This window comes from Janthinobacterium sp. GW821-FHT03C10 (assembly GCF_059420865.1).
Genome location: NZ_JBWKUN010000008.1, coordinates 113,473 through 225,162 on the forward strand (window position 1 = coordinate 113,473; position 111,690 = coordinate 225,162).

General features: G+C 63.3%; 109 protein-coding genes and 1 riboswitch (1 of these 110 only partly in view). Of the genes, 69 read left to right on the plus strand and 40 right to left on the minus strand.

Annotated elements, in window-relative coordinates; translation table 11 throughout:
- Both AC07VH_RS24150 and AC07VH_RS24155 read right to left on the minus strand, forming a co-directional pair.
- Positions 1-787, minus strand: the 5' portion of a protein-coding gene (locus AC07VH_RS24150) for an anhydro-N-acetylmuramic acid kinase (RefSeq protein WP_494788535.1). Its footprint begins 308 nt before the window's first position; the window shows 787 of its 1,095 coding nt (coding positions 1-787); its start codon is at positions 785-787; the stop codon falls past the left edge of the window.
- A gap of 140 nt (positions 788-927) precedes the next feature.
- Positions 928-2,295, minus strand: coding sequence for a M23 family metallopeptidase (locus tag AC07VH_RS24155; RefSeq protein WP_070289999.1), 1,368 nt, complete (start codon positions 2,293-2,295; stop codon positions 928-930).
- 154 nt (positions 2,296-2,449) lie between these two features.
- Here AC07VH_RS24155 and tyrS point away from each other — a divergent pair, with 154 nt between their 5' ends.
- The 11 genes from tyrS (at position 2,450) to AC07VH_RS24210 (ending at position 11,576) form a co-directional block, all read left to right on the plus strand.
- Entirely contained in the window at positions 2,450-3,715 is a 1,266-nt protein-coding gene (tyrS, locus tag AC07VH_RS24160; RefSeq protein ID WP_152253547.1) for a tyrosine--tRNA ligase, read from the plus strand.
- Entirely contained in the window at positions 3,712-4,158 is a 447-nt protein-coding gene (dtd, locus tag AC07VH_RS24165) for a D-aminoacyl-tRNA deacylase (protein WP_070290004.1), read from the plus strand. Before tyrS ends, dtd begins: the two co-directional genes overlap by 4 nt.
- Before the next feature lie 32 nt (positions 4,159-4,190).
- Positions 4,191-4,823: a YbhB/YbcL family Raf kinase inhibitor-like protein gene (locus tag AC07VH_RS24170; protein WP_475414623.1), complete on the plus strand. Its 633-nt coding sequence runs from the start codon at positions 4,191-4,193 to the stop codon at positions 4,821-4,823.
- Between the two features lie 3 nt (positions 4,824-4,826).
- Complete coding sequence (locus tag AC07VH_RS24175) at positions 4,827-5,471, plus strand: histidine phosphatase family protein (RefSeq protein ID WP_489628907.1); 645 nt, start codon at positions 4,827-4,829, stop codon at positions 5,469-5,471.
- A gap of 105 nt (positions 5,472-5,576) precedes the next feature.
- Positions 5,577-6,617 (plus strand): tRNA dihydrouridine synthase DusB, encoded by a 1,041-nt coding sequence (dusB, locus tag AC07VH_RS24180; protein ID WP_494788536.1) that lies wholly within the window; start codon positions 5,577-5,579, stop codon positions 6,615-6,617.
- 168 nt (positions 6,618-6,785) lie between these two features.
- Positions 6,786-7,019, plus strand: coding sequence for a helix-turn-helix domain-containing protein (locus AC07VH_RS24185; protein ID WP_008445162.1), 234 nt, complete (start codon positions 6,786-6,788; stop codon positions 7,017-7,019).
- Between the two features lie 107 nt (positions 7,020-7,126).
- A complete protein-coding gene (purH, locus tag AC07VH_RS24190; RefSeq protein WP_475414626.1) occupies positions 7,127-8,713 on the plus strand; it encodes a bifunctional phosphoribosylaminoimidazolecarboxamide formyltransferase/IMP cyclohydrolase in 1,587 nt (528 codons plus the stop codon).
- Positions 8,714-8,834: 121 nt separating this feature from the next.
- Positions 8,835-9,374: a crossover junction endodeoxyribonuclease RuvC gene (ruvC, locus tag AC07VH_RS24195; RefSeq protein WP_058050917.1), complete on the plus strand. Its 540-nt coding sequence runs from the start codon at positions 8,835-8,837 to the stop codon at positions 9,372-9,374.
- Positions 9,375-9,432: 58 nt separating this feature from the next.
- Positions 9,433-10,011, plus strand: coding sequence for a Holliday junction branch migration protein RuvA (ruvA, locus tag AC07VH_RS24200; protein WP_034784779.1), 579 nt, complete (start codon positions 9,433-9,435; stop codon positions 10,009-10,011).
- A 6-nt stretch (positions 10,012-10,017) separates the two neighbouring features.
- Positions 10,018-11,073 carry a Holliday junction branch migration DNA helicase RuvB gene (ruvB, locus tag AC07VH_RS24205; RefSeq protein WP_070312419.1) on the plus strand — a complete coding sequence of 352 codons (1,056 nt, stop codon included), beginning with the start codon at positions 10,018-10,020 and terminating at the stop codon, positions 11,071-11,073.
- Between the two features lie 32 nt (positions 11,074-11,105).
- The gene (locus tag AC07VH_RS24210; RefSeq protein WP_077399560.1) at positions 11,106-11,576 is read left to right on the plus strand and encodes a YaiI/YqxD family protein; all 471 of its coding nucleotides are present in this window, start codon (positions 11,106-11,108) and stop codon (positions 11,574-11,576) included.
- Between the two features lie 39 nt (positions 11,577-11,615).
- On the opposite strand, the gene AC07VH_RS24215 is transcribed toward AC07VH_RS24210, so the two are convergent.
- From AC07VH_RS24215 to AC07VH_RS24230, 4 genes are all read right to left on the minus strand, one after another.
- The gene (locus AC07VH_RS24215; RefSeq protein ID WP_494788537.1) at positions 11,616-12,761 is read right to left on the minus strand and encodes an OmpA family protein; all 1,146 of its coding nucleotides are present in this window, start codon (positions 12,759-12,761) and stop codon (positions 11,616-11,618) included.
- 13 nt (positions 12,762-12,774) lie between these two features.
- Positions 12,775-14,553 (minus strand): ice-binding family protein, encoded by a 1,779-nt coding sequence (locus tag AC07VH_RS24220; RefSeq protein WP_494788538.1) that lies wholly within the window; start codon positions 14,551-14,553, stop codon positions 12,775-12,777.
- A 272-nt stretch (positions 14,554-14,825) separates the two neighbouring features.
- A complete protein-coding gene (locus AC07VH_RS24225; RefSeq protein ID WP_475414629.1) occupies positions 14,826-15,293 on the minus strand; it encodes a DUF2147 domain-containing protein in 468 nt (155 codons plus the stop codon).
- 114 nt (positions 15,294-15,407) lie between these two features.
- Positions 15,408-18,215, minus strand: coding sequence for a valine--tRNA ligase (locus AC07VH_RS24230; RefSeq protein ID WP_494788539.1), 2,808 nt, complete (start codon positions 18,213-18,215; stop codon positions 15,408-15,410).
- 504 nt (positions 18,216-18,719) lie between these two features.
- Here AC07VH_RS24230 and AC07VH_RS24235 point away from each other — a divergent pair.
- Positions 18,720-19,760 (plus strand): porin, encoded by a 1,041-nt coding sequence (locus tag AC07VH_RS24235; RefSeq protein ID WP_494788540.1) that lies wholly within the window; start codon positions 18,720-18,722, stop codon positions 19,758-19,760.
- 7 nt (positions 19,761-19,767) lie between these two features.
- On the opposite strand, the gene AC07VH_RS24240 is transcribed toward AC07VH_RS24235, so the two are convergent.
- Positions 19,768-21,864 (minus strand): putative bifunctional diguanylate cyclase/phosphodiesterase, encoded by a 2,097-nt coding sequence (locus AC07VH_RS24240; RefSeq protein ID WP_494788541.1) that lies wholly within the window; start codon positions 21,862-21,864, stop codon positions 19,768-19,770.
- 236 nt (positions 21,865-22,100) lie between these two features.
- Between AC07VH_RS24240 and AC07VH_RS24245 the strand changes: the two genes are divergently transcribed.
- From AC07VH_RS24245 to AC07VH_RS24300, 12 genes are all read left to right on the plus strand, one after another.
- Positions 22,101-22,841 (plus strand): Crp/Fnr family transcriptional regulator, encoded by a 741-nt coding sequence (locus AC07VH_RS24245; protein WP_475414633.1) that lies wholly within the window; start codon positions 22,101-22,103, stop codon positions 22,839-22,841.
- 47 nt (positions 22,842-22,888) lie between these two features.
- Positions 22,889-24,796, plus strand: coding sequence for a hybrid sensor histidine kinase/response regulator (locus tag AC07VH_RS24250; protein WP_475414634.1), 1,908 nt, complete (start codon positions 22,889-22,891; stop codon positions 24,794-24,796).
- A gap of 28 nt (positions 24,797-24,824) precedes the next feature.
- Positions 24,825-25,631: a response regulator gene (locus tag AC07VH_RS24255; RefSeq protein WP_475414635.1), complete on the plus strand. Its 807-nt coding sequence runs from the start codon at positions 24,825-24,827 to the stop codon at positions 25,629-25,631.
- 38 nt (positions 25,632-25,669) lie between these two features.
- Positions 25,670-25,924, plus strand: coding sequence for a hypothetical protein (locus AC07VH_RS24260; protein WP_475414636.1), 255 nt, complete (start codon positions 25,670-25,672; stop codon positions 25,922-25,924).
- A gap of 108 nt (positions 25,925-26,032) precedes the next feature.
- Positions 26,033-26,148, plus strand: a riboswitch (TPP riboswitch).
- Positions 26,149-26,227: 79 nt separating this feature from the next.
- Positions 26,228-28,141 carry a phosphomethylpyrimidine synthase ThiC gene (gene thiC, locus AC07VH_RS24265; protein ID WP_489628899.1) on the plus strand — a complete coding sequence of 638 codons (1,914 nt, stop codon included), beginning with the start codon at positions 26,228-26,230 and terminating at the stop codon, positions 28,139-28,141.
- 20 nt (positions 28,142-28,161) lie between these two features.
- Entirely contained in the window at positions 28,162-28,365 is a 204-nt protein-coding gene (thiS, locus tag AC07VH_RS24270) for a sulfur carrier protein ThiS (protein WP_070222852.1), read from the plus strand.
- 15 nt (positions 28,366-28,380) lie between these two features.
- Positions 28,381-29,175, plus strand: a complete 795-nt coding sequence (locus tag AC07VH_RS24275; protein ID WP_494788542.1) for a thiazole synthase — start codon at positions 28,381-28,383, stop codon at positions 29,173-29,175.
- A gap of 8 nt (positions 29,176-29,183) precedes the next feature.
- Positions 29,184-29,939 (plus strand): bifunctional hydroxymethylpyrimidine kinase/phosphomethylpyrimidine kinase, encoded by a 756-nt coding sequence (gene thiD, locus AC07VH_RS24280; protein WP_494804005.1) that lies wholly within the window; start codon positions 29,184-29,186, stop codon positions 29,937-29,939.
- Positions 29,940-29,948: 9 nt separating this feature from the next.
- Positions 29,949-30,572, plus strand: coding sequence for a thiamine phosphate synthase (gene thiE, locus AC07VH_RS24285; RefSeq protein ID WP_494788543.1), 624 nt, complete (start codon positions 29,949-29,951; stop codon positions 30,570-30,572).
- A 78-nt stretch (positions 30,573-30,650) separates the two neighbouring features.
- Complete coding sequence (locus AC07VH_RS24290; protein WP_034749164.1) at positions 30,651-31,283, plus strand: ANTAR domain-containing response regulator; 633 nt, start codon at positions 30,651-30,653, stop codon at positions 31,281-31,283.
- A 90-nt stretch (positions 31,284-31,373) separates the two neighbouring features.
- Positions 31,374-32,480: an S-(hydroxymethyl)glutathione dehydrogenase/class III alcohol dehydrogenase gene (locus AC07VH_RS24295; RefSeq protein ID WP_494788544.1), complete on the plus strand. Its 1,107-nt coding sequence runs from the start codon at positions 31,374-31,376 to the stop codon at positions 32,478-32,480.
- A gap of 184 nt (positions 32,481-32,664) precedes the next feature.
- Positions 32,665-33,519: a hypothetical protein gene (locus tag AC07VH_RS24300; RefSeq protein WP_494788545.1), complete on the plus strand. Its 855-nt coding sequence runs from the start codon at positions 32,665-32,667 to the stop codon at positions 33,517-33,519.
- Here AC07VH_RS24300 and AC07VH_RS24305 read toward each other — a convergent pair.
- Positions 33,516-33,791 carry a hypothetical protein gene (locus tag AC07VH_RS24305; protein WP_494788546.1) on the minus strand — a complete coding sequence of 92 codons (276 nt, stop codon included), beginning with the start codon at positions 33,789-33,791 and terminating at the stop codon, positions 33,516-33,518. The genes AC07VH_RS24300 and AC07VH_RS24305 overlap by 4 nt on opposite strands.
- 109 nt (positions 33,792-33,900) lie before the next feature.
- On the opposite strand from AC07VH_RS24305, the gene AC07VH_RS24310 reads away from it, so the two are divergent.
- A complete protein-coding gene (locus AC07VH_RS24310; protein WP_070222661.1) occupies positions 33,901-36,210 on the plus strand; it encodes a UvrD-helicase domain-containing protein in 2,310 nt (769 codons plus the stop codon).
- A gap of 209 nt (positions 36,211-36,419) precedes the next feature.
- Here AC07VH_RS24310 and AC07VH_RS24315 read toward each other — a convergent pair whose 3' ends face one another.
- From AC07VH_RS24315 to AC07VH_RS24325, 3 genes are all read right to left on the minus strand, one after another.
- Positions 36,420-37,211, minus strand: a complete 792-nt coding sequence (locus tag AC07VH_RS24315) for a BPSS1780 family membrane protein (protein WP_494788547.1) — start codon at positions 37,209-37,211, stop codon at positions 36,420-36,422.
- A gap of 2 nt (positions 37,212-37,213) precedes the next feature.
- Entirely contained in the window at positions 37,214-38,170 is a 957-nt protein-coding gene (locus AC07VH_RS24320) for a homoserine kinase (protein WP_475414644.1), read from the minus strand.
- Positions 38,171-38,254: 84 nt separating this feature from the next.
- On the minus strand, positions 38,255-38,650 hold the full coding sequence (locus AC07VH_RS24325) for a hypothetical protein (protein ID WP_494788548.1): 396 nt from the start codon (positions 38,648-38,650) through the stop codon (positions 38,255-38,257).
- 291 nt (positions 38,651-38,941) lie between these two features.
- Here AC07VH_RS24325 and polA point away from each other — a divergent pair, with 291 nt between their 5' ends.
- The 4 genes from polA (at position 38,942) to AC07VH_RS24345 (ending at position 45,729) form a co-directional block, all read left to right on the plus strand.
- Complete coding sequence (gene polA, locus AC07VH_RS24330) at positions 38,942-41,704, plus strand: DNA polymerase I (protein ID WP_494788549.1); 2,763 nt, start codon at positions 38,942-38,944, stop codon at positions 41,702-41,704.
- A 129-nt stretch (positions 41,705-41,833) separates the two neighbouring features.
- Entirely contained in the window at positions 41,834-42,718 is an 885-nt protein-coding gene (locus AC07VH_RS24335) for a dienelactone hydrolase family protein (RefSeq protein ID WP_494788550.1), read from the plus strand.
- A 239-nt stretch (positions 42,719-42,957) separates the two neighbouring features.
- Positions 42,958-43,716: a ZIP family metal transporter gene (locus tag AC07VH_RS24340; protein ID WP_131688328.1), complete on the plus strand. Its 759-nt coding sequence runs from the start codon at positions 42,958-42,960 to the stop codon at positions 43,714-43,716.
- A 276-nt stretch (positions 43,717-43,992) separates the two neighbouring features.
- Positions 43,993-45,729 carry an ABC-F family ATP-binding cassette domain-containing protein gene (locus AC07VH_RS24345; RefSeq protein ID WP_494788551.1) on the plus strand — a complete coding sequence of 579 codons (1,737 nt, stop codon included), beginning with the start codon at positions 43,993-43,995 and terminating at the stop codon, positions 45,727-45,729.
- 44 nt (positions 45,730-45,773) lie between these two features.
- Here AC07VH_RS24345 and AC07VH_RS24350 read toward each other — a convergent pair whose 3' ends face one another.
- Genes AC07VH_RS24350 through AC07VH_RS24360 form a run of 3 tightly spaced genes read right to left on the minus strand, consistent with a single transcriptional unit; the run spans position 45,774 to position 48,719 of the window.
- Complete coding sequence (locus AC07VH_RS24350; protein WP_494788552.1) at positions 45,774-46,625, minus strand: sulfurtransferase; 852 nt, start codon at positions 46,623-46,625, stop codon at positions 45,774-45,776.
- A 13-nt stretch (positions 46,626-46,638) separates the two neighbouring features.
- Positions 46,639-47,562: a DMT family transporter gene (locus AC07VH_RS24355; protein ID WP_489628890.1), complete on the minus strand. Its 924-nt coding sequence runs from the start codon at positions 47,560-47,562 to the stop codon at positions 46,639-46,641.
- A 56-nt stretch (positions 47,563-47,618) separates the two neighbouring features.
- Positions 47,619-48,719, minus strand: a complete 1,101-nt coding sequence (locus AC07VH_RS24360) for an aromatic ring-hydroxylating oxygenase subunit alpha (RefSeq protein WP_099409794.1) — start codon at positions 48,717-48,719, stop codon at positions 47,619-47,621.
- Positions 48,720-49,126: 407 nt separating this feature from the next.
- Between AC07VH_RS24360 and AC07VH_RS24365 the strand changes: the two genes are divergently transcribed.
- The 6 genes from AC07VH_RS24365 to AC07VH_RS24390 all read left to right on the plus strand — a co-directional run bounded on the left by AC07VH_RS24365 (position 49,127) and on the right by AC07VH_RS24390 (position 55,429).
- On the plus strand, positions 49,127-49,378 hold the full coding sequence (locus tag AC07VH_RS24365; RefSeq protein WP_046683420.1) for an exodeoxyribonuclease VII small subunit: 252 nt from the start codon (positions 49,127-49,129) through the stop codon (positions 49,376-49,378).
- Positions 49,375-50,286: a polyprenyl synthetase family protein gene (locus tag AC07VH_RS24370; protein ID WP_494788553.1), complete on the plus strand. Its 912-nt coding sequence runs from the start codon at positions 49,375-49,377 to the stop codon at positions 50,284-50,286. Before AC07VH_RS24365 ends, AC07VH_RS24370 begins: the two co-directional genes overlap by 4 nt.
- Positions 50,287-52,155: a 1-deoxy-D-xylulose-5-phosphate synthase gene (dxs, locus tag AC07VH_RS24375; RefSeq protein WP_494788554.1), complete on the plus strand. Its 1,869-nt coding sequence runs from the start codon at positions 50,287-50,289 to the stop codon at positions 52,153-52,155.
- 164 nt (positions 52,156-52,319) lie between these two features.
- Positions 52,320-54,413 (plus strand): FUSC family protein, encoded by a 2,094-nt coding sequence (locus AC07VH_RS24380; protein WP_494788555.1) that lies wholly within the window; start codon positions 52,320-52,322, stop codon positions 54,411-54,413.
- A gap of 374 nt (positions 54,414-54,787) precedes the next feature.
- A complete protein-coding gene (locus AC07VH_RS24385) occupies positions 54,788-55,168 on the plus strand; it encodes a glutaredoxin family protein (protein WP_475414654.1) in 381 nt (126 codons plus the stop codon).
- A gap of 72 nt (positions 55,169-55,240) precedes the next feature.
- A complete protein-coding gene (locus tag AC07VH_RS24390) occupies positions 55,241-55,429 on the plus strand; it encodes a hypothetical protein (RefSeq protein WP_494788556.1) in 189 nt (62 codons plus the stop codon).
- Positions 55,430-55,490: 61 nt separating this feature from the next.
- On the opposite strand, the gene AC07VH_RS24395 is transcribed toward AC07VH_RS24390, so the two are convergent.
- A complete protein-coding gene (locus AC07VH_RS24395; RefSeq protein ID WP_494788557.1) occupies positions 55,491-56,045 on the minus strand; it encodes a cob(I)yrinic acid a,c-diamide adenosyltransferase in 555 nt (184 codons plus the stop codon).
- A gap of 151 nt (positions 56,046-56,196) precedes the next feature.
- On the opposite strand from AC07VH_RS24395, the gene AC07VH_RS24400 reads away from it, so the two are divergent.
- The 3 genes from AC07VH_RS24400 to glcF are packed head-to-tail and all read left to right on the plus strand — an operon-like array spanning position 56,197 to position 60,004.
- Positions 56,197-57,687 carry an FAD-linked oxidase C-terminal domain-containing protein gene (locus AC07VH_RS24400; protein ID WP_494788558.1) on the plus strand — a complete coding sequence of 497 codons (1,491 nt, stop codon included), beginning with the start codon at positions 56,197-56,199 and terminating at the stop codon, positions 57,685-57,687.
- Between the two features lie 15 nt (positions 57,688-57,702).
- On the plus strand, positions 57,703-58,773 hold the full coding sequence (glcE, locus tag AC07VH_RS24405; protein ID WP_494788559.1) for a glycolate oxidase subunit GlcE: 1,071 nt from the start codon (positions 57,703-57,705) through the stop codon (positions 58,771-58,773).
- Positions 58,774-58,777: 4 nt separating this feature from the next.
- A complete protein-coding gene (glcF, locus tag AC07VH_RS24410) occupies positions 58,778-60,004 on the plus strand; it encodes a glycolate oxidase subunit GlcF (protein ID WP_494788560.1) in 1,227 nt (408 codons plus the stop codon).
- Here the strand turns inward: glcF and AC07VH_RS24415 are convergent.
- From AC07VH_RS24415 to AC07VH_RS24430, 4 genes are all read right to left on the minus strand, one after another.
- Positions 59,997-62,105, minus strand: a complete 2,109-nt coding sequence (locus tag AC07VH_RS24415; RefSeq protein WP_494788561.1) for a putative bifunctional diguanylate cyclase/phosphodiesterase — start codon at positions 62,103-62,105, stop codon at positions 59,997-59,999. The two genes, glcF and AC07VH_RS24415, sit on opposite strands and share 8 nt — an antisense overlap.
- Before the next feature lie 184 nt (positions 62,106-62,289).
- Entirely contained in the window at positions 62,290-62,775 is a 486-nt protein-coding gene (locus AC07VH_RS24420) for a glutathione peroxidase (protein WP_475414660.1), read from the minus strand.
- Between the two features lies 1 nt (position 62,776).
- A complete protein-coding gene (locus AC07VH_RS24425) occupies positions 62,777-63,916 on the minus strand; it encodes a PilT/PilU family type 4a pilus ATPase (RefSeq protein ID WP_494788562.1) in 1,140 nt (379 codons plus the stop codon).
- A gap of 3 nt (positions 63,917-63,919) precedes the next feature.
- The gene (locus tag AC07VH_RS24430; RefSeq protein ID WP_494788563.1) at positions 63,920-64,963 is read right to left on the minus strand and encodes a type IV pilus twitching motility protein PilT; all 1,044 of its coding nucleotides are present in this window, start codon (positions 64,961-64,963) and stop codon (positions 63,920-63,922) included.
- 70 nt (positions 64,964-65,033) lie between these two features.
- Between AC07VH_RS24430 and AC07VH_RS24435 the strand changes: the two genes are divergently transcribed.
- Together AC07VH_RS24435 and proC are read left to right on the plus strand one after the other, a co-directional pair.
- Complete coding sequence (locus AC07VH_RS24435) at positions 65,034-65,735, plus strand: YggS family pyridoxal phosphate-dependent enzyme (RefSeq protein WP_494788564.1); 702 nt, start codon at positions 65,034-65,036, stop codon at positions 65,733-65,735.
- Positions 65,736-65,757: 22 nt separating this feature from the next.
- Entirely contained in the window at positions 65,758-66,588 is an 831-nt protein-coding gene (gene proC / locus AC07VH_RS24440) for a pyrroline-5-carboxylate reductase (RefSeq protein ID WP_494788565.1), read from the plus strand.
- A gap of 12 nt (positions 66,589-66,600) precedes the next feature.
- Here the strand turns inward: proC and AC07VH_RS24445 are convergent, their stop codons facing one another.
- The 8 genes from AC07VH_RS24445 to AC07VH_RS24480 all read right to left on the minus strand — a co-directional run bounded on the left by AC07VH_RS24445 (position 66,601) and on the right by AC07VH_RS24480 (position 71,711).
- A complete protein-coding gene (locus tag AC07VH_RS24445; protein WP_494788566.1) occupies positions 66,601-67,317 on the minus strand; it encodes an anti-sigma factor in 717 nt (238 codons plus the stop codon).
- Positions 67,314-67,880, minus strand: coding sequence for a sigma-70 family RNA polymerase sigma factor (locus AC07VH_RS24450; RefSeq protein ID WP_475414665.1), 567 nt, complete (start codon positions 67,878-67,880; stop codon positions 67,314-67,316). The genes AC07VH_RS24445 and AC07VH_RS24450 overlap by 4 nt, the downstream gene beginning before the upstream one ends.
- Before the next feature lie 90 nt (positions 67,881-67,970).
- Positions 67,971-68,528, minus strand: a complete 558-nt coding sequence (locus AC07VH_RS24455) for a DUF3455 domain-containing protein (protein WP_475414666.1) — start codon at positions 68,526-68,528, stop codon at positions 67,971-67,973.
- 89 nt (positions 68,529-68,617) lie between these two features.
- On the minus strand, positions 68,618-68,965 hold the full coding sequence (locus tag AC07VH_RS24460; RefSeq protein WP_475414667.1) for a hypothetical protein: 348 nt from the start codon (positions 68,963-68,965) through the stop codon (positions 68,618-68,620).
- The gene (locus tag AC07VH_RS24465; RefSeq protein ID WP_494788567.1) at positions 68,962-69,339 is read right to left on the minus strand and encodes a phage holin family protein; all 378 of its coding nucleotides are present in this window, start codon (positions 69,337-69,339) and stop codon (positions 68,962-68,964) included. The genes AC07VH_RS24460 and AC07VH_RS24465 overlap by 4 nt, the downstream gene beginning before the upstream one ends.
- Before the next feature lie 55 nt (positions 69,340-69,394).
- Complete coding sequence (locus tag AC07VH_RS24470; protein WP_436543883.1) at positions 69,395-69,751, minus strand: ElaB/YgaM/YqjD family protein; 357 nt, start codon at positions 69,749-69,751, stop codon at positions 69,395-69,397.
- 108 nt (positions 69,752-69,859) lie between these two features.
- On the minus strand, positions 69,860-70,714 hold the full coding sequence (ubiA, locus tag AC07VH_RS24475) for a 4-hydroxybenzoate octaprenyltransferase (RefSeq protein WP_475414669.1): 855 nt from the start codon (positions 70,712-70,714) through the stop codon (positions 69,860-69,862).
- A 58-nt stretch (positions 70,715-70,772) separates the two neighbouring features.
- Positions 70,773-71,711: a hydrogen peroxide-inducible genes activator gene (locus AC07VH_RS24480; protein WP_230541530.1), complete on the minus strand. Its 939-nt coding sequence runs from the start codon at positions 71,709-71,711 to the stop codon at positions 70,773-70,775.
- A 134-nt stretch (positions 71,712-71,845) separates the two neighbouring features.
- Between AC07VH_RS24480 and AC07VH_RS24485 the strand changes: the two genes are divergently transcribed.
- From AC07VH_RS24485 to AC07VH_RS24520, 8 genes are all read left to right on the plus strand, one after another.
- The gene (locus tag AC07VH_RS24485; protein ID WP_494788568.1) at positions 71,846-72,085 is read left to right on the plus strand and encodes a DUF3717 domain-containing protein; all 240 of its coding nucleotides are present in this window, start codon (positions 71,846-71,848) and stop codon (positions 72,083-72,085) included.
- A gap of 33 nt (positions 72,086-72,118) precedes the next feature.
- Entirely contained in the window at positions 72,119-72,601 is a 483-nt protein-coding gene (gene rfaE2 / locus AC07VH_RS24490; RefSeq protein ID WP_494788569.1) for a D-glycero-beta-D-manno-heptose 1-phosphate adenylyltransferase, read from the plus strand.
- 127 nt (positions 72,602-72,728) lie between these two features.
- Positions 72,729-74,225: a hypothetical protein gene (locus AC07VH_RS24495; protein ID WP_494788570.1), complete on the plus strand. Its 1,497-nt coding sequence runs from the start codon at positions 72,729-72,731 to the stop codon at positions 74,223-74,225.
- Positions 74,222-75,691, plus strand: a complete 1,470-nt coding sequence (locus AC07VH_RS24500) for a hypothetical protein (RefSeq protein WP_494788571.1) — start codon at positions 74,222-74,224, stop codon at positions 75,689-75,691. The genes AC07VH_RS24495 and AC07VH_RS24500 overlap by 4 nt, the downstream gene beginning before the upstream one ends.
- 44 nt (positions 75,692-75,735) lie before the next feature.
- Positions 75,736-76,173 (plus strand): hypothetical protein, encoded by a 438-nt coding sequence (locus AC07VH_RS24505; RefSeq protein WP_475414673.1) that lies wholly within the window; start codon positions 75,736-75,738, stop codon positions 76,171-76,173.
- Between the two features lie 36 nt (positions 76,174-76,209).
- A complete protein-coding gene (locus AC07VH_RS24510; RefSeq protein ID WP_494788572.1) occupies positions 76,210-79,911 on the plus strand; it encodes a tubulin-like doman-containing protein in 3,702 nt (1,233 codons plus the stop codon).
- Positions 79,912-80,243: 332 nt separating this feature from the next.
- Complete coding sequence (locus AC07VH_RS24515; RefSeq protein ID WP_494788573.1) at positions 80,244-81,188, plus strand: hypothetical protein; 945 nt, start codon at positions 80,244-80,246, stop codon at positions 81,186-81,188.
- Between the two features lie 17 nt (positions 81,189-81,205).
- Positions 81,206-81,952, plus strand: a complete 747-nt coding sequence (locus AC07VH_RS24520; protein WP_494788574.1) for a hypothetical protein — start codon at positions 81,206-81,208, stop codon at positions 81,950-81,952.
- Positions 81,953-82,065: 113 nt separating this feature from the next.
- Here the strand turns inward: AC07VH_RS24520 and trmL are convergent, their stop codons facing one another.
- Both trmL and AC07VH_RS24530 read right to left on the minus strand, forming a co-directional pair.
- Entirely contained in the window at positions 82,066-82,536 is a 471-nt protein-coding gene (gene trmL / locus AC07VH_RS24525) for a tRNA (uridine(34)/cytosine(34)/5-carboxymethylaminomethyluridine(34)-2'-O)-methyltransferase TrmL (RefSeq protein ID WP_475414677.1), read from the minus strand.
- Between the two features lie 49 nt (positions 82,537-82,585).
- On the minus strand, positions 82,586-83,353 hold the full coding sequence (locus tag AC07VH_RS24530; RefSeq protein WP_494788575.1) for a phosphoribosyltransferase family protein: 768 nt from the start codon (positions 83,351-83,353) through the stop codon (positions 82,586-82,588).
- 84 nt (positions 83,354-83,437) lie between these two features.
- On the opposite strand from AC07VH_RS24530, the gene AC07VH_RS24535 reads away from it, so the two are divergent.
- Positions 83,438-84,334: a methyltransferase domain-containing protein gene (locus tag AC07VH_RS24535; RefSeq protein ID WP_494788576.1), complete on the plus strand. Its 897-nt coding sequence runs from the start codon at positions 83,438-83,440 to the stop codon at positions 84,332-84,334.
- A gap of 159 nt (positions 84,335-84,493) precedes the next feature.
- Here the strand turns inward: AC07VH_RS24535 and AC07VH_RS24540 are convergent, their stop codons facing one another.
- Positions 84,494-84,721, minus strand: coding sequence for a hypothetical protein (locus tag AC07VH_RS24540; protein ID WP_494788577.1), 228 nt, complete (start codon positions 84,719-84,721; stop codon positions 84,494-84,496).
- Between the two features lie 78 nt (positions 84,722-84,799).
- On the opposite strand from AC07VH_RS24540, the gene coxB reads away from it, so the two are divergent.
- Genes coxB through AC07VH_RS24570 form a run of 6 tightly spaced genes read left to right on the plus strand, consistent with a single transcriptional unit; the run spans position 84,800 to position 89,480 of the window.
- Positions 84,800-86,008: a cytochrome c oxidase subunit II gene (gene coxB / locus AC07VH_RS24545; RefSeq protein ID WP_046683388.1), complete on the plus strand. Its 1,209-nt coding sequence runs from the start codon at positions 84,800-84,802 to the stop codon at positions 86,006-86,008.
- Positions 86,009-86,021: 13 nt separating this feature from the next.
- Positions 86,022-87,620 carry a cytochrome c oxidase subunit I gene (gene ctaD, locus AC07VH_RS24550; protein WP_489628857.1) on the plus strand — a complete coding sequence of 533 codons (1,599 nt, stop codon included), beginning with the start codon at positions 86,022-86,024 and terminating at the stop codon, positions 87,618-87,620.
- Positions 87,621-87,671: 51 nt separating this feature from the next.
- Positions 87,672-87,788 carry a cytochrome oxidase small assembly protein gene (locus AC07VH_RS24555; protein WP_217494223.1) on the plus strand — a complete coding sequence of 39 codons (117 nt, stop codon included), beginning with the start codon at positions 87,672-87,674 and terminating at the stop codon, positions 87,786-87,788.
- Position 87,789: 1 nt separating this feature from the next.
- Positions 87,790-88,362, plus strand: coding sequence for a cytochrome c oxidase assembly protein (locus tag AC07VH_RS24560; RefSeq protein ID WP_494788578.1), 573 nt, complete (start codon positions 87,790-87,792; stop codon positions 88,360-88,362).
- Positions 88,363-88,371: 9 nt separating this feature from the next.
- Positions 88,372-88,578: a DUF2970 domain-containing protein gene (locus AC07VH_RS24565; protein ID WP_077399736.1), complete on the plus strand. Its 207-nt coding sequence runs from the start codon at positions 88,372-88,374 to the stop codon at positions 88,576-88,578.
- Positions 88,579-88,619: 41 nt separating this feature from the next.
- A complete protein-coding gene (locus AC07VH_RS24570; RefSeq protein ID WP_475414682.1) occupies positions 88,620-89,480 on the plus strand; it encodes a cytochrome c oxidase subunit 3 in 861 nt (286 codons plus the stop codon).
- Positions 89,481-89,604: 124 nt separating this feature from the next.
- Here AC07VH_RS24570 and AC07VH_RS24575 read toward each other — a convergent pair whose 3' ends face one another.
- Positions 89,605-89,805, minus strand: a complete 201-nt coding sequence (locus tag AC07VH_RS24575; RefSeq protein WP_046683386.1) for a twin transmembrane helix small protein — start codon at positions 89,803-89,805, stop codon at positions 89,605-89,607.
- 36 nt (positions 89,806-89,841) lie between these two features.
- On the opposite strand from AC07VH_RS24575, the gene AC07VH_RS24580 reads away from it, so the two are divergent.
- From AC07VH_RS24580 to AC07VH_RS24605, 6 genes are read left to right on the plus strand one after another with little or no spacing between them, the layout of a single operon-like run.
- Positions 89,842-90,588 (plus strand): SURF1 family protein, encoded by a 747-nt coding sequence (locus AC07VH_RS24580; protein WP_494788579.1) that lies wholly within the window; start codon positions 89,842-89,844, stop codon positions 90,586-90,588.
- Positions 90,569-91,198, plus strand: a complete 630-nt coding sequence (locus AC07VH_RS24585) for an SCO family protein (RefSeq protein WP_489628854.1) — start codon at positions 90,569-90,571, stop codon at positions 91,196-91,198. The genes AC07VH_RS24580 and AC07VH_RS24585 overlap by 20 nt, the downstream gene beginning before the upstream one ends.
- 18 nt (positions 91,199-91,216) lie before the next feature.
- A complete protein-coding gene (locus tag AC07VH_RS24590; protein WP_494788630.1) occupies positions 91,217-92,392 on the plus strand; it encodes a COX15/CtaA family protein in 1,176 nt (391 codons plus the stop codon).
- Positions 92,393-93,292, plus strand: a complete 900-nt coding sequence (gene cyoE / locus AC07VH_RS24595) for a heme o synthase (protein WP_475414685.1) — start codon at positions 92,393-92,395, stop codon at positions 93,290-93,292.
- On the plus strand, positions 93,289-93,882 hold the full coding sequence (locus tag AC07VH_RS24600) for an SCO family protein (protein WP_494788580.1): 594 nt from the start codon (positions 93,289-93,291) through the stop codon (positions 93,880-93,882). The genes cyoE and AC07VH_RS24600 overlap by 4 nt, the downstream gene beginning before the upstream one ends.
- Positions 93,883-93,924: 42 nt before the next feature.
- Positions 93,925-95,004, plus strand: a complete 1,080-nt coding sequence (locus AC07VH_RS24605; RefSeq protein ID WP_494788581.1) for an AI-2E family transporter — start codon at positions 93,925-93,927, stop codon at positions 95,002-95,004.
- On the opposite strand, the gene AC07VH_RS24610 is transcribed toward AC07VH_RS24605, so the two are convergent.
- The 3 genes from AC07VH_RS24610 to nhaR form a co-directional block, all read right to left on the minus strand.
- A complete protein-coding gene (locus AC07VH_RS24610; RefSeq protein WP_475414688.1) occupies positions 95,001-96,341 on the minus strand; it encodes a hemolysin family protein in 1,341 nt (446 codons plus the stop codon). The two genes, AC07VH_RS24605 and AC07VH_RS24610, sit on opposite strands and share 4 nt — an antisense overlap.
- A 109-nt stretch (positions 96,342-96,450) precedes the next feature.
- Positions 96,451-97,785: an MFS transporter gene (locus tag AC07VH_RS24615; RefSeq protein ID WP_494788582.1), complete on the minus strand. Its 1,335-nt coding sequence runs from the start codon at positions 97,783-97,785 to the stop codon at positions 96,451-96,453.
- A 124-nt stretch (positions 97,786-97,909) separates the two neighbouring features.
- Positions 97,910-98,824 carry a transcriptional activator NhaR gene (gene nhaR, locus AC07VH_RS24620; protein WP_475414690.1) on the minus strand — a complete coding sequence of 305 codons (915 nt, stop codon included), beginning with the start codon at positions 98,822-98,824 and terminating at the stop codon, positions 97,910-97,912.
- A gap of 117 nt (positions 98,825-98,941) precedes the next feature.
- Here nhaR and AC07VH_RS24625 point away from each other — a divergent pair, with 117 nt between their 5' ends.
- From AC07VH_RS24625 to AC07VH_RS24645, 5 genes are all read left to right on the plus strand, one after another.
- On the plus strand, positions 98,942-100,015 hold the full coding sequence (locus AC07VH_RS24625) for a DUF475 domain-containing protein (RefSeq protein ID WP_475414691.1): 1,074 nt from the start codon (positions 98,942-98,944) through the stop codon (positions 100,013-100,015).
- A gap of 131 nt (positions 100,016-100,146) precedes the next feature.
- Positions 100,147-100,722 (plus strand): TerD family protein, encoded by a 576-nt coding sequence (locus AC07VH_RS24630; protein WP_070222543.1) that lies wholly within the window; start codon positions 100,147-100,149, stop codon positions 100,720-100,722.
- Positions 100,723-100,929: 207 nt separating this feature from the next.
- A complete protein-coding gene (locus AC07VH_RS24635; protein WP_475414692.1) occupies positions 100,930-101,625 on the plus strand; it encodes a TIGR00266 family protein in 696 nt (231 codons plus the stop codon).
- 38 nt (positions 101,626-101,663) lie between these two features.
- Entirely contained in the window at positions 101,664-102,245 is a 582-nt protein-coding gene (locus tag AC07VH_RS24640; RefSeq protein WP_070290121.1) for a TerD family protein, read from the plus strand.
- A gap of 80 nt (positions 102,246-102,325) precedes the next feature.
- Positions 102,326-102,544, plus strand: coding sequence for a hypothetical protein (locus AC07VH_RS24645; protein ID WP_034784905.1), 219 nt, complete (start codon positions 102,326-102,328; stop codon positions 102,542-102,544).
- Between the two features lie 85 nt (positions 102,545-102,629).
- Here AC07VH_RS24645 and AC07VH_RS24650 read toward each other — a convergent pair whose 3' ends face one another.
- The 4 genes from AC07VH_RS24650 to AC07VH_RS24665 form a co-directional block, all read right to left on the minus strand.
- Positions 102,630-104,282: a patatin-like phospholipase family protein gene (locus tag AC07VH_RS24650; RefSeq protein ID WP_494788583.1), complete on the minus strand. Its 1,653-nt coding sequence runs from the start codon at positions 104,280-104,282 to the stop codon at positions 102,630-102,632.
- A 72-nt stretch (positions 104,283-104,354) separates the two neighbouring features.
- The gene (locus AC07VH_RS24655) at positions 104,355-106,637 is read right to left on the minus strand and encodes a CPBP family intramembrane glutamic endopeptidase (RefSeq protein WP_494788584.1); all 2,283 of its coding nucleotides are present in this window, start codon (positions 106,635-106,637) and stop codon (positions 104,355-104,357) included.
- Complete coding sequence (locus tag AC07VH_RS24660; RefSeq protein ID WP_475414695.1) at positions 106,634-107,359, minus strand: ABC transporter ATP-binding protein; 726 nt, start codon at positions 107,357-107,359, stop codon at positions 106,634-106,636. The genes AC07VH_RS24655 and AC07VH_RS24660 overlap by 4 nt, the downstream gene beginning before the upstream one ends.
- Positions 107,356-108,054, minus strand: a complete 699-nt coding sequence (locus AC07VH_RS24665) for an ArsR/SmtB family transcription factor (RefSeq protein WP_494788585.1) — start codon at positions 108,052-108,054, stop codon at positions 107,356-107,358. The genes AC07VH_RS24660 and AC07VH_RS24665 overlap by 4 nt, the downstream gene beginning before the upstream one ends.
- A 76-nt stretch (positions 108,055-108,130) precedes the next feature.
- Here AC07VH_RS24665 and AC07VH_RS24670 point away from each other — a divergent pair, with 76 nt between their 5' ends.
- Positions 108,131-109,237 carry a cytochrome P450 gene (locus tag AC07VH_RS24670; RefSeq protein ID WP_494788586.1) on the plus strand — a complete coding sequence of 369 codons (1,107 nt, stop codon included), beginning with the start codon at positions 108,131-108,133 and terminating at the stop codon, positions 109,235-109,237.
- Complete coding sequence (locus tag AC07VH_RS24675) at positions 109,234-109,581, plus strand: antibiotic biosynthesis monooxygenase family protein (RefSeq protein ID WP_494788587.1); 348 nt, start codon at positions 109,234-109,236, stop codon at positions 109,579-109,581. Before AC07VH_RS24670 ends, AC07VH_RS24675 begins: the two co-directional genes overlap by 4 nt.
- 3 nt (positions 109,582-109,584) lie before the next feature.
- On the opposite strand, the gene AC07VH_RS24680 is transcribed toward AC07VH_RS24675, so the two are convergent.
- Positions 109,585-110,037: a hypothetical protein gene (locus AC07VH_RS24680; RefSeq protein WP_494788588.1), complete on the minus strand. Its 453-nt coding sequence runs from the start codon at positions 110,035-110,037 to the stop codon at positions 109,585-109,587.
- 175 nt (positions 110,038-110,212) lie between these two features.
- On the opposite strand from AC07VH_RS24680, the gene AC07VH_RS24685 reads away from it, so the two are divergent.
- Entirely contained in the window at positions 110,213-110,479 is a 267-nt protein-coding gene (locus AC07VH_RS24685; RefSeq protein ID WP_070290134.1) for a hypothetical protein, read from the plus strand.
- Positions 110,480-110,568: 89 nt separating this feature from the next.
- On the opposite strand, the gene rpoH is transcribed toward AC07VH_RS24685, so the two are convergent.
- Positions 110,569-111,462, minus strand: coding sequence for an RNA polymerase sigma factor RpoH (rpoH, locus tag AC07VH_RS24690; protein ID WP_070222520.1), 894 nt, complete (start codon positions 111,460-111,462; stop codon positions 110,569-110,571).
- Positions 111,463-111,690 lie beyond the last annotated feature (228 nt).

Genomic DNA, 111,690 nt, shown 5'->3' on the forward strand with positions numbered 1-111,690 from the left:
GCACGTCGGCCGGCCGGGCGCCACGGTGATTCACCAGCTTGCCTTGCAGCCAGTCGGCGTGAAAGAGGTCGCGGCCCGTGCTTTTCGGTGCCGGCAAGTCAAAATAGGGATCGTCGAGCAAATCCGCCAGCAGGGCAGGCAAGACTTTGCCCGTGGCGGCCCAGGCGCCGTTGGCGTCATACGGCTGGCCCAGGTGCCGCAATGCCCAGCCATCCATCAGCGCATTGCCGGGGCCCGTGTCGTAGCCCGTCACCGTGCCGTCCGCGTGCAGCACGCTGATATTGCTGATGCCGCCGATATTGGCCAGCACGCGCGTGTGGCCGGGCAAGTTGAAGATGGCCTGGTGAAAAGCGGGCACCAGCGGCGCGCCCTGGCCGCCGGCCGCCACGTCGCGGCTGCGCAAGTCGGCGATGACGTCGATGCCCGTCAGTTCCGCCAGCAAGGCCGGGTTGTTCAACTGGCGCGTAAAGCCCAGCTCGGGGCGGTGACGGATGGTCTGGCCATGCGCGCCGATGGCGGCGATGGCGTCCGGGCCGATGCCCGCGTCGTTCAATAGCAGGGCGACGCAGTCGGCGTAATGGCGCACGAGCTGATTGGCTGCCAGTGCTTCGCGTTCGATTTCATTCTGGCCAGCACTTTGCAAGGCCATCAGGTCGTCGCGCAGGCTGGCGGGAAAGGGAATGTAGGCGTCGCCCAGGCTGCGCACGCCGCCATCGTCGGAAAAGTCGACCAGCGCGCCGTCGACGCCGTCCAGGCTGGTGCCAGACATCAGACCGATATACAGCATGGGGTTGTCCTTGAGTGCGTAAGTGATGGGATGCATTGTGCCGCATTTGTGCCGTACGCACGCGGGAAAAAACAAAGGCACCGGCCATCTGCATGGGCGGTGCCTTTATATGTTGCCCGAAGGCAGTGTTGCGATGTCGTTTAACGCGACGCCAGTGCCGTGTCGTTCGGACGCAGCAGGGTGAAGCGGTGCATCATGTCGGCCGACACCATGCGGAAGCGGCTCAGCTCGGCAGCCGTCAGCGGCGCCTGGGCTTGCACGTTCAGCTTGCTTGGGTCTTGTGCCACGCCGCCGACGCGGAATTCATAGTGCAAATGGGCGCCCGTGGACCAGCCGGTGGTGCCGACGTAGCCGATCACGTCGCCCTGGCTGACTTTTTGACCTTTTTTCAAGCCCGAAGCGAAGCGGCTCATGTGGGCGTAGGCGGTGCTGTAGTTGGCCCAGTGTTTCAGGACGACAACATTGCCGTAGCCGTTCTGGCTGCCGACGGAATCGACCACGCCGTCACCGGAAGCGCGGATGGGCGTGCCCGTTGCTGCGGCGAAATCGATGCCCTTGTGCGCTTTCCAGTTGCCGGAAATCGGGTGCACGCGCATGGAGAAACCGGACGAGATGCGGGAAAATTCGAGGGGGGATTTCAGGAAGGCTTTTTTGAGGGACTTGCCGTCGAAACTGTAGTAACCGCCGCCTTGCTTGCTGGCTGGGTCTTCGAACCAAACGGACTGGTAAGTCGTGCCGCGGTTGGTGAATTCACCGGCCAGGATGCGGCCCGCTCGGACAAATTCGCCATCTTGCCAGAACGTTTCGTAGACCACATTGAACGAGTCGCCGCGTTTCAGATCGGAGCGGAAGTCGATATTGGTCGAGAACATTTCCACGATTTGCGCGGAAATCGAGTCTGGCAGGCGGGTGCCGTCCAGGCTGGAGTCGGTGGCGGCGAACAGGGTGGAAGTAATCTTGCGCGCGTGCATTTCAACGCGGCGTTCCAGCTGGGCTGCCACTTCCGTGGCCACGAACTTGTCGCCCTTGCGGGTGATCAGGATGTTCTTGACCGATTTGTCGGTACCGTCGACGAGGGTGGCGCGCATCCAGTTGAGGTCGCCGTTTTCGGTCGTTTGCGCTTGCACGCGCTTGCCCGATTTCAGCAACATCACGCCGCGCGCGATCTTGTCGGTTTTGATGAAATTGGCGGCCGCCGGATCATCCACGCCGAGACGGGTCAGCAGGGTGGCGAGGGTATCGCCAGCGCGGACTTTTTCTTCGTGGGTGAAATTCTGGTCTACCTGTTCCATCGCGGAAATTTGCGAGGCGAGATCAGGCATTTCCAGGTTTTGCGCGATGGACGTGACCGGCAAGTCCGATGCGTCTGGCGCCATGGGCGACACAGCGACCGCGCCGAAGGCGGCCACGGCGAGCAGCACTGCGGACGCGCCGATAATGCGTGCCTTGCGTGTCGTCGTCAGCTGTGTGTACAAGCGTGAGCCTGTGATTTTATGTATAGGGTTCATGCAATCAGTTAAAATTTGCCCTTGAACGATTCGTGAACTAGTGCTCTTTGTTATTGTTATTTTGGTTCGTTTTCATACGGCAAGATTGATGGGATCGAGCATTATAACAAACTCCGCAAACCTACTACCATTTTGAGATCTACAGTCAAATTTTATGGAAATCAACACCACCGCATCGCCTACAAAGGCTAACGCCGCTCAGACCGCGCTTCCGCTGTCGGACAGAGTACAAGAAGCCCTCGCGATTACCAAGCGTGGCGTCGACGAACTCTTGATCGAAAGCGAATTTGCGCAAAAATTAGCGCGTTCCGAGAAAACCGGTGTTCCACTGCGCATCAAACTGGGCCTGGACCCGACTGCACCCGACTTGCATCTGGGCCACACTGTCGTGCTGAACAAGATGCGCCAGCTGCAAAACCTGGGCCATCAAGTCATTTTCCTGATCGGCGATTTTACTTCCATGATCGGCGACCCTTCGGGCCGCAACGTCACGCGTCCGCCGCTGACCAAGGAACAGATCGAGATTAACGCGATGACGTATTTCGCGCAAGCATCTTTAGTGCTGGATGCCAGCAAGACGGAAATCCGCTATAACTCCGAGTGGTGCGATCCGCTGGGCGCGCGCGGCATCATCCAGCTCGCTTCCCACTACACGGTGGCGCGCATGATCGAGCGCGACGACTTCACCAAGCGCTTCCAGGGCGGCATTCCTATTTCCGTGCATGAATTCCTGTACCCGCTGATGCAGGGCTACGACTCGGTGGCCCTGAAATCGGACCTGGAACTGGGCGGCACGGACCAGAAATTCAACCTGCTGGTGGGCCGCGAACTGCAAAAGCAGTACGGACAGGAGCAGCAGTGTATTTTGACCATGCCGCTGCTGGAAGGTTTGGACGGCGTGGAAAAAATGTCCAAGTCGAAGAATAACTATATCGGCATCACGGAACCGGGCAACACCATGTTCGCCAAGCTGATGAGTATTTCCGACGTCATGATGTGGCGCTACTACGAGCTGCTGTCGTGGCGCTCGATCGCCGAACTGGCCCAGCTGAAGCGCGAAGTCGAGGAAGGCCGCAATCCGCGCGACGCCAAGGTTGCGTTGGCGCAAGAGATCGTCGCCCGCTTCCACTCGCAGCAGGCGGCCGAAGATGCGCTGGCCGATTTCGTCAACCGCTCGAAGGGCGGCATTCCCGACGATATCCCGGAAGTGACCCTGGCCGGCGCCCCGCTGGGCATCCCGCAATTGCTGAAACAGGCGGGCCTGTGCCCGTCCACGTCGGAAGCCATGCGCAAGATCGACCAGGGCGGCGTGCGCATCGACGGCACCGTCATCAGCGACAAGGGCTTGCAAGTGGAAGCCGGTCAGTTCGTGTTGCAAGTTGGCAAGCGCAGTTTCGCGCGCGTCACCTTGACGGCATGATCGCGCTGCTGCAACGTGTTACCCAGGCGAAAGTCGATGTCGGCGGCGCCACCGTCGGCGCCATCGACGCTGGCCTGATGGTGCTCGTGTGCGCCGAGCGGGGCGATACGGAGAAGGAAGCGGACGCCTTGCTGACCAAACTGCTCGGCTACCGCGTGTTTGCCGACGAGGCGGGCAAGATGAACCGCAGCGTGACGGACGTGGCCGGCGGCTTGCTGCTGGTGCCGCAGTTCACCCTGGCGGCCGACACCAAGTCCGGCACGCGCCCGTCGTTCACGCCGGCGGCCGCGCCGCAGGATGGTTTGCGCCTGTTCACGCATTTCGTGGACCAGGCGCGCGGCCGCCATGCGACCGTGCAAACGGGACAGTTCGGTGCCGACATGCAGGTGTCGCTGACGAATGACGGGCCCGTGACATTCTGGCTGCAAGTGAACGCTAAATAAGTACAAAACAATAACTACAAGGGGAGCAAGCGATGAAATTGTGGAGCGAGACGTTTCGTGATGGCGGCCTGATGCCGGCTGACCATGCCTTTGCCGAGATCGATCCGGCCAACCGCGTGCGCCTCGCCGGCAACCGCAATCCCCACCTGGCCTGGGACGAGGTGCCCAACGGCACCGAGTCGCTGGCCCTGTTCTGCATCGACCCCGATGCGCCGCAAGACGCCAGCCTGGTCAACCGCGACGACCAATCCCTGCCGCTGACGGCGCCGCGCGGCGACTTTTATCACTGGAGCTTGCTCGACTTGCCGCCCGCCATGCGTTCTATTGCTGCCGGAGAATTTTCCAGCGGCATCACGCCGCGCGGCAAGGCCGCAAGTGCTGGGCTACGCCAGGGCATCAACGACTACACGGCCTGGTTTGCCGGCGATGCCGCCATGGCCGGCGACTATTACGGCTATGATGGCCCATGCCCGCCGTGGAATGACGAGCGCATCCACCATTACATCTTCCGCCTGTATGCGCTCGACGTGCCGCAGCTGGCCTTGCCCGAGCGCTTTACGGGGCAGCAAGCGCATGCCGCGCTCTACGGCCACATCCTCGACGAAGCCCAGCTCGTCGTCGCCTACTCGCTCAACCCCGAGCTGGCACTTACTCTGAAGAAATAAAGCATGAGCACCACGATTTTATTGATACGCCATGGCGAAACGGCCTGGAATGCGGGCCGCCGCCTGCAGGGCCATATCGACATCGCCCTGAACGAGGCGGGCCTGGCGCAAGCGGCCGCACTGGGACAGGCGCTGGCGGACGAACCGCTGGCCGCCATCATCGCCAGCGACTTGCAGCGCGCGCAGCAGACGGCGCAAGCCGTGGCCGACGTGCAAGACTTGCCCGTGCAGACGGACCCCTTGCTGCGCGAGCGCTGCTATGGCGCTTTCGAAGGCTTGCTGTACGCGGACATCGCCGCGCGCTATCCGCACGAGTATGCGCAGTGGCAATCGCGCCAGATCGATGCCGTGATGCCGTCGGGCGAGCGCGACGCGGAGAGTTTCCGCCAGTTCTATGCGCGCGCGAATGGCGCCATCGCCCGCTGGGCCCGGCAATACGACGGCCAGACGATCGCCATCGTCGCCCACGGCGGCGTACTCGAGTGCGCTTACCGCGAGGCGGTCGGCATGACGCTCGACAGCCCGCGCGACTTCCAGGTCAAGAATGCCAGCGTCAACCGGTTTTCATATGCGGACGGCAAGCTGCATTTGGTGCACTGGGGAAACATCGAGCACCTGAGCGCGCCCGCGATGGACGAGCTGGGCTAAGGCCCCATCCTCACTCTGACGCACTGAGCCAAAAAAATAGTGCTTATTAATTAGGCAGGGAATCGGTTAAAATAGCAGGTTCCTCCGTCCATTCCAGGTTCTTCAGTGCAAATCGGCCCTCACATTCTGCGCAACAATGTTTTCGTCGCTCCCATGGCGGGCGTGACGGATCGGCCTTTCCGCCAGTTGTGCAAGCAGCTGGGTGCCGGCTATGCCGTGTCGGAAATGGCGGCGTCGAATCCGCGCCTGTGGGCAACGGAAAAAAGCGCGCGCCGCACGGACCACGACGGCGAAATGGAGCCGAAAGCCGTGCAGATCGCCGGCGCCGATCCGCAAGACCTGGCCGACTGCGCCAAGTTCAACGTGGACCGTGGCGCGCAGATCATCGACATCAACATGGGTTGCCCCGTGAAGAAGGTGTGCAACAGCTGGTGCGGTTCGGCCCTGCTGCAAGATGAAAGCCTGGTCGAAAAGATCCTGCACGCCGTCGTCAATGCCGTCGACGTGCCCGTCACCCTGAAATTTCGCACGGGCTGGAACCGTTCCAACAAGAATGCTCTCACCATCGCCCGCATCGCCGAGCAAGCGGGCATCCAGATGCTGACCTTGCACGGCCGCACGCGCGCCGATGGCTACAAGGGCGATGCCGAATATGAAACCATTGCCGCCGTAAAAGCCTCGGTGGGCATCCCCGTGGTGGCCAACGGCGACATTACCAGTCCGGAAAAGGCCCGCTTTGTGCTCGATCAAACGGGCGCCGATGCCGTCATGATCGGCCGCGCGGCGCAGGGTCGGCCGTGGATTTGCCGCGAAATCGACCATTTCCTGCGCACCGGCACCTTGTTGCCGGCGCCGTACGTGGATGAAGTGCGTACCTTGATGGATGAGCATTTGCGCGCCCATTACGCGTTTTATGGCGAGTTCCTCGGCGTGCGCACGGCGCGCAAGCATATCGGCTGGTACGTCAAGGATCTGGAAGGCGGCGAAGCGTTCCGTCAGGAAATGAACTTGCTGGAGTCGACGGACGCGCAATTGCTGGCCGTCGATCAATTTTTTGAGTCGCAATGGAAATTTGGCGAACGGTTACAATACCGCCTCTCCGAATCCAGTGAAAGTGGCCTGGTAGAAACGGCCACGGCAGCATGAGCAGATAGCAACAAGCAGGGTAAACCAGTTAGCAGCAGTACAAGGGCGAGCGCCTATACAGAGCGTCATGCAATATTAATTACAACACCGAGGCAAGAGGGCAGCACGCGGACCGCATGAGCGACGCGGCGCCGGATGGCCAGGTGTTCAGCCGGTTGAAGCATAAAAATGAGCAAAGAAAGCATTCAGGAAGTCGTACAGAAAAGTCTAGAAGATTACTTCAATGACCTGGGCGAACAGCAAGCATCGAATATCTACGACATGGTCGTGCTGACCGTGGAAAAGCCCATCCTGGAAGTCGTGATGACACGCGCCGATGGCAACCAGTCGCACGCCGCGCAGATGCTGGGCATCAACCGCAATACCCTGCGCAAGAAATTGCAGGAGCACGGTTTGCTGTAATGCCGGCATGCAAGTGACGCCAAGATTTGAATCCGCCGCCGCGGCCCCAGCCTGATAGCTGACTGCTGCGCCATTCGCCAAGAACACTTAACCACCTAGCCACAGCCATGATCAAACAAGCTCTCCTCTCCGTTTCCGACAAGACCGGCGTTCTCGACTTCGCCCGCGCCCTGTCCGCCCTCGGCGTCAACCTCCTGTCCACCGGCGGCACCGCCAAATTGCTGGCAGACAACGGTGTTCCCGTCACGGAAGTTGCCGATTACACGGGTTTCCCGGAGATGCTCGATGGCCGTGTGAAGACCCTGCACCCGAAAGTGCACGGCGGTATCCTGGCGCGCCGCGATTTCCCTGAGCACATGTCGAAACTGGTCGAGCACGACATGCCGACCATCGACATGGTGGTGGTCAACCTGTACCCGTTCCAGGGCACGGTCGCCAAGGCCGATTGCACCCTGGAAGACGCGATCGAAAACATCGATATCGGCGGCCCGACCATGCTGCGTTCGGCGGCCAAGAACCACAAGGACGTGGTCGTCATCTGCGATCCGACCGACTACGACGCGGTGCTGGCGGAAATCCGCTCGGCCGACGGCAAGGCAGGCGACGTCAGCTACGACACCAAATTCATGCTGGCGAAAAAAGTCTTTGCGCACACGGCGCAATACGATGGCGCCATCACCAACTACCTGACCAGCCTGGGCCCGACGAAGGTGCACGCCGAGCGCGGCGCCTATCCGCAAATCCTCAACGTTGCATTTGAGAAAGTGCAAGACATGCGCTACGGTGAAAACCCGCACCAGAGCGCCGCCTTCTACCGCGACCTCGTCACCACCGATGGCGCGCTGGCCAACTACCGCCAGCTGCAAGGCAAGGAATTGTCGTACAACAACATCGCCGACGCCGATGCGGCCTGGGAATGCGTGAAGAGCCTGGGCGGCTTCGAACAAAGCGCCGCCTGCGTCATCGTCAAGCACGCGAACCCATGCGGCGTGGCCCTGGGCAAGAACGCGGCTGAAGCGTATGCGCGCGCCCTGCAGACGGACCCGACCTCGGCATTCGGCGGCATCATCGCGTTTAATACCGAACTGGACGGCGCCACCGCCGGCGAAATCGCCAAGCTGTTCGTCGAAGTGCTGATCGCCCCGTCGTTCTCCGCCGAAGCGAAACAGATTTTGTCGAGCAAGCAAAACGTGCGCATGCTGGAAATTCCGCTGGGCAGCGGCGTCAACGCCATGGACTTCAAGCGCGTGGGCGGCGGTCTGCTGGTGCAATCGCCGGACGCGAAAAACGTCGGCATCGGCGACTTGCGCGTGGTCAGCAAGCTGCAGCCGACGCCGCAGCAATTGTCCGACCTGATGTTCGCCTGGAAAGTGGCAAAATTCGTCAAGTCGAACGCCATCGTCTTCTGCGGCAATAACATGACCCTGGGCGTGGGCGCCGGCCAGATGAGCCGTATCGATTCCGCCCGCATCGCTTCCATCAAGGCGCAAAACGCGGGCCTGTCGCTGACCGGTTCCGTGGTGGCGTCGGACGCCTTCTTCCCGTTCCGCGACGGCCTCGACGTCGTCGTCGACGCGGGTGCGACCTGCGTCATCCACCCGGGCGGCTCCATGCGCGACCAGGAAGTGATCGATGCGGCGGACGAGCGCGGCGTGGTCATGTTGTATACCGGAACGCGTCACTTCCGTCATTGATAGTGAAGAGTAGGTCGGATTAGCGGTAAGCGTAATCCGACATGCGGCTTCTCGATAAGGTACTCAGCGGCAGGCACCGGTTATTCACCGGTGCCTGCCGTATTCATTATAGAATCTGGCGATGATTATTCTTGGCATCGATCCTGGCCTGCGCACGACCGGCTTTGGGGTCATTGAAAAACACGGCAACAAGCTGCGCTATATCGCGTCGGGGACCGTCAAGACGGGTTCCGAAGGGGAATTGCCGCCGCGCCTGAAAGTCATCCTGCGGGGCGTGAGCGAAATCGTCGGCACCTACCAGCCCGATTGCGCGGCCATCGAAAAAGTGTTTGTCAACGTCAACCCCCAATCGACCTTGCTGCTGGGCCAGGCACGGGGCGCGGCCATTTGCGCGCTGGTCCACGCCGACCTGTCGGTGGCCGAATACACGGCGCTGCAAGTGAAACAGGCCGTCACGGGCCATGGCAAGGCGGCCAAGGAGCAGGTACAGGAGATGGTATCCCGGCTGCTGTCCTTGCCTGGTTTACCCGGCACGGATGCGGCCGATGCGCTGGGCGTGGCCATTTGCCACGCCAACAGCATCGATGCGCTGGCCATGCTCGGCGCGCTGGCGCCACAGCTGCAGGGCTTGCGCATGAAGCGCGGCCGTTTAGTAGGTTAACTGCGACATGGCCCTCATAATCAATAAAAACTACGATACACAACATTAGGAACACGCGATGATAGGCCGTCTCTCCGGTATTTTGCTTGAAAAAAATCCGCCACAATTGCTGGTCGATTGCCAGGGCGTTGGCTATGAAGTCGACGTGCCGATGAGCACCTTTTACAACCTGCCCCACGTGGGCGAAAAAGTCGTGCTGTTTACGCACCAGGCTATCCGCGAAGATGCGCATTTGCTGTTTGGCTTCGGCAATGCGGCCGAGCGCGCCGTGTTCCGCCAGTTGATCAAGATCACGGGCGTGGGCGCGCGCATGGCGCTGTCCATCCTGTCCGGCATGACGATTGCCGACCTGGCGCAGGCGATCACCCTGCAGGATTCCGGCCGCCTGGTGAAAGTGCCTGGCATCGGCAAGAAGACGGCCGAACGGCTGCTGCTGGAATTGAAGGGCAAGATCGGTGCGGATCTCGGTCCGCTGGGTGCGCACGCGGCGCCCGATGCCCAATCGGACATCCTCAATGCGCTGGTCGCTCTCGGTTATTCGGACAAGGAAGCGCTGGCCGCCGTGAAAAACGTGCCGGCTGGCAGCGGCGTGTCGGACGGCATCAAACTGGCGCTGAAAGCGCTGTCGAAAGGCTGATAACGCATGAGCATCCAGACCGACAGCTTCACGGAACAGCGCATCATCGACGCGGCGCCCATCTCGCACAACGAAGAGGCCATCGAACGGGCCCTGCGCCCCAAGCAGCTCGACGAATATGTGGGGCAGGAAAAGATCCGCGACCAGCTGGAAATCTTCATCACGGCCGCGCGCCAGCGCAAGGAAGCGCTCGACCACACCTTGCTGTTCGGTCCGCCGGGCCTGGGCAAGACGACCTTGGCGCACATCATCGCGCGCGAAATGGGCGTCAATCTGCGCCAGACGTCCGGCCCCGTGCTCGAGCGCCCGGGCGACCTGGCGGCGATCCTGACGAACCTGGAAGCGAACGACGTCCTGTTCATCGATGAAATCCATCGCCTGTCGCCCGTGGTGGAAGAGATTCTGTATCCGGCCCTTGAGGATTATCAAATCGATATCATGATCGGCGAAGGCCCGGCCGCCCGCTCCGTCAAACTCGATCTGCAACCGTTTACATTAGTGGGTGCCACCACGCGCGCGGGCATGCTGACCAATCCGCTGCGCGACCGCTTCGGCATCGTGGCGCGGCTGGAGTTCTACAACACGGGCGAACTGACGAAGATCGTCACGCGCAGCGCCGCCCTGCTGAAGGCGCCGATCGACCCGGAAGGCGCGCATGAGATCGCCCAGCGCGCGCGCGGCACGCCGCGCATCGCCAACCGCCTGCTGCGCCGCGTGCGCGATTTCGCCGAGGTCAAAAGCAATGGCGACATCACCAAGGTGGTGGCCGACCGCGCGCTGGCCATGCTCGACGTCGATTCCGCCGGTTTCGACGTGATGGACCGTAAATTGCTCGAAGCCGTGCTGTTCAAGTTCGGCGGCGGCCCCGTCGGCATAGGGAATCTGGCGGCGGCCATCGGCGAGGCGGCCGACACCATCGAAGACGTGCTGGAACCGTATCTGATCCAGCAAGGTTTCCTGCAGCGCACGCCCCGTGGCCGGGTCGCCACGCCGGCTGCCTACCTGCACTTCGGCGTCAGCGCGCCGCGCATGGGCCCGGGCGGCGAAGCGTGGGAACTGTGATGGCGGAAGCTGGTGAGCAAGCGAGCGTGGGTATGCAGATCTGGATCGACGCCGATGCCTGCCCCGTGGTCATCAAGGAAATCCTGTACCGCGTCGCCGACCGCCTGGAATTGCCGCTCACCCTGGTGGCAAACCAGGGCTTGCGCGTGCCGCCGTCGCGTTTCATCCGCACCGTGCAAGTGCCGTCCGGCGCCGACGTGGCCGACCAGGAAATCGTGCGCTTGCTCAATCCCGGCGACCTCGTCATCACGGGCGACATTCCGCTGGCTGCCGATGTGCTCACCAAGGGCGGTTTTGCGCTGAACCCGCGCGGCGAGTTCTATACGAAAGACAATATCGCCCAGCAACTGACGATGCGCGCCTTCATGGAAGAATTGCGCAGCGGCGGCGTCGATACGGGCGGCCCTGCCGCCTTCAGCCAGTCGGACCGGCAACAGTTCGCCAACAGCCTGGACCGGCATCTGAGCAAGCATCACCGCAAGCCGGCAGCGCCGCAGACGTAAAAAAACCGGCGCAAGCCGGTTTTTTCATGCGCATGCAGCTTAACGCATGACTTTGCGCGTGCCCACCACTTCCACCGTCACGCGGCGGTTCTTGGCGCGGCCGGCGGCACTCGTGTTGTCGGCCACGGGCTGGGTTTCTCCCTTGCCTTCCGTGTAGACGCGGCTCGTCTCGACACCCTGCGCCACCAGATAAGCCTTGACGGCTTCGGCGCGGCGCAAAGACAGCTTCTGGTTGTAGGCATCCGGACCGACGGCATCCGTATGGCCGACCGTGACGATCACTTCCAGATCCATGCCCGTCAATTGACCGAGCAGCTGCTCCAGCGCCGCCTTGCCTTGCGGCTTGAGCGTCGATTGATCGAAATCAAACAGCGCTTCGGAAGCAAACGATACTTTTTCCGACACGGGCGCCGGCGCCGGCTTCACTTCGGCCACAGGGGCCGGCATGGTTTCGCTGATGGGGGGCAATGCCGCCGGCACCGGCTGGTAGGCTGGCATGGCGCTGGCCGGACGGCCCAGTTTATACACGAGGCTGACGGAATACAGGTCCGCATCGCCGCGGTTGCCGACGGCATCGTTCAAGCGATAACGCTCGACTTCGCCGCGCAGTGCCAGCGCTTCGCTGAACTTGTATTCGAGGCCCAGGCCCAGCTTGGCATTGAGCTTGCGCTCGCTGGCATGCGTGTTCGTTGAACCCAGCAGGCGGTTGCCGCTGAATTCCGTGTTCGTCTTCGTGTAATGCATGCCGACACGGCCCAGCAACGACAAACGCTGCGACAGCGGCAGCTGGCCCAGCAAGTCCAGGTTCACGCCGCGAAAGGCCGCTTGTCCGTTGAGCACGCCGTTGCCGCTGGTGGTGGACTGGAAATCGAACTTGCCCAGGTCAAAGTAGCCCCCTTCCACGGCGACATACTGGTTCAGTTGGCGGCCGACAAACAATTTATAGCCGGTGTCGCGCTGGTCCTTGCTGAAACCGGTGACGCTTTCGCCGTTCGCCGCCAGGCTGGCGCGCAGGCGCGGCTCGTCGATGGTGGTGCGCGACTGGCCCACGCCCGCGCCGATGTACCAGGCGCTGTTGGCCCAGTCCGGGTTGATGAAGGTGTTGTCCTGCGCCTGCGCCGATTGCGCCGCCAGCAAGGCGCCGGTCATCACGCTCAGCGCGCCCAGTGTGTGTGCGATAGTCATGGTCATGTCCCGTTTATTTGGTGATCTGGTTGTTGCGCAGGGTAACGGCGGCAGCCGTCAGCACGCGGCCATTGAGCAGGGTCGTGTTGTCGCCCACCGTGATGGCGGCCGACTGGCCCAGGATATTGCCCTTGAAGACGCTGTTGGCGGCCAGGGTGGTCGGGCCGACAGGCAGCCAGGTGACGTTGTCGGCCGTGGCGCCATTGTTCAGGGCCACCACCGAATTGACGGTCGAATCGAGCGTCAATGCCGTACGGAAGATGTACACGCCGGGACCGTTCAGGGTCAGGGTGCCCGTGATGCTGATGGCGCCCGCATAGCAATACACGCCGGGACCGAAGGTCTGGCCGCCCAGGTCGATGCCGCCGGCAAAGCTGACGTCGCAAGCCCGGCTATTGCCGTCCGTGATCGCCGCTTGCAGGTCCGTCATGGCGCCGGCCAGGATGGCGCCCGACTTGTAATTGGTAAAGCCAGCCGCCTGGGTCGGATCGACCGTTTGCGATGGCGCACCGACGTCGCCCGTGATCAGGGTGGTGCCGCCCGAATTGTTGGTGATCGAAGTGCCGGCCAGCACGCCGAACGGTGCCGCGCGGCCCAGGATGATCGGGTTGAGGACGGGCGGGATGGCGACAGCCGTGACGGTCAGCAGCGCGCTGCCCGACTGGCCACCGGCCGTGGCCGTGATATTGCTGGTGCCGGCCGTGATGCCGGTGGCGATGCCCGTGTTCAGTACCGTGGCGGTGGCGATGGTGCCCGAAGTCCAGGCGGCGCTGTTGGTGATGACGGCATTCGAGCTGTCCGAATAAGTTGCCGTGGCAACGAATTGCTGTACGCCGCCGACGGCGATGCTGGCGTTGGCTGGCGTGACGGCGATGCTGACCAGGGTGGCGGCAGGCACCGTGACGGTGGTGCTGGCCGTCTTGCCGTTGAAGCTGGCGTTCATGACGCTGCTGCCAAAGGCAACGCCGGTGACGAGGCCGCCGCTGGCGACGCTGGCAAAAGCGGGTGTGACGGCAACGAAGCTGCTGCCGGCCGTGACGTCAGCGGTGCTGTTATCCGAATACGTGGCAATGACGGCCAGCTGGCGCGTCGCGGCGACGGGGATGATCGGGTTTTGCGGCGTGACGGCGATCGACAGCAGGGTCGCTGGCGTGACGGTCAGCACGGTGCTGGCCGTCAGCGTGCCCGTGGTGGCCGTGATCTGCGAGGTGCCGGCAATCTTGCCGAGCGCCAGGCCGCCAGCGGCGATGCTGGCGGTGGCCGGGTTGGCGGAGGCAAAGGCCGACACGGCCGTGACGTCGCGCGTGGCGCCGTCGCTGAAGCTGCCGGTCACCGCGAATTGCTGTGTTGCGGCGATGGCGATCGATGGCGCGAGCGGCGTGATGGCGATCGCCGTCAAGGTGGCCGGCGAGACGGTCAACTGGGCCGCTGCGCTCTTGCCGTCGAACGCGGCGCTGATGCTGCTGCCGCCGGCAGCGATGCCGGTGCTCAAGCCTGTGGCGGCATTGACTGTCGCGCTGGCCGGCGTGGCCGACGTCCAGGCCGCCTTGGCGCTGACGTCTTGCGACGAGCCGTCGCTATACGTGGCGATGGCCGTAAATTGCTGGCCGGCACCGATGGCGACCGTGGCTGTGGCTGGCGTGACGGCCAGGCTGGACAAGGTGGCGCCCGGCAAGCCGAGGATGGGATCGCGTCCCTGGTCGCCGCCACCGCCGCAACCGGCAAGGGCCGCCATGGCCAGCAAACCGGCCGAGACGAGCAGCGGGTTCAGATATCGCTTGAAGAGATTCATATAGTTCCTTTGTGCATGGCAATCATTGCCGGGCATCCGCTGATGAGGTCATCCGGCAGAGCCATGCCGCCTTTCGCTACGGGCGATGGCGTCACAGGCATGCACTATTTCATTTAGGAAACTTCAAGTATGTTCGGTGGCGCGCATAGGCTGATGGCGCTTGCAGATAGGTTCAAAAGGGAGCGATTCGGCCTGGAAAACAACAGCAGCGAGGGCTTGCGGACGCAAAAAAGCCGGCGCGAGGCCGGCTTCGGTCGGGCAGGGGGCGTTGCTTAGTCTTCGCGCACCCACGTCTGCGAGCGGCCAAACATCGGCACGCCGATATAGCCGCGCACTTGCAGCTTGGTGCCGCCTTCCGTCAGCTCGGCCTTGCTCTTGTAGGTCTTGCCATTGGCCGGGTCCGTGATTTCGCCGCCCGTCCATTCCTTGCCGTCATATTTCAGGCCGGACAGGATCACCAGGCCGACGATGGGCTGGTCTTTCTTCGCGCCCGTGCACTTGTCGCACTTGGGGTTCTGGTCTTCGTCCGGGCCGCGGAACAGCTTCTCGATCTTGCCTTGCAAGACGCCGTTGCTTTCCGTGATGACGACGAGGGATTTCGGCTTGCCGCTGGCGTCGTCGATGGTTTTCCACGTGCCCACGGGCGTGTGGTTATCGTCGCGCGCGGTGGCGCTGCCGGCGATGGCCAGGGCGGCCATCATGACGCTTGCTGTGACGCTTGCTTTGAATATCTTATGCATTGCCAGTCTCCAATGGTTTTTTTTGATCGGGTCACGAACAGTTATATACCAAGGCAAGACCAGCGGTACTGCGCGGCGTCACGGATGACGCCGCGCAATCCTTCCAAACCTGCCTTATGCGCTGGCTAGTTTAGCAAACTGTTCGCGCAGTTTTTCAATTGTCGCCGAAAAACTGAGCAAACGCTCGTTTTCTTGCGCAACGATGGCGGCCGGGGCACGCGCGACGAAGCTTTCATTGCCTAATTTGCTATTTACTTTGGCAATTTCCGCTTCGATACGGGCGATTTCCTTGCCCAGGCGCTCGCGTTCGGCGGCCACGTCGATTTCCACTTTCAGCATCAGCTTGGTGGTGCCGACGATGGCAACGGCCGCTGGCGAGTCCGGCAGCGCGTCGACGATCTGCACGTCGGCCAGCTTGCCCAGCGACTGGATGTACGGTGCGTACGAGGCCAGCGCAGCCTTTTCCGCCGCATTGCCCGCTTCGACGATCAGCGGCACGCGCACGGATGGCGAAATCTGCATTTCGCCGCGCAGGTTGCGCGTCGCGTCCGTCAAGGCTTTCAGCTGCTGCATCCACGCTTCGGCCGACTCGTCGATCTTGTCGGTGTTGGCGATCGGATACGGCTGCATCATGATTGAATCACCTTCCGCCTTGAGCGTCTTGCCGGCCAAAGGCGCCACCGTCTGCCACAGCGCTTCCGTGACGAAGGGGATGATCGGATGGGCCAGGCGCAGCACCACTTCCAGCACGCGCAGCAGGGTGTGGCGGGTGGCGCGCTGCTGGCCTTCCGTACCCTGCTGCACTTGCACCTTGGCTACTTCCAGGTACCAGTCGCAATACTCGTCCCAGACGAACTTGTAGATGGTGGCGGCGATGTTGTCGAAACGGAAGTCTTCGAAGCCCTTGGCCACGTCCAGTTCCGCTTTTTGCAGCAGGGAAATAATCCACTTGTCCGCTTGCGACAGATCAACATCGTTCGGGGTGCAATCCTTGCCTTCCGTATTCATCATGACGAAACGGGTGGCGTTCCACATCTTGTTGCAGAAGTTGCGGTAGCCTTCGCAGCGGCCCAGGTCGAAATTGATGTTGCGGCCCAGGGAGGCATAGCTGGCCATGGTGAAGCGCACGGCGTCCGTGCCGTAGGCAGAAATGCCTTCCGGGAATTCCTTGCGCGTCGCCTTGGTGATCTTTTCCGCGTCGCGCGGGTTCATCAGGCCCGTGGTGCGCTTGACGATCAAGCCTTCCAGGTCGATGCCGTCGATCAGGTCGATCGGGTCCAGGGTGTTGCCCTTCGACTTGGACATCTTCTGTCCCGTCGAATCGCGCACCAGGCCGTGTACGTAGACGGTTTCAAACGGCACCTTGCCCGTGAAGTGCGCCGTCATCATGACCATGCGCGCGACCCAGAAGAAGATGATGTCGAAACCCGTCACCAGCACGGACGACGGCAGGAAGGCCTTCATGTCCGGAGTTTCTTCAGGCCAACCCATGGTCGAGAACGGCACCAGGGCGGACGAGAACCACGTGTCGAGTACGTCGTCGTCGCGTTTCAAGGGGCCCGTGCTGCCGGCGGCCAGGGCCTTGGCTTCCGCTTCTGCTTGCGTTTTCGCAACAAAGATATTGCCCGCGTCGTCGTACCAGGCCGGGATTTGATGGCCCCACCACAGCTGGCGCGAGATGCACCAGTCCTGGATGTTGTTGAGCCACTGGTTGTAGGTGGTGCTCCAGTTTTCCGGCACGAACTTGATTTCGCCATTGGCGACCTTGTCCAGCGCCGTTTCCGCGATCGATTTGCCTGGGAAGAAGGTGCCTTCCGGGGCCGGTTTGCTCATGGCGACGAACCACTGGTCCGTCAGCATCGGCTCGATGACGACGCCCGTGCGGTCGCCGCGCGGCACCATCAATTTATGCGGCTTGACCTGTTCCAGCAAGCCTTGCGCGTCGAGGTCGGCGACGATCTGCTTGCGCGCGGCGAAGCGGTCCATGCCGCGATACGCTTCCGGCGCGTCGTCGGTGATCTTCGCGTCCAGGGTCAGGATGACGATCTGCGCCAGTTTGTGGCGCTGGCCCACGGCGTAATCGTTCATGTCGTGCGCGGGGGTGATCTTCACGCAGCCGGTGCCGAATTCCTTGTCGACGTATTCGTCGGCGATGATGGGGATTTCGCGGTCCGTCAGCGGCAGTTTGAGCATCTTGCCCACCAGCGCCGTGTAGCGCTCGTCCGTCGGATCGACGGCCACGGCCACGTCGCCCAGCATGGTTTCAGGACGCGTGGTGGCCACCGTCAGGAAACCGCTGCCGTCGGCCAGCGGGTATTTGATGTACCACATGGAGCCGTCTTCTTCTTCGGACACCACTTCCAGGTCGGACACAGCCGTGCCCAGCACGGGGTCCCAGTTGACGAGGCGCTTGCCGCGGTAGATCAGGCCCTGCTCGAACAGGCGCACGAAGACGTCGGTGACGACTTTCGAGCGCGGCTCGTCCATCGTGAAGTATTCGCGCTGCCAGTCGGCCGAGGCGCCCAGGCGGCGCATCTGCCCGGTGATGATGGAGCCGGATTTTTCTTTCCACTCCCACACTTTTTCCACGAATTTCTCGCGGCCCAGGTCATGGCGCGAAATCTTTTGCGCGTCCAGCTGGCGTTGCACGACGATTTGCGTGGCGATGCCCGCGTGGTCGGTGCCGGGAATCCAGGCTGTGTTGTGGCCCAGCATGCGGTGGTAGCGGGTCAGGCCATCCATGATGGTCTGGTTGAACGCATGGCCCATGTGCAGGGTGCCGGTGACGTTCGGCGGCGGCAACTGGATGCTGAAGGAAGGTTTTCCGGCATCGAGGGTGGCGGTAAAGTAACCGCGCTGTTCCCACTCGGTGCGCCAGAATTGTTCAATGTCGGCGGGCTCGAAAGACTTGGCTAATTCCATGATTTGGCGTGTGATTGGCAAAAGGAACCATTATAGATGACGCGGCAACGCCTGCAGCGTGGCAAGCGGCCTTTTTCAGTGTTTTGGCGGCTTTGCGGGCCGTTTGGCCGCAACAGAACGGAGATAAGCGTGCTGCCGATGTTATAATGCCGGCCTCGGCGCCTCCTGCCCCATCCTTGCGGACGGCGCCAGCAGACGCGGTTGCATTAAAGTTTCATATCCAGCACTCGTCCGCGTCTCACGGCCAGCGCATCAGCGATGCCAGCCACTTTCAGCGCGTCCCCTGCGGGCCGGGCGCCTGAGCCACGCGCACCGCCAGCGGTGCACCATTCACGGCGGACCACCGCGCGCCATCGTCTCTATGGGCCGCGCCGCCACAGCTTAGCCAGGATCTGTTGTCCGGCGCGTCGTCTTTTGATACGGCACACCCCGCTTGGCGCCTTGCCGCCTGCGGCCTTGCCGTGGCCGCCGCTTTCCTGGTTTCGCTTTTACAAGGAAATCATCATGAAAAAAATCGCCATCGTTGCCGGCCTTGCCACCACCCTGGGCGCCATGCCCGCCGCCCACGCCCAGTCGTCCGTTGAAGTATATGGCCTGATGGACGCGGGCCTGGTGCAGGAAGGCGGCGTCAGCAAGCTCACCAGCGGCGTCTCGGCCGGTTCGCGCCTGGGGCTGCGCGGCACGGAGTCGCTGGGCGACGGCTGGCAAGCCGTGTTCACCCTGGAAGCGGGCGTCCTGAGCGACACGGGCCGCTCGGACCAGGCGGGGCAATTGTTCGGCCGCCAGGCCTTTGTCGGCCTCAACAGCCCGCTGGGGATGCTGACCGTGGGCCGCCAGTACAATCTGCAAAGCCAGGCGCTGACCGACGTGGCCGACCCGTTCGAGGGCGGCCTGGCCGGCGCGGCGACCAACCTGGCAGGCTATTCGGCCACGCGCATCGACAATACCGTGCGCTACACTTCGCCCGAGCTGCGCGGCGTGACGGCCACCGTCATGTATGGCGCCGGCGAACACACGGGTGTGGCGGCGGATCAGCGCTCGCTGGGCCTGGCATTGGGTTATGTCAACGGTCCATTGACCTTGCGCCTGGCGCGCCAGAGCCGTGCCGGCGAGCCGGGCAAGGCCGACGTGAATAACACGATTTTGGCCGGTAACTACAACTTTGGCGTGGCCACGGCGTTTGCCGGCTATGGCCGCAACACGGGCGACGGCAGCAGCATGTTCTTCGCGGAAAACCCATATGGCGCGGCCCAGGCGCCGGCCCAGTCGAGCGACAGCCGCGACGCCATCGTCGGCGTGTCCGTGCCGCTCGGTGCGACGACCTTGCTGGCCTCGTATGTGCGCAAGGATGACCGCGATAGCGCCAACCGCGATGCGCAGCAGCTGGCCATCGGCGCCACGTACGCCTTGTCCAAGCGCAGCAAGGTGTATCTTGCCTACGCGCATATCCGCAACCGCAACGACGCCGCCTACATGGTGGGCAACGCCACGGAAGTGGGCACGAGCAACCGCGCGTTCAACATCGGCTTGCGCCACGCGTTTTAACGCCTGCTCAAACCATCGCCAGGGCAGGCAACATGCTGCCTTGGCGTAATAATTCTTCAAAGGCGGGCGCGGCCAGCGGGCGGCTGAACAGATAGCCCTGCATCTGGTCGCAGCCGTGCTGGCGCAGGAAAGCCAGCTGCTGCGCCGTTTCCACGCCTTCGGCGATGACGTCCAGGCGCAGGCTGTGCGCCAGCGCGATGATGGCTTGCACGATGGCCGCGTCGTCGTCGCTGTGCGTGAGGTCGCTGACGAAGGATTTGTCGATTTTTAATACGTCGATGGGGAAGCGGCGCAGGTGCGCCAGGCTCGAATAACCGGTGCCGAAGTCGTCGATCGACAGCTGCAAGCCCAGCGCCTTGAGCTTGCCCATGGTGACGATCGCCTGTTCCACATCCTGCATCATCATGCTTTCCGTCAGTTCCAGCTCCAGGAAACGCGCTTCCAGGCCCGTCACGGCCAATATTTCCCGCACCGATTGCAGCAAGCCGCTTTGCCGGAATTGCCGCGCAGACAAATTGACGGCCAGGCGCAAGCCGCCCAGTCCCGCCCGTTGCCACGCCCGCGCTTGCGCGCACGCCGTCTGTAGCACCCAGGCGCCGATGGGCACGATCAAACCCATTTCCTCGGCCAGGTGGATGAATTCGCCGGGCGCGATGGCGCCCAGGGTGGGGTGGCGCCAGCGCAGCAGCGCTTCCATGCCGACGATCTTGCCACTGTCGAGCTCCACCTGCGGCTGGTACACGAGGTGGAACTGGTCGCGTTCGAGCGCATGGCGCAACTCGCTTTCCAGGCCCAGCCGGGCCAGCATGTCGGCATTCATGGCCGGCGCGTAGCTTTGCCAGTGGTTGCGGCCTTGCTCCTTGGCGCGGTACATGGCGATGTCGGCATGCTTGATCAGGGTTTCCGCGCTGTCGCCATCGTCGGGATAGCTGGCCACGCCCATGCTGCACGTGAGAAAGAATTCATGGCCGCCCACCAGCAGCGGCTGCGCCACGGCGTCCAGCACGCGCTGCAGGATGAGCTGGCCCGGGTCGCTGTTGGCGTGTTGCGGCAGCAGCAGGACGAATTCGTCGCCGCCCAGGCGCGCCACCGTATCGACTTCGCGCGTGGCGGCGCGCAGGCGGTCGGCGATCAGTTTCAGCAGGGTGTCGCCCGCGTCGTGGCCCAGGGTGTCGTTGACGAATTTAAAGCGGTCGAGGTCGATGAACACCACCCACAGGGGCAGGGTGCTGCGGCGCGCCACGGCCATCGCCTGTTCCAGCCGCTCGCGCAGCAATAGACGGTTGGCCAGGCCCGTGAGGATATCGTGGCGCGACTGGAATTCCAGTTCCTGCTCGAAGCGCATGACGGTGCTGATGTCGTATTGCGCCACGACAAAGTGGCTGACGGGGCCATCGCCATCGTCGCGCACGGGCGCGACGAACAGCTCGCTCCAATAGGTGCTGCCGTCCTTGCGGAAATTGCGCACGATGGCCTTGCCTTCGCGCTGTTCGCTCAAGGCCGCGCTGATCGCATGCATGTCCTGGCGCGCATGCTCCGGCCCCTGCAAGTCTTCCAGGCGCTGGCCGATGACCTCGCCGGCGGCATAGCCGGTGATGCGTTCGAAGGCGGGATTGACGTATTCGATCAGGTAGCCGGGCGCGTCGGCGCTGCACAGGATGATGGCGTTGGCCGAGACTTCGATGATGCGTTCGCGCAAGCGCAGCGACTTTTCATTGCGCATGCGCGCGGCGATGTCCTCGGACAGGCGCAAATTGGCAAACTGCAAGGCCGCCGTGCGTTCGCCCGTGATGCGGGCAATCACGGAATTGCGCGACACCAGCTGGTATACATACGCCGTGGCCAGCAGGCTCGACAACATTCCACCCAGCAACACGTACAGCGAGCCGCGATGGTTGGCATCCAAGGTCATACCCTTGGCCGGCAAAAGGGCAGCGCCCAGCGTGTGGCCGCTGGCGTGGTACTGCAGCAGGAGCCGAGCGCTTTCCCCTTCGATCTGGCGCGCCGAGACGTAGCACAGCGCCGTCAGACCCAGGCCGACCGCCAGGGTGATCAGGGCCGAGGTGGAGACGGAGATGGAGATGCGCTTGAAGAATGATTGCATGATGAGTCCCGTGGCGGCGCCGGTGCCGATCCATGATCAGGCAGGCCGGGCAGTGACTGACTGTAGGGCGGCAGGCGCCGCAGGGTCCGTTCGCTACCGAACGGACGTTGATGCCAACAAGAAATATAGTCGGGCCACCGTGCAAGCAGTGTGTTACGCTGCACACCATGGCGACCCTCGTTCGGACGCCTTTCATCTCCCCCCTAGCTGACGACTGGAAACCAGGAAAACTGCCCATGTCGAGTCCGCATGCCCAGCTGCACAACCCGAATCAAAACCATTTGCTCGCCGCCATGCTCGACGCCGATTTCGCGCGCCTGGCTCCCCATCTGGAGCAAGTCTCCATGCTGCTGGGCGACGTGATCTACGACTCGGGCGACAAGCTGCAGCACGTGTACTTTCCCACCACGGCCATCGTTTCCATCCATTATTTGCTGGAAAACGGCGGCTCGTCGGAAATTGCCGGCGTCGGCAACGAGGGCATCGTGGGCGTGTCGCTATTTATGGGCGGCAACTCGACGCCGAGCCGCGCCGTCGTGCAGACGGGCGGCGTCGGCTACCGGCTCAAGGCCCATCTGCTGATGGAAGAATTCGACCGCGCGGGCCCCGTCATGCGCTTGCTGCTGCGCTATACGCAAGCCCTGATCACGCAAATGTCGCAAACGGCCGTATGCAACCGCCACCATACGGTGGAGCAGCAGCTGTGCCGCTGGCTGCTGCTGACCATGGACCGCCTGCCGAACCGCGAGCTGACCATGACGCAGGAACTGATCGCCAACATGCTGGGCGTGCGCCGCGAAGGCGTGACGGAAGCGGCGGGGCGATTGCAAGCGCGCGGCCTCATCAGTTACCGGCGCGGCCATATCACGGTGCAGGACCGCGCCGGCCTCGAAGGCCAGGTGTGCGAATGCTATGGCGTCGTCAAGAAGGAATTTACGCGCCTGCTGTCGGACGTGCGCCAGCGCCAAGGCCGCTAGGCGCCGCATTTCCCATTTTTTTATTGTTGTCCCAGCCCAGGCTACCCATGCACTCAGTTGAAAATAACCCTAACCGCGCCCCGTCGCGCTGGCCCATGGCATTGGCATTTGCGTTCAGCGCCATCGTATTGGTGGTCATCGGCGTGCTGGTCTGGCGCGCGCCGCCTTTTGATGCGGCGATCCTGATCGAGGCCCTGGTATGCCTGCTGTTGCTGATGCTGGTGGCGCTGTACCGGCGCACGGCGGCGGCCAGCCTGCCGCGCCAGCTGCTCAAGGCGGGTGCCTTGCAGGATGCGATTTTCAACAGCGCCAACTTCTCGTGCATCGCCACCGATGCGCAGGGCGTGATCCAGATATTCAACGTGGGCGCCGAACGCATGCTCGGCTATGAAGCCAGCGACGTGGTCGACAAGCTGACGCCGGCCGGTATTTCTGACGCGCAAGAAATCGTCACCCGCGCGGCGGCCCTCAGCGCCGAGCTCGACACCGTCATCACGCCGGGCGTGGAAGCGCTCGTGTTCAAGGCCACGCGCGGCATCGAAGACATCTATGAGCTGACCTACATCCGCAAGGATGGCAGCCGCTTCCCCGCCATCGTCTCCGTGACGGCCTTGCGCGATGCGCAGAGCAAGGTCATCGGTTATCTGCTGATCGGCACCGACAACACGGTGCGCAAGCAGGTCGAGGCGGAACAGGCACAACTGGACCAGCGCCTGCGCGAACAGCAGGCATATACGCGCTCGCTGGTCGAAACCAACAATGCCGAGCTGAAGAAGGCGCGCCAGGTGGCGGAAAAGGCCAACCGCGCCAAGTCCGAATTCCTGTCGAGCATGAGCCATGAATTGCGCACGCCCCTGAACGCCGTGCTGGGTTTCGCCCAGCTGATGGCGTCCGACGTGCCGCCGCCGAGCCCGCCGCAGCAGCGCTCGATCGAGCAAATCCTCAAGGGCGGCTGGTACCTGTTGCGCTTGATCAATGAAATCCTCGACCTGGCCATGATCGAATCGGGCAAGGTCACCCTGTCGCAGGAAGCGATGTCGCTGCTCGACGTGCTGCAGGATTGCCAGGCCATGATCGCGCCGCAGGCGGAAAAGCGCGGCATCCGCATGCATTTCCCCCGCTGCGGCAAGGCTTTTTATGTGCATGCGGACCGCACGCGCGTAAAACAGGTGATGATCAACCTGCTGTCGAACGCCATCAAATACAACCAGGGCGGCGGCGCCGTCACCGTCGAATGCAGCGGGCATGGCGAACGCGTGCGCGTGAGCGTGCGCGACAGCGGCGCCGGCCTCGACGCGGCCCAGGTGGCGCAGCTGTTCCAGCCGTTTAATCGCCTGGGACAGGAAAACAGCACGGAAGAGGGCACGGGCATCGGCCTCGTCGTCACCAAGCAACTGGTCGAATTGATGGGCGGCACCATCGGCGTCGACAGCGCCGTCGGCGTGGGCACCACGTTCTGGTTCGAGCTGGCCGCCAGCAGCGCGCCGGCACTGGTGCTGGGCGACGGCGATGCGCTGCCGCAGGTGCAGGAGCCGCAGGAAAGCCTGCGCACCTTGCTGTACGTGGAAGACAATCCCGCCAACCTGGCGCTGGTCGAGCAATTGATCGCCCGCCGCAGCGACTTGAAACTGCTGACGGCCATCGATGCGCACCTGGGCATCGACCTGGCGCGCACCTACCAGCCCGACGTGATCCTGATGGATATCAACCTGCCCGGCATCAGCGGCTACGGCGCGCTGCACATCCTGCATGATGATCCCCTCACCCGCCACATTCCCGTCATGGCCCTGTCGGCCAACGCCGTGCCGCGCGACATCGAAAAAGGCTTGCAAGCGGGCTTCTTCCGCTATCTGACCAAGCCGATCAAGGTCGTCGAATTCATGGACGCGCTCGACGTGGCCCTGCACCATGCAGCCGCGCACGGCCTGGCCGACGACACTCACGCAATACGCTGATTCAGCACTCAATTTTAGGAATACCGCCATGCTTCAAGCCACCGAGATCCTGAACGCCAGCATCCTCATCGTCGATGACCAGGAGGCGAACGTCATGCTGCTGGAACAGGTGCTGCGCAATGCCGGCTACACGCGCATCACCTCCACCATGGACCCGCAAGCCGTGCGCGCGCTGCACCAGCAGCACCGCTACGACCTGATCCTGCTCGACCTGCAGATGCCGGAAATGGATGGCTTCGAAGTCATGGAAGGCTTGCGCGACATCGAGGCGGGCAGCTACCTGCCCGTGCTGGTGATCACGGCCCAGCCCGGCCATAAGCTGCGCGCCCTGCAGGCGGGCGCCAAGGATTTCGTCAGCAAGCCCTTCGACCTGGTGGAAGTCAAGACGCGCATCCACAACATGCTGGAAGTGCGCTTGCTGTATCAGAAGCTGGCCGAATACAACAAGTCGCTGGAACAGATGGTGGAAGACCGCACGGCGGAGCTGCGCGAAAGCGAAGCGCGCTTCCAGCGCTTCACGGAACTGTCGTCCGACTGGTACTGGGAGCAGGATGCGCAGGGCAATTTGACGCGCTTTTCCGGCCCCGTGGCTGAAATGCTGGGCATCGGCAGCGAGGAAGAGCCGCAGCGCTGGAACGCCACCGAGCGCGCCTTGCTCGACGCCAAGATCGCCGCGCGCGAACCGTTCCTCGATTTCATCTACAGCCGCACCAACCTCGACGGCAGCACGCAGTATCTGCAGGTCAGCGGCGAACCGATGTTCGACAATGGCAGCCGCTTCATCGGCTACCGCGGCATCGGCCTCGATGTCACGGAGCGCTTGCGGGGAGCGTGATTTATACTTGGCGGTATTGATATTGACCAGGAAAAATCATGACTGACAAATCTCCCTCCTACTGGTTCCCCGCCAAGACCTATGGCTGGGGCTGGGGCTTGCCCATCACCTGGCAGGGCTGGCTGGTGTTTCTGGCCGCGCTGGCGCTGTTCGCCTGCGGCGCCTTCCTGTTCCCGCCGCAAACCATGCTCGTCGGCTATATCGTGTATGAAGTGGCCATCGTCGCCGTGCTCATTTTCATCTGCCAGCTGAAGGGCGAACCGACCGCCTGGCGCTGGGGCAAGAAGAAATAAGCGCGACGCCGTCTGCTGCATTGCAGCAGATGCGCAAACACGACACCGGCAAGAAATCATCTGGCCACGCGGCGCGAACCGCGTATAATTGGCTCGCTGCCGCAAGGCGGCAAACGCTAGGGGTCCTGCCTTTCGCTGTGAAAACACAGTGCAAGCGCGGGTGAGAAATACCCTCCGAACCTGATCTGGATAATGCCAGCGAAGGGAAGCTTTAGGATGAACGCACCCCGCCTTTCCGCGTGCGTAATTCCGAACCTCCTTAGCTGGCTCCAGGCTTAAAAATAGTCTAGCCAAGGAGCCAAAATGAACGCCAACCCGAAATTCCTCTCCGCCACCGCCACGGTCGACGAAGCCGCCATCGCGCCGCTGCCCAATTCGCGCAAGATCTACGTCGAAGGCAGCCGCCCCGACATCCGCGTGCCCATGCGCGAAATCAGCCAGTCCGACACGGAAGCGTCGTTCGGCGGCGAAAAGAATCCGCCCATCTACGTCTACGACACCTCCGGCCCCTACACGGACCCGGACGTGCAGATCGACATCCGCTCCGGCCTCGACACGCCGCGCCTGCCGTGGATCATGGAGCGGGCCGACACGGAAGAATTGCCCGGCCCCACCTCCGACTACGGCATCGCCCGCCTGGCGGACCCGAAGCTGGCCGAGTTGCGTTTCAATCTGCACCGCAAGCCGCGCCGCGCCATCGCCGGCAAGAACGTCACGCAAATGCATTACGCGCGCCAAGGCATCATCACGCCGGAAATGGAATTCGTGGCCATCCGCGAAAACATGCGCCGCCAGGAGTATTTGCGCGAACTGAAAGCTTCCGGCCCCATGGGTGAGCGCCTGGCCGACCTGATGGGCCGCCAGCATCCGGGCCAGTCCTTCGGCGCCAGCATCCCGGCGGAAATCACGCCGGAATTCGTGCGCGAGGAAATCGCCCGCGGCCGCGCCATCATTCCCGCCAACATCAACCACCCGGAAGTCGAGCCGATGATCATCGGTCGCAATTTCCTGGTGAAAATCAACGCAAACATCGGCAATTCCGCCGTCACCTCGTCGATCGGCGAGGAAGTGGAAAAAATGACCTGGGCCATCCGCTGGGGCGGCGACAACGTCATGGATCTGTCCACGGGTAAACACATCCACGAGACGCGCGAATGGATCGTGCGCAACAGCCCCGTGCCCATCGGCACCGTGCCCATCTACCAGGCGCTGGAAAAGGTCAACGGGAAGGCCGAAGATCTGACGTGGGAAATCTTCCGCGACACCCTCATCGAGCAGGCCGAGCAGGGCGTCGATTACTTCACCATCCACGCGGGCGTGCTGCTGCGCTACGTGCCGATGACGGCCAAGCGCCTGACGGGCATCGTCTCGCGCGGCGGTTCCATCATGGCGAAATGGTGTTTGGCGCACCACCAGGAATCGTTCCTGTACACGCATTTCGAAGAGATCTGCGAAATCATGAAGGCGTACGACGTGTCGTTCTCGCTGGGCGACGGCTTGCGCCCCGGCTCCATCTACGACGCCAACGACGAAGCGCAGCTGGGCGAACTGAAGACCCTGGGCGAACTGACGCAGGTTGCCTGGAAACACGATGTGCAGGTGATGATCGAAGGCCCGGGCCACGTGCCGATGCAACTCATTAAAGAAAACATGGACCTGCAGCTGGAGCAGTGCGGCGAAGCGCCGTTCTACACGCTGGGGCCATTGACGACCGACATCGCGCCCGGTTACGACCACATCACGTCCGGCATCGGCGCGGCCATGATCGGCTGGTACGGCACGGCCATGCTGTGCTACGTGACGCCGAAGGAGCACCTGGGCTTGCCCAACAAGGCGGACGTCAAGGATGGCATCATCACCTACAAGATTGCGGCGCATGCGGCCGACCTGGCGAAAGGCCATCCGGGCGCACAGATCCGCGACAATGCCCTGTCGAAAGCCCGCTTCGAATTCCGCTGGGACGACCAGTTCAACATCGGCCTGGACCCGGACAAGGCGCGCGAATTCCACGATGAAACCTTGCCCAAGGATTCGGCCAAGGTGGCGCATTTCTGCTCCATGTGCGGCCCCCACTTCTGTTCGATGAAGATCACGCAGGAAGTGCGCGAATACGCGGCCGGCATGGGCATCGCGGAAGACAAGGCGCTCCAGCAGGGCATGGAAATCAAGGCCATCGAGTTCATCAAGAACGGCGCCGAGCTGTACCGCAAGGTCTGAAGGAGAGCGTGATGCCTGCATTGATATCCATCACGCTCAACGGCGCGCCGCACCAGGTGCCGCCCGGGCAGACACTCGATCAATTGATTGCCGCGCTGTCGCTGGAAAACCAGGCGCTGGCGCTGGCCGTCAACCGCAACGTCGTGCCGCGCAAGGCGTGGCCGGGACAGGTCTTGCAAACGCAAGACCAAGTAGAGATCGTGCGCGCCATCGGCGGCGGCTGAACTAAGGAAAAAGCAATGAACAGTAATAATAACAACGACCTGCTGACCATCGCAGGCAAGCAATATCAATCGCGCTTGCTGGTGGGCAGCGGCAAGTACAAGGATTTGCCGCAGACGCGCGAAGCGACGGACGCTGCCGAGGCGCAGATCATCACGGTGGCGATTCGCCGGGTCAACATTGGCCAGGACCCGAACGCGCCCAGCCTGCTCGACTTCGTGCCGCCGGACCAGTACACGATACTGCCGAACACGGCCGGCTGCTACAACGCGAAAGATGCCGTGTACACCCTGCAGCTGGCGCGCGAGCTGCTGGGCGGGCGCAACCTGGTCAAGCTGGAAGTGCTGGGCGATGAAAAGACCCTGTTCCCGCACATGCCGGAAACCTTGATCGCGGCCGAGGCGCTGGTCAAGGATGGCTTTGACGTGATGGTCTACTGCAGCGATGACCCCATCCAGGCGAAGATTCTGGAAGACATCGGCTGCGTGGCCGTCATGCCGCTGGCGTCCCTGATCGGCTCGGGCATGGGCATCCTGAATCCGTGGAATTTGTCCTTGATCATCGACCAGGCCAAGGTGCCTGTGCTGGTGGACGCGGGCGTGGGCACGGCGTCGGATGCAGCGATTGCCATGGAACTCGGCTGCGATGGCGTGCTGATGAACACGGCCATTGCCGGCGCGCGCGACCCCGTGCGCATGGCGCGCGCCATGAAGCTGGCCGTGCGGGCCGGGCGCGAAGCGTTCCTGGCGGGACGCATGCCTCGCAAATTTGCCGCTTCCCCATCGTCGCCGATGGCGGGCCGCCTGGCGTGATGGTGCCGATGCACCGCACCGTGCTCGTGTTTGCCGGCGTCGACCCGTCGGGCGGGGCCGGCATCGCCGCCGATATTGTCGCGATTGCGGCGCAGGGCGCGCATGCCTTGCCCGTGATTACGGCGCTGACGGTGCAGGACAATGACCGCGTGTTTGCTGTCGAGCCTGTGGCGCCGGAGCTGCTGCGCCGGCAGGCGCTGGCGCTGATCGACAAGATCGCCATCGATGCCGTGAAGATCGGTATCCCGGGCAGTGCGGCGAACGCTGCCGTCATTGCGCAGCTGATCGCGCAATTGCGGCTGGCCCGCCCAAGCTTGCCCGTGGTGCTCGATCCCGTGCTGGCCAGCGGCCATGGCGACGTGCTCAGCCGGGACGATGCCGTGCTGGCGCTGGCGCCCTTGCTGCCGGTGACGACCGTGATCGTACCGAACGGGCCGGAGGCGGCGGCCCTCGGCGGCGAAGCAGCCTTGCGGGCGCAAGGCTGCCAGCACGTGCTGGTGACGGGCGGCCACGGCGAGGGCGAGACGGTCGTCAACCGCTGCTTCGATAGCGTCGGCGGGGAGCGCGAATGGCGCTGGCCGCGCTTGTCCGGCGAGTTTCACGGCAGCGGCTGCACCCTGGCCTCGGCCATCGCGGCGCATCTGGCGCTGGGACAGGCGCTGCCTGAAGCGCTGGATCTGGCGCAAAGCTATTGCCATGCGGCCCTGGCCGGCGCGTATGCGATTGCGCCAGGTCAACTCATGCCGCAACGATTCATTCAATAAGGAAATATCATGCGTGGACTGTATCTGGTCACCCCGAACTGGGATGAGACCGACCGCCTGCTCGACGTGAGCGAGCAAGCCTTGCAGGCAGGCGTGGCCCTGCTGCAATACCGCCACAAGAGCGCCGAGGCGCCGCAGCGGCGCGAGCAGGCGGGCGCCTTGCTGGCCCTGGCCCGCAAGTATGGCGTGCCCTTCATCATCAACGATTTTATCGAACTGTGCGAAGAGCTCGACGCCGATGGCGTGCACGTGGGCGGCACGGACGCGTCCGTGGCGCAGGCGCGCGCGCGCCTGGGCAAGGACAAGATCGTCGGCGCTTCCTGCTATGGCGACATGGCCCTGGCACGGACGGCTGAGGCGGGCGGCGCCAGCTATGTGGCCTTCGGCGGTTTTTATCCCTCGCTGGTGAAAAAGTATCCGGTGACGACGCCCCTGGATATCGTGCTGCAGGCCAAGCGCGAGATCGCCTTGCCGTGCGTGGTGATCGGCGGCATGACGCCGGAGAACGCGGCGCCGCTGGTGGCGCGTGGCGCCGACATGGTGGCCGCCATCAGCAGCGTCTTTAACAATGCATACGAGGCGGACGATGTGAATATTGCGGTGCAGCAATTCAACCACTTGTTCGCGGTATGAGCATGGACGTGCAGGGCTGGTTTGGGGCAATAATCGGCATATAATAAGAACATCATTCATTACCGAGGTCCCCCACCCATGAGTCAGCCAGCCGCCGCGAAACGCCTTATCCTGATCGTTGACGATGACCAGCTCCTGTTGGAATTCCTCGGCGAAGTCCTGCGCCATGCCGGTTATGAAACGGCCCTGGCCCATTCGGCCGAAGTGGCGCTGCAGCTGATCGCCCAGCGCGAGCCGGACCTGGCCTTGCTCGACATCCACATGCCGGGCATGTCCGGCCTGGAACTGGCCAAGCGCCTGCATGGCGAGACGGCCGTGCCGTTCATGTTCCTGTCCGGCAGCGGCGACAGCGAATCGGGCAAGCAGGCGGCCGCCTACGGCGCCGTCGGCTATGTCGTCAAACCCGTCGATGAAGGCCGTTTGATGCCCGCGTTCGAAGCGGGCCTGGCCCGTGCGGACGAGATCCGCCAGCTGCGGCGCACCGAGCTGAACCTGAACGCGGCGCTGGCCGCGGGACGCGAAACGAGCCTGGCCGTGGGTTTGCTGATGGGCAAATTCCAGACGGACCGCAACACGGCGTTCGAGGTGCTGCGCGACCACGCCCGTTCCAGCCGCCGCAAGATCAATGAAATCGCCAGCCAGCTGCTGCTGGCCGAGGAAACCCTGAACGGCTTGCATGGCGCATTTTTGAACCGGGCAAAGACCAAGTAAGCGTATCCTCTCGCGCCCGCATGCCTGCCTTGCTATGATGTGGCGATACGGCGCGCTGGCGCGCCTGGTTCAACCATAGACAGGACACACATGAAAACCAAAGCAGCGATTGCCTGGAAGGCGGGCGCCCCGTTGACCATTGAAGAAGTCGATCTGGCCGGCCCGCGCGAGGGCGAGGTACTGGTCGAAATCAAGGCCACGGGCATTTGCCATACCGATTACTACACTCTGTCGGGCGCCGATCCGGAAGGCATCTTCCCGTCCATCCTCGGCCATGAAGGTGCCGGCATCGTCGTCGACGTGGGCCCGGGCGTGAAAAGCCTGAAGAAGGATGACCACGTCATCCCCCTGTACACGCCGGAGTGCCGCCAGTGCAAATTCTGCCTGTCGCAAAAAACCAACCTGTGCCAATCGATCCGCTCGACGCAGGGCCGCGGCCTGATGCCGGACGCCACCTCGCGCTTCTCCATCGACGGCAAGCCCATCTTCCACTACATGGGCACGTCCACTTTCTCGAACTACATCGTGGTGCCGGAAATCGCCCTGGCGAAGATCCGCGAAGACGCGCCATTCGATAAAGTCTGCTACATCGGCTGCGGCGTCACCACCGGCGTGGGCGCCGTGCTGTTTACGGCCAAGGTCGAGGCGGGAGCCAACGTGGCCGTGTTCGGCCTGGGCGGCATCGGCCTGAACGTGATCCAGGCGGCGAAGATGGTCGGCGCCGATAAAATCATCGGCGTCGACATCAACCCGGCGCGCCAGGACATCGCCCGCAAGTTCGGCATGACGCATTTCGTCAACGCCAACGAAGTGGAAAACGTGGTCGACACCATCGTGCAGCTGACGGACGGCGGCGCCGACTATTCGTTTGAATGCATCGGCAACACCACCACCATGCGCCAGTCGCTCGAGTGCTGCCACAAGGGCTGGGGCCAGTCCATCATCATCGGCGTGGCGGCGGCCGGCCAGGAAATTTCCACCCGTCCATTCCAGCTGGTGACGGGGCGCGTGTGGAAAGGTTCCGCCTTCGGCGGCGCGCGCGGCCGCACGGACGTGCCGAAGATCGTCGACTGGTACATGGAAGGCAAGCTCAATATCGACGATTTGATCACGCACCGCTTGAAGCTCGACGACATCAACCAGGGCTTCGACCTGATGAAGAGCGGCGAATCGATCCGCTCCGTCGTGCTGTACTAATACATTACGCCGTACCACGGCGTTTTTGCGGAGGCTTAGGCCTCCGTTTTTTTTGCCCCGCGTGCCATCCATCGTCCGTGTCTGCCATCCAGGCAGGTCTTTTTGCAGCCTGTCGCAGCGCGCTGGAGGCCAGGTCCGCTTGCCGCTACAGTTAATGCTCCATTACTTTTGCGACGAGGCAGCCATGTCCACTTCCCACCGTTTGATCCTCAGCCTGGCCGGTATCGTGCTTGGCGGCAGCGCGCTGGCCGTACAGCCGCCGCAGCCGCCCGCGCCGCCGGCCGCACCGGCCGCGCCGAGCAAGCAGATCAATATTTCCATGGGCAGCGGCGATGGCTATGCGCTCGTCGACAGCAGCGAGGATAGCGTCACCATGGCCGGCACCGATGTCGACGGTCAGCAGATCAAGCAGCTGCAGCGTTCGCTCAAGGGGCAGTTCCTGTGGTTCCGCGACCAGGGCAAGGGCTATGTGACGCAGGATGCCGCGCTGCTGGCCCGCGTGCGCGACGCCTGGAAGCCGTCGCAAGATCTGGGTTTTCAGATGAGCGGCCTGGGCAAGCAGATGAGCGAACATGGCAAGGCGATGGGCGAACTGGGCAGCAAGATGGGCGCCCATGGCGCGGCGCAGGCAAACGTCGGGGCGCGCGATGTGGCGCAACTGCAGGCGCTGGGCCGACAGCAGCAGGAACTGGGCCGCAAGATGGGCGAGGCGGCGCGCCGCCAGGCGCAGGCCACCACGGAGACGGCGCGCCACGCGGCCGGACGCGAGGTGGAACGCCTGCAGCAGCAGATGGAAGATGCGCAGGATGCCATGGAAGAAGTCAACGACCGCATTGCCGCCGCGCAAGAACGCGAGGCGGACAAGGTGGATGCGCTGTCGCGCCAGATGGATCAGCGCGGCAAGCCGATGGAAACCCTGGGCAAGCAGATGGAAGCGCTGGGACGCCAGCAGGAAAAGGCCACCAAGGCAGCCGACAAGGCTACGCGCCAGGTGATCGCCCAGGCGCTCAGCGAGGGCAAGGCCAAGCCGGTGCGCTAGACTTGGTTCCAGCTGGCGGCCACGGCGCGGTATTGCGACGGCAGCTGCGCCCTGGCCTCGTCTTCGCTGGCATACACCTCGTCCTGCAGCGTTTCCCAGCGCGCGTCGCAGCTGAAACGGTAGACGCGCGCCTCGCCCGCATACTGGCACACGGCCAGGCCGTGGATGGCGGCGGGGGCGGCGCCATGCTCATCGGTGAGGTGGCCGAAGGGCAGCTCGGACCAGGCCCAGGCCAGTACGCGGGCGCCGTCGAGGTGGGTGGGGGGTGTCATGGGGATACAGGCCGCTGTGTCGGGATAGCGATTGTAGCGCGCGCGGGTAAAATGGCGCGACCGCTGGACAAATGCACAGTATTTTTAGCCATGCCGGTATAATCACGGCATGCAAAATCTTCTTCACAACCTCAATCCCGAACAATTGGCTGCCGTCACCCTGCCGGCCCAGCATGCGCTGATCCTGGCCGGCGCCGGTTCGGGCAAGACCCGCGTGCTGACCACCCGCATTGCGTGGCTGATCCAGACCCAGCAGGTATCGCCGCCCGGCATCCTGGCCGTGACCTTTACCAATAAAGCCGCCAAGGAAATGCTCACGCGCCTGTCGGCCATGCTGCCGATCAACACGCGCGGCATGTGGATCGGCACCTTCCACGGCCTGTGCAACCGCTTGCTGCGCACGCACTACCGCGACGCGGCCCTGCCGCAGACCTTCCAGATCCTCGATTCGCAGGATCAGCTATCCGTGATCAAGCGCTTGTTGAAGGCGAACAACATCGATGATGAGAAATTCCCGCCGAAGACGGTGATGTATTTCATCAACAATGCCAAGGACCAGGGCTTGCGCGCCACGGACGTGGAAGCGTATGACGCGCACGAGCGCAAGATGGTCGAGCTGTACCAGCTGTACGACGACCAGTGCCAGCGCGAAGGCGTCGTTGATTTTGCGGAATTGCTGCTGCGCACGTATGAGTTGCTGAGCCGCAATCAACCATTGCGCGAGCATTACCAGGCGCGCTTCCGCCATATTCTCGTGGACGAGTTCCAGGATACGAACAACCTGCAATACAACTGGTTGAAATTGCTGGCCGGCCATGGCAGCCGCGATGGCGGCGCCCTGTTTGCCGTCGGCGACGATGACCAGAGCATCTATGCCTTCCGCGGCGCCAACGTGGGCAATATGAGCGCCTTCGAGCATGAATTCCAGGTCAAGAACTTGATCAAGCTGGAGCAGAACTACCGCTCGCACGGCCACATCCTCGACAGCGCCAACGTGTTGATCGCGAACAATAGCAAGCGCCTCGGCAAGAATCTGCGCACGGACGCGGGCCATGGCGAGCAGGTGCGCGTGTATGAAGCCAGTTCCGACCTGCAGGAAGCGCAGTGGATCATCGAAGAGGCGAAAAGCCTGATCGCCGATGGCGCCTCGCGCAGCGAAATCGCGATTCTGTACCGTTCGAATGCGCAGTCGCGCGTGATCGAACACGCGCTGTTTTCGGCCGCCATTCCCTACCACGTGTATGGCGGCCAGCGCTACTTCCAGCGCGCCGAGGTCAAGCACGCGATTGCTTATTTGCAATTAATGGATAATCCGCACAACGATTCGGCCTTCCTGCGCGTCGTGAACTTCCCCACGCGCGGCATCGGCATGCGCTCGATCGAGCAATTGCAGGCCGCGTCGGAGCAGTACGGCATTTCGCTGTACGCTTCCGTGCCGTATGTGGCGGGCAAGGCGGGCAGCGTGCTGGCCGGTTTCGTGAAATTGATCGAGGGCGTGCGCTTCGAAACGCAGCAATTGTCCCTGCCGGAAATGGTCAGAGTCGTGCTGGAAGCGAGTACCCTGCTCCAGCATTATCAGAATGAAAAGGAAGGCGCCGACCGCATCGAGAATCTGGAGCAGATGGTCAGCGCGGCCAGCCAGTTCATTTCCGAGGAAGGTTTTGGACAGGGCGCACCGGCCCACCTGGGACCAGCCGCCCAGGCGCAGTCGGGCGCGCCCGTCGCCAACCAGGATGGCATCGAAATCCTCGATGCCGACGCGCCGCTGCCGGCCGTGATGTCGCCGCTCTCCGCATTTTTATCGCACGCGTCGCTGGAAGCGGGCGACAACCAGGCGCAGGCGGGCCAGGATGCGCTGCAGATGATGACCGTGCACTCGGCCAAGGGCCTGGAATTCGACAACGTGTTCATCACGGGCCTGGAAGAGGGCCTGTTCCCGCACGAAAGCAGTTCGAAGGAAGACAATGGCGTGGAAGAGGAACGCCGGCTGATGTACGTGGCCATCACGCGCGCGCGCAAGCGGCTCTACATGAGCTTCTCGCAGACGCGCATGTTGCACGGCCAGACGCGCTACAACATGAAGTCGCGCTTCTTCGACGAGTTGCCGGAAGAGTCCTTGAAATGGCTGTCGCCGAAGGTGCAGGCGAACTGGTTCGGCAACCGCAAGTCAGCCTGGGACGAGGCGCCCAAGGTGGCCAGCCTGGGTTCGGACAATGCGATTGCGCAAAAGATCGCGCAAAAAGCCACGGGCGGCGGCTGGCGCATCGGCGAATCGGTGGCGCACGCCAAGTTCGGCGAAGGCGTGATCGTGAATATCGAAGGCGGCGGCGGCAATGCGCGCGCGCAGATCAACTTCGGCCAGCACGGCATGAAGGTGCTGGACCTGGGGATTGCCAAGCTGGAACGATTGGGACGGTGATGTGGAACGCGGGATGGCTAACGATGGCGTCGGATTACGCGGCGTGCCGCCGCTAATCCGACCTACGCTGTGGCATTGCAAGGCATTCGAGAGCGTGTAGGTCGGATTAGCGCAGCGTAATCCGACATCATTGTTGGCCTTGCAAGGCATTCGATATATAAAAAAGGGGCAGCCTGCGCAGGCTGCCCCTTTTTACATCTGGCCGGCGATCACTCTCCGGTCTTATCCAGCGACACCGTCTTGCTCTCATCGACGGGCACGCCGAAGATCTGGCGGTAGGCGGCGTAGAACGAGCAATGCATGATGATGGTCAATATCATCGACAGCGGCATCATCAGCTGCATCATCAGCGGCGTGCGGCCAAAGATAACGGCCAGCAATTGGCTGGTGACGACGCTGATGGCAAACCAGGTGGCGGCGAAGACGATGAAGGCCGACAGCGAACGCCAGACGGCGAAAAAGCTGAAGAACAGCGCCTTGCCCAGGCCGGTTTGGCGCCAGTAGATCAGCGGCGCGGCAAAGCAGAAGGCCATGGCGGCCGGCACGTACAGCACGATGGCCAGCAGGATGCCCAGGCCCAGGCGCGAGTCGGGGATGGCGGCGCGCGCCGCTTCTTCCGTCAGTTGCCCGGTGACCAGTTTCCACAGCAAGCCACCGTCCACCAGGGTCGAGGCGCCGATGGCGACGATGGCCATCAGGATGTACAGCACGCCCAGTCCGAACAGGGACGGAAACGCCGGCTTGCGGAAGCCCGAGAGCAGCAAACTGGGCAAGACGCGCTTGCCCTGGTCGATATGCAGGCAGCCTTGCACGAAGGCGACGGAGAATACGGGCACCAGGATGACGGGCAGCAATTGGCCGAGCACGGGCACGATGCTGACGGCCAGCATGCAGAACATATAGCCGAGAAACAGCATCGACATGCCGCCAGGTTGCTTGCGAAACAGGCCGAAGCCTTGTTTCACCCATTGCCAACCTGTACTTGCAGGTAATTTTTCCATGTTTAAAACAGTTCCGGAGCAGGTGTGGCGATACGTTCGCGCAGAATACGTTCGAAATGCGTGGGATCGTGCGGGGTCAGCATTTCCGCTTCGCGCGGCTGGTAATAATCGTACAGGCGCGACAGCCAGAAACGCAGCGCGGCGGCGCGCAGCATCGGCTGCCATGCCGTTCGTTCTTCATGCGTAAACGGGCGCACGGCCTGGTAGGCGTCGAGCAGGGCGCGCACGCGCACCGTGTCGAGCACGCCCGTGGCCAGGTCCACGCACCAGTCGTTGACGGTGACGGCCACGTCGAACAGCCAGGTGTCGCAGCCGGCAAAGTAAAAGTCGAAAAAGCCCGTCAGGCGCTCGCCGTCAAACATGACGTTGTTGCGGAACAAGTCGGCATGCACGGGACCGCGCGGGATGGCTTTATACGTATCGCAGGCGGCAAAGGCGTCCTGGAAATGGATTTCCGCGCGCAGCAAGTGCGCCCTGGCATCGTCGAGGTGGTGCAAGACCAGCGGCGTGGTGGCGTTCCACCAGTCCAGTCCGCGCAGATTCGGCTGCTGCAGGGGGAAGTCCTGCGCCGCCAGATGCATCTTGGCCAGCATGGCGCCGACAGCGGCGCAATGCACGGCTTGCGGTGCCATCTGCGAGCTGCCGTCGAGTTTGCTGACGATGGCGGCCGGCTTGCCTTGCAGGGCCGTCACCAGTTCGCCATCGGCATTGGCGATCGGCGCGGGCACCAGCACGCCCCGGTCCGCCAAATGGCGCATCAGTTGCAGGTAGAACGGCAATTGCTCGAAGCTGAGGTTTTCAAAGATCGTCAGCACATACTCGCCGCGCTCCGTGCTCAGGAAGAAATTGCTGTTTTCGATGCCGGAGGCGATGCCCTTGAGCGCCAGAGGTTTGCCGAGTGGAAACTGCGTGATCCACTGGCCGATATCGTCCAGGTGTAGCGCGGTAAAAACTGCCATGGGAAAGAAATGAATGGTCTAAAAGGTCAAAAAAAGCCGGCTGCCCCCGCGCATGGCCGGGGCAGGGCAGAAGAGAGTGGCTGCTTACTTCGCTGGTGCGGGCGGTGCTGGCGCGTCCGCTGCCTCTTCATCGCGTTGTTTCTGTTTTTTCTTGCCCAGATCAAATTCCAGCACTTTCCATTGCGGGCCGCGCAGGGCGTTGCCGTTGGCCTGGTCGGCGCCGGCGGCCGGCTTCATGTAATAGGTGCTGCCGCCGCTGGTGACTTTCACTTCGCTGGTGACGCCCGCTTCGCGTTTTTCGGTAATCTGCTGCTTGGCGGCGGCCGGCGCCACGGTGATGGGGGCTTCGCCCATTTCCTCGATACGTTCGAGCTGGGGCGGCGCGTCGCTCGGTTTGGCCGGCGTCTGGGCGCCGGCAAGGGCCGAACATGCCAGCAGGGGCAGGGCGAGGAATGTCCAGAGTGTCGATGTACGCATCATGATGGGTTCGCTTCCATGTGTGGGACTGCAGCGCGTGCAGTGGTGTAATGCCGTCAATTTATCTATAAGGCATTGTAACAAACTGGTAGGCAATGCTGTTTAAATGAGCGGAAATGGCTGGCAGCGGCGGCCCGCGTGCCCGTTCGGGGCTGCCAGGGTGGCAAAAACGCCAGGAACGGCACGCATTGCGGCCGGTGACGCGGCCCTAAACTCTGCGATAATTGGGCGAACTTCCACCCGCCCGCCGCTCTGCTCACTGGGCGGGCGCGCTCACCTTATTTTATTGGCATTATGCAAAACACCCTGCTGTTAGTCGACGGTTCCAGTTACCTTTATCGCGCCTTCCATGCGCTGCCCGACCTGCGCAGCCCGGACGGTTACCCCACGGGCGCCATGCACGGCATGGTCAATATGCTGCGCCGCCTGCGCGCCGATTACCCGGCCGCCTACATCGCCTGCGTGTTCGATGCCAAGGGTAAAACTTTCCGCGATGACATGTATCCCGAGTACAAGGCCACGCGCGCCTCGATGCCGGACGACCTGCGTTTGCAGATCGAACCGATCCACGAAGCCGTGCGCGCCATGGGCTGGCCCATTTTGATGGTCGACGGCGTCGAAGCGGACGATGTGATCGGGACCCTGGCCGTGCAGGCGGCCGCCGCCGGCATGAATGTGGTGGTGTCCACGGGCGACAAGGACCTGGCGCAACTGGTCAACAGCCAGGTGATGCTGATCAATACCATGAGCAATGAAAAGCTCGACGAAGCGGCCGTGCTGGCCAAGTTCGGCGTGCCGCCCAAGCGCATCATCGATTATCTGTCGCTGATCGGCGATACGGTCGACAACGTGCCGGGCGTGTCGAAATGCGGGCCGAAAACGGCCGTCAAATGGCTGACCCTGTACGACAGCCTGGAAGGCGTGATGGAAAACGCGGCCAAGGTGGGCGGCGCCGTGGGTGAAAACCTGCGCACGGCCCTGCCATGGCTGCCGCAGGCGCGCGCCTTGATCACCGTCAAGACCGATTGCGATCTGTCCGGCCACATGACGACGATTGCCGATTCGCTGGTGGCGAAACACGAAGACAAGGAAGCGCTGCTGGCCTTTTTCAACCGCTACGGCTTCAAGGCCCTGCTGCGCGAACTGGGCGCGGCGCCGCCGCCGATGTCGCCCGTCGGCGCACCGCCTGCCGCCGGCGCCTCCGCCGTCAACACGACGGGCGACATGTTTGCCGATGCCGCGCCAGCGGTCAAAGCCGAGTATGAAACCGTGCTGACGGATGAACAGCTCGACAAATGGATCGCGCTGATCGATGCCGCTGCCCTGACGGCCGTGGACACGGAAACCACCTCGCTGGAACCGATGACGGCGCAAATGGTCGGCATTTCCCTTTCGGTCGCCGAACACAGCGCCTGCTACATCCCGCTGGCCCACGACTACGCGGGCGCGCCGGAACAGTTGACGCGCGAACACGTGCTGGCGAAACTGCGCCCGTGGCTCGAAGATGAAAACAAACCCAAGCTGGGCCAGAACCTGAAATATGACAGCCACATCTTCGCCAACCATGGCGTGACGTTGCGCGGTATCGCTCACGACACCCTGCTCGAATCGTATGTGTTCGAATCGCACAAGAAACACGACATGGACAGCCTGGCCCTGCGCCACCTGAACTACACGACCATCCCGTTCGAGGACGTGTGCGGCAAGGGCGCCAAGCAGATCACCTTCAACCAGGTCGAGGTGGAGCAGGCGGCGAAATACGCGGCCGAGGATGCCGACGTGACCTTGCGTTTGCACAATGCCATGTGGGGCAATGTGGCGAACGATGAAAAACTCACGTTCATCTATGAAAAGATCGAAATGCCGACGGCCGTGGTCTTGCAAAAGATCGAGCGCAACGGCGTGCTGATCGACGATGAATTGCTCAACATCCAGTCGGCCGAGCTGGCCGTGAAGATCCTCGAGCTGGAAAAGAAGGCGTATGAACTGGCCGAGCAGCCGTTCAACCTGGGTTCGCCCAAGCAGATCGGCGAAATCTTCTTCGAGAAATTGAAGCTGCCGGTGGTCAAGAAAACCCCGACGGGCGCGCCGTCGACGGACGAGGAAGTGCTGCAAAAGCTGGCCGAGGACTATCCGCTGCCCAAGGTGCTGCTGGAATACCGCGGCATGGCCAAGCTGAAGTCGACGTATACCGATAAATTGCCGAAGATGATCAACGTCACGACGGGCAGGGTGCACACGAACTATGCGCAAGCCGTGGCCGTGACGGGGCGTCTGGCGTCGAACGACCCGAACTTGCAGAATATTCCCATCCGCAGCACGGAAGGCCGGCGCATCCGCGAAGCGTTCATTGCGCCGCCGGGCAGCCACATCGTGTCGGCCGACTATTCGCAGATCGAATTGCGCATCATGGCGCACATTTCGGGCGATGAAGCCATGCTGCGCGCGTTTGCCGACGGCATCGACATTCACCGCGCCACGGCCGCCGAGATCTTTGGCGTGCCGGCCGCGGAAGTGCAGAGCGAACAGCGCCGCTACGCCAAGGTCATCAACTTCGGTTTGATCTACGGCATGAGCGCGTTTGGCCTGGCCGGTAACCTGGGCGTGGACCGCACGGCCGCGCAAAGCTATATCGACCGCTATTTTGCGCGTTTTTCCGGCGTGAAACAGTACATGGAAGACACGCGCCAGCAAGCCAAGGCGCGTGGCTACGTGGAAACCGTCTTCGGCCGCCGTTTGTGGTTGCCGGAAATTAATTCGCCGAACGGCCCGCGCCGCCAGGGCGCGGAACGGGCGGCGATCAACGCGCCGATGCAGGGCACGGCCGCCGACCTGATCAAGCTGGCCATGATCGCCGTGCAAGGCTGGCTGGAGCAGGATGGCTTGCAGACGAAGATGATCATGCAGGTGCACGATGAACTGGTGCTGGAAGTGCCGGACGCGGAACTGGAACTGGTCAAGCGCAAGCTGCCGGAACTGATGGCGGGCGTGGCCGCGCTGAAAGTGCCTTTGACGGCCGAGGTGGGCGTCGGCAAGAACTGGGACGAAGCGCATTGATGCTGTGTCGGCTTACGCGGGGCATGCCCCGCTAAGCCGACCTACATGTTTAATTCAGCAATGACCGTAGGTCGGCTTGGCGCAGCGTAAGCCGACATTGATTGTCAACACACCCTTCAGGAGAAGCGCATGAGCGACATGATCACCGATTGTGAAAGTTTGCTGGGCCAGAGCAGCGTGTCCGGGCCGGATGGCCGGCGTGGTTTCCTGAAGGTGGCGCTGGGCGCGGGCTTTGCCGTGGCCGTGCTGCCCGTGGCGGCGCAAAACGTCATCAAGACGGATTCCGCCGGGCTCGTCACGGGCACCATGTCGGTGATGGTCGATGGCCAGGCCGTGCCCGTGTATGCGGCCCAGCCGGAAGGCAAGACGGGCTTGCCCGTGGTATTGGTCATTTCGGAAATCTTTGGCGTGCACGAGCACATTGCCGACATGGCGCGCCGCTTCGCCAAGCAGGGCTACCTGGCGCTGGCGCCCGACCTGTTCGTGCGCCAGGGCGATCCGACCAAGGTGGCCAGCATCCCGGAATTGATGAAAGGCATCATCGCCAAGACGCCGGATGCGCAAGTGATGACGGACCTCGATGCGGTTGTTGCGTGGGCGAAACAGAATGGCGGCGACACGAGCCGCCTGGGCATCACGGGCTTTTGCTGGGGCGGCCGCATCACGTGGCTGTATGCGGCGCACAATCCGGCCGTCAAGGCGGGCGTGGCCTGGTATGGCCGCCTCGTGGGCGAAGCGACTGCCTTGCAACCGAGCAACCCCATCGACATCGCCGCCACCTTGAAAGTGCCCGTGCTGGGCTTGTATGGCGGCAAGGATACGGGCATCAGCCAGGAATCGATCGGCAAGATGAAAGACGCGCTGGCCAAGGGCGGCAACCAGTCGGAATTCGTCGTGTATGCCGATGCGGGTCACGCCTTCAACGCCGATTACCGCCCCAGCTATGTGGCGGCCGATGCGAAAGACGGCTATGCGCGCTGCCTGGCCTGGTTCAAAAGCCACGGCGTGGCGTAATACCGCAACAGAAAATACCTGCATTTTCCAGAAGTTGCCGCGAGAAGCACACCGGGCTGTAAAATGCCCGGTTCGTGTAAATGCAGTACAATTGCATCTTCATCGCGCTACGCTGCCGCCAGACGCGCAAATGTAAATAATAAGCAATAGTCATCAGGCCAGACGCCAGCATAGCGGGCGCCCATGACCCGGCGCCATTTTGAGGTAAGAAAATCATCGATCCCGTCCTTATATCCATTTTGCTCGCGACCACGATCGCGGGCGTGTTGAGCATTACCGCGGCGGCGATCTTTTCGTTTGCATTCCTGTCCAAGGTGGTCGAGCGCATGGTCAGCTTGTCCGTCGGCATCATGCTGTCGACGTCCTTGCTGCACGCCTTGCCTGAAGCGTTCGAGTCGCAGGCGGACCCGCGCAGCCTGTTCGCCACCCTGCTGGCGGGCTTGCTGGCCTTTTTTATGCTGGAAAAATTCGCCATCCTGCGCCATTCGCACCACCACGAAGGCGATGGCCACCATCACGCGCACGGCCACGACAAGCACGAGGCGGGCAAGGCCGGCTGGATGATCCTGGTCGGCGATGGCATGCACAACTTCACGGACGGCATTTTGATCGCCGCCGCCTTCCTGGCCGACCCGAAGCTGGGCCTGGTCACGGGCCTGGCCATCATCGCGCATGAAATCCCGCAGGAAATCGGCGATTTCATCGTGCTGCTCAACGCGGGCTTCTCGCGCCTGCGCGCCTACATCTTCAATCTGCTGTGCAGCCTGATGGCGGTGGCCGGCGGCTTGCTCGGCTATTTCACCCTGGACCGCGCCAGCAACCTGATCCCGTACGTGCTCGTGTTCGCCTCGTCCGGCTTCATCTATATCGCCCTGTCCGATCTGATGCCGCAGATGCAGCGCCGCGCCACCTTGCGCGAAACCATCCCGCAAGTGCTCCTGATCGCGCTGGGCGTGTGCATCGTGCTGTTTTTGACGCGGCACAAACACGGCGGTTGATGCCCGGCACTATCGGCGCAGTGCCAGCTATGTTATATTGCCTTTTTGACTAACTTGCACAGAAAGGAGGAAAATATAATGGAAGAAAACTTGTTGCTCGCCTTGTGGCGCGCACGCTCTTTAAGCGCATTTGCCAGCTCTTGCCCACGTTCTATCGCGCTGCGATAACCTGGCCAGAGCAAAGTCACCCTCCTACACGAGTCCTTTCCTGGTACTCCGTTGTCGTTAGCGCTCCTGTTAACGCGGATGCTTGCATCCCGAACAAAGACAAGAGCCATGACTACCCTGATATCGACACAAGCTTTACAACTGGATACCCATGACGGTTTCCTCTTCAACGAACTCGCCTTTACCTTGCGCCAGGGCGACCGCATCGGCCTGATCGGCCACAATGGCTGCGGCAAATCCACCTTGCTGGGCTTGCTCAGCGGCACGCGGGAAGCCACTGCCGGCACCATCCACTATGCCCGTGCCTGCCGCTTGCAGCACGTGGAGCAGCACTTGCCGCCGGAACTTGCCAGCCTGAGCCTGTACGACGCCTTGCTGGCGCCCGTGCTGGAGCAGCCCGAGCTGCATTGGAGGATCGACAGCCTGCTTGCCGAACTGGGTTTCGACCTTGATACGGCGCAAGTGCCCGTGCATGCGCTGTCCGGCGGCCAGCACACGCGGCTGCTGCTGGGGCGCGCCCTGCTGCAGGAGCCGAACGTGCTGCTGCTGGACGAACCGAGCAATCACCTGGATTTGCCGTCGCTGCTGTGGCTGGAGCAATTCCTGCTGCGCTGGCGCGGCGCCTTCATCCTCGTCTCGCACGACCAGCGCCTGCTGGACAACGTGGCCACGCGCAGCTGGATCTTGCGCGATAGCCGCCTGTACGACTTCGACTTGCCGTGCGGCCCCGCGCTGGCGGCGCTGGCCGAGGCGGACGTGGCCGCTGCCGCCCGCCATGCGGCGGAACAGAAGGAAATCGACCGCCTGTCCGCCAGCAGCGCCCGCCTGGCGTTGTGGGGGCGCACCTATGACAATGAAGACCTGGCGCGCAAGGCCAAGACCATGCAGCGGCGCATCGATAAATTGAAGGATGCGCAATCGTTCGTCAGCGATGGCGCACCGTGGCGCCTGAGTTTGCGCGGCAAGCCGCTGGCGGCCGACCAGCTGCTGGCGCTCGACGGACTGGACGTGCGCGCCGTGCCCGCTTCTCCCGTGCTGTTCCAGGTCGGCCAGCTGTGGCTGAAACCGGGCGACAGGGTCGCCTTGCTGGGCGCCAACGGCAGCGGCAAGTCGTCCCTGCTGCGCCTGTGCTGGCAGGCGATCCAGGCGCAGCAGGAACGCAGCGACTTGCGCTACCACCACGCGGCCAACATCGGCTATTACGACCAGTCGCTCAGGCAACTGGCCGATACGGCCGATTTGTCCGACGCCCTGTACCCGTTTGCCGTGCAAAACGAGGCTGCGCGCAGCCAGGTGGCGCGCAGGCAGGCCTTGATTTCAGCCGGTTTCCCGTATGCGCGCCATGGCCAGACGGTGGCGACCCTGAGCGGCGGTGAGCGGGCGCGGCTGCTGTTCCTGGGGCTGTCGCTGGCCAGCTACCATTTATTGTTGCTCGATGAACCCAGCAACCACCTGGACATGCAGGGCAAGGCGGAGCTGGGGCAAGCCTTGCGCGGCTTTGCAGGCGGCTGTCTGCTGGTGTCGCACGACCGCGACCTGATCGAAACGGCGTGCAACCGTTTTTGGGTAGTGGCCGATGGCCGGCTGGAAGAGTGGCCGGATGCTGCCAGCGCGTATGCGCGGTTGAGTGCCGAGGATGGACAGGCGTCGGCGCCAGTGGTACGCGTGGAGAATGCGTCTGCGGTACTGACGGACATCGACCTGCAGCTGGAACGCTTGTGCGAACTGGAGCAATTGTTGGCGGAAGACCTGGCGAGGAAACCGCGGCACCAGAAGCCGGCCAGCCAGCAGGCGTGGCAGGCGGAATTGGCGCAGCTGAATCAATCGCTGGGGATAACATCGTAGTTATCCACCGGGCATGAAAAAGCGGACCGAGGTCCGCTTTTTTTTTAGTTACCCGTCGCCACGGGCCGCGCCGGATCCGCGCACCATTCGCTCCACGAACCCGGATACAGGGCCGCGCCAGGTAAGCCCGCCACTTCCAGGGCCAGCAGGTTGTGGCACGCCGTCACGCCGGAGCCGCATTGCAGGATAGTAGATTCAGCCGTGCTGATTAGGCCCGCGAATTCCTGCTCCAGTTCTTTAGCGGATTTGAAGCGGCCGTCCGCCTGCAGGTTATCCTTGAAGAAACGGCTTTTCGCGCCCGGGATATGGCCGCCCACGGGGTCGATGGTTTCGTTTTCGCCCCGGTAGCGGTCGGGCGCGCGCGCGTCGATGACGGTCAAGGCCTGGGTTTCCAGGTTGGCGACGACGTCCTGCACGCTGACCGTGCGCGTCAGGCTGGCTTTTTCCGTCAGCTGGCCGACAGGGCGGGGCGCCACGGGCGTGACCAGCGGCAAGCCCTGTGCCTGCCAGGCGGCCAGGCCGCCGTCGAGCACGGCCACATTCGGATGACCGAGCCAGCGCAGCAGCCACCACAAACGGGCGGCGAACATGCCGCCCTGGCCATCGTACGCCACCACTTGCGTGTCGTCATCGATGCCCCAGCCGCGCAGGGTGGCCAGCAGGGCATTGCGATCCGGCAAGGGATGCCGTCCCGTAAAGTCCGGGCCGCGCGCCGTCTTGGGGCCGGACAGGGCCGTGTCGATATCGGCGAATTGCGCGTTCTGGATGTGGCCGGCGGCAAACGCGTCGCTGCCCGCTGTCGGGTTGAGCAAGTCGTGGCGGCAATCGAGGATGACCCAGTTGCTGTCATTCAGGTGGCTGGCCAGTTCGCTGGCCTGGATCAAGGTGGTGTACATCAGGAACGCTCCTTTACACTTCGCTGGCGATGGGATCCGTGCGCGCGATGGCCGCGCCACGGGCCGTGTTGCGGGTATTGTAATAGGTTGCCGCGATGCCGGAAGCGAGAATGATGGCGATGCCCGTCCAGCCGTGCCAGTCGAACAGGTCGCCAAAGATCACCACGCCCCAGAAGCTGGAAAAGACGATGCCTGTGTATTGCAAATTGGCAACCACGAGGGTCTTGCCCAGGCGATAGGAGCGCGTCATGGCCATCTGCGCCATCGTGGCGCACAGGCCGATGGCGGCCAGCAAGCCGATGCCGTAGGCGCTCGTGTGCATGTGCCAGACGACGGGGCCACCGCCGGCGCTGGCCACGTGGCCGATCACGCCGGCCAGGAAATTGACGACCGAGAAATAAAACACGACCCGGTATTCGGGTTCGCCCAGCAAGCCCAGTTTGCGCACTTGCAAGTAGGCGAGGGCCGACAGCATGCCGGAAATCAAGGCCGTGATGGCGCCGGCCAGCTGATCCGTCTCGAACACCGGTTGCAGCAGCAGGGTCACGCCGACAAAGCTCATGGCAATGGCCGCCACCAGCGGCCACTCGACCTGTTGCATGCCTTTCCACCAGCCGCCGGCGAGTAAAATCACGGCGATCCAGATGGGCGCCATGTAATTGAGGGTCATGGCCGTGGCCAGCGGCAGGATGGCGATGGCATAAAACCACAGCCACAGGGCGATCACGCCCACCACGCCGCGCCACAGATGCTGGCCCGGCATCGTGGTTTTAAAACTGCCGCCCTGGTACAGAATCGTGCAGCTCATGACGATCATGCCGATGATGCCGCGGTACATGACGATTTCGGACGTCGAATACAGATCCGAGGCCAGTTTCACGCACACGCCCATGATGGCGAACATAAAGCTGGCAAACAGCATCCAAAGTGACTGCATGAGTAATCCTGACGATGAAAATGAAAAGGGCCGCGCAATGCGGCCCCTTGAGGAAATTACAGTTCGATATTGCTGCGGTACCACTCGTGGAAGTGCTGCATGCCGTCTTCCATGGGCGATTGGTAAGGGCCCACTTCGTTCACGCCGCGCTGCATCAGGACCTTGCGGCCCGCATCCATGCGCTGGGCGATTTCATCGTCCTCGACACAGGTTTCCATGTAGGCAGCCCGTTCCGCTTCGACGAAGTCGCGCTCGAACAGCACGATTTCTTCCGGGTAATAGAACTCTACCACGTTGCGCGTCTTTTGCGGGCCGTCGGGCCACAGGGTCGAGACGACCAGTACGTGCGGATACCATTCGACCATGATGTTCGGATACAGGGTCAGCCAGATGGCGCCATACGGCGGCGCTTCGCCGCCGCGGAATTGCAGCACCTGCTCCTGCCATTTCTTGTAGGCAGGCGAGCCGGCCTGCTGCAGGCCGCGGTGTACGCCCACTGTCTGCACGCTGTAATCCTTGCCGAATTCCCAGCGCAGGTCGTCGCAGCTGACGAAGCTGCCCAGGCCCGGGTGGAACGGTTCCACGTGATAATCCTCGAGGTAGACTTCGATGAAGGTCTTCCAGTTGTAGTCGCACTCGTGGATTTCCACGTGGTCGAACATGTAGCCGGAAAAATCGAGGTCTTTCGAGACGGACAAATCTTTCAATTTTTCCATCACGTTGTAGCCATTTTGCTCGAACAGCAAGCCATTCCAGCTTTGCAGCGGCGTTTTTGACAGGTTCAGGCACGGCGTCTCGGGGAAGTGCGGCGCGCCGATCAATTCACCCTTGAGGTCATAGGTCCAGCGGTGCAGCGGGCAGACGATATGGTTCGCGTTGCCGCGGCCATTGAACATCAGCGCCTGCCGGTGGCGGCACACGTTGGACAGCACTTCGATGCCATTGGCGTTGCGCACGAGCATGCGCCCTTCGTTCTCAGACGCCAGGGTCGCAAAATCGCCGGTTTCCGGCACCATCAGCGCATGCCCGACATAGCGCGGGCCGGCTTGGAACAATTGCTGCATTTCACGCTGCAACAGCGTTTCGTCAAAATAGACGTGGACCGGAAGTTGCGCGTTTGAGCGCGCCAGCTTGGCGTGAGTAGCCAGATCGGACATCCCAACCCCCCATAAATGTACAACGGTCAGCAGTGCCCCAGGCCATTCCCTGGGCAACCGCTACAGAGAGAAAGAATCCGCAAAGACCTGAATTCAAATTTGTTGAAACGGTATTTCGGACAGAACCGGCGATTATAGCGCGTATCGGCCTCGGCATTATCAAACCTGCCCGGTAAATACGCTACTTTAATGAGAAACATTGTCATTTGGCGCGCAATTTCCGGTAGCGAGGGGCGATTCGGCTAAAATCCGCTGACAAGCTGGCAACGCTATTGACTTTGAGCGCGCCGATTGCGCTTTAGTTTTCACTTAATAGTGTGGTTTGTTCTAAAATAACGCTTCTATGCTGGCCGGGAGTCCCCGGCGTCTCCCTACAAGCCCCTCGTGCCACGAAGAGATCTGAGTCTATGTCGAAGAAATTAACTGCCGCTGCCGCAGCGCCGGCCTCGTTTGAAGAGGCGATGGCGGAACTGGCGCAGCTGGTAACGCAAATGGAAGCGGGCCAGTTGCCGCTGGAAGCATCGGTCGCGGCCTACCAGCGCGGCTCGGAACTGGTCAAGTATTGCGCTACCCAGCTCGACAGTGTCGAAGCGCAGGTGAAAGTATTGGAAGGCGACATGCTGAAACCGTTCGTGGATGCCGGCGAGGCCGCTCAATGATGGCCAATGTGCAACAAGACGGCGTCACCTTCGGCGACTGGATGCAAAGTACCCAGTCCGGCGTGGAAGGCCGGCTCGACCAGTTCCTACCGGCGGCGGACGTCGTGCCGCACAAGCTGCACGCGGCCATGCGCTACGCGCTGCTGGGCGGCGGCAAGCGCGTGCGCCCGCTGCTGGTGATGGCGGCCGGCGAATTGTTTGACGCCGATCAAGACACGCTCGCGCGCGCCGCTTGCGCGCTGGAAATGATTCACGTGTATTCGCTCGTGCATGACGACATGCCGTGCATGGATGACGATGCCTTGCGCCGTGGCAAGCCCACCGTGCACGTCGCCTACGATGAGGCGACGGCCCTGCTGGTGGGCGACGCGCTGCAATCGCAAGCGTTCATGCTGCTGGCCGACGGCGCGGCCATTCCTCCAGCGCGGCAAATGGCCATGATCAAGCTGCTGGCGCACGCCTCCGGTTCGGCAGGCATGTGCGGCGGCCAGGCGATCGACCTCGACAGCGTCGGCCTGGCCTTGACCTTGCCGCAGCTGGAACAGATGCATCAACTCAAAACGGGCGCCTTGCTGCGCGCGGCCGTGATCCTGGGCGCGCTGGCAGGCAAGGACTTGACGGCCGACGACATGACGGCGCTGAACGCCTATGCGCGCGCCGTCGGCCTGGCGTTCCAGGTGGTCGACGACGTGCTCGACGCGACGGCCGATTCGGCCACCCTGGGCAAGACGGCGGGCAAGGATGCGGCCGCCAACAAGCCCACTTACGTATCGATACTGGGGCTGGAACCATCGCGAGCCCTGGCAGAACAATTGCGGTGCGACGCCCATGCGGCGCTGGCGCCATTCGGGGACAAGGCACGCCGTCTGCGCGAGCTGGCAGACCTGGTCGTGCAGCGGAAGGCATAAATGAAACTGTTAGAAACCATCAATGAACCAGCGCAAGTGCGCAAGCTGGCCCGCTCGCAACTGGTGCCGCTGGCGCAGGAATTGCGCAGCTTCCTGCTCGACTCCGTTTCCAAGACGGGCGGCCATCTGTCGTCCAACCTGGGCACGGTCGAGCTGACCGTCGCGCTGCACTATGTGTTCAACACGCCGCACGACCGCATCGTCTGGGACGTGGGCCACCAGACCTATACACACAAGATTCTGACGGGCCGCCGCGAGCGCATGCACACCTTGCGCCAGAAGGACGGCATTTCCGGCTTCCCCAAGCGCGACGAAAGCGAATACGACACGTTTGGCACGGCCCATTCGTCGACGTCCATTTCCGCCGCGCTGGGCATGGCGCAGGCCGCCAAGATCAAGGGCGACCCGCTGCACGCGATCGCCGTGATCGGCGACGGCTCGATGACGGCCGGCATGGCTTTCGAGGCGATGAACAATGCGGGCGTGCAGGAAGACGTCAACCTGCTGGTGATCCTGAACGACAACGACATGTCGATCTCGCCGCCCGTGGGCGCGCTGAACCGCCACCTGGCGCGGCTGATGTCGGGCCAGTTCTATGCGGCAGCCAAGAATGTTGGAAAATCCGTCTTGCCCGGCCCCGTGCTGGAGCTGGCGAAGCGCTTCGAAGAGCACGCCAAGGGCATGGTCGTGCCTGCCACCATGTTCGAGGAATTCGGTTTCAATTACATCGGCCCCATCGATGGCCACGACCTCGATTCGCTGATCCCGACCTTGCAAAATATCAAGCAACTGAAGGGTCCGCAATTCCTGCATGTGGTGACCAAGAAGGGGCAGGGCTACAAGCTGGCCGAGGCGGAGCCGATTTTGTACCACGGCACGGGCAAGTTCAATCCGGCGGAAGGCATCAAGCCGGCCACGGCGCCGGCCAAGATGACGTACACGGAAGTGTTCGGCAACTGGCTGTGCGACATGGCGGCGCACGACAAGCGCCTGGTGGGCATCACGCCGGCCATGCGCGAAGGCTCGGGCATGGTCAAGTTCGAACAGCAATTCCCGACCCGCTACTTTGACGTCGGCATCGCCGAGCAGCATTCCGTGACCTTCGGCGCGGGCCTGGCCTGCGAAGGCTTGAAACCCGTCGTGGCCATCTATTCCACGTTCCTGCAGCGCGCCTACGACCAGCTGATCCACGACGTGGCGCTGCAAAACCTGGACGTGACGTTCGCACTGGACCGCGCCGGACTGGTGGGCGCCGACGGCGCCACGCACGCGGGCAACTACGACATGGCGTTCCTGCGCTGCATCCCGAACATGGTCGTCATGGCCGCGTCGGACGAAAACGAATGCCGTCAAATGCTGACGACGGGTTACCACTACCCGGGCCCGGCCGCCATCCGCTATCCGCGCGGCGCCGGTGCGGGCGCGGCCATCGTGCTGGAACTGACCAGCATCGAGATCGGCAAGGGCGAGATCAAGCGCCACGGCAAGCGCATCGCCATCCTGGCCTTCGGTTCCATGGTGGCGCCGAGCGTGGCGGCGGGCGAGAAGCTCGACGCGACGGTGGCCAACATGCGTTTCGTCAAGCCGCTCGACGTGGCACTGGTGAAACAGCTTGCTCTCGACCACGACTACCTGGTGACGGTGGAAGAGGGCTGCATCATGGGCGGCGCCGGTTCGGCCGTGGCCGAAGCGTTGGCGGCGGAAGGGATCGTCAAGCCGATTTTGATGCTGGGCTTGCCCGACACCTTCATCGACCATGGCGACCCCGTGCAGCTGCTGAAAAGCGTGGGCCTGGACGCCAGCGGCATCGCCGCGTCGATCGAGCAGCGTTTTGGCGGCTCCCAGCCGCGCCTGGCTGTCGTCAGCTAAGTTGGCTTGCAGACTGAAAAGCGGCACTGCGGTGCCGCTTTTTTTGCGCCTGCGGGGTTTTTACGCTGCACTGCAGCATTTCTCGTCCGGGAATGCTACGATGACGCTTTGATACCCTTTCAAAGCCGATCTTGCATTTCAGGAAACTCCACCGCCGTTCCCGCATGCTGGCAAGCCGCTGGCTGACGGGCATGCACGCCTACACCGACAAGCTGGCGCAGCGCCGTCCCCTGTGGATGGTCAGCCTGGCCATCGACGAAACGAACCTGTCCGAGGGCTTGCGGGCCGCCTGCGCCTCGAGCGCCATGCTGCTCTTGGGCCTGCTGTTCGACCACCCCGATTTTTCCTGGGCCGCCATCGGCGCCTTCTGGACGTGCCTGGCCGACGCGGCCGGCACGCGGCGCATGCGTTTTGTCTCGATGGTGGGCTTTGGCCTGCTGTCGACCGTGGCCGGCGGCCTGACGGCGCTGGCGGCCGGCCATGGCGTTGCGACGGCGGCCGTCGCCGTGCTGCTGTTTTCCTGGGCCGGCGCGCTGGCGCGCATTTGGGGCGCGGCCACGGCGCAAGTGGCCATCCTGGCGGCCACGGCCTGCGTGGTGATGGTCACGCACCCATTGGCATCGATGACGCAGACGGCGCCGTTTCTGGGGCTGTACATGTTCGGCTGCCTGTTCGCCACCGTGCTCAGTTTTACGGTCTGGCGCATCCATCCGTTCAGCCCCGCCCGGCGCGCCATCCGCGCCGCGTATTCGCGCCTGGCCGGCATCGCGCGCGACAATGCGCGCTTCCTGGAACAGGGCCCGGCGTTGCCGGACGCGGCCGCGCATGGCGCCAGCTACCGTTCGCAGGCGCGCGCCGCGCTGGAAGCGGCGCGCGTGGCGCTGGCCGCCGTGCCGCCCGCGCGCGCGGGCCGCAGCGCCCTGTACGACAACCTGCTGCTGGCGCTCAGCGACGCCGAGCGCATCTTCGCCTATCTGATCGCCGTCACGCATACGTGCGAGCGCGAGCAGCAGCGGCTGCGCCAGGACCCGCGCGCGCGGCGCAGCCTGGAAGTGATGGCCGTGCTGCTGCGCCGCCTGGGGCAAGCCGTGCAGCGCCAGCCGGAAGCGCCGCCCCTGGAATTGCAGCGCCGCCTGGCGGGCTGCGGACGGCGCCTGGAAGCGGCGCTGGGCGCCTTGCTGCCGCTGCGCCTGAACGTGGACTTCATGGAGCTGGGCTTGCCGCGCGCGGCGCAGCTGCCGTGGCGCGAGGCGGCTTTCCTGGCGCTGGGGCAGGCGTGGCAGACGGCGAAAGTCAACGCCACGCCGCAGTCGCTGAGCTGGCGCCATGCGGCGCGCGTGTCGCTGGCGACGACGGCCGGCTTTTTGCTGGTCGAAGCCTTGCACATTCCGTTCGGCTACTGGGCCACCATGGCCACCTTGTTGATATTGCAGCCGTCCGTGTCGACCACCTGGCCGCGCGGCATCGAGCGCGTGGCGGGCAGCGTGCTGGGCGCCTTGCTGGCCGTGCTGATCGGCCTGGCCGTGCATACCCCGCTGGCGATCTCGCTGGTGGTGTTTCCCCTGATCGTCGCCACGATGGCCTTGCGCCGCGTCAGCTACAGCCTGCATGTGCTGTTCATGACGCCCGCCTTCGTGCTGGTGGCCGACTATGCGGCGCCCGCCAGCGAGATGGTGTATGCGGCTAGCCGCCTGGGCAACAATGTGCTCGGCTGCCTGCTGGCCCTGCTGGCCACGTTCTTCCTGTGGCCGGACCGCGAGGCGGACGACCTGGACCAGCGCCTGGCGAAAGCCGTGTCGGCCAACCTGAAATACCTGCTGGCCGTGCTGGCGGCGGGCGGTAAATGGGATAGCGCCATCGCGCGCCTGCGCCGCGAGGCGGGGCTGGCCAGCAATAACGCGGAACAGGTGCTGCAGCGCCTGCGCATCGAGCGCCGCCTGGACCGCAGCAGCGGCGTGGGCCTGGCGGCGCTGCGCACCTTGCCGCTGCTGCGCCGCGTGGCGGGCAGCACGGCGCGCATCAGTCTGAGTCCGCAGGCCGAGCCGGCGGCGCCCGAATTGCAACGCTGGATCGCTGAAGTCAGCAGGGAAATCGATGCGCTGCTGCGCGGCGAAGCCGATGCCGGCGCGCCTGGCCCTTGCGCTGCAGAGGGCTTGACTGCCCTGCAAGCCGACGCGGTGGCGCAGGTGCAGCTGTTGCGGGGATTATTGCGCGAACATGTGCAGGCGCGGCCCGCGAGCTTGCCTGTACCGGCCTGACTGTAGCCGCTCGGCCGGCTGCGCCCGCAACCGGCCTCTCCTGCTTGCGGCGCTGTTATTGTATAGACGTTTCGCGCCTGCCAATCTCTCCAAATTCCACATTGCATGGGCTTTGCCGATATATTTTTCAAACTGGAAATTTATCGAAAGGAAACGTTGACTCTAAAATAAGTGCGGTCTATATTCGATTTTGCAGGATGTAAATTCGATAAAGTAATAAGCATCGTACTGCAGGTGGCATTTCCTTTTTTACGTCAATCTTCTGGCCATTCCAGCAATACATGCAAGGCCGAATGCAGCGTGAATGAAGAAAACCGGGTGGACCGGGGGATACAATCGCCCCGGTTTGGAAGTAACGACGTCGAGGTGGCTTCATGATGCAAAAGAAAATTAAAACCATCGCCATGTATGGCTTGATCCTGGCCGCCGGCCTGGGCAGCGGTTATGGCCTGTCCTTGTTGCCCGGCTTGCTCAAGTCGAATTACACGGAGGGTAATTACGCCGCGTATTTCCCGAATGCCCAGGCAAAAGTGGTGCTGTACGGCACGGACTGGTGCGGTTATTGCGCCAAGACGCGCGCATATTTCAAGGAGAACAAGATCGAATTCGTCGATCTCGATATCGAGAAATCACCGGAGGCGAAAAAAGCCCATGCGGAACTCGGCGGCGGCGGCGTGCCCGTGGTGTTGATCGGCAACCGCAAGATCCAGGGTTTCAATGCGGGCGCGCTGGAAGCGGCGCTGAAGAAAATCTGATTGCAGGATGGCGTGTAAGAGACGGCGCGCCATGGATGTCCGTCATCGTCTGTCAATTCAACAGGAGTGCTTATGTTTAAAAAACTGGGTTTCTTTTTGTTTGCCATGGGTGTCAGCGCCTCGTATGCCATGGCCAGCAGTACCGCCGACATTTCGGAATGCCAGTCCGAGTGCTATATGGCGCGCGATGCCTGCGTCATGGAGTTCAAGGTGCCTGACTGCGTGCGTGTCAATAAGGCCTGTCTGCAGGCCTGCGGCTAGCAAGCGCCTGTCAGCTGGATACAACACGGCGATGCCTGTCAATCAGCATCGCCGTTCTTACTTACCCGCGCGTGCGGTCGTGCCGCCACAGCACGTCGCTGCCGCCGGCAAAGCGGTTCAGCACGCGCGACAGCACGAACAGCAGGTCCGACAATCGGTTCACGTACTGGCGCGGATGTTCGTGCAGGGGCTCCGCATTGGCCAGCGCGACGATGCTGCGCTCGGCGCGCCGGCACACGGTGCGGCACACGTGCGCCAGCGAGGCGGCGCGCGAGCCGGCCGGCAGGATGAATTCGGAGAGGGCGGGCAAGTCCGCATTGTATTTCGCCAATAGCGCGTCGAGGCGCAGCACGTGCTCTTCCTTGATCAGCTGGTAGCCGGGGATGCAGATTTCTCCGCCCAGGTCGAACAAGTCGTGCTGGATGGCCACCAGCTCCTCGCGCAAGGTGTCGGGCATGGCTTCGCACAGCAGCAGGCCGATGTTGGAATTGAGTTCGTCCACGTCGCCCATGGCGTGGATGCGGGCGCTGTCCTTGCTGGTGCGGCTGCCGTCGCCCAGGCCGGTGCTGCCATTGTCGCCCGTGCGCGTGGCGATTTTCGAAAGTCGGTTGCCCATGATGCTGATCCTGTAAAGAAGAATGGGGGCAGCATACGACACTGTGCGCCGACTGGCCGCGGATTTGGCTTCGAAATGGACAAAAAATGCGGTGCGCGCCACTTTTGTGCTTACAATCGTTGCACGCCCATGCCCATTTGCCTCCCATCTTATGCACAATGCCGCCCCTGAACCCGGATTGACCGCCGCGCGCCAGCAAGCCGTCGTCGCGGCCCTGCTGGCCGTGCTGCCGGCCCGCTGCGTACTGTCCGACGCGGAAGACACGCGGCCGTATGAATGCGACGGCCTGGCCGCCTACCGCCAGCTGCCGATGGTGGTGACCTTGCCGGACACGGAAGAACAGGTGATCGCCATCCTCGGCGTCTGCCGCGAGTTGGCGGTGCCGATCGTGCCGCGCGGCGCCGGCACGGGCCTGTCGGGCGGCGCCTTGCCCATCGCCGACGGCGTGGTGCTGTCGACGGCGCGCCTGAACCGCATCGTGCGCCTCGATGCGTATGCGCGCACGGCCGTGGTGCAGCCGGGCGTGCGCAACCTGGCCATTTCCGAAGCGGCCGCGCCCCACGCGCTGTATTACGCGCCCGACCCGTCGTCGCAGATCGCCTGCAGCATCGGCGGCAACGTGGCGGAAAACTCGGGCGGCGTGCATTGCCTCAAATACGGCTTGACCGTGCACAATGTGCTGCGCGTGCGCGTCGTGACCATCGATGGCGACGTGCTGGAACTGGGCGGCGAATGCCTGGACTCGCCCGGCCTCGATCTGCTGGCCGTCTTCATCGGCTCCGAAGGCATGCTGGGCATCGTCACGGAAGTGACGGTCAAACTGGTGCCGAAACCGGCCACGGCGCGTGTCATCATGGCGTCTTTTGACGACGTCGTCACAGGCGGCAATGCGGTGGCCAACGTGATTGCCGCCGGCATCATCCCGGCAGGGCTGGAAATGATGGACCAGACGTCCTCGCGCATGGTCGAACCGTTCGTCAAGGCCGGCTACGACACCGACGCGGCGGCCATCCTGCTGTGCGAGGCGGACGGCACGCACGAGGAAGTGGAAGAGGAAATCGCGCGCATGACGGCCGTGCTGGAAGGGGCGGGCGCCAGCGCGATTGCCGTCTCGCAGTCGGAAGCGGAGCGCATGAAGTTCTGGTCCGGCCGCAAGAACGCCTTTCCCGCCGCCGGGCGCATCTCTCCCGACTACTACTGCATGGACGGCACCATTCCGCGCAAGCGCCTTGCCGAAGTCCTGACGGGCATCGCAGGCATGGAAACGACGCATGGCTTGCGCTGCGCCAACGTGTTCCACGCGGGCGACGGCAACTTGCACCCGCTGATCCTGTTCGACGCCAACATGCCCGGCGAATTCGAGCGCGCCGAGGCGTTTGGCGCCGACATCCTGGCCCTGTGCGTGGCCGTGGGCGGTACCATCACGGGCGAACATGGCGTGGGCATGGAAAAGATCAATTCCATGTGCGTGCAGTTTACGCGCGCCGAACTCGATGCCTTCTTTGCCGTCAAGCGCGCCTTCGACCCCCATGCCCTGCTGAACCCGGACAAGGCGATTCCCACCTTGAACCGCTGCGCCGAATTCGGCAAGATGCATGTGACGGCGGGACGGCTGCCGTTCGCCAACCTGCCCCGTTTTTAACCGCCGGAGACTCCTTTGCAAGCAATCGTGGAACAATTCAGGCAGCAGATCCTGGCGGCCGGCGCGGCGGGCAAGCCCTTGCGCCTGCGCGGCGGCGGCACGAAAGACTGGTATGGCCAGCAGCTCGATGGCGAGGTGCTCGATACGCGCGCGTATGCCGGCATCATCGACTATGAACCGACGGAGCTGGTGATCACGGCCCGCTGCGGCACGCCGCTGGCCGAGATCGAGGCGGCGCTGGCCGCGCGCAATCAGATGCTGGCTTTCGAGCCGCCGCATTTCGGCCCCGGCGCCACGCTGGGCGGCGTCGTCGCCAGCGCCTTGTCCGGCCCGCGCCGGGCCAGCGCGGGCGCCTTGCGCGACTTCGTGCTGGGCGCCGTGCTGATGGATGGCCACGGCGAACGCCTGGCCTTTGGCGGGCAGGTGATGAAGAACGTGGCCGGCTACGACGTCTCGCGCCTGCTGGCGGGCTCGCTGGGCACCCTGGGCCTGATCCTGGAAGTGTCGCTGAAGGTGCTGCCCTTGCCGCTGCGCGAAGCGACCTTGCGCCTGGCGTGCGCGGAAATCGCCGCCTTGCGCATGCTCAATGAATGGGCCGGTCAACCGCTGCCGATATCGGCCAGCTGCTGGCACGACGGCGTCCTGAGCGTGCGCCTGTCCGGCGCCGAGGCAGCCGTGTCGGCGGCCCTGCAGTCGCTGGGCGGCGAGGTGCTGGCGCCCGATGACGCGGCCGCCTTCTGGCTGTCCTTGCGCGAGCAGACGCACGCCTTCTTTGCGGGCGCGGGCAGCCTGTGGCGCTTGTCGCTGCCATCGCACGCCAGCGCCGTGATCGTCAAGGGGCGCCAGCTGATCGAGTGGGGCGGCGCGCAGCGCTGGCTCAAGCTCGACGGCGACGCCGATGCGGCCGGGGCGCAGGACATCCGCCAGGCCGTGGCCGCGCTTGGCGGCCACGCCACCCTGTTCCGCGGCGGCGACAAGGCCGTGGGCGTATTCCATCCGCTGGCGCCGGCCGTTGAAAAAATCCACCAGCGCCTGCGGCAGGCGTTCGACCCGGCCGGCATCTTCAACCCGCACAGAATGACTTGAGCGCATGCAAACCAATCTCGCCGATTTCATCAAGAATACGCCGGCAGGCGACGAAGCCGAAGCCATCCTGCGCGCCTGCGTGCATTGCGGTTTTTGCACGGCCACCTGTCCCACCTACCAGCTGCTGGGCGATGAACTCGACGGCCCGCGCGGACGCATCTACCTGATCAAGCAGGTCTTGGAGGGCGCGCCAGTCACGGCCAGGACGCAGACGCACCTGGACCGCTGCCTGACCTGCCGCAACTGCGAATCGACCTGTCCCTCGGGTGTGCAGTACGGGCGCCTGGTCGACATCGGCCGCAACGTCGTCGAGCAGCGCGTGCAGCGCCCCTTGCGCGAACGCGCGCTGCGCTTCGCCCTGAAGGAAGCCTTGCCGCGCCGCTGGCTGTTTACGCCCGTGTACAAGGCGGGGCAGGCGCTGCGCCCGCTGCTGTCGAAAAGCTTGCAGGATAAATTGCGCCCGGGCGCCGCAGCCGGTGCATGGCCGGCGCGCCGGCATGCGCGCAGCATGCTGCTGCTCGACGGCTGCGTGCAGCCGGCCATGTCGCCCAACATCAACGCGGCTACGGCGCGCGTGCTCGATGCGCTCGGCGTGCAGTTGATCGTCGCGCCGAAGGCGGGCTGCTGCGGCGCGCTGCGCCATCACCTGAACGACCAGGAAGCGGCGCTGGACGACATGCGCCGCAATATCGACGCCTGGTGGCCGTACGTCGACAGCGCGGAAGCCATCGTCATGACGGCGTCCGGCTGCGGCGCCACGGTGAAGGAATACGGCCATCTGCTGGCGCACGATGCGCGGTATGCGGACAAGGCGCGGCGCATCGCGGCACTGACGCGCGATCTGTCCGAGATCATGCCGGCGTTTGAGGCGCAGCTGGCGGCGCTGCTGCAAGGGCGCATCGGCAAGCGAGTGGCGTATCACCCGCCCTGCACCCTGCAGCACGGCCAGCAGGTGCGCGGCAAGGTGGAGCAGGTGCTGCGCGCCGTCGGCGTCGACGTGCGCCTGTGCGCGGACAGCCATTTGTGCTGCGGTTCGGCCGGCACGTATTCGATCCTGCAGCCGGCCCTGTCGCAGCAGCTGCGCGACAACAAGCTGGCGCACCTGGAAGCGTGCGAGCCGGAGATGATCGTGTCGGCGAATATCGGCTGCCTGAGCCATCTGCAGTCGGGCACCGAGACGCCCGTGCGGCACTGGATCGAGCTGATCGACTCGGCCCTGACGTCTAAATAGGTACCTCGCTGAACTGCGCGATACGCCACTGCGGGGCCGGGATGAAATTGTTCGCCCACTCCAGCACGGCGTCGGCCGGCATGGGGCGGGCGATGCCGTAGCCTTGCGCCAGATCGCAACCCAGCTGGATCAGGCGCGCGCCATGCTCGACGCTTTCCACGCCTTCGGCGATCACCGTCAGGCTGAAGGAACGGGCCAGGCCGATGACGGCGCGCACCAGGTGCAGGTCGTCGCGGTCGTTGAGCATATTGCGCACGAAGCTCTGGTCGATCTTGACGATATTCGCCGGCAGGCGTTTCAGGTAGGACATCGACGAGTAGCCGGTGCCGAAATCGTCGAGCGCGAAGGTGATGCCCAGCGCCTGGCAGGCGCGGATGATGCGGCGCACGTCCTCGATGTCGTGCAGGGCCGACGATTCGAGGATTTCCAGTTCCAGCATGCTGGCGCGCACGCCGGGAAATTCGCCGAGGATGGTTTCCAGGCGCGAGACGAAGTCCGGTTGCTGGAAGTGGCGCGCCGCGATGTTCACGCTGACCACCCAGTGCTTGCCGCAGGCCACCCAGCGCTGCATCTGCCACAGGGCCTGGCGCAGCACCCATTCGCCGATATCGATGATCAAATCCGTCTGCTCCACCAGCGGCAGGAATTGCGCGGGCGCCAGCACGCCGCGGCGCGGATGCTGCCAGCGCAGCAGCGCTTCCATGCCCACCACCGTGCCGGCGCGCATATTCACCTTGGGCTGGTAGTACAGCCGCAGTTCGCCGTTGATCAGGGCCTGGCGCACTTCCGTGCGCTGGTTGTGGTGGGTGCGCACTTCCTCGTCGAGGTTGGTGTCGAAGAAATGGTACTGGTTGCGCCCCGTCAGCTTCGCCTGGTAGACGGCGTGGTCGGCGTGGCGCAGCAGGCTTTCCGTATTCAGGTCCTTGCCCGCGTAGACGGCGATGCCGGCGCTGGCCGTCATGTGCAGCGCCTGCTGGTCGCACTGGTAGGGGCGGCCCAGCTCGGCCATCAGCTGCGTGACGTTCTGTTCGATGCTGGCGATGCTGGCCTGGCCGCACAGCAGCAGGACGAATTCATCGCCGCCCAGGCGCGCCGCGTAGTGGACCTGGCCCGTAAAGCCGTGCAGGCGGCCCGCCACCTGCTTGAGGATTTCATCGCCCGCCTCGGCGCCGTAGCGGTCGTTGATGGCCTGGAAGTGATCGAGGTCGAACAGGCAGACGGCCAGCAGGCGCTGGCGTTCGCGCGCCAGGAACAGTTCCTGTTCGAAGCGGGCGGCCAGCGCGGCACGGTTGGGCAAGCCCGTCAGCACGTCATTGTAGTTTTGCCACGACAGCTTTTGCAGCGCCTGCTGCATGTGCACGGTTTCGTTCAGCTGTTCGCCCAGCTGGCGCTGGCTGGTCTTGAGCGAGGTCAGCAGTTCTTCGATATCGCCGGCCATGCCGTTGAACGACTGCGACACGGCTTGCGCCTCGGGCGTGGCGCCGGCCGCCAGGCGCACGGCGAAGTTGCCATCGCGGAAGCGGTCGGTCGCCTGCACGAAGCGCGCCAGCAGCTTGCGGTGCGCGGCCAGGATCAGGCCCAGCAGCAGGAAGACGAGGACGATATTGATGGTGCTGAGCACGGCCTGCTGGCGTACCCGGTGCCACACCTGCGCCAGGGGCAGGCCGGGCGTGTAGTGCAGGTCGAGGGTGCCGTCGCCGCCGTCCGGCAGCGCCACCGTCAGGCGGCTGCGGATGGCCGTGATGCCGGCCAGGCGCGCGAACCACGCCGGCACCGTCGCCAGCGTGTCGGCAAGCTTGCTGTCGGCCAGCACCTCGACATGCTCGCCAGCCGTGTCCCAGCGGGCGGAAACGAGGCTGCGGTTCAGCGGCAGGGCGCTGCGCAGCACTTGCCGCACGCTGTCGTGCATCGCGTGGCCGTCCGCGTGCACGGCCAGCGGCAGCACGCTATTGGCGAGGAACAGGTCGAGTTGCCGGGCATCGCTCTGGTAGCGCGCATTGGCCAGCGCCGTTTCCGTACCGAGCAGGGCGTGATAGCGGACGGCGGAAACGGCGAGTATCAGGAAGAAAATAGGAATGAAGAGGCGGGAATAAATGCCCATCCGCATCCATGAAGATATTATTTTCCCAAAGACTGGCATCGTTTTTTGATCGATATCTGCGAATAATTATGCAAACATTATCACCGAAATTTGCTATTGGAAACACAATATTGATATCAAGCATGAAATAAATGTGGATTGATTGATTTCAGTAGTTATTGTTTTTAATCAAATCGTCGAATGGCTATTCCTGTAGTAATTGCCGAATGTCGGCCGCCAGGCTGGCCGGTTTGCTGGCCGTCGCGTAGCGGCGAAATACGCTGCCATCCTTGCGCACCAAAAATTTGGTGAAATTCCATTTGATCGACTGCGTGCCCAATATGCCGGGCGCCGCCTGTTTTAATTGCGCAAAGACAGGGTGCGTATGCGGGCCATTCACGTCGACCTTGGCAAACAGGGGAAAGGTGACGCCGAAGTTCTTTTCGCAAAAGGCTTTGATTTCCGCATTCGAGCCCGGTTCCTGCTGGCGGAATTGATTGCAGGGAAAGCCCAGCACGACCAGGCCCTGCTCGTGGAATGCGCGGTACAGCGCTTCCAGTCCCTCGTATTGGGGCGTGAAACCGCAGGCGCTGGCCGTGTTGACGATCAGTAGTACCTTGCCCTTGTAGCGGGCCAGGTCGATCGGCGTGCCGTCCAGTGCCTCGGCCTGGAAATCGTGGATGCTGGTCATGTCAGAGGAGTCCCAGTTTGGTGGCGGTTGAGGGCGGCGCCGTTTCCGGCGCCGTTGCGCCCTTGAGCTTGATCGCCAGGCGCAGGTCGTTGACGGAGTCCGCATTGCGCAGCGCGTCTTCATGGCTGATGGCGCCCGCTTGGTGCAGGTCGAACAAGGCCTGGTCGAACGTCTGCATGCCATGTTCGCGCGATTTCTTCATCAGGTCCTTGATCTCGTGCACCTGGCCCTTGAAGATCAGGTCGCTCATCAGCGGCGAATTGAGCAGGATTTCCAGCGCCGCCTTGCGCCCGCCGCCCTCCTTGTTGGGGATCAGGCGCTGCGAAATCATGCCCTTCAAATTCAGCGACAGATCCATCAGCAGCTGCTGGCGCCGCTCTTCGGGGAAGAAATTGATGATGCGGTCCAGCGCCTGGTTGGCGTTGTTCGCGTGCAAGGTCGCCAGGCACAGATGGCCCGTCTCGGCAAACGCGATGGCGTGGTCCATGGTGTCGCGGTCGCGTATCTCGCCGATCTGGATCACGTCGGGCGCCTGGCGCAAGGTGTTTTTCAGGGCCGTGGCCCAGTCGTCCGTATCGACGCCCACTTCGCGCTGGGTGACGATGCAGTTGCCATGAGGATGGATGAATTCCACGGGGTCTTCGATGGTGATGATGTGGCCATGGCTGTGCGCGTTGCGGTGGCCCACCATCGCCGCCAGGGTGGTCGACTTGCCGCAGCCCGTGGCGCCCACCATGATGACGAGGCCCCGCTTGCTCATCACGATGTCTTGCAGGATGGCGGGTAAACCCAGCCCATCCAGCGTGGGGATGGCGGTATTGATCAAGCGCAAGACCATGCCTGCCTGGCCCATCTGCACGAAGGCGGACACGCGGAAACGCCCGAGTCCCTCCGGGCTGATGGCGAAATTGGCTTCCCGGCTGGATTCGAACTCGGCCGTCTGGCGTTCGTTCATGACGGCGCGCACGTAGCCGGCCGCCTGCTGCGCGGCCAGCGCGGCGCCCGCCAGCGGCGTCAGCTTGCCGTCGAGCTTGATAGCGGGCGGAAAGCCGGCCGTGATGAACAGGTCCGAGCCGCCCCGTGCGCGCATCTGCGCCAGCAGCGCGTGCATGGCGCCATAGTGTTCGTGCGTCGTCTGCATGGCTTATCCGGGGAAGTTTTCAGGCGATTTGGCGGCCGAGCGGGCCGTTTCCGCCGAGATCGTGCCGCGCCGCACCAGGTCGGACAGGCACTGGTCCAGCGTTTGCATGCCCATGTTGCTGCCCGTCTGGATGGCCGAATACATCTGCGCCACTTTCGCTTCGCGGATCAGGTTGCGCACGGCCGGCGTGGCCAGCATGATTTCATGCGCGGCCACGCGGCCCGCGCCGTCCTTGGTTTTGAGCAAGTTCTGCGAAATGACGGCTTGCAAGGATTCGGACAGCATGGCGCGCACCATTTCCTTTTCCTCGGCGGGGAAGACGTCGATGATGCGGTCGATCGATTTTGCCGCCGACGAGGTGTGCAGGGTGCCGAACACGAGGTGGCCCGTCTCGGCCGCCGTCAGCGCCAGGCGGATGGTTTCCAGGTCGCGCAGTTCGCCCACCAGAATGACGTCCGGGTCTTCGCGCAGGGCCGAGCGCAGCGCGTTGCTGAACGAGTGCGTGTGCGAGCCAACCTCGCGCTGGTTGATCAGGCATTTCTTCGGTTCATGCACGAATTCGATCGGGTCTTCGATGGTCAATATATGGTGGTTCAGGCGTTCATTGACGTGGTTCACCATGGCCGCCAGGGTGGTCGACTTGCCGGAACCCGTCGGGCCCGTCACCAGCACGAGGCCCCGCGGGCGCATGGCCAGTTCGCCGAAGATGCGCGGCGCGTTCAGGTCTTCCAGGGTCAGCACCTTCGATGGAATCGTGCGCAGCACGGCCGAGGCGCCGCGCTCCTGGTTGTAGGCGTTGACGCGGAAGCGGGCCAGGCCGGGAATCTCGAACGAGAAATCGCACTCGAGCGCCTCTTCATACGCCTTGCGCTGGCTGTCGTTCATGATGTCGTAGATCATGCTGTGCACTTCCTTGTGCTCGAGCGGGGCCACGTTCAGGCGGCGCACGTCGCCATTGACCCGTATCATCGGCGGCAGGCCGGAAGACAGGTGCAGGTCGGAAGCCTTGTTGCTGACGGAGAAAGCGAGAAGTTCGGAGATGTCCATTTATAATCCCTGTGCCTGCATTGATGGGCTGGCGCACCGTGCCGCCGCCCCTATACACTAGAAAATGATTATGTCCACAATCGAACAGAACTTGCAAGCCGTGCGCGACAGTATTGCGCAGGCCGCCGTGGAGGCGCAGCGTGCGCCCGCCGACGTGACCCTGCTGGCCGTGTCAAAAACCTTCGGCGCGGACGCCGTGCTGGCAGCCATGCGCGCGGGCCAGGCGGCGTTTGGCGAAAACTATCTGCAGGAAGCGCTCGACAAGATCGCCGCCGTCAAGCTTGCGCTGCCGCAAGGCGCACCCGCCTGGCATTTCATCGGCCCCATCCAGAGCAACAAGACGCGCCCCATCGCCGAACATTTCGACTGGGTGCATACGGTGGAGCGGGAAAAGATCGCCGCGCGCCTGTCCGAGCAGCGCCCGGCCGGCTTGCCGGACCTGAATATCTGTCTGCAAGTTAATATCAGCGGCGAAGCGAGCAAGAGCGGCGTGGCGCCGGCGGACTTGCCGGCGCTGGCGCGCGCCGTGGCGCAGCTGCCGCGCCTGCGCTTGCGCGGCCTGATGGCGATTCCCGAGCCGGAAACGGATGTCACCCTCCAGCGTCGTGCGTTCGCGCAATTGCGCGCGCTGTACCAACAATTGAAGACTGAAGGGCTGGCGCTCGACACCCTGTCGATGGGCATGTCGGCCGACTTGCGCGCCGCCGTGCTCGAGGGCGCCACCATCGTGCGCGTGGGCAGCGCCATCTTCGGTTCCCGCAATTACTCCTAACTGATTGATAGAAAGCATAGCCATGACGACAGAATTGAATATCGCCTTTGTAGGCGGCGGCAACATGGCCGCGGCCCTGATCGCCGGCCTGGCGGGCAAGCTGACCCTGGGCGGCAACATCCACGTGATCGACCCGCACGCGCCCGCGCTGGAAAAACTGCAGGCGCAATTCGGCGTCACGACGGCGGCGTCCGCCAGTGACGCGCTGCGCGGCGTGGACGTGATCGTGCTGGCCGTCAAGCCGCAAAGCATGCGCGAAGTGGCGGCGCAGCTGCTGCCTTTCCTCGACGGCGAGCGGGCGCCATTGATCCTGTCGATCGCGGCCGGCATCCGCGCGGCCGACCTGTCGCGCTGGCTCGGCGGTTATCCGGCCATCGTGCGCTGCATGCCGAACACGCCGGCCCTGATCGGCATGGGCATCACGGGCATGGTGGCCAGCAGCGGCGTCAGCGCGGAGCAAAAGAAAACGGCGGACGCCATCCTGCGCGCCGTCGGCCAGACAGTCTGGCTCGATGACGAAGCGAAGATCGACCCCGTCACGGCCGTCTCCGGCAGCGGCCCCGCCTATGTGTTTTACTTTATCGAGGCGATGCAGCAGGCGGCCGCCGAGCTGGGCTTGACCCCGGAGCAGGGCACGCAGCTGGCCATTGCCACGTTTACGGGCGCGGCGCAGCTGGCGGCGAATTCCAGCGAGCCCGTGTCGCTGTTGCGCGAGCGCGTCACGTCGAAGGGCGGCACGACCTACGCGGCCTTGACCAGCATGGAAGAGAGCGGCGTGAAGGCGGCCATCGTCAAGGGCATCAAGGCGGCCGCGCAGCGGGGGTGCGAGATGGGTGACGAGCTGGGTAAATAAGTGGGCAGGTAATTACATGACCTTGACGGCGCGGCCGATGTAGAGCACCGGCCCCGTCGGCCGGCCCGTGGGCGAGCCCGTTTCCGGCTCCAAGGTGATTTCAAACAATTGCTCCGGCTGCAGCGGCGGCAGCTTGTCCAGGGTCAATTTGACGCTTTGCCCCGGCTTGACCAGGCCCAGCGAGACGGGCGCGCCCCAGTCCTTGCCCTTGGTCCAGAATTGCAGGGCTTTCTGCTGCGGCACGGCGGTCGGCCCCAGCGGGATCAGGCTCAGGTCGCGGTTCTTGCCGCCGCGTCCGCCAGCCTGCACGATCCAGCCCGGCGATTTATCCTGCGGCGCCACCAGCACCACCAGGTAGCCGGGCCCGGCTGGCGCCTGCAGCTGCACGGTCACCAGCACGGCCAGCACGGCGGTGGCCGCCAAGCCGCCGCCGGCCAGTATTCTCCAGAAGGCCAGGCTGTTCCACCACGCTTGCCAGCCGCCCGCCTGCCGCACGGTTTTCGGCGTGAACAGGCTGGCGCTGATGCGCGGCCACAGTTGCGCCGAGGGCGTTTCGGGCGGCGCCAAAGTCGTCAAGGGCAGCAGACGCCGTTCCCAGGCAGCCACGGCGTCGCGCAAGGCGGCGTCAAGCGGCAAACGCTGTTCCACCTCGACGCGCTCGGCCAGCGCCAAAGTACCCAGCACGTATTCGCCGGCCAGCCTTTGCAATTCCTCGTCGCTGGTGATCATCCCATGCACTCCCGCAAGGCAGCCAGGCCCCGCTTGACCCAGGCCTTGACGGTTCCCAGCGGCGCTTGCAGGCGCTGCGCGATCTCGCCATGGGAACAGCCATCGACGTAGGCGTACAGGATGCTGTTGCGCTTGGGTTCGTCCAGGTGCCCCAGGCAATCGTGCAGCTTGCCCATGTTCGCCTGCAGGGCGTAGGCGTCCGAGGTGGCGTCGGCATCGTTGCCTTCGCGTTCATGCAGCAGGGTTTCCACGGTATCCTCGTCGGCCGATACTTCATGGGCGCGGGCGCGCGCCACGTTCAGCGCCTGGTGCCGCACCACCACATAGATCCAGCCCTTGCCGCTGCCGCGCGTGGCGTCGAAGCTGCCGGCGCGGCGCCAGATGTTCAGGAAGGCGTCGTGCAGCACGTCTTCGGCCAGCGCCCGCTGGCGCACGATGCGCAGGGCCACGCCCAGCAGGTAGCGTGCTTCCTGCTGGTACAGGCCGTGCAATGCCTGCTGCTCGCCCCTGGCGCAGGCGCGCAGGGCGGCATCGTAATCGTAAGGGGCGGCTTGGGCTGGCAAGGTCGGCGCAATCGTTGAGTGAACGGTTAGCAAGTTTTCAAGGCCGAGTATAGGTCAGAAACCCGCTTGCCAACCGTCGCTTGAAAGGATTTATGCCGATTTCCAAAAAATGTAGTCGGCCTGGTAGGGCACCCATTGTTTGGCGCCGACGGACTCCATGCCGCAGGGGCTGCTTGGCGCCACGCCGCCGCTGGTGGCCACGCGCTGGATGTAGCTGACGCCCTGCATGGCGCCGCTGCCCGTGGCGGGATTGGCTTTCACCAGCTGATACGGGATATTGCCCGCGCCGGCCGGCGCCACGGCCACTTGCGTCGCCGTCACTTTCGAGCCGTCCAGGCTGGCCCAGGTGGCAGGCGGGCCCACATACGTGCCCACTTGCATGCCGCCGCGGTCGTTCAGCGCCGCATCCGGTCCCACGAAGACCCATTCATGCCCCGTCATGTCTTTCTTCGCCTTGCATTCGTAGGCGATCTTGCCCACGCCTACCGTCTGCATGGCCACCTGATGGCCATCGGGCACCTTGACGGCGCTCGGCAATTGTTCCTGCGAGTAGCGTGCGCTCATCGGTGCGCAGGCAGCCACGAGCAGGGCGGCGCACAGGACGGTGAGCGAGGGGGCGGTATGGCGTGGGGCGATGGTGGCATGCATGGCGAACTCCTGGTAGTTGGCTCAACCGGCTGGTTGATACCATTACTACGCCCGGGCCTGCCATTTGGATGCAGCTATGCAAAAATATTTTACGGCGGTGGTGTTTTCTTGCTGAAACGCTGCGCCAGCGCCAGCACGACGGGCATGGCGGTGGTGGCGTGCTTGAGCAGGGCGCCACCGGCCCGCAGCAGCGGCAGGAAGCGGCGCGGGCGCACCAGCACCAGGCCCAGCACGGCGCCGCCCACCATCAGGGGAATTTTAAAACGCGTGGCCAGGGTGTGGCGCAGATTGCCGCCCGTCAAAGGCTCGAGCAGCTGGCGCGTCTGCACGCCCAGGGCCAGGCGCTGCAGCGCGCATTCGGCCAGCAGCGCGTCGCGCCGCTGCGCCAGGCTGGCGGCATTGTGCACATGCGACAACTTGGTGGGATGCGTGGTCATGGCCGCTCCGATCCCCGGCGGGCCAGCAGTTGCAGCTCGTCCAGGTCTTTGTTCAGTTCGGTAAGCGTGAAGGACAGCAGTTTCGGCTTGCTGCGGAAACTGGCGCGCACGCCCAGCAGGGTGGCGACGGCGGCGCCGATGAAGACGGCGGCCGTGATGGCGATGGCGGCGATGCGGTGCGTATCCCAGAACAGCACGATGACGAGGAACACGATCAAGACCAGGCCGACGAACAGGCACAGCAGCGCCAGCATGGCCAGCGCCAGATAGGACAGGAAGCGCAGCGACTCTTCTTCCATTTCCACGGCCGCCAGGGCCAGACGGGTCTGGACGATGGCGGCGAGGGTCGCTGCGACTTGGGCGACATGCTGCATGATAGCCATATGCTGCCTTTCGCGTCAGGGGAGGCGGCCAGCGCCGCCGGTACTGCTAGCGGCGTGACGAGGAGAGAAGCAGGCCGAACAGCACGCCGACGACGGCGCCCGCGCCCACGGCTTTCCATGGATTGTCCTGCACGTATTCGTCGGTGGCCTTGGCTGCCTTCTTGGTACGTTCGAGCAAGTCTTCTTCCAGCTTGATCAAGTCTTTCTTGGCCGTTTCCAGGGTGGCGATGAACTTGTCCTTGACGGCTTTGACATTCTCGCCCGTCTGATCCTTGGCGCCATCGAGCCAGCCTTCCGCTTCATTGATGACGGTTTTCAGGTCGCCGACCAGTTTGTCGCGAGCCTTGTCGGCGTCGGCGAGGATGTTGTCGCTGCTGGATTTTCCGGTATGTATCGAGCTCATGTATTACCTCATGGAAGTGAAACTGCACAGTGAAATACCAGTGTAGGCAGCTGCGGCCAGGCCTGTCTTGCGCCGCCTCAAGGGCTGCCGCGGCGCAAGGATCATTGCTTAACGGAAAGCAAAGTCCAGCACCACGCCCGCAAACACCGCTGCTCCTAGCCAGTTATTATGCCGGAATGCCGCAAAACACGGCATACGCTCGCGTGCGCGGATCAGGGTGTAGTGATAAGCGGCGCAGCCGGCCGCCGCCAGCAAGCCCGCGACGAACCAGTAACGCAAGCCCAGGTACCAGCCGCATGCCAGCCACAGCAGCAGGAAGACGGCATAGCAGAACATGACGATGGCCACGTCGTAGCGGCCAAAGGTGATGGCCGAGGTCTTGATGCCGATCTTCAGATCGTCGTCGCGGTCGACCATCGCGTATTCCGTATCGTAGGCCACGGCCCAGAAGACATTCCCCAGCAGCAGCAGCCAGGCGACGACGGGCACGGAATCCGTGATGGCGGCAAAGCCCATGGGAATGCCGAAGCCGAAGGCGATGCCCAGATACGCTTGCGGAATCGCAAAGAAGCGCTTGAAGTACGGGTAGGTGCCGGCGATGATGACGGCGGCCACGGACAGTTGCTTGGTCAGCGCATTCAGGGGCAGGATCAGGCAAAAGGCCAGCACGGTCAGCACGCCGGCCACGGCCAGCGCTTCCTTGCCGCTGATGCGTCCGCTGGTGATGGGACGGTCCGCCGTGCGCTTGACGAATTTGTCGATATCCTGGTCGGCGTAGTCGTTGATGGCGCAGCCCGCCGAGCGCATCAGGAAGGTGCCGAGAGTGAAGATGAGCAGCAGCCGCCAGTCCGGCACCCCTTGCTGCGCCAGCCACAGCGCGCACAGGGTAGGCCACAGCAGCAATACGGTACCGATAGGCTTGTCCAGCCGTATCAGGCGGAAATACAGCGCCAGCTTGTTCATGGAAGACTCGATCTTGTTGAAGAGAAAGGTCGATTATCGCAAATAGTATGTAAATGTACTATTCGTCGTCTTCGCACAAGGGGGTGATGCCAGGCAAGTTGCAGCTGGCGATGGCCGCGCACAGGGCATCGATGGCCGCCTTGCGCGTAAAACTCTTGCGCCACAGCATCACCACGCGGCGCGATGGCACGGGGGCGGCGAAGGGCCGGTATTCGAGCATGCCGTCGGTGGCGTGCATATTCGCGACGGAGGCGCGCGGCAAGACCGTCAGGCCGATGCCGCTGGCCACCATGTGGCGGATGGTTTCCAATGAGGAACCTTCGAACGTGCGCTGCATGCCGTTGCCGGGCGAGGAAAAACGCGCCATTTCGGGGCACACTTCCAGCACCTGGTCGCGGAAGCAGTGGCCATTGCCCAGCAGCAGCATGGTTTCCGATTTCAAATCCTGCGCGGCGATTTTTTCACGCGCCGTCCACGGATGCTGGCGCGGCATGGCCACGACGAACGGTTCGTCATACAGTTCCTGCATGGCCATGCCGTGATCGGGCAGGGGCAGCGCCATGATGGCCACGTCCAGTTCGCCCTGGCGCAGCAATTCGAGCAGGCGAACCGTGAAGTTTTCCTGCAAAATCAAGGGCATCTGCGGTACCTGGTCTATCATGGCCTTGACCAGCGGCGGCAGCAGGTAGGGGCCGATCGTATAGATCACGCCCAGGCGCAGGGGGCCGGCCAGCGGGTCCTTGTTCTGCTTTGCGAGCTCCTTGATGGCGGCCGTCTGTTCCAGCACGCGCTCGGCTTGCGCGATGATCTGCGCGCCCAGGGGCGTGACGGAGATTTCCGCGCCGCCCCGTTCGAACAGGACCACGCCCAATTCGTCTTCGAGTTTCTTGATGGCCACTGACAGGGTGGGCTGGGCAACGAAACAGGCTTCGGCGGCGTGGCCGAAGTGCTTCGCTCGCGCGACTGCAACGATATATTTCAGTTCAGTCAGTGTCATAGGTTGATTGAAACACAGGAAGTACTTACTTGCAATGAATGAAAGGTGGCGCAAACGTGAAACTGTGGCGCCGATGGCGTATTGTAGCGGATCGCCCCCTATAATGCGGGAGCGGGCGGCGGAGGGAGAGGGCGATGGATGTGCACATACAGTCGCTGGAAGCGGCGATCAATTATTGGCGTGCCAGGCAACCGGCGCGCGGCAATGAATATGCGCTGTCGCCACCCGTCAGCCGCCTGGCCGGCGTGTATGCGCTGATGATTTATTACCGGCAAGATCGCATCGCCGAAGAGGGCCTGGATCCGGCCATTCTGGCCTTGATCGATGCCTGGCGCCGCGATGCCGGCGGCATCCAAGGCGATAGCCACGCCTGAGCGTGACCGTATTTAACCCAACAAGAGATATTCATGCCTGAATTTGAAAACAAACTGTGCGGCCGTGACGAATTGCGCGTCCGCGCCGCGGCCCTGCCGAAACCGGTGGTGGTGACGAACGGCGTGTTCGACATTTTGCACCGCGGCCACGTGACGTATTTGGCGCAGGCGCGCGCGCTGGGCGCTTCGCTGATCGTTGCCGTGAATACTGATGCATCAGTGAAACGTCTGGGCAAGGGCGACGACCGTCCCCTGAACAGCTGCGAAGACCGCATGGCCGTGCTGGCCGCGCTGGAGGCGGTGAGCCTGGTCGTGCCGTTCTCGGAAGACAGCGCCCTGGAAGTGGTGCAGGAGATCGAACCGGACATCTATGCCAAGGGCGGCGACTACGACATGGCGGCCATCCCCGAAGGGCGCGCCGTGTTGGCGTATGGCGGCCAGGCCGTGGCCATCGATTTCGCGCACGACCGCTCGACCACCAAGCTGTTGACGAAAGTGCGCACGCAGCAGGGCTGAGGAGCGCCGTCAATGTTTCCATACAGATAAAAAGACGTTACTATGAGAACTGCCAGGGCTGCGACTTCGTTTCGGCCGCCCCAGCACGTTACATCGTCTGATATGCATTGCTTGTCATAGAAAATACATGGATCATAAAACTTCTGGGGATTGGCCACTGCCCTCCGGCGCCTGGTACGTCGATGACGCGGGCGCGTGGAGCATGCAGCGCAGCGCGGACGGCCAGAACGTCTCGCCCTTGGTGAGCCAGGCCGATATCGGCAAGCTGATGCTGGCGCGGCGCCTGCCCGCGGCCGCCGGCGAACCCGTGCGGCAGTTTCCGCCCGAATTTGCGTTCGACCCCGCCTCGGGCGTCGCCTTGCAAGTACCGCCCGAGGCGGCCGCCGCACCGTCCGGAGTGGCGCCCTGGGTTCCTCCTTTCGGCGCGCACCCCGTCAGCGACGTGCCGCCGGCCGGCCCGGCAGGCTTGCGCCAGGCCAGCGTGCCCCTGAAGCTGGCTGATCAGCGCGCGCGCGACGAGCATGCGCAAGCCGATGCCTCGCTGCCCATGCCGCCGCCTGGCGAATACGAATTCTTCTCCGCCCGGTTCGGCACCAGCGCGCCCGCGTTGCTGGCGCTCGATCCGCGCAAGGCCGTCCTGCACGCCTGGCTGCCCGCCTCGAAACGCTGGCTGGCGCTGGACCCCGAGTATGGCGGCTTGCTGGCCGAATCGGACCTGGCCTACGGCGCCTGGCGCGCCGAGCTGGTGCCTGACTTCAATAGCGTGCTGGTCTTGCCGACCAGCCATGGCCTGGCCTGCATCCGTCCCGACGTGCCATCGCTGAGCTACGTGGTCGAGCACGTGGGCGGCGCGCCGTGCGTGGCCGCGCCCGTCTGGTTCCAGAACCGCCTGTGGGCGCCCCTGCGCGACGATGACGGCCGCATCCGCTTCGTCAACCTTGACGCCGGGCAAAAGCCGGGCAGCGACGTGTTGCTCGACGGCATGATGGATCTGGGCACCGTCAGCGCGCCCGTGGCCTACAACCGCATGGCCGTGTGGCCCTGCGCCAACGGCCAGCTGCGCTTGCAGCTGCAGCCGGACGGCAACGTGGCCGCTTCGTTCACGCCCTGGCCCGAAGGGCTGGTGCCGCATTTCGAATTCGGCAGCCCGTACGTGTCGCGCGACGGCGGCCTGTGGCAGTTGTGCTTCGAGCGTAGCCGCGGCACCTATGTCTACGTGAAACTGGGCGCGCAATCCGAACGGGCCGACGCGCTGGCGCCGCGCCTGTGTTCGGGCAGCTTCAATTACCGCTTCGCCGCCAAGCTGAAAACGGCGCCGTGGGAAGAACCGGAACACGGCGACGATGGCGGCAAGAACCAGGCCGTCATGCCGCTGCTCGAATCCGGTGCTGGCAACAGCGTCTTTGGCGTCAAGTTCGCCACCAGCGCCGGCCTGTCCAGCGTGCTGCGCTCGAACGAACGCCTGGCGGCCCAGCTGGTGCAGGACGACGAGTTGCGCGAAACCGTGTTCCACACCTTTGCCGTCAGCGAGCCGTGGCGCTTGCGCCTGTTGGTCCATGAAGGCATGCTGTGGGCCTACCACCCCTTGCTGTCGCGCATCGATGGCTGGGCCTTGCAGGCATGAAGGCGCGCTTACTGACCGTGGCTTGCGCCGCGTTTTTCAGCGCCGCCGCCGCGCAGGCGGCCGGCATCCAGCAAGCGTTTCTGGTGCAAAACTCGGGCTGGATGGAGCCGTTTTACACGGATGAACATTCGCAATTGAAAGCCCTGGTGGGCGCCGTGGCGCAGGCCGCCACGAGTCCGTCCGACAAGGTCTACACCTTGGCCTTCAGCCAGAGCAGCGGCAGCAATGTGTCGCCGTCGCTGATCGGGCAAGGGCAGGGCGGCGCCGGCGTGACGGGCCAGCTGGCCCATCTGGGCCTGGCGCGCAAGAGCGCCGGCGGCGCGCTGGCCGACACGGATTTCCAGGAAGCCGTGACCAAGACCATCACGGGCCCGTTCCAGTCCGCGTCCGGCATCGTGTGGATCTTTACCAATAACAAGAACAGCCCGAACAACGACAGCCAGACGGCCGAGCGCAACCGCGATTTTTACCGCTTGCTGCACCTGGAACCGTCGATCACCAAGACGGTGGTGTTTCCGCTGCGCATGCCCGTGCAGGGCAAGCTGTACAGCGCCAAGGGTTTGATGGTGTATGCGCTCGCATATGGCCAGCCCGCGTCCGAGGCGCTGACCCGCATCCTGGCCGAGGGCCGGTTGTCGCAAGTGCTGACGCGTCCGCCCGCGCGATTGAAACCGGTGGACCAGGATGCCGTGCGCATCGTGCCCCAGTCCGTCAAGAACAGCGCCAACGTGCACGCCAGCCTGGGCCGCGACGGGCGCACCATCGTGCTCGACGTCGATGCGGCGAACCTGGTGCCGCAAGTGGTGTTGCAGGCGTCCTTGCAAAACATGTTTTTCCCGTACGTGATCGACAGCGCCAAGGTGCACGCCAGCCTGGCGGGCCAGAACGCGCCGCTGCACGTTGCGCCAGATCAAATCCGCCAGCTGCAGCCGGGCGCCAGCCAGTCCGTGCAGGTACAGTTCGCGTTGCCGATGGCGCAGATTCCGTCGCCGTGGTCGGCGCAGGCGATCGCCGCCATGGGCAAGCAGGTGATGCTGCCGATGCGGGCGCAAGTGGGCCTGTCGCAACAGCGGCTGGCGCTGGCGTCCAGCTTCGGCAAGGACTTGCAGGAACTGTTCCCCGGCGATCCGATCTCCGGCATGTTCACGCCGCCCGACAGCGTGCGCGCGTCGCAGGCGACGATCCCTTTGCTGGTGCGCATACAGTATCCGCTCTTGCCCGTGCTGGTGATCCTCGGCGGCGTGCTGGCGCTCGTGCTGGGCTTGCTGGCGCTGGGTTTGCTTGGCACGCGCGCCACGCGCTACAAGGTGATGGCCGACGGCGTGCAGCGGCAAGTGTTGTTAAAACCGTTCAAAAGCGTGCAGATCCGCGATGATGAGGGCCGCGATATTGGCGAACTCAAGCGTGGCCTGGGCAAGCCGGCCGTCGTGCGCGTGGCCGAAGGCCATACCCTGAGCCTGGCCTGACAAGTATTTCTTTTTAAACTATTCAAACCCATCAGAGGCATACCATGGCGCAAGACACTCCCAAAGACAACACAGGTTTCACTTTGCCGGCCCCGGCCTCCGCGCCGCCGGCCGCCGATGCGCCGGGCGCACCAGCGTCCACCACCGCAACGACCGAAGCTGCGCCCGCGTTTGACGCCGCCGCCACCACCGACACCTCGTCGCGCGACACCCTGATCGGCGGCGTCGTGCTGTTGCTGCTGTTCGTCGCCTTTTTCTTTGCCAAGAATGCCTATGCGAATGGCCTGGTGGCCAAGCGCGTGCCGCCGAACAAGGCCAATGCCTCGGGCTGGTGGCTGTTCATCTTCCTGGCCAGCCTGGCGACGGGCGTCGTGCTGGCGGCCGTGAACGCGCATAAATTCCTCGCGCCATTGTTCATGGGACCGCTGGTACTGGTGGGCCTGGTAGCGTTGCTGTTGACGTTCACCTCCAGCCGCCGCTAAGAATACGCCGTTGCACGCATCATCGAAGGAATCACCATGGCAGAGAACCTGAACCAAACCATCACCGGCGGCGCCAGCGAGCGCAAGCAGGACAAGATCATCGAACTGCGCCCGACCCTGTTCATCGGCATCGGCGGCACGGGCATGCAGGTGCTGATGCGCGTGCGCCGGCGCATCCTCAACACGCTGTGGGGCGGCGCGGGCAACCGCACGCGCATCGAGGGCTTGGCCGATTTTCCCATCGCGCAATTCATCCATTTCGACCTCGACAATGGCGCCGTGATCGAAAGCGGCGAGTCGCAGGCGAAGGACTTGCAGTTCGACCAGGTGAAGTTCACGGACGATGACAAGGTGGTCGAATCGTTCGACATGGACAAGTACAGCCGCGATGAAGATTCCCTGGAAAAATATCCGCACATCAAGGAGTGGCTGCCGCTGACGCCGCAGCGCATCCGCGAGCTGCGTTTCGACATGAGCAGCGGCGCCGGGCAGATCCGCGCCGTGTCGCGCCTGTATTTTTTCGACAAATACGCGAAGATCCGCGACAAGATCCGCTTGAAACTGAAAGCGCTGAAGGCGGGCCTGTCGCACGAGCGCCAGCTGGCCGAGCTGGGTTTGCGCATGGAAACGAACCGTTTCCGCATCGTCATCGTCGGTTCCGTGGCCGGCGGCACGGGGTCCGGTTCCTTCCTCGACATGGGCTTGCTGGCGCGCTGGCTGGCGCGCAGCGAAGTGGGCGCGGCCGACGTGGAGCTGATGCTGTTCTTGCCGACCGGCTACACCAAGGCCAACAAGGACCGGGTCGAGGCCAACGGCTATGCGGCGCTGATGGAGCTGGAATCGGCGATGATGGGCAACAAGGGCTATGTGGGCCGCTGGGATGCCTACGACCGTCCGGAGCTGACGCGCGAGCCGTACAGCGAGGTGTACCTGATCGATTCGGGCAACCTTGCCCAGCAGCACACCAAGGATGTCAGCGACGTCTACCACATGGTGGCCGACTCGCTGTTCGAGGATTTCGCCTCGGCCGACTTCGCCCGCGCCAAGCGCTCGATCGCCGTCAACCAGGCGCAGCACAAGAATTCGCTGTACAACGCGCCCGTGCCGCAAGACCGCTTCGGCGACATGCGTTTGTATTTCTCGAAGCGCTTTTCCTCGTTCGGCATGGCCGTGCTCGATACACGCCAGGAAGCGGCGCGCGACGAGCGGGCCCACCGCTGGGCCGGCGCCATGCTGCAAGCGTTCTTCGGCGTGGGCGGCACGGATGCGGGCGCCAACCGCGCCACGGACACGCAGCGCGATAATTTCCTGGCTGCAAATATGTTCCTGAAGGGTACGCCGTTCAGCGATTTCCCCGAGTTTTCCGATAAGAGCATCGAACTGAAGCGCTCCAGCGGCGACTTCATCGATTTCCGCGTCGTCGACGAATTGCTGGAAGACCGCCACGGCCACTTGCTGGCCGGCGTGGAAAACCGCGTCAATACGCGCATCAACGATATCCGCACGGGCTTTGACCGCAGCGAATGGCCGGCGCAGGTGCGCGACGCCATGAAACACCTGGAACGCGATGCCGTGCGCGACCAGGATTCCACGGCCGACACGACGGAAGACCGCATCAGCAAGCGCCGCCGCGAAGTGCTCGACGACGTCAAGAAAGTCGTGCGCGACCAGCTGTACGGCTATCTGGATAATAAGGAATTCGGCGGCCTGGAATACGTGTTGTCGCTGGTGGAACAGATCAAGGACCGCATCGAGGCGCCGGGCAGCGGCCTGACGGCGCAGATCGGCGCGAATGCCGAGCGCTACCGCGAAATCAAGGAAGCCGTGCGCTCGCGCGAATATGAGCGCCTGCTGAACAACCTGGAGCAGACGCGCAGCACCTTCGGCTTCCTCAGCAATGGCGAAAAGCAGGCGGGCGTGGTGATGGACCATCTGCGCACGGAAATGGCGAACGCGCTGAAATTCCATCTGCGCGCCAAGGCGGCGGACGAGTCCGTCATCCTGCTGGGCGAACTGTCGCGCTGGCTGGGCAACCGGATCGGCGTCGATGCGCAAGGCCGCGCGCAGTGGAATGGCCTGGTGGGCGAGCTGCAAACGGGCCGCGAAGGCGTGCTGGCCATGCTGGCGGAATTGAAAACGGCCAATACCATCCTGCAAAAGGACCTGGACAAGGAACACGCGACCCTGATCGTCATTCCCGTCACGGAAAAAGACATTGCGCTGCCCACGGCGGCCACCTTGCGCCAGTGGGCCGATGAAGCGTTCAAGGACATGGGCGGCTCGAAAGCCCTGTTCCCCATGCTGGGCGAACCGGCGCAACGCGGTTTGATCCTGGCCAAGGTCACGCGCATGGCGGAGAACATGATCGCCACGGCGGGCCTGGCGGAAGGGGCGACGAGCACGCCCGACCCGCTGTTCGAAGCATTGGAACAGATGGACGTGTCCGAACGCCTGGACCGCTTCCGCAAGCTGCTGGCCTGCTCCATGCCGTGGATCGACGCCAATATGGCGGGCGACTTCACGGTCGTGTCGGACCAGTTCAAGTGCGTGATCGGCGTGGCCAACGCGGCCGCCTTCAAGGCGAAGTTCGGCGCCGAGCTCGAATCGTGCGTGCCGACCCAGGTGGGCATTACGGTGAGCCAGCTGGAAATCGTCGAGACGGGCATCCGCGGACGCGCCGTCTGCTATTGTGAGCTGGCCGGCGTACCGATGACGGTGCTGCGGGGCCTGGAAGGCTGGCGCACCAGCTACCGCAAGGAAGGCGACAACGACAAGGCGCCGACCCACACGCATATCGATCCGACGCAATTCACGCACCCGATCGCGCCGAACACGGATGAAATGAAACGCCTGGCCGAGGATTTCGGCGAGTTCCTGCAAGCGATCATGCTGGGCGTGCTGACGCGCCACACGGGCCGCGTCGTGCCGCCGGGCCAGTACCAGTTCGCCGTCGAACCGGGCGACCTGCGCCGCATCGGCAACGAACGGGCCATCCGCCAGAACGGCATGCCCGCCTCGTACGAGAAAAATATCGCCCTGCGCATCGAGGAAAAATTGACGGCGCTTGACGCCGTGCAGACGGCGGCGCTGGCGGCGCTGGCAAAATACTACGAACGCACCGTGTATGCGCCCAAGCTGGTGGCGCAGGCCGATGGTTCGCAACTGCCGTACGTCGGCTTTGGCAGCGCCATTTCCGCCGAAGTGGGCGCGCGCCTGCGAGAGTCGGCGCGCCGCAAGGGCATGGCCAGCGATGAGCTCGACCGCACGGTGCTAGCCCTGCTGGGACGCCTGAAGGAGTGGGCGAACGTCATCGGCGACTCCGACGGCGACGCCTACGACTGGGAAGTGCGCGAGCCGGAAGCGGACGGCCAGCCGCGCCTGAAATACGCGATCAAGGGCGAAATGCTGGAAGCGGGGCGGCTCGAGCAATTGCTGCGCCCGGCCAGCGCGCCGGCCGCTGGCGTGGCGCCGGCCTTCGGCATGGCGCCGCCACCGCTGGGCGGCATGCCGCCGCCCCTGGTGGAATACCAGTATTTCCTGGGCATAAACGGCCAGCAGCAGGGACCGTTCACGGCCCAGCAGATCGTGCAGTACGTGCAGGCGGGGCAGGTCGTACCCGGCACCACCAAGGTGTGGCGCGCCGGTTTGCCGGCCTGGGCCGAGCTGGCCCAGTTCCCCGAGCTGGCGCCCTTGTTCCTCAGCGCGCCGCCACCGTTGATGCCGCCGCCCTTGGGTTGAGTGCTGGAGTGCTGGAATGACGTTGGAATGAAGGATTAGTTTTGGATATCTGTAACAAATGCAAGACGGGCCTGTGGACCGTTGTCAGCCATTGCCCGTACTGCGGTCAGGCGCAGGCTGGCGCAGCCAAGCCAGCCGCGGCCGTGCCGCCGCCGCTGCCCGTGCAAGCGCCTGTACCAGCGCCTGTGCCGCCGCCTGTGCCAGTATCGCCGCCTGTGGCGCCCAAGCCGCCGCCTCAGCCGGTGACACCGGCGCCTGCGCCGAAAGCGCCGCCCAAGCCGGCACCGGCACCGGCTCCGGTCCCGGTGCCGCCGCCAGCTGCGCCGAAGCCCGTGCCTGTGCCTCCACCGGCGCCTGCACCGACAGTCCCGCCGCCGCCGCGCAAGTGGCTGCGCTGGCTGGGCGGCGCCGTCGCGCTGGCGGCCGTCATCGTCTACATGAATGGCAAGCCGGGCGGCAAGAGCGAATCGGCGTGCAACGACGCCATCGACAGCGGCTTGAAACTGGTGGCGAATGGCAGCCTGGACGGCGCCCGCCAGAAGCTGGCGACGGCGAAAAATGTGTGCACGGGCAAGTCCAGCGCCAAGGCCGATGATCTGCAGGCGGCGATCGGCAAGGCCGGCGCCGCATCGGGCAGTTGCCAGCGCGGCGTGCGCGCCATCGAGCGCAATATTGACGGCCATCAATTGCAAAGCGCCGCCAGGGGCATTGCCGGGCTTGACGTTGATTGCGCGGGCGCTGCCAGCGTGGATTCCTTGCGCAAGCAGCTGGCGCGCCAGCAGGCGGCAGCCGCGTCCGTGCTGGTCGGCGTGCGCCAGGCGCTCGATGGCAAGGATGCGACGGCAGCGCGCAATGGCATCGCCAGGCTGGAAGCGATCGACCGCGAAGCGGTGGAATTGCCGCAGCTGAAGTCCGACGTGCAGGCGCTGTCGATGCCGGCGCCCGTTTCTGCCCCGTCACCGGCCCCGGCGCCGGCAGCAATGCCGGCACAGCAGGAACCGGCGCCCGCGCGCGTGGTCGAACGTCCAGCGGCGGCCGAACGCCGTCCTCTGGAAACGTCGCCCGTCGATAGCGGCGCGGCCATGCGCAACGAGATGGCGCAATCGTTCCTGCGCGATGCCGAGCGTTCTTTGCTGGAAGGCAAGTTCGATGCGGCCAAGACCTATCTGGAAAGCGCGCGCCGCGTCGATCCGGGCAATGCGCGCATCGACAACCTGTCGCGCCGCATCCGCGAGCGCGAACGGCAAGTGCTGCAGACGGAAACAACGATCAATTAGCCATCTGGGGAGTCACCATGCTGAATCACACCACCTTGCGCGCGGCCGCCGCGCTGACCGTCGCGGCCATGCTGGCCGGCTGCACCACGGCGACTATGAACCCGAACGGCGTGCGCCAGGACAGTACCTATCCGCAAGGCGGCGCCCAGGCGGCCACGGATGAGGACCCGTGCAGCGTGGGCACGTCGGCCGCTGCCGGCGCGGCCGTGGGCGCACTGCTGGGAGCGCTGGCGGGCGGCAAGAATGGCGCGCTGAAGGGCGCGGCCATCGGCGGCGGCCTGGCGGCGGCCGGTTGCCTGGCCATCAATGTCAATTCGCGCCAGACCAAGACGGCGGCGCAGGCGGACCGCGACTACATCCGCACGCGCGGCGCCTTGCCGCGCGAGCCGCAAGTGGTGTCGTACACGCCGCAGCTGAGCGCGTCGACCGTCAAGCGCGGCCAGCCGTTCAAGGTCAACTCCGTGGTGGAGCTGGTCAATGGCAGCGCGCAAAGCGTCAACGACGTGCGCGAAGAGCTGGTAGTGCTCGACCCGCAAGGCCAGCCCTTCAAGTCCGGCTCGAAAGCCTTGGCCAGCAACAACAAATCGGGCGGGCGCTTCGAGAACTCGTTCGAGCTGACTTTGCCGGCCGGCGTGTCGCAAGGCGTGTACGGCGTCAAGACGAATCTGTACGTGAACGGCAAGCTGGCCGCCACGCGCGACCTGCGCACGCAGCTGGTGATGCTGGACGACAATAGCGGCGCGGCGCAGCTGGCGCTGCGCTGATCGTCGTATGCAAATGCGTAGGTCGGATTAGCGGGGTAAAGCCCCGCGTAATCCGACAACACCACTAACGCCAACAATGTTGTCGGATTACGGCCCCTTGGGCCTAATCCGACCTACGCGCCGCCCTGGTAGCCGTGTTGGCGCCAGGCCTCGTAGACGACGACGGCCACCGTATTCGATAAATTCAAACTGCGGTTGTCGGGGCGCATCGGCAAACGGATGCGTTGCTCTGCCGGGAAACCATCACGCAGGGCCGGATCGAGGCCTTTCGTTTCCGAGCCGAACACGAACACGTCGCCCGGCAGGAAGGCCACGTCGCCGAACGGGCGCGAGCCGCGCGTGGTCATGGCGAACATGCGGGTCGGATCGGGCTGGGTGTCGGCCAGGAACGCCGCCCAATTCTTGTGCACCTTCATCTTGGCGTAATCGTGGTAATCGAGGCCGGCGCGCTTCATCTTGGCATCGTCGAGGGGAAAGCCCAGCGGTTCGACCAGGTGCAGCTGCGCGCCCGTGTTCGCGCACAGGCGGATGACGTTGCCCGTGTTGGGCGGGATTTCAGGTTCTACCAAAACAACGTGAAACAAAATGCTCTCCTTGGGTCTATCTGTATCTAGTATCTAATATGTCGCTCATCTAATGCGGCGGCGTGCGCGCCACGACCAATATGCTGACCCTGGCCGCCCCCGCGCGCTTGCAGGCGGCCGCCAGCGCGTTGACGGTGTGGCCGCTGCTCATCACGTCGTCGACGATGCCGACATGGCATCCTGGCAATAACGGCGCATGGTCCGGCGCGATGGCGAACGCGTGCGCCAGGTTGGCTTGCCGTTCCTGCGGCGCCACGCCGCTTTGCGCCCGCGTTTCGCGCACCCGCAGCGCCAGCCGGGGCTGCAAAGGCACGTCCAGCAGGCGCGCCAGCGGGCGCGCGATTTCCAGCGCCTGATTAAAACCCCGCTCGGCCAGCCGGACCGGGCCCAAGGGCACCGGGCACAGCAGCTGCGGCGCCTGCCACACCTGCTGTTGCTGAATGGCAACATGCAGCAGTTCGGCCAACGGGGGCGCCAGCGCCAGGCGCGCGCCGAATTTCAGCTGCAGCAGTAACTGGTCGACGGGCGCCGCATAGTCGAACGCTGTGACGGTGGCGTCATACGCGGGCCGCTGGCGCAAACAGCGCCCGCACAGCTGCGCCATCTCGATGTCCGCGAGCGGATTGGCGCACTGGCGGCAGCGGTGGCGCAGTTGCCCGCGTCCTTGCCCCAGATATTGCGCGCGGCAGGGCGAACACAGCACTTGCGGGCCGCCGATGCCGCACAGCGCGCACTGGGCCGGCAGCAGCGTGGCGCCCAGCCACAGTCGCAGCGCCAGCCAGGCGGCCTCAAGGCGGGGCGGGGTGGCGGTCCGCATCGCGATGGCGTCGTTCCATGTACACTGCCGACATTATCTCACCTCACCGGTTTCAACATGCCAGTTCCCGCCAATCCACCCAAAATGAGTGCGCCCATCGATGCGGTGCAAGTACGCGATTTCTTTTCCCGTCCCGCGCGCGTCGCGCCGTCGGATTTCCTGCGCCGCGAAGTATCGGCACGCATGCACGAGCGCCTGGAGCTGGTGAAAATCACGCCGCATCGCGTGCTTGACGCCGGCTGCGGTCCGGGCGCGGACCTGGCGCAGTTGCAAAAGGATTATCCCGCCGCGCAGATTATCGGTCTCGATGCAGCTCAAGCGATGATGCAGGCGGCGCGCGCGCCCGCGTCGAAACTGGCCAGCCTGAACCAGTTCCTCAGCAAGTTGTTGCCGGCCAAGGCGGGCGTGGATTTGTTGTGCGGCGACCTGGGCGACCTGCCGCTGGCGCAGGGCAGCATCGACCTCGTGTGGTCGAATCTGGCGCTGCACTGGCATGCCCAGCCTGACCGCGTATTCGCCGAATGGCGGCGCGCGCTGCGCCTCGATGGCTTGCTGATGTTTTCCTGCTTCGGCCCCGACACCTTCCGCGAAGTGCGCGACGCGTTTGCCGAGGCGGATTTATACCCGCACGCCTTGCCTTTTGTCGACATGCACGACTTTGGCGACATGCTGGTCGAGACAGGCTTTTCCACGCCCGTGCTGGACATGGAGATCATCACCGTCACCTACGACACGGCGGAAAAATTGCTGGCGGACGTGCGCGCCTTTGGCGGCAACCCGCTGACCACGCGCCGGCGCGGCCTGATGGGCAAGGCGGCCTGGCAGCGCATGCTGGCCGCGCTGGAAAAGTCGCGCCGTCCCGACGGCAAGCTGGGCCTGAGTTTCGAGGTGATCTATGGTCACGCCTTCCGTCCGGCGCCGCGCGTGACGCGCAATGGCGAGGCCATCATCCGTTTTGACTTGCCCCGAAAACCTAAATAAAAGGCCAAAGAAACCGACACTTGGTCGCCATTCGCGCGTTGCCATCGCGGCAAGCGTTGCAAAGCGCGCGGCGGCCATGAGAAGGGCGCGCACAAAGCCGATTATTGCTTGATGGATTCAAGTTTACTTGATTATAATCGTTGATTGTTTGTCAGCTTGTTAATTGAAAAAAACAAGGGCTGCATACAAAATAAAAAAAACAAAGCGAGACTTATTCGAAGTTACTGCATTAGTATAGTAACCATCTTCCACACGAGGCCATTTCCAGGTGGGGAAGAAAAACAGGGTTCCAGCATGGTTGCGCGCCGCCGTTTTTGCCGCCGCAGCCAGCATGGAATTCGCTGGTGCTTGATGCACATGGCCGCATTCCGGCCGTGTTGCTTTCATGGAGGAGCGGCAGCGGTCCAGTACGGAGAAATCCGCAGCCGTTTAAAATATCATTATTTTTGGGTGGTTGGGGAAAACATGACACATGCAAAGCGACTTCAATCGTTGCTGCTCGGGCTGTCTTTGACAGCGTTTGGCATCGGGCGATGGGCCACGGCGGCACCGGCTGCCAGCACCTATCCCGGCACCGGCGGTCCCGTGCCGTTCGAAATGAATCTGCAACCGCCGGCGACACAGATCGCCCATGAAATCTACGATTTGCACACCCTGATGATGATCATCTGCCTGGTGATCTTCGTGGCCGTGTTCGGCGTCATGTTCTATTCCATCTTCAAGCACCGCAAGTCCCTGGGCCACAAGCCGGCCACCTTCCACGAAAGCACCACCGTCGAGATCGCCTGGACCGTCGTGCCTTTCCTGATCGTCATCGGCATGGCCCTGCCTGCCACGCGCACCGTGGTCGGCATGAAGGACACCTCGAACGCCGACATCACCATCAAGGCCACCGGCATGCAGTGGAAATGGGGCTACGACTACCTGAAAGGCGAGGGCGAAGGCATTTCCTTCCTCTCCAACCTGGCCACGCCGCGCTCGCAAGTGGGTGCGCCTGGCGCGCCGCCGACGGAAAAACGGGGCGAAAACTACCTGATCGAAGTCGACAACGAAGTCGTGGTGCCGGTCAACAAGAAGATCCGCGTGGTGCTGACGGCCAACGACGTCATCCACGCCTGGTCCGTGCCCGCCTTCGGCGTCAAGCAGGATGCGATTCCCGGCTTCGTGCGCGACACCTGGTTCAAGGCCGACCATATCGGCACCTTCCGCGGCAATTGCGCCGAGCTGTGCGGCAAGGAACACGCGTTCATGCCCATCGTCGTCAAGGTCGTCTCCGCCGACGACTACAAGGCCTGGGTTGATGTAAAACAAAAGGAAATGGCGGCATTGGCTGATGATCCAAGCAAGGTGTGGACCATCGACGAATTGAAGGTCAAGGGCGAGAAAGTGTATGCGGCCAACTGCGTGGTCTGCCACCAGGCGACGGGCAAGGGCGTACCGGGGGCGTTTGCGCCGCTGGACGGCTCGGCCGTGGTGAACGGCCCGAAAGCCGATCAGATCCACGTCTTGCTGAACGGGCAAAAGAGCGGCAAGTATCCCGCTGAAATGCCAGCATGGAAACAGCTGTCCGACACGGAAATCGCCGCAGTGATCACTTACACGCGCAATTCCTGGTCGAACAAGGCCGCAGAGAACATCGTTCAACCAGCCGAAATCGTGGCTGCACGCAAGTAATTAGGAGCCGCATATGAGTACTAGCACGAGCACCTTGGACCACGCCGGTCACGATCACGACCATGCCCACGACCACCCGACCGGCTACCGCCGCTGGCTGTTTGCCACCAACCACAAGGATATCGGTACCCTGTACCTGTGGTTCTCATTCATCATGCTGCTGTCGGGCGGCGTGCTGGCCCTGATGATCCGCACGGAACTGTTTCATCCAGGCTTGCAATTCTTTCACCCAGAATTCTTCAACCAACTGACCACCATGCACGGCCTGGTGATGGTGTTTGGCGCCATCATGCCGGCCTTCGTCGGCTATGCCAACTGGATGATCCCGCTGCAAGTGGGCGCGTCGGACATGGCGTTTGCCCGCATGAACAATTTCTCGTTCTGGCTGCTGCCGCCGGCCGCCATCCTGCTGGCCACGTCCTTCCTCGTGCCGGGCGGCGCCACGGCTGCCGGCTGGACCCTGTATGCGCCGCTGTCGACGCAGATGGGCCCCGGCATGGACATGGCGATTTTTGCCATGCACCTGATGGGCGCCTCGTCCATCATGGGATCGATCAACATCATCGTCACCATCCTGAACATGCGCGCCCCCGGCATGACCCTGATGAAAATGCCGATGTTCTGCTGGACCTGGCTCATTACCGCGTATCTCTTGATCGCCGTCATGCCCGTGCTGGCCGGCGCGATCACCATGACCCTGACGGACCGCCATTTCGGCACCTCGTTCTTTAATGCGGCAGGCGGCGGCGACCCCGTCATGTACCAGCACATCTTCTGGTTCTTCGGCCATCCCGAGGTCTACATCATGATTCTGCCGGCCTTCGGCATCGTCTCGCAGATCCTGCCCGCGTTTGCCCGCAAGCCATTGTTCGGCTATGCCTCGATGGTCTACGCTACCGCTTCCATCGCGATTTTGTCCTTCATCGTCTGGGCGCACCACATGTTTACCACCGGCATGCCGGTGACCAGCCAGCTGTTCTTCATGTACGCGACCATGCTGATCGCCGTGCCGACGGGCGTGAAAGTGTTCAACTGGATCGCCACGATGTGGAAGGGCTCGATGACGTTCGAAACGCCGATGCTGTTCTCGGTGGGCTTCATCTTCGTGTTTACCATGGGCGGCTTCACGGGCCTGATCCTGGCCGTGACGCCGATCGACATCCAGCTGCAGGATACCTATTATGTGGTGGCGCACTTCCACTACGTGCTGGTGGCCGGTTCGCTGTTTGCCCTGTTCGCCGGTTTCTACTACTGGTCGCCGAAATGGACGGGCCATATGTATAACGAGACGCGCGGCAAGATCCACTTCTGGCTGTCCCTGATCACGTTCAACGTGACCTTCTTCCCGATGCACTTCCTGGGCCTGGCCGGCATGCCGCGCCGCTACGCCGACTATCCGGCGCAGTTCACGGACTTTAATATGATCGCCTCGATCGGCGGCTTCGGTTTCGGCCTGATGCAGGTGTACTTCCTGTTCTTCGTCGTCTTGCCGACCATCCGCGGCGGCAAGGCTGCCCCGGCGAAACCATGGGAAGGCGCGGAAGGCCTGGAATGGACCGTGCCGAGCCCGGCGCCTTTCCACACGTTTGAAACGCCGCCGACAGTGAAGTGAGGTATCCCGGGCCGGCGTGTTGCGCGGCCCGTCTTGAATAAAGTGCCTGTCATGACCGAAGTGAAAACTGAGCGTAAAAAACCGAACAACCTGCGTACCGGGCTGATCTTGGCCGCCCTGGCGGCCTTCTTCTTCCTGTCCGTGTTCGTCAAGCGCATGTGGCTCTGACGTGACGACGCCCCACCCACAGGAAACACGCGGCCTGAACCGCAAGATGCTGGGCAAGCTGATCGTCATTGCCATCCTGATGTTTGGCTTTGGCTATGCCCTGATTCCCGTCTACAAGCAGATTTGCGAAGTGATGGGCATCAACGTGCTGACGCAGAAGGATGGCACGGTGGCCTACGACAACAATACGCAAGTCGACACGACGCGCAGCATCACCGTCGAGTTCGACGGCAATGCGCAAGGGCCTTGGCGTTTCCGCCCGACCGTGTCGAGCATGCAGGTGCATCCGGGCGAATTGGTGACCGTCATGTATGAAGTGGTCAATACGCAAAACCGCGTCGTCAACGCGCAAGCCATCCCCAGCTACGCGCCGCAGAGCGCCACGCCGCACTTCAAGAAGGTCGAGTGCTTCTGCTTCAAGCAGCAGACCTTGAAACCGAAGGAAGCGCGACAGATGCCGGTGGTGTTCTTCCTCGATCCGGCCCTGCCGAAAGAGGTGAAGACCATCACCCTGTCGTACACGTTTTTCGAGATTGCCGGTCTGAGCCAGGCTCAGACGCCGGCCGTCCAATAGGAGAGTGCCATGGGCGAATCCGCCAAACCGGAAAAAGCGTCGTTCCTGTATTCGCTGCGGGCCGTCGTGTGGTCATTCACGGGTCTGCGCCGCAAGAGCGATTTCGACACGGATTCGGCCAAGCTCAATCCCGTGCACATCGTCATCGCCGGCTTCCTGGTGGTGGCTTGCCTGATCGGCATCCTGATTTCAATTGTTAAATTCGTCGTTTTATAAATTACAAAAAAACCACCCTACAAGTTTTTGAGGAGATGATGATGAGTTCCAACCACGCCGCCGTACCCTATTATTTCGTGCCCGGCCCGTCGCGCTGGCCGATGCTGGGCGGCGCCAGCCTGCTGCTGACCATGATCGGCGCCTCGGCCTGGGTCAACGACGTCTCCTGGGGGCCCTACGTCAACTATCTGGGCCTGGCCGGCATCCTGCTGGTGCTGTATTTCTGGTTCGGCGACGCCATCAGCGAATCGGAGCAGGGCCTGTACAGCGAGCGCATCGACCACTCCTTCCGCTGGAGCATGAGCTGGTTCATCTTTTCGGAAGTCATGTTCTTCGCCGCCTTCTTCGGCGCCCTGTTCTATGCGCGCAGCATCTCCATGCCTTGGCTGGCCGACCTCGACCACAAGGTGATCTGGCCCGATTTCGCCGCCCACTGGGGCAATACGGGCCCGGCCGGCACGGTGCAGGAATTCACCACGATGACGCCGTTCTGGATTCCGACCATCAACACGGCCCTGCTGCTGCTGTCGGGTGTCACGTTGACGATTTCCCACCACGCGCTGCGCGCCGGCCACCGCGGCATGACGGCCCTGTTCCTGTTCGCCACGATCTTGCTGGGCGCCATCTTCATGGGCTTCCAGGTGTATGAGTACGTGCACGCCTACAGCGAGCTGAACTTGAAATTGACGTCGGGCATCTACGGCGCCACCTTCTTCATGCTGACGGGCTTCCACGGCTTCCACGTGACCCTGGGCGCCATCATGCTGTCCGTCATCCTGTACCGCGTGCTGAAAGGCCACTTCACGCCCGAGCACCACTTCGGCTTCGAAGGCGCCGCCTGGTACTGGCACTTCGTCGACGTCGTCTGGCTGGGCCTGTACGTGGTCGTGTATTGGTTATAATGGCGGGGCAGGGCGCGCGTGGTTGTTAGGCGGCCTGCAGCATAAAAAAAAAGCCGTACCGGGACATCCTGGGTACGGCTTTTTTCTTAGCGTGAAGAATTTGCCAATCAGGCAATGCCGGGCCTTAATGAATTCCCGTCGGCTGGATGTAGCCCAGATGATGCGCCAGCAGGATCAGCAAAAACAGGGTGATCGACAAGCCCACGCGCAGGGCCAGCGCCTGCACGGTGCGGTTGCTCTTGCCCTTGTCGCGCATGAGGAAGAACAGGGCCGAGCCCAGGCTGCCCAGGATCAGGATGAAGGCGATGGCAACGAGGATTTTCATGGATGGTAGCGCCAGGCTTGAGGAGGTTTCATTGTAATGCGTATCCGCTTCCATTTTAGATGGATTCCATTTGTTGTAATGCTGCTACTGGTGGTGCTGGGGGTCTCTTTGGCGCAATGGCAGCAGCGCCGTGGCGATGAAAAACTCGCGCGCGCCGCCCGGCTGGAAGCTGGCAACCGGGCCGCGCCGCTGGCCTTGACGGCCGCACCGCTGCTGCCGGCCGATGCGCAAGCGATCGAATATCGGCGCGTCACCGTCACGGGCCGTTTCGTGCCCGCCTGGACGGTCTATCTGGACAACCGCCCGTACAAGGGCCAGGCCGGTTTCCACGTGCTCACGCCATTTCAAATCGACGGTTCCGCCATGCACGTGCTGGTGGCGCAGGGCTGGTTGCCGCGCAACAATGCCGAGCGCACGCGCATCCCCGATTACGCCACGCCGCCCGGTACGGTGACGATCACTGGTATCGCGCGCCTGAACGCGGGCCATGTGATGGAACTGGGCACGGCGCCGGCCCTGGCACCGCACGCCATCGTGCAAAATGCCGATATCGGCCAACTGGCGCAGGCCAGCGGCCTGTCCCTGCAGCCTTTTATCCTCGAACAAACAGTCGATGCAGTTGATCCGCCAGCGTCCAGCCAGCTTCCCGTGCGCGACTGGCCGGCGCCCGATCTGGGGGCCGACAAGCACCGCGGCTATGCATTCCAGTGGTATGCACTGGCACTGATGGCCTTTCTATTTTTTGTCTTTACAGGATTTCGACGTGCAAACAAACAACCCTGAAGCAACGCAAGACAGCAGCAACAAGCAGGCACAGAATACGGGACGGTGGAAACTGCTGGCCGTCGTGGCCGTGTGCGCGTTTCCCATCATCGCCTCGTATTTCACGTATTACATCATCAAGCCCACGGGCCGCAACAACTATGGCGCCCTGATCGACCCCCGCCTGTACCCGATACCCGAGGCGCAACTGCAGGTGACGGAACTGGACGGCAAGGCCGCACCGCTGGCCCAGTTCAAGGGCAAGTGGGTGCTGTTGCAGACAGGGCCGTCCGATTGTCAGGAAGCATGCAAGAAGCAATTGTTTGACATGCAACAACTGCGTTTGATGCAAGGCAAGGAGCGCGAACGCCTGGAGCGGGTCTGGCTGGTGACGGATGGCCAGCCGCTCGACACGCTCGTGATGCGCGAATTCGACGGCACCAGCATGCTGCGCGTCAATAACGACGCCCTGAAGGCGTGGCTGCCGGTGGAGCCGGGCGGCAAGACCAGCGACCATTTATATTTGATCGACCCGCTGGGCAATCTGATGATGCGCTTCCCGAAAGACGCGGACCCGAACAAGATCAAGAAAGACATCGCCAAGCTGCTTAAAGCTTCGGCGATCGGTTAAGGGGAACGCATGCCGACGATGCATCTCTCCGCGCTGGCCCAGCTGGGCTTGACGGGTCTGCTGGTGGCGCTGCTGCCGCTGACCATGGTCTGGGTGTCCGCGGACGCCAATAAATACCGCAAGCTCGTGTGGATCGCCGTCTTCCTGACGGTCGACCTGATCATGTTCGGCGGTTTTACACGCCTGTCCGATTCCGGTCTCGGCTGCCCTGACTGGCCCGGCTGCTATGGCTCGGCCAATCCTTTCCTGGCGCACGAGCATATCGTGGCGGCGGAAACCCTGATGCCGACGGGTCCCGTGACGGTGGTGAAGGCGTGGATCGAAATGACGCACCGCTACCTGGCCATGGCCATCGGCGTGCTGATCGTGGCGATGATGGTGCAGGCGTGGCGCCAGTGGAGAAAGAGCAAGCGCGCGGAATTCGCGCCCGCGCTGCCGACGGCGCTGTTCCTGTTCGTCTGCCTGCAGGGCGCGTTCGGCGCCTGGACCGTCACCTTGAAGCTGCAACCGGTGATCGTCACCATCCACTTGCTGTTGGGCATGGGGCTGCTGGCCATGCTGACGTGGCTGGGCGGGCGCCAGGATCATGCCGTGGCGCCAATCAAGCGCGCCGACGCGGAAGAGTCCGTGCTGCGCCCCGTGCGCGCGCTGGCGATTTTTTCGCTCGCGCTGCTGACGCTGCAGATCGCGCTGGGCGGCTGGGTGAGCACCAACTACGCCACCCTGGCCTGCACGGATTTCCCCCTGTGCGGCGGCAAGGTCATTCCCGAGATGGATTTTGAACACGGTTTCCATCTGTGGCGCGAGCTGGGCAAGACGGCCGCCGGCCATTATTTGCCGTTTTCGGCGCTGACGGCCATCCACTGGGTGCACCGCAACTTCGCCTTCATCGTGCTGGCCGGCGTCGGCTATACGGTGTGGCGCGCATGGAAGCTGCCATCCCTGCGCGGCACGGCCCGCTGGGTGGCGCTGGTGCTGGCCCTGCAGGCGGCCACGGGTCTGGCGACGATTTACCTGAGCTGGCCGCTGTCGATCGCCGTCCTGCATAACGGCGGGGCGGCGCTGCTCGTGTTATTGCTGACCATGTTAAACTACAAGGCTAAATTCCAACTCGATGTAGCGCGCAATGCTAAGCGCGCTTGCGCCTCCGCGCCAGTGCCCCCGGCACCAGCCAGTTCTTCCCGTACCGCATAAATGACTACTCAGACCATCAGCCGTAAACCTTCCCCCCGCATCGCCCAGTACTGGGCGCTGACCAAGCCCCGCGTGACGCAGCTGGCCGTGTTTTGCGCCGTCATCGGCATGTTCCTGGCCAGCGAGGAGTTGCCCGACTGGCACGCGGTGGTGTTCGGCACCGTCGGCATCTGGCTGCTGGCCGGCGCCGCGTTTGCCGTCAATTGCCTGGCCGAGCGCGAAATCGATGCGCGCATGGCCCGCACGGCGCGCCGCCCGATGGCCATGGGCGACATCACGGTGAAACAGACGGTGGTGTTCGCGCTGGTGATCGGCGGCCTGGGCATGGCGATCCTGTATCACCTCGTCAATCCGCTGACCATGTGGCTGACCTTTGTCACGTTTGTCGGCTATGCCCTGATCTACACGATGGTGCTGAAACCGGCCACGCCGCAAAACATCGTCATCGGCGGCCTGTCCGGCGCCATGCCGCCCGCGCTGGGCTGGGCGGCCGTCGCCAACGACGTGCCGATGCAGGCGTGGCTGCTGGTCCTGATCATTTTCGTCTGGACGCCGCCGCACTTCTGGGCGCTGGCCATGTACCGCCGCGACGATTACGCGCGCTCGGGCCTGCCCATGCTGCCCGTCACGCACGGCATGCAATTTACGCAATTCCACGTGTGGCTGTATTCGATCGCGCTGGCCGCCACCACCTTGCTGCCGTACGCCGTGCGCATGAGCGGCCTGATCTACCTGGCCTCGGCCGTGCTGCTCAATGCCGGCTTCCTGTACTATGCATGGAAGATGTACCGCCACTACACGGACTTGATCGCGCGCAAAGCTTTTACGTATTCCATCGTCTATCTTGCATTGCTGTTCGCGGCTTTGCTGGTCGACCATTACATTCCCCTCGGAACATGAAAAAATACCTGACTCTGTTGCTGGCGGCCGCGCTGGCCGTTCTCCTCGCCGGCTGCGGCAAGCCTGCCGCGCCCAAGCTGGCATTCAAGAATACGGACGTGACGGGCCTGGGCTACGCGCGCGAATTCGCGCTGACGGACCACACGGGCCACCCGCGCACCCTGGCGGACTACAAGGGCAAGCTGGTGCTGATGTTCTTCGGCTACACGCAATGCCCGGACGTGTGCCCCACCACCATGGCCGACATGGCGCAGGTGATGCGGGAAATGGGGCCGCAGGCGGACCAGGTGCAGGTGCTGTTCGTCACCGTTGACCCCGAGCGCGACACGCAGCAATTGCTGGCGCAGTACGTGCCCGCTTTCGACAAGCGCTTCGTGGGCCTGTATGGCGATGCGGCCGCGACGGCCAAGGTGGCCAAGGAATTCAAGGTGTATTACGCCAAGGTGGAAGGCGAAACGGACAGCAGCTACACGGTGGACCACACGGCCGGCACCTATGTGTTCGACCGCGAAGGCAAGATCCGCCTGTTCGTGCGCCACGGCGAAAAGCCTGCCGCCATCGCGCACGATCTTAAACTTCTGCTATCCTGATCCGGTCGCGCCCCCGGGCGCCATCTTCAGGATACGCAGTACATGGATAAACGTTTCGAGCCGCACGCCCGCCTGGCAGCCATCATCTTCTTGCTGATCGGCTGCTTTTTCGTCTTGCGGCCCTTCCTCGCCGCCATGCTGTTTGCCGCTTGCGTGGGCATTTCCAGCTGGCCCCTGTATCTCCTCCTGCTCGATCGGCTGAAAGGCCGGCGCAACTGGGCGGCCGCCATCATGACCCTGTCATTGATCCTGGTCATCGTGCTGCCGCTGGCCCTCGTCACCTACAACCTGGCCGACAATGTCTCGCGCATCTATGAACAGCTGCGCACGGCGCTGGAAACGGGCGGCCTGCATCCGCCCGCCTGGCTGGCCAGCATTCCCGTGGTGGGCGAAACCATCGACGGCTATGTGCGCCGGCTGCTGGACGACCGCGAGGAATTATTGAATTTGGGTAAGACCATGCTGGAACCGGCGCGCCACTTCCTCGCTTCCGGCGGCATCCTGCTGGGCACGGGCCTGGCGCAGACCAGCCTGGCCGTGTTCGTCAGCTTCTTCCTTTACCGCGACGGCCAGCAGCTGAGCCGTGCCTTGATGATGGGCGCCGGCCGCATCATCGGCGACAGCGCGCCCGGCGTGGGACTGACCATCAGCCGCACCGTGCGCGGCGTCATGTACGGCTTGCTGGGCACGGCGCTGGCGCAGGCCCTGGTGGCCGTGTTGGGCTTCCTGATCGCCGGCGTGCCGGCCGTCGCGCTGCTGGGCGTGGCCACCTTCATCTTTTCGCTGATTCCCGTCGGCCCACCGCTGATATGGGGCGGCGCCGCCATCTGGCTGTTTTCAGACGGCCAGACGGGCTGGGGCATTTTCATGCTGGTGTGGGGTGCGCTGCTGATCAGCGGCGTGGATAACGTGGTCAAACCCATGCTGATCAGCCGCGGCAGCAGCCTGCCGTTCTTGCTGGTGCTGCTGGGCGTGCTGGGCGGTGTGCTGGCCTTCGGCTTCGTCGGCATCTTTATCGGCCCCACCCTGCTGGCTGTGCTGTACAGCTTGCTACAAACGTGGACGGTGGGCGAGACCACCGTGCCGCAGGGCAAGGATACGCTTACCTTGAAAAAAGATTAATCGCGTAAGTCCGCGTCGAGGTCCCGTTCCTGTTTCGGGATTACCTTGATCAGCACGATGCGGGGCCCGTTCATCTTCTTGACGACGATGTCGAAGTCGACGAAGGTGATGCGCTGGCCCTGCTTCGGTATGTCTCCCAGCTTGACCATGATCAAGCCGCCCACCGATTCCACGTCGTCCAGCCCCAGTTCCTCGTTTTCGATATCGATGCCGAGGATGCGTTCGAGCGAGAAGATGGGCAGGCTGGCCTTGCCGATCAGGGTGCCGTCGCTTTGCTTGAGCCAGTCGTTTTCATTGCGGCGGAATTCGTCGCGGATTTCACCGACCATGGCGCCGAGCAAGTTATCGAGCGTAATAAAACCCAGCGGACGCTTGCCCTTCTCGCCGATCAGGGCGAAGTGCGGCGCGCCGTCGCGAAAGCGCCGGAACAGTTCCAGGGCCGGCGTGCGCGCGGAAATGATGTCGACGGGACGCAAAAACGGCGTGAGCGAGGTGATCGGTTTGCCCGCCTGCTGGGCAAAGAACAGATCCTTGAGGTGTACCACGCCCAACACGTCGTCTTCATTCGTGTCGAAATACGGGTAGCGGCTGAAACGGTTGCGCAGCACCGTGTCGAGGTTTTCTTCCAGTGTGTTCGAGGCGTGCAGGGCGATCACTTCATTGATCGGGCGCATCAGGTCCGACACCGTCATCTGTTCGAAATCAAGCGACTGCGCCAGGATGTTGCGCTCGTCGCGCGTAAACTTTTCGCCGGGCTGGCTGGTGCGCAGGATCAGTTTCAGTTCTTCGGACGAGTAATGGGCATCGTGGCCGCCCTTGCCGGACAGGCCCGCCATGCGCAGCACCCAGTTGGCGCTGGCGTTGAGCAGGTAGATGGCCGGATACATGGTCCAGTAAAAGCCGTACAGGGGAATCGCGCTCCACAGGCCGACGGCTTCCGGGTTGCGGATGGCCATCGATTTGGGCGCCAGTTCGCCCACGACGATATGCAGGAAGGAAATCACGCTGAAGGCGACGACGAAGGACACGCCGTGGATCAGCTCTTGCGAGGTGACGCCGATGGCGCCGAACAGCGGTTCCAGCAGGCCGGCGAACGCCGGTTCGCCGACCCAGCCCAGGCCCAGCGACGCCAGCGTGATGCCCAGCTGGCAGGCCGACAGGTAGGCGTCGAGCTGGCCATGCACCTTGGCCAGGATGCGGCCCCGCAGCCCTTGCGTCTTGGCGATGGCGCGGATGCGCGTGCGCCGCAAGGTGACGATGCCAAACTCGGCGGCAACAAAAAAACCGTTCAGCGCGACCAGGAAGAGGGCGAGCAGGACTAGCAAGACATTGTGCATGGGGGCGCAAAAGATGGGCTGTTAAAACGTCATCTTAAACGACGAAGGCCGGCATAGCCTAATTTAGCCGCGCGCCCCGCCTGTGCAGGCGGGCGCGCGGACGGTGGCATTACGCTTTGGCGGCCGTTTGCGGCCCGCCGCGCATGGCGAAGACCATGACGGCCGAGACGATGGCGGGGATGGCGACGACGAGGAAGATCGTGCTGTTGGGCCAGTTCAGGCGGATCAGCTCGCCGCCGAGCACGGGGCCGATGATGGAGCCGATGCGGCCCACGCCCAGGCTCCAGCCGATGCCCGTCGAGCGCAGGGTGGTCGGGTAGTAGCTGGCCGCCAGGGCGTTGACGGCGGGCTGGCCGCCCACCACGCAGAAACCCGCGATGAAGATGGTGATGAACAGGAAGGCCAGCGACACGTCCGGACGGCCGATCAGGGCAATGGCGACGGCAGCGGCCAGGAAGCATGGCAGCAGGATGCGGCGGAAGCTGGAACGGTCGATCAGCTGGCCCATGACGAGGGTGCCGATGGTGCCGCCCACTTGCAGGGCCGTGCCGGCCAGCACGGCGTTGGCCGTCGACAGGCCCGCTTCCCTGGCGATCGTCGGCAGCCAGTTGGACAGGAAATATAAATTGAGCAAGTTCATGAAGTTGATGACCCACAGCAGTATCGTCATCTTCGCGCGGCCGCCCGTAAACAATTGCAGCACGGGCGCGCCCTTGTGTTCCTTCTCGTGCACGAGGTATTGCGTGTCGGCCGTGATGGTGACGGTGGGATCGATGCGCTTGAGCCACTTGGCGACTTTATCCAGCTTGCGTTTCTTCAATACCAGGAATTGCATCGATTCCGGCAGCAGGAAGAACATCAGCACGCCGATCACCAGCGGCACCACGCCGCCCACGTAAAACACGGATTGCCAGCCGAAGGCGGGAATCAGCGCGGCGGACAATAATCCGCCCAGCACGGCGCCCAGGGTAAAGCCGCACGAGACGAGCATCATCAAGGTGACTTTCTTGCGCAGGGGGCTGTATTCGCCGGCCAGCGCCATGGCGTTCGGCATCACGGCGCCCAGGCCCAGTCCCGTGATAAAGCGGATCAGCTGCAATTGCTCGATGGTGGTGGCCAGCGGCGTGACCAGCATGCACAGCGAAAAGAAGATGGTCGAGCCGATCAGCACAGGACGGCGGCCGAATTTGTCGGCCGTGATGCTGAAGACGAGCGAGCCGACCAGCATGCCCAGCAGGCCCGCGCCAAACACGGGACCGAGGTTGGCCTTGCTGACATGCCAGTCGGCAATGATGGCGGGCGCCACGTACCCCATCGCCTGCACGTCGAAGCCATCCATGATGACGCACAGCCCGCACAGGATCAGCATGCCGATCTGGAAGGAGCCGATCCTGTTGTTATTGATGAGATCGGGAATATCGATCGTCTTGCCTGCCGTGGACATGGTGCCGCTCCTGTTTTTTTATGGTGATCGCGCCTTTCCAGCGAGGGACGGGTGCGTGTTTGTCTCAGGCTTCATTACAATCGCTTTTGATTGATTATTCAAACGTTATTTTCGAATGGATTTATCAGGTTTCCTTGTGAATCTTTGGCTGGCCCTGGATGGCGGCCAAAATGACATCGAGCGCCGGATGCATGATCTTGCGCTCGTTGGAAATCACATAAAACTGCTCGCGCAGGGACGAGGCGTCACCCACCAGCACGGCGCCGAATTGCTCCTCGATGTCGGCCGCCAGGCTGGCCGAGGCGAAGAACAGGCCCAGGCCCTTGCGGCCAAAGGCGTTGAGCATGGCGTTGTCCTCGAATTCGCCCACCACGTCGGGGCGCACGCCTTGCTGCACCATCCATTCGTCGATGCGCCCGCGCAGGGCATTGTTGCGCGCGGGCAGCAGAAACGGCGCGCCGTGCAGGCTGTGCGGGAAATTGCCGCGGTACTGTGCGGCCAGCGCGGGGATGGCGAACAGCTTCATGGCGCTCTCTCCCCACAGGTGGCTGGAGACGCGCAGGCTGGCGCCGGCCGGCACGGCGCGGTCCGTCAAGACCAGGTCCAGCTTGTGCAGGGCCAGGTCGGCCAGCAGCGATTCGAACTCATCTTCCAGGCACACGAGCTTGACGGGCTGGTCCAGGCTGCGCGTGGCGTCGAGCATGCGGTAGGCCATCAGTTTCGGCAGGGAATCGGAAATACCCACCGTCAGGCGCATCTTTTCCGCGTCCGTGTCGGCCAGCGCATCCTGCATCTGTTCGCCCAGCAAAAAGATCTGGTCCGCATAGCCGAGCGCCAGGCGGCCCGCTTCGGTCGGCACCAGACGCCGTCCCTGCGGCTGCAGCAGGGAGCGGCCCAGTTCCTTTTCCAGCAGGGCCAGCTGGGTGCTGATGGTTTGCACTGCCAGTCCCAGCCGTTCAGCCGCGCGCGTCACGCCGCCTTCCTTGGCGACGACCCAAAAGAAATACAAATGGCGGTAATTGAATCCCGTGGTTTTCATCGCTGCACCCTCTATCTTCTGTTTTTACGAAGTAATACTTCCATTATCTTCTATTTTTAAATGTGTCACACGTCTCTATACTACGTTCCATTGAATTTGGATAACGGGGAACTATCGATGAAACATTTCAGAGTGTCATTTCTAGTGACATTTATCTGCCTGGGCATTTCCGCCTGGTGGGGTTACACGCACGGTGGCGTGCAGACGATGCTGGCGGCGCTCGGTATCGCGGTGATCCTGGGCGTGATGGAAGTCTCGCTGTCGTTCGACAACGCAGTGGTCAACGCCTCGGTGCTGAAGAACTGGGACAAGTTCTGGCAGAACCTGTTCCTCGGCGTGGGCATCATCATCGCCGTCTTCGGCATGCGTCTGCTGTTCCCGCTGGTCATCGTGGCGCAAGCGGCGGACCTGGGCTTGATGGAGGTATGGAATCTGGCACTGAGCAATCCGGAACAGTATTCGATGCACCTGACGAATCACCACGCGGAAGTGGCGGCTTTCGGCGGCATCTTCCTGCTGCTGGTGTTCCTGAACTTCCTGCTGGATTCGGAGAAAGAAACGCACTGGCTGGGCCGGATTGAAGAAAAACTGGGCGCGCTGGGCAAGATTTCGTCGATTTCCGTGATGATCGCGCTCGGTACCCTGATGGTCAGCCTGTCGATGATCGAAGAAGGCCAGAAGCTGGTGGTCCTGACGGCCGGCCTGTGGGGCATCCTGACCTACGTGGGCGTCGATGTGATCAGCGGTTTGCTGGAAGGCGACAATGGCGACGGCAATATGGGCGACATCATCAAGCGCGGCGGTATTGGCGGCTTCCTGTACCTGGAAGTGCTGGACGCCTCGTTCAGCTTTGACGGCGTGATCGGCGCGTTCGCCATCACCAAGGATGTCGTGATCATCATGCTGGGCCTGGCGATCGGCGCGATGTTCGTGCGCTCGATGACGGTGTTCCTGGTGCGCAAGGGTACGCTCGACGAGTTCGTTTATCTGGAGCACGGCGCGCACTATGCGATCGGTATCCTGGCCGTGATCATGTTGGTCAGCATGAAGTTCCACATTCCCGAGATTTTCACGGGTCTGATCGGCGTGGCCTTCATTCTCGCCTCGCTGTGGTCGTCGATCCGCTACAAGCGCAGGATGGCCCTCGAAGAAGGCCCGACGGAAGCGCTGGAAGCGGTCAAGGCAGTGTAAAGAATGCGCGGCAAACGACTGCACCCGTTTGTCGGCAAGTTGCAGCAAGCGTCGCCGCCGGCCTGGGGAGTCAGGCCGGTGGAGGACGCCAGGTGTCTGGTCATATACAACCCACATAGGAGAAATACATCATGGCAATCAGTCTGCAAAAAGGCGGCAACGTCAACCTGAGCAAGGAAGCCCCTGGCATTTCGAAGATGATCATCGGCCTGGGCTGGGATGCCCGCGCCACCGACGGCGCCGCGTTCGACATCGACGGTTCCGTGTTCCTGCTGAAGGCCGACGGCAAGGTTCGCGCCGACGTCGACATGATTTTCTACAACAACCTGAAGTCGAGCGACGGTTCCGTCACCCACTCGGGCGACAACACCACCGGCGCCGGCGATGGCGACGATGAAACCGTCGTCGTCGACCTGGCCACGGTGCCAGCCGAGATCGACAAGATCGCCGTCTGCGTCACGATTCACGATGCCGAGGCGCGCAAGCAAAACTTTGGTATGGTATCGAAGGCATACGTGCGTTGCGTGAATGCCAACGGCAACACGGAAATCGCCCGCTTCGACCTGTCGGAAGACGGCTCGGCGGAAACGGCGATGGTCTTCGGCGAAATCTACCGCAATGGCGGCGATTGGAAATTCAAGGCCATCGGCCAGGGATATAAAGGCGGTTTAGGTCCTTTGGCTGCCTCGTTCGGCGTCGGCGTATAAGGTAGCCACACCAAACCTACTGCGCGGTGCGCTTTGCGGCCGGCGATGCTCACCGGCTCGGCGCCCCCGTACTAAAGTACGGTTGCGCTTCTCGGCCACAAATCACATCCGCTCGCTACGGTTTTGTGCGGCACCGTTACTCTGCAGTAAAGGCGGTCTACTGTGTGGAGCGCCCCATCATTATCTAGTTGAGGAAGGAACAGTTGAATGCCGGTTTTTAATGTAACAGGGGACGTCGACCCGTTTCTGCATGTATCGCTGGCCAAGGGCGAGAAGATTTATTGCGAATCCGATGCGATGGTGATGATGGAAACCAATCTTGAGCTGAAAGGCAAGATGACGGGCGGCATAGGCGCCGCGCTGATGCGCACCTTTGCCAACGGGGAATCGTTCTTTCAGCAGCATATCGAGGCCATGCGGGGCGACGGCGACTGTCTGCTGTCGCCCACCTTGCCCGGCGCGATGCGGGTGCTCGAGGTTGGCGCCCAGCAATACATGATCAGCGACGGCGCCTTCGTGGCGGCCAGCTCTGGCGTGGAATTGAAGGTGCGCACGCAAAGCCTTGGCAATGCGCTGTTTGCCCAGAGCGGTGGTTTTTTCATCACCGAGACGGCAGGCAGCGGCCAGTTGGCGGTGTCCGGTTTTGGCGCGATGTCGGAGCTGGAAGTGACGCCTGGCAAGGACGTGGTGATCGATAACTCGCACGTCGTGTGCTGGGACAACCGCCTGCAATACGAAATTTCCATCACGACCGGCAGCAGCGGCGGCTTTCTGGGTAATTTGATCAATAGCCAGACCAGCGGCGAGGGTATGGTACTGAAATTTTCAGGCACGGGGAAAATCCTCGTGTGCTCGCGCAACCGCGCGGCCTTCCTCGCCTGGACGCAAAGCAAGCCGGCGTAAGAGTACTTGATGCAACCAACCAAACAGGAGCTATGCGTATGTCTGTCAATTTGAGCAAGGGCCAGAAGATTTCTCTGGACAAAGAAGCTGGTACCACCCTGACCCGTATCACCATGGGCCTGGGCTGGGATGCGGCCAAGACCAAGGGTTTCCTCGGTTTCGGTTCGAAGACGGAAGCCGTTGACCTGGACGCGTCGTGCGTCATGTTCGACGAGAACAAGGGCACGTCCGATATCGTCTGGTTCCGCCAGCTGAAAAGCAAGGACGGCAGCATTGTCCACACGGGCGACAACCGCACGGGCGCGGGCGATGGCGACGACGAACAGATCAATGTCGATCTGTCGAAGGTGCCGGCGCACGTGAAAAGCCTGGTCTTCACCGTCAACAGCTTTACTGGCCAGAACTTCTCGCAGGTGGAAAACGCCTATTGCCGCATCTTGAATGCGAGCAATAACCAGGAAGTCGCGCGTTTCAACCTGTCTGTGCAAGGTTCCCACACGGCACAGATCATGGCCAAGCTGTACCGCCATAACGGCGAATGGAAGATGCACGCCATCGGAGAAAACGGCAACGGTCGCACCTTTGACGACCTGATGCCCCAAATCTCAGTGCATCTATAAGGAGCAGTACGCAGCGGGCGGGGGACGGACCGGATACCGGCCCTTGTCCGCTGCTCTATTTTGAAGGAGAGTATGTCGTGATGCGATTGCTGATAGCCTTGCTACTTCCGTGTCTCACGTTTTTCATGCTGGGGCGCCCGCTGGCCGGTGCCGCCGCCTTGATCTTGCAGTGCACTGTGATCGGCTGGGCGCCGGCGGCCCTGTGGGCCCTGTACACGGTGAACCAGCATAAGACGGAGCAGGAACTGGAGGGTGCGTTAAGCCGCAGCTACATGCGCAGGCGTAGTCGCTTGATTTAAGGTCGATTGATCTAAATTAACCGGGCGCCAGGAATCCTTGCGCTAAAGCCCGCACGAGCGATCGTGCGGGCTTTTTTGTGCGCGCTCACTTCTTGCAGCGGATCGGCACGTTCACGGAATTGCCGTCCGAACTCAGGTTGCGGTACTGCAAATCTTCGCTTTCGATGGCGAAGCGGGGCACGGCGTGCACATAGCGCTGCTTGCAGACGGTGTCGTCATTGATCAGCTGGCCCGCCAGCATGTAATCGCACAGGGCGAAGCGTGATTCCTCGTCGTCGAGGATCAGCACGCGCGCGGCGCTGTACAGGGCCGATTGCAGGACGTCCGGGCTGCAGTTTTCCGGACCCGTCAGTTTCAGATGGGTTTTCGTCTGCGTGGCCAGGCGCTGCAGCTTGACGAGGGCGGCGCGCTCTTCCTTGCGCGCGCCGTCGATTTGCGCATCGCCGCTGGACAGGCGCAGCGCCAGCGAGGCGATCTGGTCGATGGAAATATGCCAGGCAAAGCCTTCCAGCCGCGTGCGGATCTGGCCCGGCAGGGGATCGGCCGCATCGACCTCGCAGCGGTACTGGCCCAGGTGGGGACGGCACAGCACGGGAATGGCAAAGGCCGACGTGCGCTTGCCCTTGACGAATTTCTGGCTCAAGTCGCCAAAGTTTTCATGCGTGATGGTATCGAAGCGGGCTTGGCCAAAGCCCATCTTGACGAGGTTTTCCTTGCGCTGGCGCGAAAACAGGGCGTCGACGGCATCATAGATATTCTTGTTGAAGATGCGGTCCAGCGGCTGGCGCTCGTCCGACATCTTTTCGAAGACGGCGCTGGAATTGGGTGCGTTGGCATCGATGGAAATGAGGATGAAGGGCTTGCTGTTCAGGCGCAGCGGCACGACGGCCATGTCGTTGCCGTACAGCTGCGTCAGGGCCACGTCCCACAGGGTTTCCACGCCCAGGTTGTCGGCCGCGCCGCCGTCGAACAGGTGCACGTAGGACGGCGATTCGCGCGACTCGGAACCGAGTTCCGGCACGAAACTGTTTTTCGGACGGAAACGCTCGAAGGTGACGGAATCGAACACGCCGGGAAAGGCGGCCGAGGTGGCCACTGCCGTGGCCAGGCGGATATCCTGGATCGGCGAATGCAAGGTGCTGTAGAAATACTCATAGGAAAACACCACGCGCTTGCCGCCATCGGTGGCATCCGTCGCGTTGGCCAGGAAGATGGGGCCGTCGTGCGGCAAGTCCTCGTAGGTTTTCTTGTCGTACAGCACATCGTCGAACACGTCGGACAGGAAGGACGTGCGAGTCTTGTTCGTGAGCAACATCGTCGTCAGGTTGGCCGGTTTCAAAATGGTCTGGCCGAAGAAATCCGTTTTCAGTTTGCTGCGCAGCAAAGGCCAATCCGTCCGCTTGCCATGCAGCGCATAGTAGCCGCCCGCGATGGCGCCGCCCGAAACGCCGGAGATGGCCGAGGCGCCGCTGACGAGGCCGAACTGCTCCAGCTGCTCCAGCGAGGCGGCCGAGAAATTGGCCGCGCGGCTGCCGCCGCCGGACAGGGCGATGCCGATGAAGTGGTCGTTGGGCATCGGGTTCTGGATGCGCGCCTTGGGCGCGTCGATGCGCAGGCGCGGTGTTTCCTGCACGGTGAACGTGCGGTTTTCGACGCCGCGGTTGGGGCGCAGGGCGAGTACCGTGCAGCCGCTCAGCAGCGCAACGAGGATCAAGGGGGCAAACAAGCGTGGATTCATGCGCGATCTGTGCGTAGTCATTGGTTGGGATACGGACGGAAACGTGTGCGATTCTAGCAAATTTGCCGGTGATTACGTATGCAGCTGATACGCGAGGAGGGCGGCGCTGTAGCCGGCGTGTACCAGCATGGGCGCCAGCAGCGCGCCGCTGCGCTCGTACGCGAGGCCCGCGCACAGGCCCAGCACGAAGGCGGGCAGCATGGCGGCGGGCGGATGCATCATGGCAAACAGCGCGGCGGCGATGCCGACCGCCTGCCAGGCCGGCAGTGAGCGGCGCAAGCCGCCCTGCAGCAAGCCGCGGAAGAGGAATTCCTCGCACAGGGGCGCGGCCAGCAGCGTCAGTCCCGCCAGCCATAGTCCGTTGCCATTGATCTGGATCAATGGCGAAGCGGCCGGCGGCAACAAGGCCGCGCAGCCGATGCCGGCCAGCGCCGCGATACAGGCGCCCGCGCTTCCCCAGCACCACGGATGGCGGCCCTGTCCGATGCGCGGCACGCCCGTCGTCCCGGCGCACCAATACACGAGGCGCAGCAGCACATACGTGAGCACGCCGGCCACCTGGTCCTTGAGCAGGATCAACAGCAGGGTTTGCAGAATAAAGAACAGCATGGCGGCGACCAGGCCGTCGGCCGCCGAGACCGTGGCCGGCGGCGAGGCGGCGGGATCGAGCAGGTAGGGCAGCGCGTCGCGCGCCTTTTGCCACAGGGCCACGGCCAGGGCCACCGTCAGCATGACAAACACCAGCTGCTGCCCGGCGCTGCCGGCGGCCAGCGCGGCAATGTACAGGCCGGTGAGCAGCAGATACAGGTACATATAGGCTGGGCGCACCTTTGCCGTTGCCTCGGTGGCCAGCGGGTCGCTGGCAAACACGCCCAGCGCCACGGCGATTGCCGCGTACAGGGGAACGCCGGCCAGCGCCAGCAGCATCAGGCCCGCCGTCTGCCACGACCAGGCGGGCAGCCAGGCCAGCGCCGCGCCGAACAGGATCAATGGATACAGCAGGGCCAGCGCGGCCCACAGCTGCGCCTTTTGCCGCAGCGCCTGCTCGACGGAAACGGGAAACGTGTACAGCAGCCACAGCGCGCCGCCTTCCTTGTTCAGGGTCTGGAAGGCCGACATCATCAGCACGTAGCTGCCGAGGAAAAAGCCGGTGGAGGCCAGCAGGACGGGGTTGGCCAGCAGCGCGTGCAGGTCGCGCGCCTGGCCCGAGAATACCGCCTGGCCGCCGAGGATCAGCAGGGGCAGCAACAGGGTTTGCACGAGAAAATTGCGGTCGCGCAAGAGTAACGTCAGTTCGCGCCGCTGGATCGCCGTGCCGAGGCGCGGGCGCCACCGGCGTGAGGCCGATGGCGCCAGTGCCGGCTTGCGCGCGCCTTCGCGCTGGCCCGCGCCCACGACGCCGTGGCGCAGCTGGCGGCGCAGGATGGCCATGCCCAGCCCCATCAATAGCAGCACTTGCGCCAGCAGCAGGGAGGCAGGCAGCAAGGCGGCGATACCCTCGGCACTGAGCAGCCGTACCAGCAGGCCCGGCGGCGTCCAGCCGCTCCAGGCGGGCATGGCGGCCGCCCATGCATACGCGAAGCCGCCCGTGCCCATGCCGAAGGACATGCCCATATACATGGGCAACAGACCGGCCAGCGAAATCACGGCTTGCAGGTTGCCCAGCTGGGATGGATTGAGCGACAGGCGCAAGCCCGTGTCGACGAGGGTGCGCAGCATGGCGGCCAGGGTCAGCAGGACCAGGCTGGCGAGCAGCGCCGTCACGGGGGACAGCCAGCCCTGGCCCGCATACCAGGCGATCATGGTCGTGCTGGGCCACAGGGCCAGCAAGCCGGCCGGGTTAACGAGCGTGCGTTCGAGCACGCGCGCCCACAGCACGGTGCTTTTCTCGATAGGCAGGGTGACCAGCCATTCCAAGTCCCAGTCCGGCTTCGATAGCTCTCCCATGCCCAGCGGTAGCAGGACGCTGACCAGCCACAGCAGCGCCAGCTGCAGGGTCAGCCCGCCGATCAGCGCCGCGCTGAACGGCGTGGCCATCAATTGCGCGATGACGGAGTCGAGCAGGTGGCTGTCCGTGTACAGGCTGCCGCGCGCCTGGCAGGCGGCCACCTGGTCCAGCAGGCAATGCATGTTCAGTACACTATGGCGGGCGATGCTGCCGAAGGAAAACAGCATGGGCACGAGCAGCAGCGCGCCCGGCAGCCAGCGCCCGCCGCGCTTGCCGGGCGTGGCGGGGCGGCTTTTATTGTTTTTCGTGAAGGAAAGGCCACGGCCGCTGACGTTGAGCAGGCGCTGCAGGCGCAAACGCGTCAGCAGCCAGACGGCGCGCCAGGCGGTGGGCGGCGCCGGTGTCATGCGGTGTCGTCGGTAAGTTGCAAGAACAGGTCTTCCAGGCTGCCATCGCTGGAAAGTTGCCGGCGAATCTCATCCAGGCTGCCCGTGGCCACCAGGGCACCCCGGTGGATGATGGCGACCCGGCTGCACAGCTTTTGCGCCATGTCCAGCAAATGCGTGGACACGAAGATGGTGGTGCCGGCGGCGGCGATGCGTAACAGCCGTTCCTGCACGTCGCGCGAGGCGCGCGGATCGAGACCGTTGATCGGCTCGTCGAGGATCAGCACGGCCGGATCATGGATCAGCGCGCACGCCAGGCCCAGTTTTTTCTTCATGCCCAGCGAGTAATTGACGGCAAAGTCTTCGGCCGCCTCGTCCAGGCCGAATTCCGTCAACAGGCGCGCGGCGCGATCGGCCGCTTCCGCGCGCGAAAAACCATGCATTTCGGCCACGAATTGCAGGATTTCACGTCCGCGTAAATAATCGTAGAAGATGGGGGTGTCGGGCAGGTAGCCCACCTTGCGCTTGACGGCGGCGCCATCGCGGTGGCAATCGAGGTCATCGACCAGCACGCGGCCGGCGCTGGGCACGAGGATGCCCATCAGCATGCGGATGGTGGTGGTCTTGCCGGCCCCGTTCGGACCCAGGAAGCCGAAAACCTCTCCTTTGCCCACCTGCAAGGTCAGCGGCTTGACGGCCTCGAAGGTGCCGTAGTGTTTGGACAAACCTTCGAAGGCGATCATGTTGCACCCAGGGCCGCCAGCAGGCGCCGCTCGCCGTCCGGTGCGATGCGCAGGGCACGGCTGTCGAGTTCGCGCTCGGCCCAGCGCCGGCGCAGGGCCAGCTGCAGCAGCGCCGCCCCCAGCGCGCCACCCACGTGGGCGCGCCGTTCGCTCCAGTCCAGGCAGGCACAGGCGAAGCGGCGGCGCTGGCGCTGCAGTTGCGGCACGTCGATACCCAGCGCCGCCATGCCGGCTGCGCCCGCTTCCGACAGGCGATATTCGCCTTCGCCGCCATCGTCGAGCAGCCAGCCTTGCGCGCGCAACTGGTCGTGCATGGCGACGGCGACCGTGCCGGCCATGTGGTCGTAGCAGGTGCGCGCATGGCGCAAGCGGTCCGGCGTGGTGGGCGTAAAGGGTGTTGCGGGCACGCCGGCCACCACCAGCAGCGCTTCCAGCGCCCGCGCCACCTCCACGCCGGCCAGGCGGTAATAGCGGTGCTTGCCCTGCGCCAGCATCGACAGCAAGCCATCCTCGCGCAAGCGGCTCAGATGGGCGCTGGCCGTCGAGGCGCCCACCTCGGCCAAGGTGGACAATTCCGTGGCTGTGCGCGCATGGCAATCGAGCAGGCTGCACAGCATGCGCGCGCGCGCCGGTTCGGCGATGGCGCCGGCCAGTTGCGCCAGGCCCATGTCGGCCGAGGGAAGCTTGTCATCCATGATTCGTCCGTGGGCGAAGTGTTGTGGTGGAAGGACCAGCATACTCGTGTCCCCACATCACTGCAATGGAATGCGCATGCCGCCCGCCGACCCTTTTTCCGCCGTCACCCACGCGGCGCCGTATGACTACTATCGCCGCCTGGCGGAAGGCCCGCCGCTGCGCTTCGAGGCGTCGCTCGATTGCTGGCTGGCGACGGGAGCCGTTGGCGTGCACGCCGTCCTCGAGCATCCCGCTTGCCGTGTACGCCCGGCCGGCCAGCCGGTACCGGATACGCTGGCAGGCACGCCGTGCGGCGCGATTTTTGCCGAACTGGTGCGCATGAACGAGGGCGAACGGCATGCCGTGCCGAAACAGGTGCTGGCGCGGGCGCTGGGCCAGGTGGACCTGGCGTGCTTGCATGGACGGGTGATGCAGATTGCCGGCGACCGCGTTCCCGGCAGCGCCGCACAGCTGAACGAAGCGATTTTTGAGCTGCCCCTGTTCGCCATGGCGGACTTGCTGGGCTTTGCGCCAGCGCAATGGCCGGCGCTGGCCGCCTGGACGCGCGACTTTGTCGCCTGTTTGTCGCCGCTGAGCAATGGAAAACAACTGGCCGGCGCGCAGCAAGCAGCCGATGCTCTGTTGCAAAGTTTTAGCGTGTTGCTGCGCGAGGGACAGGCGTTGCCCGGCAGCTTGCTGGCCGCTATCGTGACAGAGGCGGATGCCAGGGGCTGGCCGGCATCGGGCGGCGTGCTGGCCAACCTTGTGGGCTTGCTGTCGCAGACCTGCGACGCCACGGCCGGCTTGCTGGGCAATGCCGTCGTGGCCTTGCGCGCGCAGCCGGCCTTGCACGCGCAACTGCGCGCCGCGCCCGAGCGATGGCCGGCCCTGCTGCGCGAGGTCAGCCTGCATGATCCCGCGATCCACAACACGCGCCGCTACACGGCCGATGCCGTGGAACTGCACGGCGTACGCGTGCCGGCCGGGCAGATGATCGTCGTCGTGCTGGCCGGCGCCGGCCATGCGGAGGCAGGCTTTGGCCATGGCCGCCACGCCTGCCCGGGCCAGTCCATCGCGCAGAGCATCGCCACGGCTTGTTTGCAGGCGTGGGCCGGTGCATTGGAAGGCATGCCGCTGGCCTGGTCGTACCGGCCTTCGCAGAATGCCCGCATCCCTGTCTTCAGCGCTGGAGAAATAGCATGATCGCCGTGATTTTTGAAGTCTGGCCCAGCGCGGAAGGGCGCCGGCAGTATCTGGACCTGGCCGCCGCGCTGCGTCCCCTGCTCGATGAAGTGGACGGTTTCATTTCCATCGAGCGCTTCAGCAGCCTGAGCGATCCAGGCAAACTGCTGTCGCTGTCCTTCTTTCGCGACGAAGCGGCGCTGGCGCAGTGGCGGCAGCTGGAAGCGCACCGCGCGGCGCAGTCGGCCGGCCGGCACGGCGTGTTCGACGACTACCGGCTGCGCATCGCCGGCGTGGTGCGCGATTACGGCATGCTGGAGCGGCAACAGGCGCCGATCGACAGCCGCCAGCGCCACGATGCCTGACGCTTAGCGGGGCAGGGCGCCCTGCGTGATTTTCACCTTGACCCGGTAGGTGGGCGCGGCCGCGTTGAGGGCCGGCGGCGTGGCCGGATCGACGTCGAGCAGGGTGAACGTCAGGTGGTTGACGGTCACGGAGCTGGCGGCGCCGGGCATGGACTCGGACAAGACGATATCGGTGGCGCCCGCGCTGTTGAGCAAACTGAAACTGTAGCTGACGTAGCCTTTCCACACGCACACGGCGCCCTTGCGGCAGCGGCTGTCGTTGACGCGCTCGAGTTTCAGGGTATCGGTGGCCGTGATGGCGACCTGTTCGCCCGGCGAGAGCACGTGGGTGACGCTGCGCGGCGTGTTTTCCGCGTCGCCTGCGCTGCCGGCCGCGCCGCAGCCCGCCAGCACGGCCAGGCAGGCGATGAACAGGGGGAGCAACCACGTTCGGTACGATGGATGTAGGTAGTGCATGCTTTTCCTTTCAGTTGGAGCATCCCCTGCGTGGCGTCCACGCATGGAGGAGTAATAATAGCAAAATGATATTTTTGGGGCGCACCATTGGCGCGCTGCGGAGGAATTGACGCGCCGGCCACGCGGCGCGCCGATTACTGCGTAGAATGGCTGTTTTGAAAATCAGGAAACAACCATGAAAAAAACCGACCTGGCCAAAAGCGATGCCAAGAAACTGATGGGAAAGATGAATGTTCCCGGCGCCGGTGCATTCGGTAAGGAAGCGGTGGTCGTCGACCGCCGCGAGCAGCGCAAGCGCGATCAGGCCCTGGGCCTGGTGCCGTTCGCCGTCAAGCTGAACAGCGATCTGGTGTTGCAATTGCAGACCCTGGCCAAGGAACGCGGCGCGGATCTGAATGAATTGGTCGCCGAGCTGATCACCAAGGGCTTGGCTGCAGCATAAGGGCTGACAATGTTTATCTGTTGATAAATATCATTTAGAAGACTAAAAGGCGCCTTGCGGCGCCTTTTGCATTGCGGCATGGCTTTCGATTACACGTAGGCCGCCAGGGCGCCCTTCATTTTCTTCAGCGCCGCCACTTCGATCTGGCGGATGCGCTCGGCCGATACGCCGAACTCTTCCGCCAAGGCGTGCAGGGTGGCGCCGGAACCGTCGTCGTTGGCCAGCCAGCGCGCTTCGATGATGCGGCGCGAACGGGCATCGAGCTTGCTCAAGGCCGTTTCCAGGCCTTCCGATTGCAGGCGCGTCACTTGTTCCGCTTCCAGCACCTTGGTCGGCTCGCTTTGCTCCGACGACAGGTAGGCGATCGGCGAAAACTTGTCGTCTTCATCGTCGGTCGGCGATTCCAGCGCGATGTCGCGGCCGCTCAAGCGCGTTTCCATCTCGATCACTTCTTCGCGCTTCACGTCGAGCAGCTTGGCCAGCGCATCGATCTGCTTCGGCGTCATCGCGTCCAGACCCGTCTTGTGGCTGCGCAGATTGAAGAACAGCTTGCGCTGCGCCTTCGTCGTTGCGACCTTGACCAGGCGCCAGTTTTTCAGGATGTACTCATGCATCTCGGCTTTCACCCAGTGCATGGCGTACGACACCAGGCGCACGCCCTGGTCCGGATCGAAACGTTTCACGGCTTTCATCAAGCCGATATTGCCTTCCTGAATCAGGTCGGCGTGCGGCAAGCCATAGCCCAGATAGCCGCGGGCAATCGAGACCACCAGGCGCAGGTGCGACAGCACCAGCTCTTGCGCGGCGGCCAGGTCATTTTTTTCGCGCAAGCGTTTCGCCAGCGAAATTTCTTCGTCGTGGGTCAACATGGGCAGACGGTTCACGGCCGAGATATAGGCGTCGATATTGCCCAGATTGCCAGTGAACCCGAGGCCCAGCGCATTACTTTTGGTCGGAACCAATGCGGATGTTGCGGACATCATAGTCATGTTTTCTCCCTCGTAGTCTTGCTGTGTTCCAGTTGGCCACATCACACGACGTGGCCTTATCGTCTGTTCTGTTTTGCGTATTCGGTCTTGCACTTTGCAGACCGCGGCACCATCTTCATCTGGCGTCCATGGCGGTTCTGCTGTTGGTATGTCCCTATATTAGCACTCTCTGCCTGAGAGTGCCAATCAGCACATTTAATCGTCCTGATAGCCTAAATGCTA

Excerpts from the sequence above, each read along its gene's own strand:
- thiC (WP_489628899.1), top strand. The coding sequence starts at position 26,228 with ATGAACGCCAACCCGAAATTCCTCTCCGCCACCGCCACGGTCGACGAA.
- ubiA (WP_475414669.1), bottom strand. The coding sequence starts at position 70,714 with ATGAACAAGCTGGCGCTGTATTTCCGCCTGATACGGCTGGACAAGCCT.
- AC07VH_RS24155 (WP_070289999.1), bottom strand. The coding sequence starts at position 2,295 with ATGAACCCTATACATAAAATCACAGGCTCACGCTTGTACACACAGCTG.
- AC07VH_RS24185 (WP_008445162.1), top strand. The coding sequence starts at position 6,786 with ATGAGCAAAGAAAGCATTCAGGAAGTCGTACAGAAAAGTCTAGAAGAT.
- AC07VH_RS24660 (WP_475414695.1), bottom strand. The coding sequence starts at position 107,359 with ATGATCGCCTTCGAAGGTTTGTCCAAACACTACGGCACCTTCGAGGCC.
- AC07VH_RS24300 (WP_494788545.1), top strand. The coding sequence starts at position 32,665 with ATGTCCACTTCCCACCGTTTGATCCTCAGCCTGGCCGGTATCGTGCTT.
- AC07VH_RS24310 (WP_070222661.1), top strand. The coding sequence starts at position 33,901 with ATGCAAAATCTTCTTCACAACCTCAATCCCGAACAATTGGCTGCCGTC.
- AC07VH_RS24240 (WP_494788541.1), bottom strand. The coding sequence starts at position 21,864 with ATGCAATCATTCTTCAAGCGCATCTCCATCTCCGTCTCCACCTCGGCC.
- AC07VH_RS24350 (WP_494788552.1), bottom strand. The coding sequence starts at position 46,625 with ATGTACACCACCTTGATCCAGGCCAGCGAACTGGCCAGCCACCTGAAT.
- AC07VH_RS24670 (WP_494788586.1), top strand. The coding sequence starts at position 108,131 with ATGCCGCCCGCCGACCCTTTTTCCGCCGTCACCCACGCGGCGCCGTAT.
- ctaD (WP_489628857.1), top strand. The coding sequence starts at position 86,022 with ATGAGTACTAGCACGAGCACCTTGGACCACGCCGGTCACGATCACGAC.
- AC07VH_RS24390 (WP_494788556.1), top strand. The coding sequence starts at position 55,241 with ATGTTTAAAAAACTGGGTTTCTTTTTGTTTGCCATGGGTGTCAGCGCC.
- AC07VH_RS24665 (WP_494788585.1), bottom strand. The coding sequence starts at position 108,054 with ATGGATGACAAGCTTCCCTCGGCCGACATGGGCCTGGCGCAACTGGCC.
- AC07VH_RS24290 (WP_034749164.1), top strand. The coding sequence starts at position 30,651 with ATGAGTCAGCCAGCCGCCGCGAAACGCCTTATCCTGATCGTTGACGAT.
- AC07VH_RS24505 (WP_475414673.1), top strand. The coding sequence starts at position 75,736 with ATGGCGCAAGACACTCCCAAAGACAACACAGGTTTCACTTTGCCGGCC.
- AC07VH_RS24230 (WP_494788539.1), bottom strand. The coding sequence starts at position 18,215 with ATGGAATTAGCCAAGTCTTTCGAGCCCGCCGACATTGAACAATTCTGG.
- AC07VH_RS24420 (WP_475414660.1), bottom strand. The coding sequence starts at position 62,775 with ATGACCAGCATCCACGATTTCCAGGCCGAGGCACTGGACGGCACGCCG.
- AC07VH_RS24470 (WP_436543883.1), bottom strand. The coding sequence starts at position 69,751 with ATGAGCTCGATACATACCGGAAAATCCAGCAGCGACAACATCCTCGCC.
- ruvA (WP_034784779.1), top strand. The coding sequence starts at position 9,433 with ATGATAGGCCGTCTCTCCGGTATTTTGCTTGAAAAAAATCCGCCACAA.
- AC07VH_RS24530 (WP_494788575.1), bottom strand. The coding sequence starts at position 83,353 with ATGCGGACCGCCACCCCGCCCCGCCTTGAGGCCGCCTGGCTGGCGCTG.
- AC07VH_RS24655 (WP_494788584.1), bottom strand. The coding sequence starts at position 106,637 with ATGACACCGGCGCCGCCCACCGCCTGGCGCGCCGTCTGGCTGCTGACG.
- AC07VH_RS24380 (WP_494788555.1), top strand. The coding sequence starts at position 52,320 with ATGCTGGCAAGCCGCTGGCTGACGGGCATGCACGCCTACACCGACAAG.
- AC07VH_RS24495 (WP_494788570.1), top strand. The coding sequence starts at position 72,729 with ATGGATCATAAAACTTCTGGGGATTGGCCACTGCCCTCCGGCGCCTGG.
- AC07VH_RS24600 (WP_494788580.1), top strand. The coding sequence starts at position 93,289 with ATGAAAAAATACCTGACTCTGTTGCTGGCGGCCGCGCTGGCCGTTCTC.
- AC07VH_RS24320 (WP_475414644.1), bottom strand. The coding sequence starts at position 38,170 with ATGGCAGTTTTTACCGCGCTACACCTGGACGATATCGGCCAGTGGATC.
- AC07VH_RS24590 (WP_494788630.1), top strand. The coding sequence starts at position 91,217 with ATGCATCTCTCCGCGCTGGCCCAGCTGGGCTTGACGGGTCTGCTGGTG.
- thiE (WP_494788543.1), top strand. The coding sequence starts at position 29,949 with ATGCGTGGACTGTATCTGGTCACCCCGAACTGGGATGAGACCGACCGC.
- AC07VH_RS24315 (WP_494788547.1), bottom strand. The coding sequence starts at position 37,211 with ATGGAAAAATTACCTGCAAGTACAGGTTGGCAATGGGTGAAACAAGGC.
- rfaE2 (WP_494788569.1), top strand. The coding sequence starts at position 72,119 with ATGCCTGAATTTGAAAACAAACTGTGCGGCCGTGACGAATTGCGCGTC.
- AC07VH_RS24535 (WP_494788576.1), top strand. The coding sequence starts at position 83,438 with ATGAGTGCGCCCATCGATGCGGTGCAAGTACGCGATTTCTTTTCCCGT.
- nhaR (WP_475414690.1), bottom strand. The coding sequence starts at position 98,824 with ATGAAAACCACGGGATTCAATTACCGCCATTTGTATTTCTTTTGGGTC.
- AC07VH_RS24500 (WP_494788571.1), top strand. The coding sequence starts at position 74,222 with ATGAAGGCGCGCTTACTGACCGTGGCTTGCGCCGCGTTTTTCAGCGCC.
- AC07VH_RS24640 (WP_070290121.1), top strand. The coding sequence starts at position 101,664 with ATGTCTGTCAATTTGAGCAAGGGCCAGAAGATTTCTCTGGACAAAGAA.
- AC07VH_RS24625 (WP_475414691.1), top strand. The coding sequence starts at position 98,942 with ATGAAACATTTCAGAGTGTCATTTCTAGTGACATTTATCTGCCTGGGC.
- AC07VH_RS24635 (WP_475414692.1), top strand. The coding sequence starts at position 100,930 with ATGCCGGTTTTTAATGTAACAGGGGACGTCGACCCGTTTCTGCATGTA.
- AC07VH_RS24675 (WP_494788587.1), top strand. The coding sequence starts at position 109,234 with ATGATCGCCGTGATTTTTGAAGTCTGGCCCAGCGCGGAAGGGCGCCGG.
- AC07VH_RS24370 (WP_494788553.1), top strand. The coding sequence starts at position 49,375 with ATGATGGCCAATGTGCAACAAGACGGCGTCACCTTCGGCGACTGGATG.
- AC07VH_RS24325 (WP_494788548.1), bottom strand. The coding sequence starts at position 38,650 with ATGATGCGTACATCGACACTCTGGACATTCCTCGCCCTGCCCCTGCTG.
- cyoE (WP_475414685.1), top strand. The coding sequence starts at position 92,393 with ATGACTACTCAGACCATCAGCCGTAAACCTTCCCCCCGCATCGCCCAG.
- AC07VH_RS24250 (WP_475414634.1), top strand. The coding sequence starts at position 22,889 with ATGCACTCAGTTGAAAATAACCCTAACCGCGCCCCGTCGCGCTGGCCC.
- AC07VH_RS24355 (WP_489628890.1), bottom strand. The coding sequence starts at position 47,562 with ATGCAGTCACTTTGGATGCTGTTTGCCAGCTTTATGTTCGCCATCATG.
- AC07VH_RS24610 (WP_475414688.1), bottom strand. The coding sequence starts at position 96,341 with ATGCACAATGTCTTGCTAGTCCTGCTCGCCCTCTTCCTGGTCGCGCTG.
- AC07VH_RS24175 (WP_489628907.1), top strand. The coding sequence starts at position 4,827 with ATGAGCACCACGATTTTATTGATACGCCATGGCGAAACGGCCTGGAAT.
- AC07VH_RS24580 (WP_494788579.1), top strand. The coding sequence starts at position 89,842 with ATGCGTATCCGCTTCCATTTTAGATGGATTCCATTTGTTGTAATGCTG.
- AC07VH_RS24565 (WP_077399736.1), top strand. The coding sequence starts at position 88,372 with ATGGGCGAATCCGCCAAACCGGAAAAAGCGTCGTTCCTGTATTCGCTG.
- AC07VH_RS24485 (WP_494788568.1), top strand. The coding sequence starts at position 71,846 with ATGGATGTGCACATACAGTCGCTGGAAGCGGCGATCAATTATTGGCGT.
- AC07VH_RS24295 (WP_494788544.1), top strand. The coding sequence starts at position 31,374 with ATGAAAACCAAAGCAGCGATTGCCTGGAAGGCGGGCGCCCCGTTGACC.
- polA (WP_494788549.1), top strand. The coding sequence starts at position 38,942 with ATGCAAAACACCCTGCTGTTAGTCGACGGTTCCAGTTACCTTTATCGC.
- AC07VH_RS24555 (WP_217494223.1), top strand. The coding sequence starts at position 87,672 with ATGACCGAAGTGAAAACTGAGCGTAAAAAACCGAACAACCTGCGTACC.
- AC07VH_RS24385 (WP_475414654.1), top strand. The coding sequence starts at position 54,788 with ATGATGCAAAAGAAAATTAAAACCATCGCCATGTATGGCTTGATCCTG.
- AC07VH_RS24345 (WP_494788551.1), top strand. The coding sequence starts at position 43,993 with ATGACTACCCTGATATCGACACAAGCTTTACAACTGGATACCCATGAC.
- AC07VH_RS24465 (WP_494788567.1), bottom strand. The coding sequence starts at position 69,339 with ATGCAGCATGTCGCCCAAGTCGCAGCGACCCTCGCCGCCATCGTCCAG.
- AC07VH_RS24435 (WP_494788564.1), top strand. The coding sequence starts at position 65,034 with ATGTCCACAATCGAACAGAACTTGCAAGCCGTGCGCGACAGTATTGCG.
- AC07VH_RS24510 (WP_494788572.1), top strand. The coding sequence starts at position 76,210 with ATGGCAGAGAACCTGAACCAAACCATCACCGGCGGCGCCAGCGAGCGC.
- AC07VH_RS24605 (WP_494788581.1), top strand. The coding sequence starts at position 93,925 with ATGGATAAACGTTTCGAGCCGCACGCCCGCCTGGCAGCCATCATCTTC.
- AC07VH_RS24645 (WP_034784905.1), top strand. The coding sequence starts at position 102,326 with ATGCGATTGCTGATAGCCTTGCTACTTCCGTGTCTCACGTTTTTCATG.
- dxs (WP_494788554.1), top strand. The coding sequence starts at position 50,287 with ATGAAACTGTTAGAAACCATCAATGAACCAGCGCAAGTGCGCAAGCTG.
- AC07VH_RS24630 (WP_070222543.1), top strand. The coding sequence starts at position 100,147 with ATGGCAATCAGTCTGCAAAAAGGCGGCAACGTCAACCTGAGCAAGGAA.
- AC07VH_RS24680 (WP_494788588.1), bottom strand. The coding sequence starts at position 110,037 with ATGCACTACCTACATCCATCGTACCGAACGTGGTTGCTCCCCCTGTTC.
- AC07VH_RS24235 (WP_494788540.1), top strand. The coding sequence starts at position 18,720 with ATGAAAAAAATCGCCATCGTTGCCGGCCTTGCCACCACCCTGGGCGCC.
- AC07VH_RS24650 (WP_494788583.1), bottom strand. The coding sequence starts at position 104,282 with ATGAATCCACGCTTGTTTGCCCCCTTGATCCTCGTTGCGCTGCTGAGC.
- AC07VH_RS24335 (WP_494788550.1), top strand. The coding sequence starts at position 41,834 with ATGAGCGACATGATCACCGATTGTGAAAGTTTGCTGGGCCAGAGCAGC.
- dtd (WP_070290004.1), top strand. The coding sequence starts at position 3,712 with ATGATCGCGCTGCTGCAACGTGTTACCCAGGCGAAAGTCGATGTCGGC.
- AC07VH_RS24245 (WP_475414633.1), top strand. The coding sequence starts at position 22,101 with ATGTCGAGTCCGCATGCCCAGCTGCACAACCCGAATCAAAACCATTTG.
- AC07VH_RS24540 (WP_494788577.1), bottom strand. The coding sequence starts at position 84,721 with ATGAAAGCAACACGGCCGGAATGCGGCCATGTGCATCAAGCACCAGCG.
- AC07VH_RS24275 (WP_494788542.1), top strand. The coding sequence starts at position 28,381 with ATGAACAGTAATAATAACAACGACCTGCTGACCATCGCAGGCAAGCAA.
- glcF (WP_494788560.1), top strand. The coding sequence starts at position 58,778 with ATGCAAACCAATCTCGCCGATTTCATCAAGAATACGCCGGCAGGCGAC.
- thiD (WP_494804005.1), top strand. The coding sequence starts at position 29,184 with ATGCACCGCACCGTGCTCGTGTTTGCCGGCGTCGACCCGTCGGGCGGG.
- AC07VH_RS24430 (WP_494788563.1), bottom strand. The coding sequence starts at position 64,963 with ATGGACATCTCCGAACTTCTCGCTTTCTCCGTCAGCAACAAGGCTTCC.
- AC07VH_RS24425 (WP_494788562.1), bottom strand. The coding sequence starts at position 63,916 with ATGCAGACGACGCACGAACACTATGGCGCCATGCACGCGCTGCTGGCG.
- ruvC (WP_058050917.1), top strand. The coding sequence starts at position 8,835 with ATGATTATTCTTGGCATCGATCCTGGCCTGCGCACGACCGGCTTTGGG.
- AC07VH_RS24575 (WP_046683386.1), bottom strand. The coding sequence starts at position 89,805 with ATGAAAATCCTCGTTGCCATCGCCTTCATCCTGATCCTGGGCAGCCTG.
- AC07VH_RS24615 (WP_494788582.1), bottom strand. The coding sequence starts at position 97,785 with ATGTCCACGGCAGGCAAGACGATCGATATTCCCGATCTCATCAATAAC.
- AC07VH_RS24685 (WP_070290134.1), top strand. The coding sequence starts at position 110,213 with ATGAAAAAAACCGACCTGGCCAAAAGCGATGCCAAGAAACTGATGGGA.
- AC07VH_RS24395 (WP_494788557.1), bottom strand. The coding sequence starts at position 56,045 with ATGGGCAACCGACTTTCGAAAATCGCCACGCGCACGGGCGACAATGGC.
- AC07VH_RS24400 (WP_494788558.1), top strand. The coding sequence starts at position 56,197 with ATGCACAATGCCGCCCCTGAACCCGGATTGACCGCCGCGCGCCAGCAA.
- AC07VH_RS24460 (WP_475414667.1), bottom strand. The coding sequence starts at position 68,965 with ATGACCACGCATCCCACCAAGTTGTCGCATGTGCACAATGCCGCCAGC.
- AC07VH_RS24480 (WP_230541530.1), bottom strand. The coding sequence starts at position 71,711 with ATGACACTGACTGAACTGAAATATATCGTTGCAGTCGCGCGAGCGAAG.
- AC07VH_RS24570 (WP_475414682.1), top strand. The coding sequence starts at position 88,620 with ATGAGTTCCAACCACGCCGCCGTACCCTATTATTTCGTGCCCGGCCCG.
- AC07VH_RS24415 (WP_494788561.1), bottom strand. The coding sequence starts at position 62,105 with ATGGGCATTTATTCCCGCCTCTTCATTCCTATTTTCTTCCTGATACTC.
- AC07VH_RS24365 (WP_046683420.1), top strand. The coding sequence starts at position 49,127 with ATGTCGAAGAAATTAACTGCCGCTGCCGCAGCGCCGGCCTCGTTTGAA.
- AC07VH_RS24445 (WP_494788566.1), bottom strand. The coding sequence starts at position 67,317 with ATGATCACCAGCGACGAGGAATTGCAAAGGCTGGCCGGCGAATACGTG.
- AC07VH_RS24220 (WP_494788538.1), bottom strand. The coding sequence starts at position 14,553 with ATGAATCTCTTCAAGCGATATCTGAACCCGCTGCTCGTCTCGGCCGGT.
- AC07VH_RS24255 (WP_475414635.1), top strand. The coding sequence starts at position 24,825 with ATGCTTCAAGCCACCGAGATCCTGAACGCCAGCATCCTCATCGTCGAT.
- AC07VH_RS24260 (WP_475414636.1), top strand. The coding sequence starts at position 25,670 with ATGACTGACAAATCTCCCTCCTACTGGTTCCCCGCCAAGACCTATGGC.
- AC07VH_RS24170 (WP_475414623.1), top strand. The coding sequence starts at position 4,191 with ATGAAATTGTGGAGCGAGACGTTTCGTGATGGCGGCCTGATGCCGGCT.
- AC07VH_RS24520 (WP_494788574.1), top strand. The coding sequence starts at position 81,206 with ATGCTGAATCACACCACCTTGCGCGCGGCCGCCGCGCTGACCGTCGCG.
- tyrS (WP_152253547.1), top strand. The coding sequence starts at position 2,450 with ATGGAAATCAACACCACCGCATCGCCTACAAAGGCTAACGCCGCTCAG.
- AC07VH_RS24455 (WP_475414666.1), bottom strand. The coding sequence starts at position 68,528 with ATGCATGCCACCATCGCCCCACGCCATACCGCCCCCTCGCTCACCGTC.
- proC (WP_494788565.1), top strand. The coding sequence starts at position 65,758 with ATGACGACAGAATTGAATATCGCCTTTGTAGGCGGCGGCAACATGGCC.
- AC07VH_RS24360 (WP_099409794.1), bottom strand. The coding sequence starts at position 48,719 with ATGTCCGATCTGGCTACTCACGCCAAGCTGGCGCGCTCAAACGCGCAA.
- rpoH (WP_070222520.1), bottom strand. The coding sequence starts at position 111,462 with ATGATGTCCGCAACATCCGCATTGGTTCCGACCAAAAGTAATGCGCTG.
- coxB (WP_046683388.1), top strand. The coding sequence starts at position 84,800 with ATGACACATGCAAAGCGACTTCAATCGTTGCTGCTCGGGCTGTCTTTG.
- ruvB (WP_070312419.1), top strand. The coding sequence starts at position 10,018 with ATGAGCATCCAGACCGACAGCTTCACGGAACAGCGCATCATCGACGCG.
- AC07VH_RS24215 (WP_494788537.1), bottom strand. The coding sequence starts at position 12,761 with ATGACTATCGCACACACACTGGGCGCGCTGAGCGTGATGACCGGCGCC.
- AC07VH_RS24210 (WP_077399560.1), top strand. The coding sequence starts at position 11,106 with ATGCAGATCTGGATCGACGCCGATGCCTGCCCCGTGGTCATCAAGGAA.
- purH (WP_475414626.1), top strand. The coding sequence starts at position 7,127 with ATGATCAAACAAGCTCTCCTCTCCGTTTCCGACAAGACCGGCGTTCTC.
- AC07VH_RS24225 (WP_475414629.1), bottom strand. The coding sequence starts at position 15,293 with ATGCATAAGATATTCAAAGCAAGCGTCACAGCAAGCGTCATGATGGCC.
- AC07VH_RS24305 (WP_494788546.1), bottom strand. The coding sequence starts at position 33,791 with ATGACACCCCCCACCCACCTCGACGGCGCCCGCGTACTGGCCTGGGCC.